The sequence below is a fragment of the Planktotalea frisia genome, assembly GCF_001890925.1.
In the GTDB taxonomy this organism is placed as follows: Bacteria; Pseudomonadota; Alphaproteobacteria; order Rhodobacterales; family Rhodobacteraceae; genus Planktotalea; species Planktotalea frisia.
The window spans coordinates 1-91,642 of the sequence record NZ_MLCB01000172.1 but is presented as its reverse complement, the minus strand read 5'-3'; the positions used below and the strand labels follow the sequence as shown (position 1 = coordinate 91,642).

General features: G+C 54.1%; 81 protein-coding genes, 1 tRNA gene and 1 pseudogene. 50 read left to right on the top strand and 33 right to left on the bottom strand.

From position 1 onward, the window contains the following. A partial coding sequence (locus PFRI_RS15890; RefSeq protein WP_217653415.1) for a hypothetical protein occupies nucleotides 1-1,413 on the top strand: 1,413 nt, incomplete at its 5' end. Between the two features lie 6 nt (nucleotides 1,414-1,419). Here PFRI_RS15890 and PFRI_RS15885 read toward each other — a convergent pair. Genes PFRI_RS15885 through ubiA form a run of 3 tightly spaced genes read right to left on the bottom strand, consistent with a single transcriptional unit; the run spans nucleotide 1,420 to nucleotide 4,665 of the window. After that, on the bottom strand, nucleotides 1,420-1,746 hold the full coding sequence (locus PFRI_RS15885) for a hypothetical protein (RefSeq protein ID WP_072631684.1): 327 nt from the start codon (nucleotides 1,744-1,746) through the stop codon (nucleotides 1,420-1,422). After that, entirely contained in the window at nucleotides 1,733-3,643 is a 1,911-nt protein-coding gene (locus PFRI_RS15880) for an OmpA family protein (protein WP_072631683.1), read from the bottom strand. Before PFRI_RS15880 ends, PFRI_RS15885 begins: the two co-directional genes overlap by 14 nt. 56 nt (nucleotides 3,644-3,699) lie before the next feature. Further along, on the bottom strand, nucleotides 3,700-4,665 hold the full coding sequence (ubiA, locus tag PFRI_RS15875) for a 4-hydroxybenzoate octaprenyltransferase (protein WP_072631682.1): 966 nt from the start codon (nucleotides 4,663-4,665) through the stop codon (nucleotides 3,700-3,702). 11 nt (nucleotides 4,666-4,676) lie between these two features. Between ubiA and PFRI_RS15870 the strand changes: the two genes are divergently transcribed. Together PFRI_RS15870 and PFRI_RS15865 are read left to right on the top strand one after the other, a co-directional pair. After that, nucleotides 4,677-5,399 (top strand): 16S rRNA (uracil(1498)-N(3))-methyltransferase, encoded by a 723-nt coding sequence (locus PFRI_RS15870; protein ID WP_072631681.1) that lies wholly within the window; start codon nucleotides 4,677-4,679, stop codon nucleotides 5,397-5,399. After that, nucleotides 5,396-5,923, top strand: a complete 528-nt coding sequence (locus PFRI_RS15865; protein ID WP_072631680.1) for a hypothetical protein — start codon at nucleotides 5,396-5,398, stop codon at nucleotides 5,921-5,923. Before PFRI_RS15870 ends, PFRI_RS15865 begins: the two co-directional genes overlap by 4 nt. A 1-nt stretch (nucleotide 5,924) precedes the next feature. Here the strand turns inward: PFRI_RS15865 and PFRI_RS15860 are convergent, their stop codons facing one another. Next, on the bottom strand, nucleotides 5,925-7,535 hold the full coding sequence (locus tag PFRI_RS15860) for a hypothetical protein (protein WP_139292130.1): 1,611 nt from the start codon (nucleotides 7,533-7,535) through the stop codon (nucleotides 5,925-5,927). A gap of 170 nt (nucleotides 7,536-7,705) precedes the next feature. Between PFRI_RS15860 and PFRI_RS15855 the strand changes: the two genes are divergently transcribed. Further along, nucleotides 7,706-8,854, top strand: a complete 1,149-nt coding sequence (locus tag PFRI_RS15855) for a phosphatase PAP2 family protein (RefSeq protein WP_072631678.1) — start codon at nucleotides 7,706-7,708, stop codon at nucleotides 8,852-8,854. A 9-nt stretch (nucleotides 8,855-8,863) separates the two neighbouring features. Here the strand turns inward: PFRI_RS15855 and PFRI_RS15850 are convergent, their stop codons facing one another. The 3 genes from PFRI_RS15850 to PFRI_RS15840 form a co-directional block, all read right to left on the bottom strand. Beyond that, the gene (locus tag PFRI_RS15850) at nucleotides 8,864-10,783 is read right to left on the bottom strand and encodes a S8 family serine peptidase (RefSeq protein ID WP_072631677.1); all 1,920 of its coding nucleotides are present in this window, start codon (nucleotides 10,781-10,783) and stop codon (nucleotides 8,864-8,866) included. A gap of 108 nt (nucleotides 10,784-10,891) precedes the next feature. After that, a complete protein-coding gene (locus PFRI_RS15845) occupies nucleotides 10,892-12,259 on the bottom strand; it encodes an MATE family efflux transporter (protein WP_072631676.1) in 1,368 nt (455 codons plus the stop codon). Between the two features lie 73 nt (nucleotides 12,260-12,332). Then, nucleotides 12,333-13,505: an amidohydrolase family protein gene (locus tag PFRI_RS15840; RefSeq protein ID WP_072631675.1), complete on the bottom strand. Its 1,173-nt coding sequence runs from the start codon at nucleotides 13,503-13,505 to the stop codon at nucleotides 12,333-12,335. 151 nt (nucleotides 13,506-13,656) lie between these two features. Between PFRI_RS15840 and PFRI_RS15835 the strand changes: the two genes are divergently transcribed. Genes PFRI_RS15835 through PFRI_RS15810 form a run of 6 tightly spaced genes read left to right on the top strand, consistent with a single transcriptional unit; the run spans nucleotide 13,657 to nucleotide 20,674 of the window. Continuing rightward, nucleotides 13,657-14,487 (top strand): FAD binding domain-containing protein, encoded by an 831-nt coding sequence (locus tag PFRI_RS15835; RefSeq protein ID WP_072631674.1) that lies wholly within the window; start codon nucleotides 13,657-13,659, stop codon nucleotides 14,485-14,487. After that, on the top strand, nucleotides 14,480-17,212 hold the full coding sequence (locus tag PFRI_RS15830; RefSeq protein ID WP_072631673.1) for a molybdopterin-dependent oxidoreductase: 2,733 nt from the start codon (nucleotides 14,480-14,482) through the stop codon (nucleotides 17,210-17,212). The genes PFRI_RS15835 and PFRI_RS15830 overlap by 8 nt, the downstream gene beginning before the upstream one ends. Beyond that, a complete protein-coding gene (locus PFRI_RS15825; RefSeq protein WP_072631672.1) occupies nucleotides 17,205-18,686 on the top strand; it encodes a 6-hydroxynicotinate reductase in 1,482 nt (493 codons plus the stop codon). Before PFRI_RS15830 ends, PFRI_RS15825 begins: the two co-directional genes overlap by 8 nt. Then, the gene (locus PFRI_RS15820; protein WP_072631671.1) at nucleotides 18,686-19,516 is read left to right on the top strand and encodes a UPF0280 family protein; all 831 of its coding nucleotides are present in this window, start codon (nucleotides 18,686-18,688) and stop codon (nucleotides 19,514-19,516) included. Before PFRI_RS15825 ends, PFRI_RS15820 begins: the two co-directional genes overlap by 1 nt. After that, the gene (locus PFRI_RS15815) at nucleotides 19,509-20,093 is read left to right on the top strand and encodes an amino acid synthesis family protein (protein ID WP_072631670.1); all 585 of its coding nucleotides are present in this window, start codon (nucleotides 19,509-19,511) and stop codon (nucleotides 20,091-20,093) included. The genes PFRI_RS15820 and PFRI_RS15815 overlap by 8 nt, the downstream gene beginning before the upstream one ends. Then, complete coding sequence (locus PFRI_RS15810; RefSeq protein ID WP_072631669.1) at nucleotides 20,090-20,674, top strand: amino acid synthesis family protein; 585 nt, start codon at nucleotides 20,090-20,092, stop codon at nucleotides 20,672-20,674. The genes PFRI_RS15815 and PFRI_RS15810 overlap by 4 nt, the downstream gene beginning before the upstream one ends. Nucleotides 20,675-20,699: 25 nt before the next feature. Here PFRI_RS15810 and PFRI_RS15805 read toward each other — a convergent pair whose 3' ends face one another. Next, nucleotides 20,700-21,125, bottom strand: coding sequence for a MarR family winged helix-turn-helix transcriptional regulator (locus PFRI_RS15805; protein ID WP_072631668.1), 426 nt, complete (start codon nucleotides 21,123-21,125; stop codon nucleotides 20,700-20,702). Between the two features lie 113 nt (nucleotides 21,126-21,238). Here PFRI_RS15805 and PFRI_RS15800 point away from each other — a divergent pair, with 113 nt between their 5' ends. From PFRI_RS15800 to PFRI_RS15740, 13 genes are all read left to right on the top strand, one after another. Then, nucleotides 21,239-22,306: an aromatic ring-hydroxylating dioxygenase subunit alpha gene (locus tag PFRI_RS15800; protein ID WP_072631667.1), complete on the top strand. Its 1,068-nt coding sequence runs from the start codon at nucleotides 21,239-21,241 to the stop codon at nucleotides 22,304-22,306. A 37-nt stretch (nucleotides 22,307-22,343) separates the two neighbouring features. Next, entirely contained in the window at nucleotides 22,344-23,552 is a 1,209-nt protein-coding gene (locus PFRI_RS15795; RefSeq protein WP_072631666.1) for an ABC transporter substrate-binding protein, read from the top strand. Nucleotides 23,553-23,634: 82 nt separating this feature from the next. Further along, nucleotides 23,635-25,494, top strand: a complete 1,860-nt coding sequence (locus tag PFRI_RS15790) for an ABC transporter permease (RefSeq protein WP_072631665.1) — start codon at nucleotides 23,635-23,637, stop codon at nucleotides 25,492-25,494. Beyond that, nucleotides 25,491-26,270 carry an ABC transporter ATP-binding protein gene (locus PFRI_RS15785; protein ID WP_072631664.1) on the top strand — a complete coding sequence of 260 codons (780 nt, stop codon included), beginning with the start codon at nucleotides 25,491-25,493 and terminating at the stop codon, nucleotides 26,268-26,270. Before PFRI_RS15790 ends, PFRI_RS15785 begins: the two co-directional genes overlap by 4 nt. After that, nucleotides 26,263-26,964 carry an ABC transporter ATP-binding protein gene (locus tag PFRI_RS15780; RefSeq protein ID WP_072631663.1) on the top strand — a complete coding sequence of 234 codons (702 nt, stop codon included), beginning with the start codon at nucleotides 26,263-26,265 and terminating at the stop codon, nucleotides 26,962-26,964. Before PFRI_RS15785 ends, PFRI_RS15780 begins: the two co-directional genes overlap by 8 nt. Before the next feature lie 212 nt (nucleotides 26,965-27,176). After that, nucleotides 27,177-27,644, top strand: a complete 468-nt coding sequence (locus tag PFRI_RS15775) for a CoA-binding protein (protein ID WP_072631662.1) — start codon at nucleotides 27,177-27,179, stop codon at nucleotides 27,642-27,644. Nucleotides 27,645-27,805: 161 nt separating this feature from the next. Next, the gene (gene ftsH / locus PFRI_RS15770; protein WP_072631661.1) at nucleotides 27,806-29,719 is read left to right on the top strand and encodes an ATP-dependent zinc metalloprotease FtsH; all 1,914 of its coding nucleotides are present in this window, start codon (nucleotides 27,806-27,808) and stop codon (nucleotides 29,717-29,719) included. A gap of 129 nt (nucleotides 29,720-29,848) precedes the next feature. Then, nucleotides 29,849-30,433 carry an MOSC domain-containing protein gene (locus tag PFRI_RS15765; RefSeq protein WP_072631660.1) on the top strand — a complete coding sequence of 195 codons (585 nt, stop codon included), beginning with the start codon at nucleotides 29,849-29,851 and terminating at the stop codon, nucleotides 30,431-30,433. Nucleotides 30,434-30,560: 127 nt separating this feature from the next. After that, nucleotides 30,561-32,246 (top strand): NAD(P)H-dependent oxidoreductase subunit E, encoded by a 1,686-nt coding sequence (locus PFRI_RS15760; RefSeq protein WP_072631659.1) that lies wholly within the window; start codon nucleotides 30,561-30,563, stop codon nucleotides 32,244-32,246. Between the two features lie 3 nt (nucleotides 32,247-32,249). Further along, nucleotides 32,250-35,027: a formate dehydrogenase subunit alpha gene (gene fdhF / locus PFRI_RS15755; protein WP_072631658.1), complete on the top strand. Its 2,778-nt coding sequence runs from the start codon at nucleotides 32,250-32,252 to the stop codon at nucleotides 35,025-35,027. Between the two features lie 34 nt (nucleotides 35,028-35,061). Then, entirely contained in the window at nucleotides 35,062-36,738 is a 1,677-nt protein-coding gene (locus PFRI_RS15750; protein WP_072631657.1) for a formate--tetrahydrofolate ligase, read from the top strand. Nucleotides 36,739-36,815: 77 nt separating this feature from the next. Then, complete coding sequence (gene folD, locus PFRI_RS15745; protein WP_072631656.1) at nucleotides 36,816-37,706, top strand: bifunctional methylenetetrahydrofolate dehydrogenase/methenyltetrahydrofolate cyclohydrolase FolD; 891 nt, start codon at nucleotides 36,816-36,818, stop codon at nucleotides 37,704-37,706. A gap of 277 nt (nucleotides 37,707-37,983) precedes the next feature. Then, nucleotides 37,984-38,814 carry a LytTR family DNA-binding domain-containing protein gene (locus tag PFRI_RS15740; RefSeq protein WP_139292129.1) on the top strand — a complete coding sequence of 277 codons (831 nt, stop codon included), beginning with the start codon at nucleotides 37,984-37,986 and terminating at the stop codon, nucleotides 38,812-38,814. An 8-nt stretch (nucleotides 38,815-38,822) separates the two neighbouring features. On the opposite strand, the gene pdeM is transcribed toward PFRI_RS15740, so the two are convergent. The 3 genes from pdeM to PFRI_RS15725 all read right to left on the bottom strand — a co-directional run bounded on the left by pdeM (nucleotide 38,823) and on the right by PFRI_RS15725 (nucleotide 43,288). Continuing rightward, entirely contained in the window at nucleotides 38,823-39,494 is a 672-nt protein-coding gene (gene pdeM, locus PFRI_RS15735) for a ligase-associated DNA damage response endonuclease PdeM (RefSeq protein WP_072631654.1), read from the bottom strand. 9 nt (nucleotides 39,495-39,503) lie between these two features. Further along, nucleotides 39,504-41,909, bottom strand: a complete 2,406-nt coding sequence (locus tag PFRI_RS15730) for a ligase-associated DNA damage response DEXH box helicase (RefSeq protein WP_072631653.1) — start codon at nucleotides 41,907-41,909, stop codon at nucleotides 39,504-39,506. A gap of 71 nt (nucleotides 41,910-41,980) precedes the next feature. Next, nucleotides 41,981-43,288 (bottom strand): DUF8689 domain-containing protein, encoded by a 1,308-nt coding sequence (locus tag PFRI_RS15725; RefSeq protein ID WP_072631652.1) that lies wholly within the window; start codon nucleotides 43,286-43,288, stop codon nucleotides 41,981-41,983. 231 nt (nucleotides 43,289-43,519) lie between these two features. On the opposite strand from PFRI_RS15725, the gene PFRI_RS15720 reads away from it, so the two are divergent. Continuing rightward, complete coding sequence (locus PFRI_RS15720) at nucleotides 43,520-44,335, top strand: lytic transglycosylase domain-containing protein (protein ID WP_072631651.1); 816 nt, start codon at nucleotides 43,520-43,522, stop codon at nucleotides 44,333-44,335. 35 nt (nucleotides 44,336-44,370) lie between these two features. Here the strand turns inward: PFRI_RS15720 and PFRI_RS15715 are convergent, their stop codons facing one another. The 4 genes and pseudogenes from PFRI_RS15715 to topA all read right to left on the bottom strand — a co-directional run bounded on the left by PFRI_RS15715 (nucleotide 44,371) and on the right by topA (nucleotide 49,039). Then, complete coding sequence (locus PFRI_RS15715) at nucleotides 44,371-44,997, bottom strand: 3-oxoacid CoA-transferase subunit B (RefSeq protein WP_072631650.1); 627 nt, start codon at nucleotides 44,995-44,997, stop codon at nucleotides 44,371-44,373. Beyond that, complete coding sequence (locus tag PFRI_RS15710; protein ID WP_072631649.1) at nucleotides 44,998-45,693, bottom strand: CoA transferase subunit A; 696 nt, start codon at nucleotides 45,691-45,693, stop codon at nucleotides 44,998-45,000. It abuts the gene before it with no gap. Between the two features lie 87 nt (nucleotides 45,694-45,780). Beyond that, nucleotides 45,781-46,356: pseudogene (locus PFRI_RS15705) on the bottom strand (L,D-transpeptidase). An 85-nt stretch (nucleotides 46,357-46,441) separates the two neighbouring features. Then, nucleotides 46,442-49,039, bottom strand: a complete 2,598-nt coding sequence (gene topA, locus PFRI_RS15700; RefSeq protein ID WP_072631648.1) for a type I DNA topoisomerase — start codon at nucleotides 49,037-49,039, stop codon at nucleotides 46,442-46,444. A 185-nt stretch (nucleotides 49,040-49,224) separates the two neighbouring features. Here topA and PFRI_RS15695 point away from each other — a divergent pair, with 185 nt between their 5' ends. Beyond that, on the top strand, nucleotides 49,225-49,680 hold the full coding sequence (locus tag PFRI_RS15695; protein WP_072631647.1) for a hypothetical protein: 456 nt from the start codon (nucleotides 49,225-49,227) through the stop codon (nucleotides 49,678-49,680). Here the strand turns inward: PFRI_RS15695 and dprA are convergent. Both dprA and tldD read right to left on the bottom strand, forming a co-directional pair. After that, complete coding sequence (gene dprA, locus PFRI_RS15690) at nucleotides 49,677-50,825, bottom strand: DNA-processing protein DprA (RefSeq protein WP_072631646.1); 1,149 nt, start codon at nucleotides 50,823-50,825, stop codon at nucleotides 49,677-49,679. The genes PFRI_RS15695 and dprA overlap by 4 nt on opposite strands. 87 nt (nucleotides 50,826-50,912) lie before the next feature. Beyond that, nucleotides 50,913-52,334, bottom strand: a complete 1,422-nt coding sequence (tldD, locus tag PFRI_RS15685) for a metalloprotease TldD (protein ID WP_072631645.1) — start codon at nucleotides 52,332-52,334, stop codon at nucleotides 50,913-50,915. A gap of 208 nt (nucleotides 52,335-52,542) precedes the next feature. On the opposite strand from tldD, the gene coxB reads away from it, so the two are divergent. From coxB to PFRI_RS15635, 11 genes are all read left to right on the top strand, one after another. Beyond that, nucleotides 52,543-53,385 (top strand): cytochrome c oxidase subunit II, encoded by an 843-nt coding sequence (gene coxB, locus PFRI_RS15680; protein ID WP_072631644.1) that lies wholly within the window; start codon nucleotides 52,543-52,545, stop codon nucleotides 53,383-53,385. 73 nt (nucleotides 53,386-53,458) lie between these two features. Continuing rightward, nucleotides 53,459-54,397: a heme o synthase gene (gene cyoE, locus PFRI_RS15675; protein ID WP_072631643.1), complete on the top strand. Its 939-nt coding sequence runs from the start codon at nucleotides 53,459-53,461 to the stop codon at nucleotides 54,395-54,397. Continuing rightward, nucleotides 54,397-54,558: a cytochrome c oxidase system small membrane protein gene (locus tag PFRI_RS21395; protein ID WP_170124828.1), complete on the top strand. Its 162-nt coding sequence runs from the start codon at nucleotides 54,397-54,399 to the stop codon at nucleotides 54,556-54,558. Before cyoE ends, PFRI_RS21395 begins: the two co-directional genes overlap by 1 nt. A gap of 32 nt (nucleotides 54,559-54,590) precedes the next feature. Then, nucleotides 54,591-55,166 carry a cytochrome c oxidase assembly protein gene (locus PFRI_RS15670; protein ID WP_072631688.1) on the top strand — a complete coding sequence of 192 codons (576 nt, stop codon included), beginning with the start codon at nucleotides 54,591-54,593 and terminating at the stop codon, nucleotides 55,164-55,166. Nucleotides 55,167-55,186: 20 nt separating this feature from the next. Continuing rightward, nucleotides 55,187-55,987 carry a cytochrome c oxidase subunit 3 gene (locus tag PFRI_RS15665; RefSeq protein WP_072631642.1) on the top strand — a complete coding sequence of 267 codons (801 nt, stop codon included), beginning with the start codon at nucleotides 55,187-55,189 and terminating at the stop codon, nucleotides 55,985-55,987. 108 nt (nucleotides 55,988-56,095) lie between these two features. After that, nucleotides 56,096-56,791, top strand: a complete 696-nt coding sequence (locus tag PFRI_RS15660) for an SURF1 family protein (RefSeq protein ID WP_337956932.1) — start codon at nucleotides 56,096-56,098, stop codon at nucleotides 56,789-56,791. Next, the gene (thrC, locus tag PFRI_RS15655) at nucleotides 56,788-58,176 is read left to right on the top strand and encodes a threonine synthase (RefSeq protein WP_072631640.1); all 1,389 of its coding nucleotides are present in this window, start codon (nucleotides 56,788-56,790) and stop codon (nucleotides 58,174-58,176) included. Before PFRI_RS15660 ends, thrC begins: the two co-directional genes overlap by 4 nt. Further along, nucleotides 58,173-59,435 (top strand): M16 family metallopeptidase, encoded by a 1,263-nt coding sequence (locus PFRI_RS15650; RefSeq protein ID WP_072631639.1) that lies wholly within the window; start codon nucleotides 58,173-58,175, stop codon nucleotides 59,433-59,435. The genes thrC and PFRI_RS15650 overlap by 4 nt, the downstream gene beginning before the upstream one ends. After that, a complete protein-coding gene (locus tag PFRI_RS15645; RefSeq protein WP_072631638.1) occupies nucleotides 59,435-60,019 on the top strand; it encodes a GNAT family N-acetyltransferase in 585 nt (194 codons plus the stop codon). Before PFRI_RS15650 ends, PFRI_RS15645 begins: the two co-directional genes overlap by 1 nt. 48 nt (nucleotides 60,020-60,067) lie before the next feature. Beyond that, complete coding sequence (locus tag PFRI_RS15640; RefSeq protein WP_072631637.1) at nucleotides 60,068-60,895, top strand: MBL fold metallo-hydrolase; 828 nt, start codon at nucleotides 60,068-60,070, stop codon at nucleotides 60,893-60,895. Further along, nucleotides 60,885-62,327: an FAD-binding oxidoreductase gene (locus PFRI_RS15635; RefSeq protein ID WP_072631636.1), complete on the top strand. Its 1,443-nt coding sequence runs from the start codon at nucleotides 60,885-60,887 to the stop codon at nucleotides 62,325-62,327. The genes PFRI_RS15640 and PFRI_RS15635 overlap by 11 nt, the downstream gene beginning before the upstream one ends. Here the strand turns inward: PFRI_RS15635 and PFRI_RS15630 are convergent. Genes PFRI_RS15630 through PFRI_RS15615 form a run of 4 tightly spaced genes read right to left on the bottom strand, consistent with a single transcriptional unit; the run spans nucleotide 62,322 to nucleotide 65,034 of the window. Continuing rightward, nucleotides 62,322-62,852 carry an adenine phosphoribosyltransferase gene (locus PFRI_RS15630; protein WP_072631635.1) on the bottom strand — a complete coding sequence of 177 codons (531 nt, stop codon included), beginning with the start codon at nucleotides 62,850-62,852 and terminating at the stop codon, nucleotides 62,322-62,324. The two genes, PFRI_RS15635 and PFRI_RS15630, sit on opposite strands and share 6 nt — an antisense overlap. Nucleotides 62,853-62,882: 30 nt before the next feature. Beyond that, nucleotides 62,883-63,536, bottom strand: coding sequence for a hypothetical protein (locus PFRI_RS15625; RefSeq protein WP_072631634.1), 654 nt, complete (start codon nucleotides 63,534-63,536; stop codon nucleotides 62,883-62,885). Further along, entirely contained in the window at nucleotides 63,533-64,159 is a 627-nt protein-coding gene (locus tag PFRI_RS15620; protein ID WP_072631633.1) for a LysE family translocator, read from the bottom strand. Before PFRI_RS15620 ends, PFRI_RS15625 begins: the two co-directional genes overlap by 4 nt. Then, nucleotides 64,159-65,034 (bottom strand): S-methyl-5'-thioadenosine phosphorylase, encoded by an 876-nt coding sequence (locus PFRI_RS15615; RefSeq protein WP_072631687.1) that lies wholly within the window; start codon nucleotides 65,032-65,034, stop codon nucleotides 64,159-64,161. Before PFRI_RS15615 ends, PFRI_RS15620 begins: the two co-directional genes overlap by 1 nt. Before the next feature lie 175 nt (nucleotides 65,035-65,209). Between PFRI_RS15615 and PFRI_RS15610 the strand changes: the two genes are divergently transcribed. Next, a complete protein-coding gene (locus PFRI_RS15610; protein WP_072631632.1) occupies nucleotides 65,210-66,844 on the top strand; it encodes a SulP family inorganic anion transporter in 1,635 nt (544 codons plus the stop codon). A gap of 15 nt (nucleotides 66,845-66,859) precedes the next feature. Here PFRI_RS15610 and PFRI_RS15605 read toward each other — a convergent pair whose 3' ends face one another. Then, on the bottom strand, nucleotides 66,860-67,465 hold the full coding sequence (locus PFRI_RS15605) for a flavin reductase family protein (RefSeq protein ID WP_072631631.1): 606 nt from the start codon (nucleotides 67,463-67,465) through the stop codon (nucleotides 66,860-66,862). 76 nt (nucleotides 67,466-67,541) lie between these two features. On the opposite strand from PFRI_RS15605, the gene PFRI_RS15600 reads away from it, so the two are divergent. Beyond that, nucleotides 67,542-68,027: a GNAT family N-acetyltransferase gene (locus tag PFRI_RS15600; protein WP_072631630.1), complete on the top strand. Its 486-nt coding sequence runs from the start codon at nucleotides 67,542-67,544 to the stop codon at nucleotides 68,025-68,027. Between the two features lie 31 nt (nucleotides 68,028-68,058). Next, entirely contained in the window at nucleotides 68,059-68,805 is a 747-nt protein-coding gene (locus PFRI_RS15595; protein ID WP_072631629.1) for an EcsC family protein, read from the top strand. Here the strand turns inward: PFRI_RS15595 and ptsP are convergent. The 6 genes from ptsP to PFRI_RS15565 form a co-directional block, all read right to left on the bottom strand. After that, the gene (gene ptsP / locus PFRI_RS15590) at nucleotides 68,802-71,048 is read right to left on the bottom strand and encodes a phosphoenolpyruvate--protein phosphotransferase (RefSeq protein ID WP_072631628.1); all 2,247 of its coding nucleotides are present in this window, start codon (nucleotides 71,046-71,048) and stop codon (nucleotides 68,802-68,804) included. The two genes, PFRI_RS15595 and ptsP, sit on opposite strands and share 4 nt — an antisense overlap. A 198-nt stretch (nucleotides 71,049-71,246) precedes the next feature. Further along, nucleotides 71,247-72,482: an aspartate kinase gene (locus PFRI_RS15585; RefSeq protein WP_072631627.1), complete on the bottom strand. Its 1,236-nt coding sequence runs from the start codon at nucleotides 72,480-72,482 to the stop codon at nucleotides 71,247-71,249. 90 nt (nucleotides 72,483-72,572) lie between these two features. Then, nucleotides 72,573-73,214, bottom strand: coding sequence for an SDR family NAD(P)-dependent oxidoreductase (locus PFRI_RS15580; RefSeq protein WP_072631626.1), 642 nt, complete (start codon nucleotides 73,212-73,214; stop codon nucleotides 72,573-72,575). Further along, entirely contained in the window at nucleotides 73,214-73,657 is a 444-nt protein-coding gene (locus PFRI_RS15575) for a DUF1178 family protein (RefSeq protein ID WP_072631625.1), read from the bottom strand. Before PFRI_RS15575 ends, PFRI_RS15580 begins: the two co-directional genes overlap by 1 nt. 41 nt (nucleotides 73,658-73,698) lie before the next feature. Further along, nucleotides 73,699-74,187 (bottom strand): NUDIX hydrolase, encoded by a 489-nt coding sequence (locus tag PFRI_RS15570; protein WP_072631624.1) that lies wholly within the window; start codon nucleotides 74,185-74,187, stop codon nucleotides 73,699-73,701. 76 nt (nucleotides 74,188-74,263) lie between these two features. Continuing rightward, the gene (locus tag PFRI_RS15565; protein ID WP_175549264.1) at nucleotides 74,264-75,409 is read right to left on the bottom strand and encodes a 3-deoxy-D-manno-octulosonic acid transferase; all 1,146 of its coding nucleotides are present in this window, start codon (nucleotides 75,407-75,409) and stop codon (nucleotides 74,264-74,266) included. 76 nt (nucleotides 75,410-75,485) lie between these two features. Here PFRI_RS15565 and modA point away from each other — a divergent pair, with 76 nt between their 5' ends. From modA to PFRI_RS15545, 4 genes are all read left to right on the top strand, one after another. Continuing rightward, the gene (modA, locus tag PFRI_RS15560; protein ID WP_084649724.1) at nucleotides 75,486-76,358 is read left to right on the top strand and encodes a molybdate ABC transporter substrate-binding protein; all 873 of its coding nucleotides are present in this window, start codon (nucleotides 75,486-75,488) and stop codon (nucleotides 76,356-76,358) included. Next, nucleotides 76,355-77,047 carry a molybdate ABC transporter permease subunit gene (gene modB, locus PFRI_RS15555; RefSeq protein WP_072631622.1) on the top strand — a complete coding sequence of 231 codons (693 nt, stop codon included), beginning with the start codon at nucleotides 76,355-76,357 and terminating at the stop codon, nucleotides 77,045-77,047. Before modA ends, modB begins: the two co-directional genes overlap by 4 nt. Beyond that, complete coding sequence (gene modC, locus PFRI_RS15550) at nucleotides 77,044-78,132, top strand: molybdenum ABC transporter ATP-binding protein (RefSeq protein WP_072631621.1); 1,089 nt, start codon at nucleotides 77,044-77,046, stop codon at nucleotides 78,130-78,132. Before modB ends, modC begins: the two co-directional genes overlap by 4 nt. A gap of 91 nt (nucleotides 78,133-78,223) precedes the next feature. Beyond that, nucleotides 78,224-78,300, top strand: a tRNA-Met gene (locus PFRI_RS15545). Nucleotides 78,301-78,321: 21 nt separating this feature from the next. Here the strand turns inward: PFRI_RS15545 and PFRI_RS15540 are convergent. Genes PFRI_RS15540 through PFRI_RS15520 form a run of 5 tightly spaced genes read right to left on the bottom strand, consistent with a single transcriptional unit; the run spans nucleotide 78,322 to nucleotide 84,287 of the window. Further along, entirely contained in the window at nucleotides 78,322-79,809 is a 1,488-nt protein-coding gene (locus tag PFRI_RS15540) for an AMP-binding protein (protein ID WP_072631620.1), read from the bottom strand. After that, the gene (gene sauS / locus PFRI_RS15535) at nucleotides 79,806-81,209 is read right to left on the bottom strand and encodes an acylating sulfoacetaldehyde dehydrogenase (protein ID WP_072631619.1); all 1,404 of its coding nucleotides are present in this window, start codon (nucleotides 81,207-81,209) and stop codon (nucleotides 79,806-79,808) included. The genes PFRI_RS15540 and sauS overlap by 4 nt, the downstream gene beginning before the upstream one ends. Nucleotides 81,210-81,268: 59 nt before the next feature. Further along, on the bottom strand, nucleotides 81,269-82,237 hold the full coding sequence (locus PFRI_RS15530) for a tripartite tricarboxylate transporter substrate binding protein (RefSeq protein ID WP_072631618.1): 969 nt from the start codon (nucleotides 82,235-82,237) through the stop codon (nucleotides 81,269-81,271). Between the two features lie 56 nt (nucleotides 82,238-82,293). Further along, the gene (locus PFRI_RS15525; protein ID WP_072631617.1) at nucleotides 82,294-82,758 is read right to left on the bottom strand and encodes a tripartite tricarboxylate transporter TctB family protein; all 465 of its coding nucleotides are present in this window, start codon (nucleotides 82,756-82,758) and stop codon (nucleotides 82,294-82,296) included. Nucleotides 82,759-82,760: 2 nt separating this feature from the next. Beyond that, the gene (locus tag PFRI_RS15520) at nucleotides 82,761-84,287 is read right to left on the bottom strand and encodes a tripartite tricarboxylate transporter permease (protein ID WP_072631616.1); all 1,527 of its coding nucleotides are present in this window, start codon (nucleotides 84,285-84,287) and stop codon (nucleotides 82,761-82,763) included. A 101-nt stretch (nucleotides 84,288-84,388) separates the two neighbouring features. Between PFRI_RS15520 and PFRI_RS15515 the strand changes: the two genes are divergently transcribed. The 7 genes from PFRI_RS15515 to PFRI_RS15485 all read left to right on the top strand — a co-directional run bounded on the left by PFRI_RS15515 (nucleotide 84,389) and on the right by PFRI_RS15485 (nucleotide 91,446). Then, entirely contained in the window at nucleotides 84,389-85,417 is a 1,029-nt protein-coding gene (locus tag PFRI_RS15515) for a LacI family DNA-binding transcriptional regulator (protein WP_072631615.1), read from the top strand. 83 nt (nucleotides 85,418-85,500) lie between these two features. After that, nucleotides 85,501-86,511: a C4-dicarboxylate TRAP transporter substrate-binding protein gene (locus PFRI_RS15510; protein ID WP_072631614.1), complete on the top strand. Its 1,011-nt coding sequence runs from the start codon at nucleotides 85,501-85,503 to the stop codon at nucleotides 86,509-86,511. An 81-nt stretch (nucleotides 86,512-86,592) separates the two neighbouring features. Then, nucleotides 86,593-87,222, top strand: a complete 630-nt coding sequence (locus tag PFRI_RS15505; protein WP_072631613.1) for a TRAP transporter small permease subunit — start codon at nucleotides 86,593-86,595, stop codon at nucleotides 87,220-87,222. Next, complete coding sequence (locus PFRI_RS15500) at nucleotides 87,222-88,622, top strand: TRAP transporter large permease (RefSeq protein WP_072631612.1); 1,401 nt, start codon at nucleotides 87,222-87,224, stop codon at nucleotides 88,620-88,622. Before PFRI_RS15505 ends, PFRI_RS15500 begins: the two co-directional genes overlap by 1 nt. Nucleotides 88,623-88,643: 21 nt before the next feature. Then, nucleotides 88,644-90,128 carry a glycerol kinase GlpK gene (glpK, locus tag PFRI_RS15495; RefSeq protein WP_072631611.1) on the top strand — a complete coding sequence of 495 codons (1,485 nt, stop codon included), beginning with the start codon at nucleotides 88,644-88,646 and terminating at the stop codon, nucleotides 90,126-90,128. A gap of 40 nt (nucleotides 90,129-90,168) precedes the next feature. Further along, a complete protein-coding gene (locus PFRI_RS15490) occupies nucleotides 90,169-90,966 on the top strand; it encodes a thymidylate synthase (protein WP_072631610.1) in 798 nt (265 codons plus the stop codon). Between the two features lie 3 nt (nucleotides 90,967-90,969). After that, nucleotides 90,970-91,446 (top strand): dihydrofolate reductase, encoded by a 477-nt coding sequence (locus tag PFRI_RS15485; protein ID WP_072631609.1) that lies wholly within the window; start codon nucleotides 90,970-90,972, stop codon nucleotides 91,444-91,446. Nucleotides 91,447-91,642 lie beyond the last annotated feature (196 nt).

Here is a 91,642-nt window from a genome sequence, read left to right as displayed (position 1 = left end):
GTCAGCGATCGCCCTCGCTGCAACCGTCATATTCTGGTTATGAGTCCTGAACCTAAGTTGTCGCGCTCCTATATGGACAAGATGATTATGCGGGCTTTGTCGGTTCTCGGAACGATCACGGTCGTCTTTGCGGCCCTTTTTGCGACGGGCGTTCCGTTGGATGGTCTCGAATGGCTATCTGCTGCCTGTGGACCAGTGAATGACAGGCAAACAACTGCAAACCTCGGCTGTTTCACGGGACTAGGTGTGCGTGCACTCCAGTTCTCATGGTTGGTTGCGGTGAGCTTCGTGATTTTGCTGATGCTTTGTTCCCTCAAAGGGTTTCGCAAAAACCTTTGGGACAAGCGTTCAATCTATTTAGCAATTTGCTCTGCAATGTTGATCCTTTGGATGACTATTACCGTCGCGATTTGGGCGATGGCTGTGAAGTTCATACAGAACGTTCCGATTGCGGGCGTTGTGCCCGCCAAGGATATTGTGGAAAACGGCTTCGTAGAGGCAACACAAACAATTGTTTATGGTGTTTTTTCATTGTTGGTCATTGCAGTGGTTGCCTTCGGTGTGGCGAAAAAACGTGGCAGTGTCCGCGATGAATTGAGCAAACACGAAACGGAAAGCTCTGACATTGACAAGAAATACGGACGGGTGATTTTAAACCCTTGGTTGAACCTTGCGTTGCTGATCGGGATCATCGCTTTCGCGTTTTCTTCATTCACGGCGTTGGCCGAATTTGCCTTGGGCAAGCCGGAGAAGTTGCAGATCACAGGTTTTTTTGCTGATCTTTACCGCACGGCCTATGCATGGGACGCATACTTCAAAACGGGAGGGACAGTCGCGTTTTTTGTGACCACTGCCATTGGTTTCCTGATTTTGAATTTCTCAAGTGTCATTGCCTCCGGCGTCGGTGTCGCGCGCGATGTGACCACCTATCTTACGCGCACCCATCGGGCGAATCCGATGCAGAAAGGCTCTAACAGCGCCTACTTTTATGCAGATGAAATCCAAGCACGGTTTAAAGAGGTTGTGGCGCATATGCTGGATCAAGAAGGGCGCGCGCGGATTTCGCGCATTACTTTCATGACGCATTCGCAAGGTACTGTGATCGCGGCGGTAGGGCTGAAAGAGATTGCGAAAGATATGCCTGTGAAACCGACGCTGGTAACAATGGGGTCGCCGCTGACGCAAATCTACGGCCACTATTTCGAGAAGAATTACCAGTTTTCGCCAGAGAGCAACGCAGCACTCAAGAATTGGTACAACATCTATCGCGGTGATGATTTTGTCGGTACGCGCGTGCAGGGCCATAAAGTGGGGGCGCAAAACTACAAGGTTCGACCAAAAGGTCATAGCCACTACTGGAGTGATCAGATCGTTTGGGATCAGTTCAAAAAGCTTAAGATCTTTTCAGACTGAACCTAATCAACCTTGCTGCGCGCGCTCTATATACGCGCGTAGCTCTTCGGCCTCATGACGTGCATCGCGCAGCCCTTCCATCGCGGCGTTCAGCTCCGCTTCGGTTTGAGATAGCTGGTTGGTCAGCTCTGCTTCGCGCTTTTGCAAGTATGTGATCGCCTGATCACGGGTTTCTTCGGCTTCGTGCAGCTCTTGCGCCATGCGCTCTAGCTCACCCACGTCAGAGCGCGATACGCGCGTGAAGCGGTGGATCAGCCAATTTGCAAACCAGCCCATGCAAAAGGCAACGAATAGAATGATCGCAGTTGCGATGATGAACTCAGTTCTGCTCATCTGTTGTTCCTTCAGTGCCAGTTTGCTCGCCATCGTCTTGCGCGCTTTCTGCGGCGGCTTCAAGCGTTGTTGTGGTCTCAAGTGTTGGCTTTGGCAAAATCACCTTAAACTCGATGCGGCGGTTCGCTTCACGACCCGCTTCTGTGCCATTGTCGCCAATCGGATTTTCTTCGCCGTAGCCTTTTGCCGTATAGCGCGACGTCAAAACACGACGCTCGCGCAGAGCACTTAGAACAGAATTTGCGCGCGCTTGGCTTAATTCCTGGTTCATTGTCTCGCGACCTTGGCTGTCTGTATAGCCGCTGATCTCCATGCGCATGTCCTCTGGGCACTTCGCCAAAATTTCGGCAATATCATCGAGAATTTTCTCGGCAGAGGCATCGAGATTGCCGGAACCCGGCTCAAACGCGATCTTTCGGGTTGTTTGAATTTCAGTGATTTGCTGCTCACATTCCAATGAAGTGGGCAATCCAAGCACCGGATCGAGTTTCTTCTTATAGGTAACATCAATTGCGAGATCAGCGGAATCGCCTAGCTTCTCGACCAAAAGCTGCGCGATCTGTGATTTGGCCGTTGGGATACCGGTATCGCCAAAGACGCGAATGCGGTCCGGCGTCACTGTCACGGATCCGTTTTCCAATTTTGAGAGTGTCTCAATCGCTGCAAGAGTGCGCACAGACCAGTCGCGCGGCAATGTCTCATCAACACGCGCAGCGGTGTATACATCAGCCGAGCCAAAACGCGCTTTCGCGTAACTGTCGGCGGTTTCGCGCGCCAGCTCGGACAGGACACGCCCGCGCATTTGAACTTGACCTTCAGGGCTGAGTGTTACGATGAACTCCGGTGGACCTTGGCTCGCGTCCTGCGGCACAGGCAGGACAGAGTTCAACGCGAATACTTCAGGAAGTCCCGTCTCCAACTCACCAACCACGCGATCGAACAAAGCTTGATCCGTGCCCTCAATGGCAATCAGAGAGATATCAGCATCTGCAAATGTGATGGAACCGCCGCCAAGTTCAGCAAGTTTATCAATAGAAAGCGCAACAGCGGAGGACCATTGACGTGAAGGCACACCGAGTCCGATGCGACACGTATGCTCTTCTGTTACACCAACGGCGCGCCCGGCAGCATCGATCTGCGCGCGTGCTTCTTCAGTGTCGGCACTACAAGCGTCAAAGCGCGCGCCGTTCTCATCAATAAGAAAGCGCAGAGTAAAAGGGCTAATGACAGGACGCGGTGCGGAAATGTTCATTGCAAGTCGCACACTCGAAGGTGTGGATCGGCGCAGGCTCTGCTCAAAGCGGCGCTTCTCTTCCTCGCTATCAGACATCGCAGTAACCGAGACATTGCCGGCATCAATAGAAATCTTGGACCGCGGTAAAAAACGCAAAGCGTCCATTCCAAGCTCCATCGCAGCGGCCCAACCTTGCGGAGCAGGGTAAGCGGCGCTTTCGAGCAAATCACTGACTTTTCCGTCTTTTGCCAAACGCGTCACATCTTCGCGCATCTCAACGCTCGCACCGCTTTCAGGGATCAGGCCAATCAGCGAAATCCCACTGTCATTGCGCAAAATCTCGATGGAAAAGCGCGGTGGTGCAAAGGCTTCGCGATCGGCGACTTCTGTTTGATCAATCACCCGCGCTGCATCAACGATGCTGCCAGCAGTACTTACGGCTTTGAAACGCTCGGCCTCATTTGGGGCGGTGCCAATCAGAAAGACTTGCAATCCATTGGTATCTGCGTCGGCCCAAGTCAGGCTTTCTTTGTCGAGCGCGCGGCGCACCGCTGTTTTCGAGTTATCCTCGATCAGCGTCACGGCAAAGCCCGCAGCAACAATGCAAAGCGAGCCAGCCGCAAGAAATGTTGCGATCACAGTGATGTAAGAAGACAAGCGCATTGGCATCCAGACTATTCGACCTAAGGCGTGATACGCCCAGTCGGATCAGGTTTCAATCACAGCAATATGGCAATGGCGAAAAACAGCACAGGCAGTAGGCCAGCATCGCGATTGGAGCGGAAAAGCGTGATCAATCCGGCCTGATCTTCGGGATTGTACTTGCGCAGTTGCCAATTCAGATGCCAGCCAAACGCCCAAGGTGCCGCAAGCGCAACAACAAGCGAGGCAACCGAGCGTTCGCCAGCACTTTGCACAACAGCAAAGCAAAACAGCGCTACGCTGGCGACGAGAAAATAGAGCAGCCATTGTGGAGTACTATTACCAAACAATCGCGCGGTGCTTTTGATCCCGATCAACGCGTCATCCTCAGTATCTTGATGCGCATAGATCGTGTCATAGAACAGCGTCCACGCGATGCCTGTCGCATAAAGCGTGATCGCAGGCCATCCAAGCGATCCGCTATGTGCCGTCCACGCCAGTAACGCACCCCAGTTAAAGGCAAGTCCAAGGAACACTTGGGGCCACCATGTGAAACGCTTCGCGAAAGGATAAACCAAAACAGGTAGTAGCGAGAGAACCCCAAGCCCAATCGCGGCCCAGTTGAAGGTGAGCAAAACGCCCAGTGAAATAATCGTTTGCAGCGCCATCCAGATGACCGCTTGTTTCACGCTGACTTGCCCTGACGGGATGGGGCGATTGCGCGTGCGCTCAACAGCACCGTCAAAATCGCGATCGGTGATGTCATTCCACGTACAGCCCGCACCGCGCATCAAGGTCGCGCCAATTGCACAGCCCACGAAAATCCAAGCGTCAAACCAACTTGCCTCACCGCTCCAAAGCATCGCGAGCCCAAGCGCCCACCAACACGGAAGCAACAAAAGCCAAGTCCCGATGGGGCGATCCAGACGGGATAGGCGCAGATAAGGCTTCATCCAATTGGGGGCGGCCGTATCCACCCAATTCCCCGTGACCGCGTCAGCAATCGTGAAACTGCCCTCTGGTTCTTGCGATGCGCCTTGCATATGTAGGGTCCATGACTGCTAAAACTCGCCTTTTTGTAGACCACCCGCTCGCCAAGGGGAACCGCGTTTCCCTGTCGCAGCCCCAAGCGCATTACCTTTTTGGCGTGATGCGTCTGGCTGTTGGGGATGCGGTGTCTTTGTTCAACGGAATTGACGGCGAATGGCGCGGCGAGATTGTTGTGGCTGGTAAGCGCAAAGGCGAGTTGGAGTGCTCTGAGCAAACAAAGCCTTTGCAAATGCCACCTGATCTATGGCTGTGCTTTGCACCGATTAAAAAGACGCGCACAGATTTTATCGTTGAAAAGGCGGCAGAAATGGGCGCGGCCAAGATTTGCCCCGTGCAAACCGACTACACGAATTCCGAACGCATCAAACAAGAGCGCTTGCAAGCACACGCCGTTGAAGCAGCAGAGCAATGTGGCGGGACATATGTACCCGAGGTTTTGGAGCTGAAAAAACTGAGCGCCATGCTGGATCATTGGCCCGCCGAACGTCAAATCATGTTTTGCGATGAAACAGAGCTTGGTGTCGCGACATCGCTCGCTTCTGCGGTGCGCGGACCATGGGCGATTTTGATTGGCCCGGAGGGAGGGTTTTCCCCGTCTGAGCGCAGTCGTCTTCATGCGATGCCACAGGCACATGTGGTCAGCCTTGGCCCTCGCATTTTACGCGCTGACACAGCCGCGGTTGCTGCGATGACGGTCTGGCAAACGGCATTGGGGGATTGGACATGAGTTTCGTGCGCCCTGAGGCGCAAGCAGCACTGTGGCACTGGCGCGAAGTTTTGCTTGGCGTGGTTCTTGCTGCGCTTGCCGGGTTTTGGGCCTTTAACGCCTTTGGCATCCTTCGCATTCTAGCGCTTGTTTTACTTACATTCGCAGTTCTTTTGATCCTGACGGGCATCCAACGCGGTCGATTTCGCGGACGCGGTGGCGGGCAGGGGGTTGTGCAAGTCATAGAAGGCCAAGTGCGCTACTACGGCCCCCTAACGGGCGGCGCTGTTGCGATCTCTGAAATGGCAGCGCTCAGTCTTGATGGCCGCTCAAAGCCCGCGCATTGGCTGTTGGTCCCAGACCAAGGCGCGACGTTGCAAATCCCTGTCAGTGCCGAAGGCGCGGATGCGCTATTTGATGCGTTTACAGGTCTTTCAGGCCTCAAGACCGAACATTTGCTACGCCTCAAGCAAGCGGGGGCACCGCGTCTGCAAGTGGTTTGGCGGCGCAAAGATGTGCAAGCTATCATCAACTCGCTGCATTAAGTTATTCCTCAAAGTCGTCGCGTTTGAGTGGCATAATCAGTCCTGCATTGCGCAGCGACGCAATCGGGTATTCTTCGTCATTGAGATAGCGCTCGAGGGAAAAGTCACTCTCCAATGACCGCATCGCTTGCAAGTGCTTGCGCGCGCCCTCCATATCACCTGCGTTGGCACAAAGGGCGATCAGTTGACGGCGTGGCGCGACGAAAGTTGGCGCTGATGTTGCAGCACGCAACGAGGCTTTTCGCGCTTCGTCAAGCCTGCCGGAGCTGATGCACACAAGCGAATGATAAAGATCCCAAAGATGCGAAAGATCATCCTTCGGATAGGCTTTTTGGCAAGCCAATGAGATCTGATAAGCCCTCTCTGTATCGCCGACAGCACTATGCGCAATAGCAAGTGTTTGCTGAGCGAAAAGATTGTTTTCATTCCATAAAATAGCCCGTTGAGCGAGCTCAGCTGACGCGTTTAGATCGTCTTTCAACATAATCCGTGTCAGTGCGACAAGGGCAACGGCTAGGCCATTATCGCTAGAGTTCTGCAATGTATCAGAGGTCAGCTGTTGGACTTCCTCCAAATAAGCTTCGCTGTCAGAGCCTCCACCTTCGACAAGCTGCGCCATGCGCGCAAACGCACCCCAGGCGAGATAAATACCATTTGCATCAGTGTCATGTGCCTTCTCAAAGTGGCCATGTGCTTCACTCAGGCTTTCGGGATCAAATTGCGCAAGTTTTCGCAGTCCGAGACTCGTAAAACCAGCGGCTGCAACTTCAGGGCGCTTGAGATCAAAAACACTTGGCATCCTGTGATTGATCTTGGTGACTGCGGAATGGACAAGCCCTTGTACAATATCGGTCGAAATTGCTTCCGCCAAATCACCGCTAACGTTTCGATGTCCCGAAAACAAAATACGCCCGTCGCCACCATGATGGACCTGCAAGAACACGATGCGTTTACCACCATCCTCTGCCACATTGCAGCGAATTTCGAGATCAGCCGACGCATTTGCCAAAGCAGGCACATCGGAAGAGAACCTTTGAGCACTTAGTCGATCTTCGATGTTTTTTGCGACCTGATCTGCAATAATATTGCTCGCAATCTTCTCTATCGTTGATCCGCGTTCAGTCTGTATCGCCTTGATCTTTATAGTATTTTTGATCGCAGGTGTCAGCAGGCCAGAACTGTTTTGTGGGTTCTGACTGTGGCGCGCACGAAACGCAGCTATCCATTTTTGAAACTCAGCGTCGCGAATATCGAGCCCTTCGAGTAACTCGCGCTCTGGGCTTTGATGCGCGTCGTGCGCGTCAAGATCGGTTTCAACGCACTCCGGATTTAGCCAAACGTCCAAACGATCCGCGTCAAAAACATGAGGGTCGTTGCGAAAGGCGATTTTGATTTCACTCAAAGTTTGACGCAGACTGCCGCTTGCTTGAACCGGCGAACGACTCGACCAAAGTCGGCCCTCGAGCCAGCGACGTCCGCGACGCATGTCGTCGACTTCGCACAACATCGCAAGCAAACCCTTTGCTTTGCTTCCTTTGGGCGTCACGTTGACACCATCAGGATCAATCAAAGCAAAGGCTCCAAAATAGGTAACGGAGTAGCGACGTGTCATGCTTTGATCCAGATTCGAGTTACGTAAATCAAGCTTACGTCTATTCGTGGTTTTCGCAAAGTCAGCGTTAATAAATCGAGTTTCCACAATCTTTTCAAAGCGTCGCGTTGACAGTTAAGTGGATGTCAAAAAGGTTGCAAGGAAGCGAAGCATTTTGAGGGAGAGATTTGATGGTACATTTGGCAGGACAAGCAGGTAGAGCAGGGCAGGCAGGGCGCGCGGGCCAGGCGGGACGTGCCGGACAAGCGGGTCGCGCAGGTCAGGCAGGACGCGCAGGACAAGCCGGTCGTGGATCAAGTCCAGTCGATGAAGCCGCATTAGCCGATGCTCTGCTGACAACACGCGAAGGGGTGCTGCCGTATTGGGATGGCTCGGCTGATCTCACGCCAAGCAATGCTTTACCGACAACTGAATTTCAAAAGCTCAAAGCGCTGTCCTCTATACCGAAAGAGGTCGTGATCGATGACCGCCTGTCCTACCGGTTCCGCCCCGCTGGTGGTCAAGTTCTTTGCTCCGAGCTTGCTCAGACGGGTGGCGCGACAACACCTTTGATCTCGATGAGCGCGCCTGACAGCGCCTTCTTTGAACGACAGCTGATGCATCTGAGGTCCTATGCTGACCTGCGCAGTGACCGCATGGGTGAAATTGATGTGCAGCTTGATGACATCACTTCTTTCTTTTCATCCGCTTTGCAGCTTGATCCTTCGCGCTCTGAGTGGATTTTGGAAACACTTCGCGCTGTCGTGCGCCTGTGTGGCTACATTGAGTTTCCGCTGAAATTTAATTTCAACGTGGCGCGTCCCTCGCAGTTGTCCACGCGGGTGATGCCAATCATCGAGACGCCAACGCATGGCAGCTGGCCTTCAGGGCACGCCACGGAAGCTTTTGCAATTGCGACTGTTTTAAGCGGCCTGCTCTACCGCCAAACAGATGACACCGCATTGTTTTCAATGCACGCGGTGAGCAATACAGATGACAAGCTTGGAAATCTGATGCTGCGCATTGCGATGCGCATTGCCGACAATCGCGTCGTGGCGGGTGTTCATTATCCACACGATGGTATGGCGGGTGCGATGCTTGGGATTTCACTAGGCGAGGCTTTGGTGAATTATCTGAGCGGCGCGAGCGGTACCTATACGTATCAAATGGATGCCCCAGCGACGAGTGAAAATCCAGAGCTGACGCAATCGGAACTCGCGGCTTTGCTGACGTCTGCCACGCATAGCGAAGTGAGTTTTGCACAAGCGCCCGCCGCACGTGATGAATTGCTCAAAGGTGTTTGGAGCGCGGCCATCGGCGAGATGACGACAAAAGCATAGTTTACACCATCAAAGGCGGGTCCGCTCGCCTTTGATCGATGGATTGGTGAGCACTGTCATTGTGCCCAAACGATCAAAATCGTCCGAGACCTGTGCCGTTTGCGCAGGTTGAACGAGATGGCGTGTAAAACTCGCCGCTGCCGCACTGGTTCCGCTTAGTCGCACCGCTCCAGTGGCGAAGGTGCCCGCCGCCAACACCCCAGCCGTTGCAAGGCTGGTTTCAGCGATTGCACTTGCATCAGGCACGTTACCCGACCAATCCGCGCCCTGCGCCGTGTAGCGGGCTGGTGTCACTTCATGATGGCGGACAATCGCAGCACCGACAGTGTGCACATTGTCATGGGAAACTGTTGAAAACGCGGAATTGCTTCCTTCATTGGTAAGGGCGCTGGTTGGGGCAAGACCTGAGAAATCGTGCAGTTCTTGGTTCCATGCGCGCGCGTGCGCATCATCAAAATAGGCTTGGCGTGCGCCTGTGTTTCGCCCGAACGGACTATCATCGCGTTGCACTTGAAGCGTTAGATCCATCGCAGCGCTCGAAACATTGCGGCATGAAACCGCCCACAATCCACTCGCCGCGAGCGCCTCTTCAGTTTTTCTGGAGGTTGTTGGCGCAAAGGCGAGTGTGAGGAATGCAGGGTCCTTCTCGCCCTCCCAGATCTCACACGCGGCGGTGTGATACAAGCGCGCGATGGGTGCTTTTGGTGTACCAAAGAACGTTACATGCCGACCCTTGCGTAATGTACGTGTCGCACTTGTGCGATCTGGGGCGGTGAGGGTGACTTCGATACGTTTTGGTTTGGTTTCCGCACTTTGATCCGTGAGACGCAGCTCGACAAAACTTGGCGTGTGATCATCCGGTTGCAGCGCGACGGAAACCGACGCACTCGCCGCCGCGGGCAAAGCTGCGCGTGCGATTAAACCGTCGTCGTACGCGTTGCCGTAGGCAAAGACCAATTCCAAAGTTTTACTGCCATTATAGTGGTTTGCAACACGCTCGATCTCGCGCTTGATCTGCTGTGACAGGAACGATTTGCCATTTTTCGCACCAGCTGTGATGCCAAGGCTGATGTTGACCACGAGTTCGTCGCTCAAACCGGAAGCAAAAGCGCGGTGGATCATCCAGCGCAAACCCTGAAGGATATGCGTTTGCATGCGCACGCCAGAGGTATCTTCAAACGCTTCCGGCGGCAGTTGCACCATTAGCAAAGGCACATCACGCATCGCCGCATCTTCGCTTGCAAGCGGATCAGCGCCAGCCGCGAGATCTAGCATCAAAGTGCCATGGGTCGCTGCTTGGCGCATTCCGTTACGGGTGAGAGGGTCATAAAGCCCGGCGTTTCGCGTACGGTAGATTTCGTCTTCGCTCGAGCTGGCAAGCCGCGCGAGATCGCCGTTAATATCTGCGCCGCTCAACTCAAGCCCGCTGTTCGTCAGCGCAGGTAGGGTTTGCAAAAATGCGCCTGCAAAGCGCGTCTGGCCAAGCCCCTTCTGAAAGCGAGGATGCAAATAAGCAATGCCATCATCAATTATCCCGATCGCTGCGGGAACAGGGTTGCTGTGGCTTGATGGGCTCATTGGCGGGCGCACAACGTCGCTGCGCGGGCTGAGCGCGCCAACATGAAGGACTTCAATACTTGTTTCAAATGCGTTGCTCGGTCTGGTCTTTTTATGCTTGCGCAGCAAAAACGCTTCAACCGGTGCACCGTTTACGCGGTACTCATCGTTGTAGGCTTGCTCGAACGGATCATATGCATAATCGGATCTTGCATCGACAGTTACAAAGAAATCGGTGGTGCTGACCTGTGCATCGTTACTGCGCACAAAAACAGGCTCCCAAAGCTCAGGTGCAGACGCATTGTAAGCGCCCGCGCGCAAAGCGGCCCAATCGAGGTAGCTGTTCCAGCCGCGCGTTTTCTTCGAATTCATCTGCCAACCCTCGCATTTGCTCAAGCATACGCTCGCATTGCGACATGGCGTCGGTCAATCAAACAGCTTGGAGTGCATAGGAAATTCACGCAAAACTAACAGTGTAGATTAGCCGCGCAGCCCGCCAATTTTCTCTTTGGCGATGCGGATCGTAATCCAAAGCGCAATTGCCCAACCTGTGCTTACAGCGGCACCAATGCCAAGCCAAACGCCCCAGACATCCATCCCGAAGACACCGATCAGAAGCCAGACGAAAAAGGCCACACCAAATCCTTGGCGATAGAGGCTGATCCAGAGCGTATAGACTGGCTTTTTCAACGCTTGCAAAAGCGAGTTGATTGCAAAAAGCATCATGTAGAGTGGAAACAGAAAACCATCTACGCGCAGATAGCTTTGCCCGATTGGAATAACGTCTGTGTCATCGGTAAAGATGCTCATCGCCAAGCCACCACCAAACCAAAGGATCGGGGCCGCAAGTGCGGTCATCACAAAACCGAGTTTCCAACAGAACCAAACTGCTTCACGCACGCGTGCATGGTTTTTCGCGCCGTAGTTCTGTGCTGCAATCGGAAGCAAGGCTCCGGTCATGCCCAAGACTGGCAAAAGCAATATTTGCTCGATACGAAGCGCGATGCCATAAGCGGCAATTGCCTCTTCGCCGAAGCCTTTCAACGCATATTGCACCACAAAGCCAGAGACGAACATCACCATCATCGCGGTGGTGGTTGGTAACATTTGCGCGAGAATTTCTTTGACCGTTGCCCATTCCAAACGCACGTGTCGTGGTTCAACGCCTTGCATGATCTCAAGGCGCGATACGGTCCAAAGGATCCACACCATAACGCCCGTTTGGCTCAGGATCGTGGCCAGCGCGATGCCATTGAAACCCATCCCGCCAATCACACCGGGTATGCCGTAGATAAACAGAGGGTTCAGCGCGATATTGGCGAAGAACGCGACCATCTGGCCTCGTTGCAACGTCACGCTATCGCCGTGCGCTTGCAAAATACCATTGGCCGAGAACGCAAGGATGAAGCCCGGAAGGGCTGCGACAAGCCAGTAGAAATACCCTGTGGCAGCGTCGCGGTATTCGCCGGGTTCGGAAATTAGAATAATCGCGCGTGGGCCAAACCAAATCGCGAAAATCATCAAAACAATCGTTGCAACTGTCGCAAAAGCAAGGCCCTGAACCGCCAAGCGGCGCGCTGCGCGATTGTCTTTTGCGCCGCGTGCATTGCCGACAAGCGCAGACATGGCAGAGGACAGCCCGAAAGCAACAGCAACCAACACAAAGAAAGCTTGGAACCCAATCGCGAGACCCGCTTGCGACTCGGTGCCGATTTGTCCTGCAAAATAGACATCGACAACGTTGTAGAGCGTCGTGAACAACATGCCCAAAGCAGCGGGGATCGCGAGCTTGCGAAAATGGCTCGCGATGGAACCTGTTGTTAAGTCGTAATCGCGCGCTGCGGCCATTGGGTTAACTTTCTATCGCAAGTTAGGTAAAGCGTCCCTCGCACTTAAAGCAACGCGGCGAGAATTACATCGCTTAAACGACTTGCGGCAATCTATTTGCAGGCGGCGTATTGCGGCTACGCTGTGATGTCACAACACCGTCGATGACAGTCATGCCAACGCCCGGCAAATTGCCCAGTTGCACGCTTTCCAAGATGTTTTTGCCTGGCGCATGTTGCGCTTGATCCATCAGTACAAAGTCAGCGCATTTGCCTTTTTCGATGAGCCCTGTGTCAAGCTTGCGTTGACGCGATGTGTTGCCATTGCCAAAGCAGAACGCAATTTCCGCAGGCACATTTCCAAACGCAGAGAGCATTGCAATCATGCGCAAAATACCAAGGGGTTGCACACCTGAGCCTGCAGGCCCATCGGTGCCAAGGATCACCTGATCCAACTTGCCCAACTCACGCGCGGTGTTCACGGTTAAAACCGCTGCGCGCTCATTGCCGTTGTGCACAATTTCAAACGCGGCCTTGCACCCTTCGCAGAGACAAATGATCTGATCATCGGGTAGCGCAGAGTGGCCACCGTTGATGTGACCAATCACATCCGTGCCGGTTTCCATCACCATATCCGCATCAATCAGACCCGAGCCCGGAATCGACGGCCCACCTGTGTGGATTGTGCTTTGAATACCATATTTACGTGCCCAGCTCACCATTTGTTGAGCCGTTTTACCGTCCTTCACCGTGCCAAGCCCGACTTCCCCCAAAAGGGTGACACCTGCCGCTGCAAGCTCTTTGAAGTCTTCCTCGACCATCCCGTGTTCAATGACAGGAGCACCCGCATGCACTTTCATGCCTGAAGGGCGAAAATTTTCATACCAACGCTGCGCCGCAATCGCCATCGCCTTGAGACCTACGATATCCTTCGGACGGCCCGGCATATGCACTTCACCTGCCGAAATCAGCGTCGTCACACCGCCGTGCAGTGTGCTGTCGATCCAATGAAGCTGCTGTTGGCGCGGTGTGTAATCGCCCACGACAGGGTGGATGTGGCTGTCGATCAAACCAGGCGCGAGGGTGACGCCCATTGCGTCAACCTCAGTATCCGCGCCGCTGGTATCCATGTCCTTTTCGCGTCCCCATTCAGCGATCTTGCCATCAATTGCGATGATGCAATCTGCCTCATAGATCGGCTCTTCCATCTTGCCCGACAGCATCAGGCCAATATTACGAATGACAAGTTTATGCGGCGCATCAGACATTTTGGTTCCTTTCAAATTCATTTGAACGCTAACAGAAGTGCTGCTTTGATCAAGAGTTTTGGTGAAAGGATTTGACAGAATCCTCGTTGCGTTATTCTATTCGTATACAAACAAGTTTTGACTAAGTTTCATATGCGTTGGAAGGGCTGTTTTGGACTATTTGTCACCGACTAATTTAGACGATGCCCTTGCGGCGTTAAACGCACGCGACCTGAGCATCATTGCAGGCGGAACAGATTGGTATCCTGCGCAGGGCGAACGGCCGATTGAATGCGATATGCTCGATATTACACGGATCGCGGGTTTGCGCGGCGTCGAAAAGACCGAAAATGGCTGGCGCATTGGTGCAGCGAGCACGTGGAGCGATGTGATTGCTGCCGATCTACCAAACGGGTTTGATGGCTTAAAAGCAGCCGCGCGAGAAGTCGGCTCGATACAGATCCAAAATGCAGGAACCCTTGTGGGCAATCTGTGCAACGCGTCCCCTGCGGCGGATGGTGTGCCGCCTTTGCTCACACTGGATGCGGCGCTTGAGGTTCGCTCTTTGCAGGGCGTTCGTGCGATACCGTTGGCAGAATTTATCACTGGTGTTCGTTCTGTGGCATTGAGAAAAGGTGAGCTGGTCACCGCACTGTTGATCTCTGATATATCAGAGACGCGCAAAAGCGCATTCGCAAAGCTGGGCGCGCGCAAATATCTTGTGATCTCCATCGCGATGGTCGCGGTGACATGCGAAGTGAGCGCCGATGTCTTAAGTGATGTGCGCATCGCGGTTGGGTCGTGCTCTCCTGTTGCGATCCGCCTTGCTGGGTTAGAGCAAGCTTTGAGCAGAGTGAGCCTGATCGAAGCAGGCGAAATAATTGCGAGTGCAGACCTGAAAGAGCTTTCGCCCATAACCGACGTGCGCGGCTCTGGTGCGTACCGTAAAGACGTTGTCGGATCCTTGATTTTACGCGCATTACAGGAGGCGGCCCATGGATAAGCGCAGCGCATTGGATGTAATTGGCTTCACGCTTAATGGTGCAACCGTACAGAGCCGCGCCGCAGGTCACGCCCGCCTCAGCGCCACTTTGCGTGAGGAATTGAATGCGAAAGATGTCAAAGTCGGTTGCAACGCAGGCGATTGCGGAGCTTGCACTGTTCTGATCGATGGCGCGCCGGTGTGTGCTTGCCTGACCTCAACGGCACAAGCCAAAGGGCGAGATGTTCAAACGTTGCGCGGCCTTGATCCTGTAATACTTGAGCGTTTGCAAAAAAGTTTCACCGCCCACCAAGCCGCCCAATGCGGTATTTGCACCCCCGGCATGATGATCAGCGCTGCGGCTTTGCTCCGCGAGGTGCCCAAGCCCAACGTCGCGCAAGTCCAAGATGCGTTGGGTGGCGTTCTGTGTCGCTGCACGGGCTATCGCAAAATCATTGATGCGGTTGTCGCGGTTGGCACCACAGGTATTCCAGAGATCAGCGTCAAAGGAGACGTCGGCGATCCTATTGCGCGTCTCGATGGAGCTGCGAAAGTCGATGGCTCCGAGCGTTTCGGCGATGATGTTGCGCCCGATGGAGCGTTGGTTGCTTTGGTCATCCGCTCGCCTTTTGCGCATGCGGCGTTTGAATTTGGTGATCTTGATCTGATGCGCGCGAGCGAGGGGGTCGAAGCGGTTTTGACTGCGCAAGATATCCCCGGTTCGAATTTGTTCGGCACCATTCCTGGCTTCATTGATCAACCTGTTTTCGCCGAAACGGAAACGCGTTTCAAAGGCGAAGCAGTCGCCGCGATCATCGGCGAAGCGGAATTCATCGCAGCTTACCACATTGAAGATTTCCCAGTCACATGGCAGGCGCTTCGTGCGGTGCAAGACGTCACCGAGGCGCAAACCGACGATGCCCCGCAACTTCACGAGCATGCGGAAAACAACGTCATGTGCGGCGGGTTCGTGGCGCACGGCGATGTTGATGCTGGGCTCGCCCAAGCAGACATTGTGCTGAGCGGCAGTTTTGAGACGTCCTTTGTGGAACACGCCTACATCGAACCCGAAGCAGGCTTTGCCGAGGTTGTTGAAGGCCGTGTGCATCTGCATGTTTGCACACAAAGCCCTGTGATGAACCAAGAGGCGCTGGCTGGTATTCTTGCTCTAGAAAACGATGACATTCGCATCGTTCCGACGGCAGTTGGGGGCGGGTTCGGTTCAAAATTAGATCTGACGTTGCATCCTTATGTGTGCCTTGGCGCGATGGTGACAGGTCGTCCCGTGCGCATGACTTATTCGCGGGTTGAGAGCATGGCGACCTCGACCAAGCGTCATCCCGGACGGATCACCATCAAAGGTGGTGTGCGCCATGATGGCACCGTTACAGGTCTGCGCTTTGATGGGGACTTTAACACAGGTGCTTATGCGAGTTGGGGGCCGACTGTGGCCAATCGCGTTCCACTGCATGCCTCTGGTCCCTACCGCATCCCCAACTACCGCGCGCAATCCAAAGGGGTTTACACCCATTGCCCGCCTTCTGGTGCGTTTCGTGGTTTCGGAGTCCCCCAATCGGCCATCGCGCAAGAGACTTTGTTTGACGAACTGGCCGCAGCTGTAGGCATGGATGGGTTGGATTTCCGCGTACTGAATGCGCTTGATAACGGGGTGCCAACGGTGTCTGGGCAAGTTTTCGAGCAAGGCGTCGGTGTGAAAGCCTGCCTTGAAGCGCTGCGCCCTGCTTGGGGGACTGGCAAAGCAGAATGCACTTCGTTCAACGCCACCAGCACACATCTCAAGCGCGGTGTCGGGATCGCGGCGGGGTGGTATGGCTGCGGCAATACGTCGATGGCAAACCCCTCTACGATCAAATGTGGGTTGAAAGCGGATGGCACGTTGGTGCTTCACCAAGGTGCTGTGGACATCGGACAAGGATCCAACACAGTAATCACGCAAATTTTTGCGCAAGCTTTTGGCGTGTCGGTAAATCAAGTCGCTCTTTTGGGTGCGGATACGGACATCACGCCGGACGCTGGCAAAACCTCTGCGTCCCGTCAGACCTTTGTAACGGGCAATGCGGCAAAGCTTTCAGGGGAAAGCTTGCGGCGCCAAGTGCTGACTTTGGTGAACGCGGCTGAGGATGCTCAGATTGCACTTGGCGAAGGTCAAATTGAGATGAGTGGGGGTCATAATATCGACCTTTCACGCATGGAAGTAGGCGAAGACGGCTATGTTATGCGCGCAGTTGCGAGCTACGATCCGCCCACGGAACCGCTCGATGAAAACGGCCAAGGCGTGCCTTACGCGCAATTCGGTTACGCTGCACATCTCGCCGTGGTTGAAGTGGATACCAAACTCGGAACCATCAAACCGATCCACATAGTCGCGGCGCATGACGTGGGCCAAGCGATCAACCCGTTGCTCGTTGAAGGACAGGCCCAAGGTGGCGTTGCGCAAGGCCTTGGCATGGCGCTGATGGAAGAGTTTATTCCAGGGCGCACTGATAACCTGCACGACTATCTGATCCCCACGATTGGCGACGTTCCCCCGATTGAAACGGTGATTGTCGAAGAGCCTGATGCGCATGGCCCATTCGGTGCCAAGGGCCTTGGCGAACATGCGTTGATTCCAACAGCGCCGGCGATTTTGAACGCTGTGCATCATGCAACTGGCGTGCGCTTGCGCCATGTTCCAGCCTTGCCGCACCGCGTGCGCGCCGCTTTGAAGGAGGCTGGCTATGAGTGACGCCGCGCGGGTCAAACCAGAGAAAATTCGCTGCGATGCCTGTCCTGTGTTGTGCTTCATCGCTGAAGGTAAATCAGGCGCATGTGATCGATATGCCAACCATTCTGGCGAATTGGTGCGTCTGGATCCTTTGACGGTAATCGAGAGTGGTGCGCCTGCGGTCGCCTTCCTCGACCAAGGTGAAAACGTGCAAAACTGGGACGGCGACATCGTGCAAGGCAAGCGCACATTCGTGACGGCAGTTGGCGCAGGCACGACCTATCCCGACTACAAACCCGCGCCATTTATCGTCTCTCAAGAGGTTGATGGTGCGGATATGGTGACGGTTGTGACAGAAGGGATTTATTCCTACTGCGGCGTCAAAGTGAAGATCGACACGGATCGTTTTATAGGTCTCGAGTGCGCGGTGGTTCGGGTCAAAGGCGAGGCGATAGGCCATGTGATGACCTCAGAGTATGGCTCTAAAATGCTCTCGCTTGGCGGCGTGGAGCACTTGACAGGTGGCAGCAAAGCTGAGGGCCGCGTGACCTGTGATGCGCTAATGAACCTGTGCAATCGCGAAGCAGTCACGATGCAAATTGATGAGGGTGCAGAGATTGTGGTGCAAGCGGGCCAAGCGCCGATCATCAACGATGTGCGCGAGAAATTGATGCGCGTTGGCTGTGGTTCTGCTGCAATCGGCATGTTCGCCAAACAGTGGGAGCCCCACGTAGATGAAGTGATCGTCGTGGATGATCACATCACCGGTGTTCTGACCGAGCATGAAGCCGGCAAGCAACTCGATATGCGCCCTTCTGGTATCAAAATCCAAGGCCGTCGCTCGACGCCTGGCCGCTACTTTCAGGTTGCAGAACCGGGTACTGGCTGGGGTGGCACAGATGTAGAAGATCCGCTGACTATTCTCAAACCTGCAGATGCCAAGAAAGCTTGGGCTGGTTTGCGGTTGCTGATGGTCTCCACGACGGGAGAGCAATGGGCTTATTATGAGCTGGATGAGAATTTGATCCCGCAACCTGCCGAGATTTCAGAAGAGCTTCGTGTGAGCGCAGATCGCATTGCGGAAAATTGTGAGCCCTCTTTGTGCACCGTTCTCTTTATGGGTGGTGCGGGTGGATCCTTGCGCGCGGGGGTAACAGAAAACCCCGTGCGCTTGACCCGTTCGGTCAAAGACGCGCTGACCTATGTGTCGTGTGGTGGGGCCGAAGCTTATGTTTGGCCCGGTGGCGGTATCACGGTTATGGTGGATGTCATGGAAATGCCTACGAATTCATTTGGGTATGTGCCGACACCTGCTTTGGTTGCGCCAATCGAGTTCACGCTCAGGCGCGAAGATTACGCCGCGCTTGGCGGTCACATTGAGCATATTCAGGATGTGGCCTCTGTTTTGACGCCCGAGGTGCGCAAGGTCAGCCGCTTGGCGACGCAGCCTGATCCGCACAAAGCGCAACGCAGAAATCGCGAAGGGCGCGGTTGATGCAAGTTCAGCGCGCTTTTCTCTGCGGCAATCGTCTGCATTTGCAGCATGGACCGATTGACCTGATTATCGGGGTTGATGGCGCGCGCGCAGTGGCATTTGAGGCCGCAGAGCAGCGTTTGAGCAGTGTTTTGTCAGAGTTGATGAGTGAGATCGCACTATTGCGCCAATGGGATGGACCGTCTCCGAAAGGTCCTATCGCGCGCAAGATGTGGACCGCCGCGCAAGCGCACGAAGGTTTTGTGACACCCATGGCCGGGGTCGCAGGGGCAGTTGCCGAAACGGTTTTGGACGCGATTTGTACCGCTGGCGATCAGCGCCGCGCTTACGTGAACAACGGCGGTGACATCGCCTTGCATTTGAGTGGTGATGCGACTTTTGACATTGCGATGGCAGGGCTCGGCGGCGCGGCCCTCGGCAAGATCACTTTGAGTGCAAAGAGCAATGTGCGTGGCATCGCGACGAGCGGGCAGGCGGGACGTAGCCTTTCGTTTGGAATTGCGCAGAGCGTTACCGTTTTGGCCAAAACGGCCAGCATGGCGGATGTCGCTGCGACTTTGATTGCAGGAGCGGTTGATTTGCCAGAGCATCCGCTGATCCACCGCGCCCCTGCAAAAGATATTCGCGATGACACGGATCTGGGGGATCAGCTCGTCGTTAGAAATGTTGGCGCACTCACAGCGACTGAGGTTGGTCTCGCGCTGGATGCTGGCGCTCGGCGCGCTGTGAACATGCAAAACCAAAGGCTCATCCACGCAGCAAGCTTGCATTTGCGCGGGCAAAGTAGACAAATTGAATTGAACAAAGAAAAGGTGCTGGAACATGCCTGACGTCGTCGTGCGCAAGATCGCAACGGTCATAGAAGAAGTCTTTCACGAAGGTGGACCACGCGCCAACGTGCCGCAAAAGCGCGGTGCAGTTGTTGCTGTGATATCCAATCCTTATGCGGGCGCATATGTCGAAGATATCCAACCGTTTATGGAGGATTTGAAACCTCTTGGTCTTGAGATGGCGCAAAAGCTGATTGATGCGCTGGGCGGCGATGCGTCGGTTATCGAAGGGTATGGCAAAGGCTCAATCGTCGGCACGGCAGGTGAACTGGAACACGGCGCGCTTTGGCATGCGCCGGGCGGATATGCGATGCGCGAACTTTTGGGGGATGCGAAGGCGATTGTGCCCTCTACAAAAAAAGTGGGTGCAGCAGGTGTGCGCCTTGATGTGCCGATTACTCATATCAATGCTTCTTATGTGCGAGGTCATTTCGATGCGATGGAGGTCGGCATGAACGATGCGCCGCGCGCGAATGAGCTGGCTTTTGTTTTGGTCATGAGCACAGGCGCACGGGTCCACGATCGTGCTGGTGGTCTGAGTGCCAATGATATCAAAGGTGAGGATGGTCTACGATGAGCGCGGACATTCGAAAAATTGCCGTTTGGGTCGAAGAAACACACCAAGAAGCAGGGCGGACGATATCGCCTGCGACGCGCAAGGCAGTCGCTGTGGCCGTCATCGCGAACCCCTTCGCAGGAAAGTATGTCGAGGATCTATCACCATTGATGGAGATTGGCGCGGAGCTGGGCGAGACATTGGGCAAACGCTGTGTCGAGGCGCTGGGCATCACGGCTGAGCGTGCGCAAAGCTATGGAAAAGCGGCGATGGTTGGTGAAAACGGTGAGCTGGAGCACGCAGCAGCATTGCTACATCCTAAGATGGGTGCACCTTTGCGTAAAGAAGTTGAAAAAGGGGCGGCGTTGGTACCGTCTTCCAAAAAAATGGGTGGCCCGGGGCAGGATCTGGACGTGCCTCTGGGGCATAAAGATGCCGCCTATGTACGTTCGCATTTCGATGGTGTTGAAGTGCGCTTGAACGATGCACCGCGTGCCAACGAGATCTTAGTGGCGATAGCTGTCACCGATAGCGGGCGCCCTTTGCCGCGTGTTGGCGGTTTGACGCATACTGATGCGGAAGGAAAAGATGGGCTTCGGTGAGCCGTTCATTCTAGAAAATTAGAGCTTAGAGTTTGCCAAGCAGTGCCAAGAGCCGCTCTGTCTCGCGCGGACTCAAGTTCTTCGTGGTTTGTTCAGAGACGATTTGCGCACTGGCAATCGCATCTTTGGCAAACTGTGTTCCCTGTGGCGTCAGAGAAATCTCCAGCCTTCGCAGGTCGGTTTTTGACGGTTCGCTCTGGACCCAACCTTTACTGCGCAAACGATCTACAACGCCTTTGGTGGTCGCGGCGTCCATACCGACGCGGCGTCCCAGAAGGTTCTGCGACAGGGACCCGTCTTGGGACAAGCGCGCTAAGATTGCAAACTGCGTCGGCGTCACATCTGGCATGTGCGCGCCAAACAGTTCCAAGTGTTTTTGATTGGCCAAACGAAGCCGAAAACCGATTTGGTCTTCCAGCTTATACGCGCTCTTTGCTTCACTCTGGTTCATCCGTAGCCCTTATTCGCGAGTTGAGAAGATAAGCGGACATAATTTGTTTGACAACGAACAAGTTTTTGGTGCCGAATAGCGCTATCTGCTGGGATATAAAGGGATCGTTTCATATGCCGTTTGTGCGCAACGCATGGTACGTGGCCGGTTGGTCAAAGGATTTCGGTGAGGATTTGCGCGCAATCACGATCACCGAGCAGAATATGGTTATTTTTCGTGCCTCTGACGGTCAGGTCGTTGCGCTTGAGGATCGCTGCCCCCACCGGCTTTTGCCGCTTTCCAAAGGCAAACGTATCGGCGACACGGTGCAGTGCGGATATCACGGTATGACATTCGGCATTGATGGAAAATGTGTGCGCGTTCCGGGGCAGGATAACCTGCCGAAATCCGCCTATGTGGATACGTTTCCGGTACACGAAGCGCACGGTATCGTTTGGATTTGGCCTGGTGAGTCAGCCCTTGCCGCAGACACGCCTGTCTTTGACATGCCCGAGTTTAGCGACCCGAATTGGCACGCGCATCATGGGGACGGACTGCACTTAAAGGCGAATTATCTCAATGTTGCAGAGAACCTTGTGGACCCTGCACACGTGAGCTTTGTGCACCCTACGACGCTTGGCAGTGCTGCGTCTGAGAACGTGCCTGTGCATGTCTCGACTGCTGGTGATCAGATTGTTGCATGGCGTTGGATCAAAGATTCCGCACCGGTTGGGTTTTTCCAGAATTTCGGCGGGTTCACAGGGAACGTGGATCGCTGGCATTACTATTATTTACATCTCCCCAGCACAGCTGTGATTGATTTCGGCAGTGCCGATGTTGCTGCGAAACTTGAAGAAGACGAGCGCGACAAAGGCGTGCGTATTTTTGCGCTGCACTTTGTAACCCCCGTTACCGAAGATTATACGATTGATCACTGGATGCACCTGCGTAACACCGCCGTTGGCGACGAAGCCGCGTCCGAGAATATGGACAAAATGTTCCGAATAGCGTTCGCCGAGGACAAAGAGGTGCTTGAGGCGATCCACATCGAAGAACAGCGCCCGCAAAAGCGTAAACCCATCAGAATTGCCATCGACAAGGGACCAAACGTGTATCGCAAGAGAATACGCGACCTTGTGGAGGCGGAGGCGACCGAAGATCTTGGTGCGCCGCTCCATCCGACCTTTGTGCAGCACGACTGACGCTGCTAGGGTCGGTCCAACAAGAAGAGGGACGACAATGAAAAGAATGACATTTTTGAAGGGCCTTGTGGGCGCAGCTGCGATTGCGGCCATCGGCTTGCCTGTTGTGGCACAAGAAACGATCAAGATCGGCGAGATCAACCACTACAAGCGAATGGCGGCCTTTGCTGGTCCCTATAAGCTCGGGATCGAGATGGCTTTGGAAGAGGTCAACGCAGCAGGCGGTGTGCTTGGCAAACCTATGGAATTTATCTTTCGCGATGATCAGGGCAAACCCGGCGAAGCAGTGAAAATCGCGGAAGAGTTGATGACACGCGACGGCGCGGTGATGCTGACAGGCACGATTTTGTCTAATGTTGGTCTCGCGATCAGCTCCCTCGCGGCGGAAAAGAAATACGTCTACCTCGCCTCCGAGCCACTCGCCGATGCGATCACATGGTCCAAAGGCAACGACTACACCTTCCGCCTGCGTTCATCGACATACATGCAAGCGGCGATGCTCGCGGAAGAAGCGGCGAAAACCGATGCGATCCGCTATGCAACCATCGCGCCAAACTACGCATACGGCAAAGATGCGGTTGCGGCGTTCAAGAAAGCGTTGACCAAGCTCAAGCCCGAAGTCGAGTTCGTGGCAGAGCAATGGCCAGCCCTGTTCAAGATCGACGCAGGTGCGGAAGCGCAAGCCCTTGAGCGCGCGAAACCCGATGCGATTTACAACGTAACCTTTGGTGGTGATCTGGCGAAGTTCGTTCGTGAGGGTGGCACACGTGGATTGTTCGAAGGACGTAATGTTTACGGCCTTCTTTCGGGCGAGCCTGAGTACATGGACCCGCTGGGCGATGAAGCGCCAGAAGGTTGGGTCGTGACTGGCTATCCTTGGTCCGAAATTACCGAAGGTCCCGGCAAAGTCTTTGTCGACGCTTACATGGCGAAATACGATGACCACCCGCGTATTGGTTCTTTGGTTGGATACATGACCGTACAATCCATTGCTGCGGTTCTGGAAAAAGCAGGCTCAACGGATAGCGAAGCGATCCGCGCGGCGTTTGCTGATTTGCCTGTGAGCACGCCTGTTGGCGACATCACCTTCCGCGCGCAAGACCACCAAGCGACCATGGGCGCTTACGTGGGCACGATCGCGCTGAAAGACGGCAAAGGCACGCTAGAGAACTGGGTCTACAAGGACGGCGCGGACTACACGTTGTCTGACGAAGAGGTCATGAAACTGCGCGGTTCCGGCAACTAAGCGCGCGAATTTTCTAGAAAATTTGAAACACGGTCCGCCTGAAATGGCGGGCCGTTCTCACCTAAATACCAAAGGTTAAGCCATGGGTTTCTTCATCGCGCAAATCCTAACAGGGCTCGCTAATGCGAGTGCGCTGTTCATGGTCGCCTCTGGCCTATCATTAATTTTTGGTGTCACGCGTATCGTTAATTTCGCGCATGGCTCGTTTTATATGCTCGGCGCTTATGTTGGGTATTCCTTCATGCAAGTCTTGCCCGGCGCTTGGGGGTTTTGGACCTCTATTTTGCTGGCAGGGCTGGTCGTTGGGATCATCGGGATCGTCGTCGAAATGTTGGTGCTGCGGCCCGTTTATAAAGCGCCAGAACTGTTCCAGCTTGTCGCGACTTTCGGTGTTATCTTGGTTGTTCAGGACTTAACTTTGCTTATCTGGGGTGCCGATGATTTCCTCGGCCCGCGCGCACCGGGCCTTAAAGGAATTATTCGGATCATGGGGGAACCTGTGCCGAAATATGACCTCGCGCTGATCGCTCTGACGCCCTTTGTCGCCTTTGCGCTTTGGTGGCTGATCACCAAAACGCGCACCGGCATCCTTGTACGTGCTGCCACGCAAGACCGTGAGATGGTCGGCGCGTTGGGCGTCAATCAGGCATGGTTATTCACGGGCGTTTTCTTTCTGGGCTGCGCTCTCGCGGGTCTGGGTGGTGCGGTGCAGCTGCCCAAAGGGGGCGCTGACTTATTGATGGACTTCAATATTTTGAGCGCGATCTTTGTCGTGGTTGTGATTGGTGGCATGGGATCGCTGCCCGGTGCTTATGTGGCAGCTGTCCTCATTTCCGTTTTGAACGTGTTTGGCGTTAATTACCTGCCGCAATCCACGCTGGCACTTATGTTTGTGGTTATGGTCGTTGTCTTGATTTTCCGTCCGTTTGGACTGTTTGGTCGCGAGGAAGTTGCGGGGGAACATGGTCAAGTGGGCGAACCTGAACGCCCGATCAAACCCGCTGGGCAAACGGCGCGGATGATCGTGATGGCGGGGCTCGTTCTGCTCGCTTTTCTGCCATTGATTGGTGACAGTTTCCTACTGGTTCTCATCACCGATATCGCGATTTTCTGTTTGTTCGCAGCGTCACTACATTTCCTTTTAGGTCTCGGTGGCCTCGTCTCTTTTGGGCATGCCGCATATTTCGGCGGCGGGGCCTACGCGGCGGCTTTGCTGGTCACATATGCAGGCACCCCGATGGAACTGGCGCTGATCCTCGCCCCGCTCGCAGCGGGCCTAACGGCGATCATTTTTGGCTGGGTCTGCTTGCGCCTTACAGGCGTCTACTTTGCCATGCTGACGCTCGCCTTCGCGCAGCTGCTTTGGTCGCTGGTCTTCCAATGGGGCGATTTCACTGGGGGTGACGACGGGCTTGTAGACATTTGGCCATCTGAGTGGGCGTCGGGCACGACCACGTTTTACTACCTTGCTTTAGTGCTGTGCATTGGTGGCATCATCATTCTGCGCCACACCGCGCATGCGCCCTTCGGCTACGCATTGCGCGGCGCTCGCGATTCAGCACGTCAAGCGGAAGCGACGGGGATCAACACCAAACACGTGCAATGGGTCGCATTTGGTTTCGCAGGCGCGATGGCGGGGATCGCTGGCGGTTTGTTCGTCTTTTCCAAAGGTTCGATCTTCCCCAACGAGTTGGAAATCGCGCGCAGCTTTGATGCGCTGATCGTCGTCTTCTTGGGCGGCGTGAAAACACTCGCTGGTGGCGTCGTCGGCGGTGCCGCTTTGGAAGGCGCGAAGGACTACATCACGCGCTTTGAATATTGGCGGTTGTTGTTGGGTTTGCTGATCATCTTTGTGGTGATTGTCGCCCCTGACGGTATTGCCGGAACTTTGCGTAAATGGGCCGAGAAAATCGGCTTGATGAAACGGGAGGACCAAGCATGAGTGCGGTTCTGCAAGTCAATGGCCTGAGCAAAGAGTTCGGTGCGATCCAAGCGGTGGATAACGTGTCGTTTGAGTTGCAAAAGGGTGAATTGCTGGCGTTGATCGGTCCCAATGGTGCAGGCAAGAGCACCTGTTTCAATATGTTGATGGGACAGCTGAAATCATCCGGCGGCACGGTGAGACTGAATGGCAAAGACCTTAAGGGGTTGAAACCACGCCAGATTTGGCGGCTTGGCGTCGGACGAACGTTTCAGATTACAGGGACGTATGCGTCGATGACTGTGATCGAGAACGTGCAAATGGCGCTGATTTCTCATCACAGGAAAATCTACACGCTGCTCCCTCGCGCGCATCTGATGTATCGCGACGAGGCTTTGGCGCTGCTCGATCTCGTGGGCATGGCAGATCAGTCAGAACGCCACTGCGCGGTGCTGGCTTATGGTGACCTCAAGCGTCTCGAACTGGCGATTGCTTTGGCGCATGAACCGACGCTTTTGCTGATGGATGAACCGACCGCTGGCATGGCCCCGGCAGAGCGCATTGCCTTGATGCAACTCACCGCTGATATTGTCGAAAGCCGTGGCGTGAGCGTGCTATTCACGGAACATGACATGGACGTGGTTTTTGCCCATGCGCACCGCGTCATGGTGCTCAATCGCGGGCAACTTATCGCGAACGGATCCGTTGACGAGATCCGAAATGATGAACGCGTGCGCGAGGTTTATCTCGGGGGCGGGACGCTCTTTAAGCATGACGGGGAGAGCGCCAATGCTTGAGATTAAAGGCATCAACAGCTTTTACGGCAAAGCCCATGTGCTCAATGATTTGAGCTTTGATGTGGCGCGCGGGCAGGTGGTTGCTTTGCTCGGACGCAATGGCGCTGGCAAAACGACAACGATGAAATCGGTAATGCAACTGGTCGTTCCACAGACTGGCTCCGTGACGTTCCAAGACATCGACATCACGCGCATGCCGCCGCACAAAGTGGCGAAGATGGGCCTTGGCTATGTGCCAGAAGAACGGCGCATTTTCACGGATTTGACCGTGATGGAAAACCTCGAGGTGGGCCGTCAACCTGAACGTGAGGGGACGGTCAAGTGGAGCGAGGACATGCTGTTCGACATGTTCCCAAACCTTGCGGAGCGGCGCACGAACAGGGGCAAGGAGCTTTCTGGTGGCGAGCAACAAATGCTCACAATTGCGCGCACTTTGATGGGCAATCCGAGCCTTATTCTGCTTGATGAACCCTCTGAGGGGATTGCACCTGTGATTGTCGAGGAAATGGCGCGGGTGATTTTGCGGCTGAAGAAAGATGGGCTGACAGTGCTTTTATCAGAGCAAAACTTGCATTTTGCACAAGCCGTCGCAGACCGCGTTGTGATCGTCGAGAGCGGTACAGCAAAGTATAAAGGCACGCTCGCGGAACTGAATGCGCAGCCAGATGTGCGTGACACTTATTTGTCTGTGTAGGGCGCACTAAGCGGATTTTGGCCGCGCGTTCACGAAATCTCGAGCAGGCCTTTAACAGCACAAAACTGTTCCTATCTTCATTAGCAAGACGCCAAACTTGGAACCTTTAGCGTCCCTCGACTGTCCCTCGTTCCATACCTTGCGCCCCGGGTGTCCCTCCCGCGGGCGCATTTTTCTTTTGAACTTTCGGAAAAACTAGCGTGAATACGCCTATGACTTATTCTGATACATATTTGCGCGATATTCTGACGCGCACCAAAGTGATCGCAGTTGTGGGCGTTTCGACCAATCCGGTGCGTCCGAGCTTTTACGTCGCGCGCTATCTGGATCTGAAGGGGTATAAGGTTATCCCTGTGAATCCGGTCTACGCGGGCCAAACGTTGTTTGGTCAAACCATTCGAGCGGATCTAGGCGAGATCAGGGAACCCGTTGATATGGTGGATATTTTTCGCCGCCCAGAGCATGTTCCTGAGATTGTGGATGAGGCGATGGCGCATTTGCCAGACCTCAAAACTGTGTGGATGCAAATTGGGGTAGAGCACGCTGAGGCAACCGCAAAAGCACATGCAGCAGGTCTGGATGTGATACAGAACCGCTGCCCGAAGATCGAATATCAGCGCCTTTTTGGCGAACTGCGCATGGGCGGTTTTGCCACTGGCGTGATTTCTTCCAAGCTCTAACTCAAGGTCAGGCCAGCGAATAAGCGTGTAAATTCCCCATATTTGGCGAATTGATCGTTTTTGCACGCTGCGCTTCATTGAACATCACTGCGATGTGTCTATTTTAGTTCTAACGGCGACGTGCTAGGCCACGCGCCAAAGATATATCAAGGAGAGTGTCGTTGGGTAACGCACGCAATATCGCCTTTTGGGTCGTTCTGTTCCTTTTGATCCTGGCATTGTTTAATCTGTTTAGTGGCAACAACGCCAATCTACAGAGCAGAGAGATCAGCTATTCTGAGTTCGTCACCAATGTGAATGGTGGCAATGTCACCAATGTAACGCTTGACGGCGAGCGCATTCGCTTCCGTGGATCAGACGGTAGTGACTATGTAACGATCAAACCTTCGGACGCGAATGTGTCCGAGTTCTTGATCGAGCAAAATGTTCCTGTCCGCGCAGAGCAGCAAGAGCAGTCTGGCTTCCAGACGTTTATTCTATCGCTCCTTCCGTTCCTTCTGCTGATCGGTGTGTGGGTCTACTTTATGAACCGCATGCAAGGCGGCGGCAAAGGTGGTGCGATGGGCTTCGGCAAATCCAAGGCCAAGATGCTGACACAGAAAGAGGGTCGCGTGACCTTTGACGATGTGGCGGGCATTGATGAAGCCAAAGAAGAGCTTGAAGAGATCGTTGAATTTCTGCGCAACCCACAGAAGTTCTCTCGCCTTGGCGGCAAAATCCCGAAGGGCGCTTTGCTTGAGGGCCCTCCCGGAACAGGTAAAACGCTACTTGCACGTGCAATCGCGGGTGAGGCGGGCGTTCCGTTCTTCACGATCTCTGGTTCCGACTTTGTCGAGATGTTTGTGGGTGTTGGTGCATCGCGTGTGCGCGACATGTTCGAGCAGGCGAAAAAGAACGCGCCATGCATCGTGTTTATCGACGAAATCGACGCAGTTGGTCGCCATCGTGGCGCTGGCTACGGCGGTGGTAACGATGAACGAGAGCAGACGTTGAACCAGTTGCTGGTTGAGATGGACGGCTTTGAAGCCAATGAGGGCGTGATCATCATCGCGGCGACAAACCGTAAAGATGTGCTTGATCCAGCCTTGCTGCGCCCAGGTCGTTTTGACCGTCAGGTCACGGTTGGCAATCCAGACATCAAAGGGCGGGAAAAGATTTTGCACGTACATGCGCGCAAAACACCCCTTGGTCCTGACGTCGATCTGCGCATCATTGCGCGTGGTACGCCGGGTTTCTCTGGTGCCGATCTTGCGAACCTCGTCAATGAGGCGGCCCTAGGCGCTGCCCGCGTTGGTCGTCGTTTCGTGGCGATGGAAGATTTCGAGAGCGCGAAAGACAAGATCATGATGGGTGCCGAGCGCCGCTCTATGGTCATGACGGACGAGCAGAAAGAAATGACTGCGTATCACGAAGCGGGTCACGCCTTGGTTGGCATCATGCTGCCAAAATGCGATCCGGTTTATAAAGCGACGATCATTCCGCGCGGTGGAGCTTTGGGTATGGTGATGAGCCTACCTGAAATGGATCGACTCAACATGTTCAAAGACGAATGCCACCAGCGTTTGGCGATGACCATGGCGGGTAAAGCGGCGGAAATCTGGAAATACGGTCCTGAGTCTGTGTCCAACGGTCCTGCGGGCGACATCATGCAGGCGTCTGCCTTGGCGCGCGCAATGGTGCTTCGTTGGGGCATGTCGGAAAAAGTCGGTAACATCGACTACTCTGAAGCGGCTGATGGGTATTCCGGCAGCACTGGCGGTTTCTCGGTTTCTGCGAACACCAAAGAGATGATCGAGGAAGAAGTCCAGAAGTTCATTCAGGACGGTTATGAGTGGGCGGTCAAAATCATCACCGAGAACGAGACAGAATTCGAACGCCTCGCGCAGGGCTTGCTTGAGTATGAAACGCTGACAGGCGATGAAATCAAGAAAGTCATGAACGGCGAAGCGCCGAACTCTGGGTCGGACGAGGACGACACGCCGGATCAGGGCAGCGCGCCAAGCGTGACGGCCATTCCAAAGACCAAGCCACGGGCAAAGCCCACGGGCGGCATGGAACCTGAACCAACTGCATAAATGAGTGAAACCCCGGCCTAGCGCCGGGGTTTTTCATTCTGGCGCGTGATAGATGAAATGACAGCTTTTGGATTGTATGCCGCACGATGCTGCGGCAGTGTCTGCGCAACCAAATTCGACAGGTGACACATGCCCGCACTCAAACCGACTGACTACTACGCGACTGTAAAGTGGCTCGGCTCTGTCCATGACAGCGAAGCGGATTTGACCTCGTCGCCGACTGCTGAAATGCCGCTTACTTTTGCGGGCTATGAAGCCGAATTCCACGCAGGTTTAACGCGCCCATCCTGTAGCCGCGTCAAACAACAGTACCCGCGCTTTACGGAAATCAAGAATGCCCGCCAGCTCTCTGTTGTGTCTCAAGAAGAGTTGGATCTGATCGCCACTGAAATGGGCCTTGATCAACTTGCGCCTCACCTGATTGGGGCGTCCTTGGTGATTGAAGGCATCCCCGATTGGAGCCATGTTCCGCCGTCATCTCGTCTGGTTGCCACCGACGGTCCTGGCCTTGTCATCGATATGGAAAACCGCCCCTGCCATTTGCCCGCACCGTTCATTGAGGCTGAAAATCCTGGCAAAGGCAAAGCTTTCAAAGCGGCTGCCAAAGGTCGTCGTGGTGTCACTGCAAGCGTCGAGCGCGTTGGAACACTTCGCATCGGTATGACACTGCGCCTGCATATCCCTGATCAGCCGATCTGGTCCGAGCTCGCCTAAGTGCTCCAGAACACAACACCGCTTTTCCGACAAATCGTGTCTTAAATCAGCGATTGTATACGAGTGTATGGCGTAGGAAGGAGTCATCGGATTCGGCGTGATTTGCGCCACTTGGGAGGGATCGCAGATGGCGCTTGATGATCGCAAAGGCGTTTGGAAATCTGGCAAAGGCAAGGGTCGTCACACGCCCAAAGGTCGCCAATTAGAGGACCAAGCATGGGATGAGGTGCGCGCATTGCTTGCGGATCGTCCACGTCGTGCTGATCTGTTGATAGAATTCTTGCACCTGATCCAAGATGCCTATGGTCACCTCAGCGCGGCACACCTGCGCGCTTTGGCTGAAGAGATGCGCATGTCCATGGCCGAGGTCTATGAGGTCGCTACCTTCTACGCGCATTTCGATGTTGTGAAAGAGGGCGAAACACCGCCGCCTGCTTTGACGATCCGCGTGTGTGATTCACTGTCTTGCGAACTTGCGGGTGCACAAGCGTTGAAATCCGCGCTTGAAAGCGGCCTTGATGCGTCCGAAGTCCGCGTGCTTCGCGCCCCTTGCATGGGGCGCTGCGATACCGCGCCTGTGTTGGAGCTTGGCCATCACCATATTGATCACGCGACCCTTGAAAAGGTTCACGCGGCAATTGCTGCGGGTCATACCCATGCAACTGTTCCAGAGTACGAGGGTTATGACGCCTACATAGCCGATGGCGGATACGCTTCGCTGAAATCCCTGCGCGAAAATGGCGATTGGGAAAAAATTCAGGAAACCGTGATGGATGCGGGGCTAAGAGGACTTGGCGGCGCGGGTTTCCCGTCCGGCAAGAAGTGGGGCTTCGTGCGCGCCAACGAGGGCACGCGCTACTTGGCCGTGAATGGCGACGAGGGCGAGCCGGGCACATTCAAAGATCGCTATTACCTAGAGCGCACGCCGCACCTCTTCCTTGAAGGCATGCTCATCGCCGCTTGGGCGGTCGAGGCGGAGACCTGCTTCATCTACATGCGCGACGAATACCCTGCGGTTTTGCACATCTTGGCCGAGGAAATCAGAGCGCTAGAAGAGGCAGGATTGGTCGCCAAAGGCTACATCGATCTACGTCGCGGCGCAGGCGCCTATATCTGCGGTGAAGAAAGCGCGATGATCGAAAGCATTGAGGGCAAGCGCGGTCTTCCACGTCACCGCCCACCTTTTGTGGCGCAGGTTGGTATCTTCGGAAAACCAACTTTGGTTCACAACGTCGAGACGCTCAAATGGGTTGCGCGGATCGTGCGCGAAGGTCCTGAGGTTCTGTCTTCAACCGAGAAGAATGGCCGTAAGGGTCTGCGCAGCTATTCCATCTCTGGACGTGTCAAGAAACCTGGCGTTCATCTGCTCCCAGCCGGCTCTACGATCATGGATCTGATCGAAGCCTCCGGTGGTATGATCGATGGTCACACGTTCAAAGCCTATCAGCCGGGTGGTCCATCTGCTGGCCTTTTGCCTGCGTCCATTAACGATGTTCCGATGGACTTTGACACGCTTCAACCGCTCGGCACCTTCATCGGTTCTGCCGCCGTTGTGATCCTGTCCGACAAAGACAGTGCGCGTGGCGCAGCCCTGAACATGCTGCGCTTTTTCGAGGATGAAAGCTGTGGTCAGTGTACCCCTTGTCGTGTTGGTTGCGAGAAAGCGGTCAAGTTGATGCAGGCCGACAAATGGGATCAACCGTTGCTCGAAGAACTTTGCACAGCCATGGGGGATGCGTCGATCTGTGGTCTGGGCCAAGCAGCGCCGAACCCCATTCGGATGACTATGAAACATTTCGCAGATGAGGTGTAATCCATGACTGATCAAATCACATTTATAATGGATGGTGAGCAGGTTACGGCGGACAAAGGCCTAACCATTTGGGAAGTTGCCAACGGTCGTGGCCTCGTTATTCCGCATCTGTGCCACAAACCTCAGCCTGGCTATCGCCCTGATGGCAACTGCCGTGCGTGCATGGTTGAGGTCGAGGGCGAGCGTACGTTGGTCGCGTCCTGCATTCGTGGCGTGAGCGAAGGCATGGTCGTCACGACCAACTCCAACCGGGCGGAAAGTGCGCGCAAGATGGTCGTAGAAATGCTGCTGGCGGACCAGCCCGAGCGTGATGCGTCGCATGATAAATCCTCACATCTTTGGGACATGGCGGATGCCAATGGCATCGACCAAAGCCGCTTTCCCAAGCTCGAAGAGGGCCGCATCCCGTTGCTCGATGACAGCCATGTTGCGATGTCCGTTAACCTTGACGCCTGCATCCAATGCGGTCTGTGCGTGCGTGCGTGTCGCGAAGTGCAGGTCAACGATGTGATCGGCATGGCGGGTCGCGGTCAAGACGCTTATCCGACGTTCGATCTGGCTGATCCGATGGGCGATAGCACCTGTGTCGCTTGCGGTGAATGCGTTCAGGCGTGCCCGACGGGCGCGCTGATGCCCTCCACTGTGGTGGACGACGCACAGGTCGGCGATAGCAAAGATTTCGGTTCAGAAACTGAAAGTGTCTGCCCGTTCTGTGGTGTTGGTTGCAAAGTCTCGCTGAAGGTCAAGGACGGCAAGGTTAAGTTCATCGAGGGCATCAATGGGCCTGCGAACGAAGGGCGTCTTTGCGTCAAAGGGCGCTTTGGCTTTGACTACATCCACCATGAACACCGCCTCACCAAACCACTCATCCGCCGCGATGATGCGCCTGCGAAGGGGCTGAATGTCGATCCGGGTGATGTGCTGACGCATTTCCGCGAAGCAAGTTGGGAAGAGGCGATGACCCATGCAGCTGGCGGTCTTGCCAAGCTGCGCCAAGCGCATGGTGGTCAGTCTGTTGCCGGTTTTGGCAGTGCCAAATGCACCAACGAAGAAGCGTATTTGTTCCAAAAGCTGATCCGTCAAGGTTTCCAGCACAACAACGTCGATCACTGCACACGTCTGTGCCACGCTTCTTCGGTTGCGGCGCTGATCGAAAACGTGGGTTCTGGCGCTGTTACGGCGACCTTTAACGAGATCGTCAATTCGGATGTTGCTATCGTGATTGGTGCCAATCCGGTTGAAAACCACCCCGTCGCGGCGACCTATTTCAAGCAGTTCACCAAACGTGGTGGCAAGCTGATCGTCATGGATCCACGCGGGCAGGGCCTCAAGCGTCACGCCAGCCACATGCTGCAATTCCGGCCGGGTGCGGATGTGAGTATGCTAAATGCGATCATGCATGTGATCGTAGAAGAAGGCCTATACGACAAGCAATATATCGAAGCCTATACAGAAAACTGGGAAGCCGAAAAAGAGCATCTCAAAGCCTTCACACCCGAAGCGATGGAGCCGATTTGCGGCATCGCCCCTGATGTGATCCGGGATGTTGCGCGCACCTTTGCAGGTGCCAAAGCGGGGATGATCTTCTGGGGCATGGGCGTGTCACAACACATTCACGGCACCGACAATTCACGTTGTTTGATTTCGCTGGCGCTTATGACAGGCCAAGTTGGCCGACCAGGCGCTGGTCTGCATCCCCTTCGTGGCCAAAACAACGTGCAAGGTGCGTCCGATGCAGGTTTGGTGCCGATGTTTGTGCCTGATTACCGCTCTGTCGAGGATGATGCGGTGCGCGAAGACATCTTTGGTGTCTGGGGTCGTGATGAGGACTGGTCAAACAAGCGCGGTCTGACCGTGACGGAGATTGTTGATCAAGCTTACGCAGGCAACATCAAGGGCATGTATATTCAGGGCGAAAACCCCGCGATGTCTGACCCTGACGTGGAACATGCGCGTGATGCGTTTGCCAAGCTCGAGCATCTTGTTGTGCAAGATATCTTCCTCACGGAAACGGCATGTTTTGCCGATGTGATCCTGCCTGCCTCTGCGCTTTATGAAAAGGACGGCACCGTTTCCAACACCAACCGTCAAGTTCAGCGTGTGCGCCCTGCGGTGCCACCGCCCGGTGAAGCACGCGAAGACTGGGCGATCACTGTCGATCTGGCGCAGCGTTTGGGGCTCGATTGGAACTATACCGATCCAAGCCAAGTCTTTGCGGAGATGAAGCAAGTGATGAAGTCGCTCGACAATATCACTTGGGAACGCCTCAAGACCGAAACAGTCACCTATCCATCGTTGTCCCCTACGGATCCGGGCCAAGCGGTTGTGTTCGGGGACGGTTTTCCGCGCGCAGGGGGCCGTGCCAAGTTCACGCCCGCCGCCGTTATCGCGCCGGATGAGGCACCGGATAAAGAGTACCCGATGATCATGACCACAGGTCGTCAGTTAGAGCATTGGCACACAGGGTCGATGACTCGTCGTGCGATGGTTCTGGACGCGGTTGAGCCTGAAGCGAACTGTTCGCTGCACCCTAAAACCCTGCGCGCCCTTGGCGTTGAGCCGGGTGGCATGGTGCGTCTGACAACGCGTCGTGGCAGCATCGATATCATGGCCCGCGCAGATCGCGCAGTGTCAGAGGACATGGTGTTCGTTCCTTTCGCATACGTCGAGGCGGCAGCCAACGTGCTGACCAATCCGGCTGTCGATCCATACGGGAAAATCCCCGAATTCAAATTCTCGGCCGTTCGTGTCGAGGCAGTTCAAACAATCGCTGCCGAATAGGCCGCAACCAACTTTTCAACAGGAAGTAAGACCCATGGGATATAAATCAGACATCGAAATCGCGCGCGAAGCGGATAAGAAACAGATCCAAGAGATCGGCATGAAGCTGGGCATCGAAAGCAAAGATTTGCTGCCCTACGGTCATGACAAAGCGAAAGTGTCCCAAGAGTTCATCAACTCTGTTCAGGGCAACAAGAACGGCAAACTTATTCTTGTAACAGCGATCAACCCGACCCCTGCTGGCGAAGGCAAGACAACAACAACTGTTGGTCTTGGCGATGGTCTGAACCGCATCGGAAAAAAGGCAGCTGTTTGTATCCGCGAAGCATCGCTTGGGCCAAACTTTGGCATGAAAGGTGGCGCTGCCGGCGGTGGTTACGCTCAGGTTGTTCCGATGGAAGACATGAACCTGCACTTCACAGGTGACTTCCACGCAATCACGTCCGCGCACTCGCTTTTGTCCGCGATGCTCGACAACCACATCTATTGGGGCAATGAGTGCGACATCGACATCCGCCGCGTCCAATGGAAGCGCGTTGTTGACATGAATGACCGCGCTCTGCGTCAGGTGAACGTGTCCCTTGGTGGTGTTGCGAACGGCTTCCCGCGTGAAGGTGGTTTCGACATTACGGTTGCGTCTGAGGTTATGGCGATCTTGTGCTTGGCCAACAATCTCAAGGACCTTGAAAAGCGTCTTGGCGACATGATTGTGGCATACCGCCGTGATCGCAGCCCTGTGTTCTGCCGCGATATCAAAGCGGAAGGCGCGATGACTGTATTGTTGAAAGATGCGATGCAGCCAAACCTTGTCCAGACTTTGGAAAACAATCCAGCCTTCGTTCATGGTGGTCCATTCGCGAACATCGCGCACGGCTGTAACTCTGTGATTGCGACGACAACAGCGCTCAAGATTGCTGATTTCGTTGTGACAGAGGCTGGTTTTGGTGCTGATCTTGGCGCTGAAAAGTTCATGAACATCAAGTGCCGTAAAGCGGGCCTGTCGCCTGATTGCGTCGTCTTGGTTGCGACTGTGCGCGCGATGAAGATGAACGGTGGCGTCGCGAAAGCGGACCTTGGCGCTGAGAATGTGGATGCTGTGAACGAAGGTTGTGCAAACCTTGGCCGTCACATTGGCAACCTCAAATCCTTCGGCGTTCCTGTTGTTGTGGCGATCAACCACTTCGTCACAGACACGGACGCAGAAGTGCGAGCGGTCAAAGATTATGTGGCAACACAAGGTTCCGAAGCGATCCTGTCGCGTCACTGGGAATTGGGTTCCGAAGGCTCTGCCGATCTCGCGACACGTGTGGCAGAAATCGCAGAGAGCGGTGTGTCCAAGTTCGCGCCGATCTATGAAGATGACATGCCATTGATGGGCAAGATCGAAACCATCGCAAAGAAAATCTACCACGCAGATGATGTGATTGCGGATACGAAAGTACGTGATCAACTGAAATTGTGGGAAGAGCAGGGCTACGGTAACCTGCCGATCTGTATGGCTAAAACGCAATACAGCTTCTCTACGGATCCGTCCTTGCGCGGCGCGCCTACAGGCCATTCCGTGCCAATTCGTGAAGTACGTTTGTCAGCGGGTGCGGGTTTCGTTGTCGTAGTCTGCGGTGAGATCATGACGATGCCGGGTCTGCCGCGCGTTCCATCTGCGGAGAGCATTCATCTGAATGACGACGGCCAGATCGAAGGCTTGTTCTAAACAAACAAGGGCGGTGCGTGGCGACAGGCACCGCCTTACATTTTACGAATGTCTGAAGACGAAAAAGGGACGATGTGATGAGCGCTCAAATTATTGATGGTAAGGCATTCGCTGCCAAAGTACGCGGCCAAGTGGCTGAACATGTGACGGCACTGAAAGCGGAGCACGGCATTACCCCGGGCCTTGCGGTTGTGTTGGTCGGCGAAGACCCTGCTTCTCAGGTTTATGTGCGCTCTAAGGGCAAAATGACCAACGAAGTTGGCATGAAAAGCGTCGAGCATAAGCTTGACGAGAACACGTCAGAAGCGGATCTGCTCGCAGTCATCGACCAACTCAACAAGGATGCCAGCATCCACGGTATTTTGGTGCAGCTTCCACTACCCAAGCACCTTGATGAGGACTTGGTGATCAACTCGATCGATCCTGCGAAAGACGTTGATGGGTTTCACATCTCTAACGTCGGTCTTCTTGGGACCGGTCAGAAAAGCATGGTCCCTTGCACGCCGCTTGGCTGCTTGATGATGTTGCGGGATCATCACGGCTCTCTCTCGGGGATGAATGCGGTTGTTATCGGGCGCTCTAATATTGTGGGCAAACCTATGGCTCAGCTTCTGCTGGGTGATAGCTGCACGGTCACAATCGCCCATTCGCGCACGAAAGACCTGCCGGAAGTGGTCGGTCGCGCCGATATCGTCGTTGCGGCGGTTGGGCGTCCAGAAATGGTGCCGGGCGATTGGATCAAGAAAGGGGCAACTGTCATTGATGTGGGCATCAACCGGATCGAGCGTGACGGCAAAAACAAGCTGGTCGGCGATGTTGATTTCGCGTCATGCTCTGAAGTTGCGGGTGCAATCACGCCTGTCCCAGGCGGTGTTGGACCTATGACCATCGCTTGTCTACTGGCAAATACAGTGACGGCATGCTGTCGTGCGAATGGCTTGGCTGAGCCAGAAGGTCTAACTGCGTAAACTTTTGAAATACTAGAATTACCAAAGCTGCGCGGGAAACTGCGCAGCTTTTTGCGTTCATACGAGACGCTGAGCCGCTGAGTTCTTTTGGCTGAAAATGCACTCATTTGTAGGTGTATCAATCCGAGCACAACCCTAGTTTGAAAAGGCTTAAGAGCTTGATAAACTTGGTGAGGGGAATATTTATATTAATTCGCATGCCATTCACTTTGCGAGCGCGCAAATGTGAAAATTAAGGATCGCGCAAGGAAGTAAAAAATTGGACAGGACTAAACGTTTGAGACCCAATCTTTTACACGCACTGCCAAAGGCAGTGGTCGCGGGCGTTAAAAAGGCGTTTCATCCTAAAACGCTCTTGATCTGGCTCGCGTGTTCGATTGTTGCGGCCTATAGCGGCCCTTTCGGAACATATGACAGCGACAGTGTCACGGAACTGTTGCTGACATGGGCGGTTTTGCTCGGGGTTTGCATCGTTGCCGCATATGTTGTGAATGAAGTGTGTGTTGTCATACTGCCCAAGGCGACCGCATCCTTGCGAAACATTGTGTTTGTGTTTCTGTGTGCGCCTACAATCGGCGCTTTGTTGCAGTTCATGTTGGTCAACGTGTTCGGCAAAAGTAATCTGGACAAGCCGGGATTTGGATTGCTGACGCTTTATGCAACTTTGAGTTTGGGTTTCATTTTTCTCGTACGGTTCGTTTTCTTTCCATCGTTGGACGCAAAAACAGACGTTATCGCGCAAACCGAGTCCGCGTTGCAGCCCGCCTCTTTGCCTCCACATTCGCGTTTGGCAAAGCGTCTAAATATTCCGCAAGCGGCGCGCATTATCCACATCACGGCAAAAGGTCATTTCGTTCAGGTGAAAACTTGTTCGGAGACTTATCAAACGCGTATGCGATTTCTGGATGCAGTGGACGAACTCGACGGCACACTTGGTTTGACTGTTCACCGCTCGCACTGGGTGCATCGCGATGCCATTCGAGGCTGGGTCCCTAATGCGAAAAAGCCGTATGTTTTGTTAGAGAATGAAAGCGAAATTCCAGTGAGCAAAACCAAACTCGACAAAGTTGAGCAGTTTGGAATTCCCAAACTAACAGACGTCGCCTAGGCCTCGTTTTAGCGCGTTTTGATCGGAACGGGCAGGGCGGTTTCTCCTGTTAGGACTGCGATCGCTTTCGTGCTCAACAGGGTGTTAAGCGGTTCAGCGCGCACGCTCAAACCGCCCGTATAGGTGCCGAATGCAGGCATGATGAGACGCCGCTCATCTATTGCAAAGCATCTGCGCGTCAGCGCGCGCGCCTTTAGATTCAGCGTGATTTTTGGATGGTAATGCCCTGAAATTTCACCACTTTTTAAAGTCTCTCCAATCGCGATGTGACGAAAAATAAGCCCGGCCCTGAGGTGTTCAGCTAAGTGTGTGCCACCCAAATCAACTGGCCCCGGATCATGGTTTCCCTCAATCCAAATCCATTCACGCCCTGCTTGTAAACGCGTGATCCATTCACGAGCGTCAAGATCAAGATCAGCGCTGGCGCTTATTCGATCAAAGCTATCACCGAGGCAAATAACAGTCTTTGCGGCCTGAGTAGTGATGTCGTGATCGAGCCGCATCAACGTATCTTTCACCTCGTATGGCGGCAATGCGCTGCCACCTTGAAGCGCGTATCGCTGGGCTTTACCAAAGTGCAGATCAGAGACGCAAAGCAAGTTTTGCGCAGGCCAATAGAGTGCGCCAGACGGTAGCGCATGTAACATCTCACCATTGAAGGAAAAGGCGTGGTGGCTCATCTCACTTGTCTACGCCAGACCCGCAGCGCTCATCAAGGCGGCGGTTTCAGCGGCAAGCAAGCGCTCCTCTGCTGCGCCTTTGATAGGGATGCGACCCATCTCGAGAAACATGGGTGCAGCCAATGGCGTGACCCGCTTAAGCGTTATGAAATCTATCCTGCCGCGTGTTTGCTCTAGCATCAAACGGATACGACCAAAGTCAACAAGACCGCGCAGCGCTTCTTGTTTGGTGATCCTCAAAAGCAGGTGTTCGGGATCATATTTGTGCAGTGTGTCATAAAGGATGTCAGAGCTAAACGTCGCTTGCCGCCCGTTTTTACGTTGCGAGGGAAGGTTGCGTTCTATCAAACCCGCGATCGTTGCGGATGCGCGAAAGGTGCGTTTGATCAAAGCGTTACCAGCAAGCCACTGTTCAAGCCCTTGTTCCATCATATCAGGATCCATGAGAGCGTCTGGATCTGTCACCGCCCGTAGCCCCCAAAAAAGCGTCGCATGGTCCGTTGCCACAAAGCCAAGCGGATCATAGCCAAGCTCTTCCATACGTTTGGACAAAAGCAAACCTAACGTTTGTTGTGCGTTGCGGCCTGCAAATCCGTACACGACCGTATGGTTTCGATGCTCATGCGGAAAACTTTCGATCAAGAGACGGCCGGGGCGCGGGAGTATGCTGACACCTCTTTGTAGTGTTAGCCAGTCAGCAGTGCACGCGGGAAGGTCTGGCCAATCGTCTTGTTGAAACATGCGCAAGATCCGTTGGCTGAGTTGCGTGGAGGTCGCAAATTTCGTTCCACCAAATGTTGCGACTTTTGGCTTTTTATCTGCGCGACGCGTCACTTCGACTGTCATTTCGCGCAAGCCCTCATAACGCACGATTTGCCCGCCAATTAAAAACGTATCGCCCTGTGTGAGGGTCGATGCAAAGCCTTCTTCGATCTCACCCAAAGGTTTGCCGCCGCGACTTTTCTGCAAGCGCACTTTCAACGTATCGGTGTCTTGGATCGTGCCGATGTTCATGCGAATGCGCTGTGCCGCACGCGGATCACGAAGCGCCCATGTGCCATCGTTACGCTCTTGCAGACGCTTCCATTTGTCATAAGCGCGCAACGCGTAACCGCCGGTGGCGCAAAAATCAAAACAGTCCTCAAACTGTGCGCGGGTCACCATGCTATATGCGCCTACGCTTTTGATCTCTTGGTAAAGCGCGTCGGGGTCAATCGGGCCAGCACATGCGCGGATCAGGATGTGTTGGCACAGCACATCCAAAGGGCCGGGACCCCGCGGATCGCCATCAAGCTCATGCTCTTTAACCGCTTGCAACGCAGCAACACATTCCACTACCTCAAAGCGATTTGCAGGCACCAGCAGAGCCTTGGACGGGGCGTTGTAGCGGTGGTTCGCGCGCCCAATGCGCTGCACAAGCCGTTTGACGTTTTTGGGCGCACCAATCTGAATAACCAAATCAACATCGCCCCAATCAATCCCCAGATCGAGCGAACCTGTGCACACAATCGCTGCGAGATCTCCGCGTACCATCGCCGCTTCGACCCGTTCGCGTTGCACTTTGTCAAGAGAGCCGTGGTGAATGCCAATCGGCAGACTGTCTTCATTGGCGAGCCACAAGTTGTGAAAGAAAATTTCAGCCTGAGCGCGCGTGTTGTGAAAAATCAGCGTGGTTTTGTGTTGCTTGATTTGCTCAAGAACCGCAGGGATCGCGTAGGCAGCACCGCCGCCAGCCCAGGGGGGCGGCTCTGCGATATTCAGCATGGAAATATCTGGATCAGGCCCCGGATCGGCGAGCACAATATCGCAGGAATCAGGATGACGCGCGAGGAAATGCGCGATGGCCGCAGGGTCCTCAACCGTTGCAGATAGCCCGACGCGGCGCAGGCCGTCGCACATGTTTTGGACTGCGCTGAGCGCAAGCATCAGTTGATCCCCGCGCTTGCTATCTGCGAGCGCGTGAATTTCATCAATCACGATGCGTTTGAGGCCTTTGAACATGCGTGGCGCGTCCTCATAGGACGTGAGCAACGCGAGGCTTTCTGGTGTTGTCAAAAGGATGTGGGGTGGATCCGCGCGTTGGCGTTTCTTGCGCGTTGCAGACGTGTCGCCGGTTCGATCTTCGATCCTGATAGGCAAGCCGATTTCATCGACAGGTCGGCGTAAATTACGTTTGATATCAGAGGCTAGCGCCTTGAGAGGGGACACATAAAGAGTGTGCAATCCTTCGTGAATGCCATCCGCTAATTCGTTCAACGTAGGCAAAAATCCAGCCATCGTTTTGCCACCGCCAGTGGGTGCGATGAGCAAGGTCGCCGGATCATCCGCGCGCGCAAGCATGTCCTGCTGATGGGGGTGAATGGTCCACTCTTGAGCGGTGAACCAATCTGCGATCAAAGGGTGAACAGGCTCCATCCCCTGGACATATCGCGTTCAAGGCAGAGTGCAAGTCACCTTACCTGCTTAGAACGTAAGGCCACCTTTGCTTACTTCACGATTACCTCGTCCTTGACGAACATGTTCGCCCAAGCGCGATCAATCAGCTCAGGGGACATCTGATTTGGAATGCCCTCAAATTCACAAATTGCGATCATTTGATCGATCAAAAAGATCGGCTGATAGTTCGCATAGACATTATCAATCGTCGGGTATTTCGTTTGCAAAAGATAGATCAGCGCATCCTCAGTAAGTGGAATCCCCTTTTTGTTTGCAACCAATGCGAAACTTTTCAAAAAGTTTTCCTGAGACGGACCATCGATTTTGATTTTGTAGAAAATACGACGCAAAGCAGCTTGGTCAAAGATCTCATTTGGGTGGAAGTTGGTCGAAAAAATCACCAAAGTGTCAAACGGAACTTCGAATTTTTCACCGGATTGCAGAGCGAGAATATCTTTGCTTTCTTCCAACGGAACGATCCAACGGTTGACGAGCGATTGTGGGGGTTCGGCCTGTCGGCCAAGGTCATCCACAATGAAAATTCCACCTGTTGATTTGAGCTGAAGTGGTGCCTGATAGGTGCGCGCAGTAGGGTTATAAACCAGATCGAGCATATTGAGCGACAACTCACCACCTGTGATTACAGTGGGTCGCTGACATTTCACATAGCGCGTATCGAATACCGTTCTTCGGCGCAGCTGGTTTGGATCATCGACCTGTTCTTCAACGGCACTGTGCACGATTGGATCGTAAACGGTGATCACCTGACCCGCATATTCGATCGCGCGCGGTACATAGATTTTGTCGCCAAGCGCGTCACGAATTCCGTTTGAAATAGAGGACTTACCATTGCCAGGAGGGCCATACATCAAGATCGAGCGGCCCGAACTTACGGCCGGTCCAAGGTTGCCAAGCAGATCATCAGGCAAGATCAAATGCCCCATCGCATCCGTCAATTGACCTCGTGTGATCATGATGTTTCGGATCGACTGGCGTTTCACCTGTTCGCGGTAAACGTCCAAGGGCACAGGCATCGCACCAAAATACTCGGACTGTTGAAGCGCATCCATTGTGCGCGCTTTGCCCGCGTCGGTTAGCTGAAACCCCATTTCACTGCCACTATTCGCGTTCAGCGTTCCTGTCGCTTCGAGCAATTTTTGCTCGCGCGCAAGGTCGATGAGTTCTTGCGTGACTTGCAAAGGCAAACAAATGGCGCGCGCGACCTCAGTGGCGGTGTCCACGTTCTTGCGAAACATGGTTTTCAACATGATGTCGCGCATCATGACGACGGACAGCTTCATCTGCTGCAAGCCCTTGGGCGGCGGTGGTGCCATCACGGCGCTGGTTTGCATGTTCATTTTGAAGCCCCATTGAATACTTGTGTTCGGGTCAAGCTATCAATCGAGTTGGGGCAAAATGTGGCGTGTAAAGGGCCTGCTTTAGGCTCCTAAGATTGCGCTGAGAAGTAGGTAAATCGCGAGCGTACCACCAAGGGACAATCCCATGGGAAATTCCCACATGCGTTCCCAGCTGTCCCACTTTGGTGCAAGCTGCATTCCTGTCTTCAAGGTTGGATACATCTTAGCACGCTGTCCAGTTTTGCCGGACCACTTCAACCTGCGAGCTTTGCACAAACGGAAGGGGCCACTCCTAAACCGTTTCCAGAGTTTTCCGCCAAGCGCCAAAAGCCGCCCAAAAAGGGATCGCGCAAACGGATTACCATTCAGATCACACCGGACGGTCCCAAAGCAGGCGCGATTGTCGGGGGCGGCGCTTCAAGTGGTGCAAGCGGTTCGACGCGTTCAAACGCAGTGGGCTCTTATGCGTGGTTTTGGGAGAAAGTCCCGACAGCGCTGGATAAAACCGGTGGGCGCTATCAGACTGCGCTAAACAGGCTGAACAATCCACCGTCTGGTGGCGGTGTGCGCGCACCGCGTTTGCAAACGCTTTACACGATCAGCCAAGCACACGGGGTCGAGATCCTGAAAGCAACGATCGGGAAAAAGGTGTCACCGGCGCTCGTGCTTGCGGTGATCGCTGTGGAATCAGCTGGCAAGTCAAACGCAGTAAGCTCAGCGGGTGCGCAAGGTTTGATGCAGTTGATGCCCGCGACGGCCGCTCGCTTTGGTGTGACTGATGTGAACATTCCTGCACAGAATATATCTGGTGGTGTCGCATATCTTGATTGGCTTATGGGCGAGTTTGGCAATGATCCTGTTCTCGTTCTCGCGGCCTATAATGCAGGGGAAGGGGCGGTGCGTAAGAACAACGGTGTGCCACCTTATTCTGAAACACGCGATTATGTGCCCAAAGTGCTTGCCGCGTTTCAAGTCGCGCGGGGGCTTTGCGTGACGCCGCCGCAACTGGCGACCGATGGCTGCGTGTTCAAACAGCTCGGCGGGTAGCTTCGCGTGCTAGGCACGCGAAGCCATAGGTTCTCTTAAATGATCGTCGCTTCTGTTGCAGCGCGCAGTTCATCCTCTGAAACGCCCTCAGCCGTTTCGACAATGCTCAAACCGCCTTCAACCACATCCAAAACACCAAGATTGGTGATGATGCGATCGACCACAGACTTGCCAGTTAGTGGCAGTGTGCATTCTTTCAACACTTTACTTACGCCATGTTTGTTGGTGTGATCCATCACAACAACCACACGACCAACGCCCGCGACCAAATCCATCGCGCCGCCCATGCCTTTGACCAGCTTGCCTGGAATCATCCAGTTCGCCAGATCACCGTTTTCAGCCACTTCCATCGCGCCCAAAATCGCCATCGCGATCTTGCCACCGCGGATCATGCCGAAAGACTGCGCTGAATCGAAATAAGCGGTTTGCGGCAATTCGGTGATCGTTTGCTTACCCGCATTGATCAGGTCTGCATCCTCTTCACCGGAAATTGGGAATGGCCCCATGCCAAGCATACCGTTCTCTGATTGCAACGTCACTTCGATGCCCTCAGGAATGTAGTTGCTCACCAGTGTCGGAATCCCGATGCCAAGGTTTACATACCAACCATCTTGTAGCTCTTGCGCGGCGCGTGCCGCCATTTGATTACGATCCCACATGATTTACGCCTCCCGCACTGTGCGCTGTTCAATGCGCTTTTCGTGATCACCTTGAATGATGCGGTGCACATAAATGCCGGGCAAATGAATGCTGTCAGGATCAAGCGAGCCTGTCTCGACAATCTCTTCCACCTCAACGATGCACATCTTGCCACACATGGCTGCGGGCGGGTTGAAGTTGCGCGCGGTCTTGCGGAACACAAGATTGCCCGTCGCATCCGCTTTCCAAGCTTTCACAATAGCAAGGTCGGCGACGATGCCTTCCTCCATGATGTAGGTCTCGCCATTGAAATCTTTGTGCTCTTTGCCCTCAGCAATCACAGTACCGACACCCGTTTTCGTATAAAACCCGGGGATGCCGCAGCCACCGGCGCGCATGCGCTCTGCCAAAGTGCCTTGTGGATTAAACTCCAACTCAAGCTCGCCTGAGAGATACTGACGCATGAATTCTGCGTTCTCACCAACATAGGACGAGATCATCTTCTTCACTTGCTTGGTTTGCAATAAAATGCCGATGCCGAAATCATCAACACCCGCGTTGTTGGACGCAAATGTGAGATCCTTTGTGCCTGCATCCTTGATCGCCTCAAGGAGCAATTCGGGAATGCCGCAAAGGCCAAAGCCGCCGGACGCAATAAACATGCCATCAAAAAGCACGCCGTCCAGAGCCTCGGCAGCGCTGCCATAGACCTTCTTCATGAGTATATTCTCCTGACCTTTGGTATCGCGAGGATGTGTGACGAAGGGTCAAGAGAGAGTCAATGTTAATGCTGCGCTGCGGCGCGCTTAAAGGACGCGTACCTGTGTGCCAATCGGTGTAATCTCGAACAGTTCAGCGATCTTCTCATTATATAGGCCGATGCAACCAGACGAAGACCGCCGTCCAATCTTGCGCGTATCATGGGTGCCGTGGATCAAATAGGCAGGCCAGCTGAGATACATCGCGTGGGTGCCAAGTGGGTTATCTGTGCCAGCTTACATAAAGTCGGGCAACGTCGGGTCGCGCTCTCGCATGGATTTGGTCGGCGTCCACGTGGGGCCAACTTTCTTGCGCACGATTTCTGTGTACCCACGTTTCGTGAGATCATCGGTCATCGGTACTGATGTTGGGTAGATGCGATAGTCAGATCCGTCAGCGTTCCAATAATGTAGCGCGCGCGAGAAGGTGTCGGCGACGATCACCCCTTTGCCCAATGTTTTAAAGTGGTCGCGCCAATTTTGAGTGACAAAGCTAGACGCATTTCGCCGCGCAGGAGCAACAGGGTTTGGCGTCAAGAGTTGCGCGCGTGCGATGCCGGGCGCTGCGAGTGCTGCACTCAAGCCCAATAACGTGGCACGGCGGGAATATTTAGAATTTGTCATAGGACCTCACACAGAAAAAGCTGCATTCTCATGCAGCCTTCTCAGAATGTGCGATCATTTGCTATTCACGTTTGAGTTAACAGGCCTAGTCGGCGTCTTTCTTCGCAGCGGGTTTCTTCTTGGCCGCGGGCTTTTTTGCAGCAGGTTTCTTTTTAGGCGCTGCCTTTTTCTTGGGCGCGGCTTTTTTCTTGCCGCTTTTGGCCGCACGCTCGGTGATCAATTCAACGGCCATTTCCATGGTCACATCCGCAGGTTCGGTCCCTTTGGGGATCGTTGCGTTGATCTTTTCCCACTTCACATAAGGGCCATAACGCCCTTCCATAACATTGACTGGGCCACCATCGCTAGGATGTTCACCCAACTCTTTCAGCGGTTTCGCTGCCGTCCCGCCACCACGACGTCCAGGGTTCGCACGCTTTTCAGCGAGCAGTTCAACCGCACGGTTCATGCCAATTTCAAAGACATCATTCGGATCTTTGACATTCACATAAACAGGTTTCGCGTCCTCAGGCCCTTGATGCATAATGTACGGACCAAAGCGACCAAAGTTCGATTTGATCATACCGCCCTCAGGATGGTCACCAATTTCGCGGGGCAGGCTGAGCAAGGTCAACGCTTTCGCGAGATCCATGTCATCTTTTTCCCATCCGCGCGGCAAGGATGCGCGAGGTGGTTTTTTGTTCTCTGGTGTCGGCTCTCCACGCTGCACGTAGGGGCCAAAACGACCAGTCTTCAGCCAGATTTCATCGCCCGCATCTTCGCCAAGTACACGTTCGTCACCATCCGCGCCCTCGCCTGCGATTGGGCGCGTGTAGGTGCACTCGGGATAATTGCCGCAGCCCACAAAACCGCCAGTACGCGATGTTTTCAGGTGCAGGCTGCCAAGCCCACACTTCGGGCAAATCCGTGGATCTGTGCCGTCTTCGCGAGGTGGATAAAGTTGTGGCGTCAGCGCGGCGTCGAGCACATCAAGTACTTCGGAAATCCGCAGCTCAGAGGTTTCAGTAATCGCCGCGTGAAAATCGCGCCAGAACTTGCTGAGAATATCTTTGTAATTGGCCTCGCCCGCGGAGACATCATCAAGCTGGCTTTCCAGATCAGCGGTAAAATCATAGCCTACATATTGACGGAAAAAATTCATCAGGAAGATGGTAACAATCCGGCCTTTGTCCTCTGGATAAAGACGGTTCTTGTCCTTGCGCACATATTCACGATCTTGGATCGTCGTTACGATAGACGCATAGGTCGACGGGCGGCCAATGCCGAGCTCTTCCATGCGCTTGACCAACGTGGCTTCTGTATAGCGGGGTGGGGGTTGGGTGAAATGTTGCTCTGGCGAGATGGAGCGTTTGTCCATCGGATCACCCTGCGCAATCTGCGGCAGGCGCTTGTCATCATCGTCCACGACAGCGTCGTCGCGACCTTCTTCATAGACTTTCATAAAGCCATCAAACAACACAACTTGCCCTGTTGCACGCATCACGACTTCACCGTCGTCAGAGCCAAGATCAACTGTCGTGCGCTCCATCTTTGCGCTGGCCATTTGGCACGCAATCGTGCGTTTCCAGATGAGATCGTACAACTTACGCTGATCGGGCTCAGAAAGCTTTAAGCTTGCTGCGTCTTTTTCCAGAACGGTCGGGCGAATACATTCGTGCGCTTCCTGAGCGTTTTTGGCTTTGTTCTTATACTCGCGCGGGCTGCTTGGCAGATATTCATCGCCATAGCGGTTCTTGATTGCATCGCGCGTTTCTGTGATCGCTTCGGGCGCCATGTCGATGCCGTCGGTTCGCATATATGTAATGTGCCCCGCCTCATAGAGACGCTGCGCGACGTTCATTGTTTGACGCGCACCAAAGCCGAATTTGCGGCTGGCTTCTTGCTGCAAAGTAGACGTCATAAACGGCGCGGAGGGGTTGCGCGCGGCTGGTTTTGCTTCGACGGAGACCGCCTTGAGCGCGCGTGACGTCACCGCTTGAACAGCCAGCTCCGCAGCCGTCTCATTCGCAAGATCATATTTATCGAGCTTTTTGCCGCCCATAACGGTCAAACGTGCTTCAAATTCCTGTCCGCGCGGGGTCGCGAGCAGCGCCTTAACGGACCAGTACTCGCGGTTGTTAAAGGCTTCGATCTCTTGCTCGCGCTCAACGATGATGCGCAAGCAAACAGACTGGACGCGACCCGCAGAGCGCGCGCCGGGCAGTTTGCGCCACAAAACCGGCGAAAGATTAAAGCCCACAAGATAGTCCAACGCGCGGCGTGCCAAATAAGCTTCGACAAGCGGTTGATCGACCTGACGCGGATTTTTCATCGCTTCGGTTACAGCTGCTTTGGTGATCGCATTGAATACGACGCGGCTAACGGGCGTGTCTTTCTTGATGGATTTTCGCTTGGTCAAGGCTTCTTGCAAATGCCAGCTGATCGCTTCGCCCTCGCGATCCGGGTCGGTCGCGAGAATGAGTTCGTTGTCGTCTTTCAAGGCGTCCGCGATGGCTTTGACATGTTTTTTGCTATCATTGCCAATTTCCCACTTCATCTCGAAATCGGCATCTGTGTCGACAGATCCATCCTTTGGCGGCAAGTCACGAACATGGCCGTAAGAGGCGAGAACGGTGTAGTTGGGTCCCAAATACTTGTTGATTGTCTTGGCTTTAGCAGGGGATTCGACAACAACAACTGGCATGATATTTCCTTACGACGCTTCTCAAGAATTTCGCTTCTTATGGGTCCGTTACATGTGTGGGGAAAGCCCATAATGTCAATCGCGACGATTAAAACTGTGCCGAGTGTCCGTATTAATTGGAACAAGACAACACCGTAGGCGTTGCGCTAATGTGTTTGCATACATTTATGAAAAGGCTAAATCTCATGCGTTTTTGCAATATCATTTACAGTTCAATTTCAGCGGCGTTGTTGCTCGCTATGCCACTTACGGCGGAATATTCAGTACCGGAGCGTGGCACGAAAGAGCGCAGTGCGATGCTGGATGCAGTGCGCGCGCATGCAGAGGAACAGCTTGGCGCGCCTATTGAATTTGTCGTTTACGATTTGCGCGTCGATGGTCGGTTTGGCTTTGCGTCTTTGCAAGCCCAGCGTCCGGGCGGCGGCGCAATTGATTTATATGCGACCCCCGGCTTCAAAGAAGGCACGCTTGAACCGGACTTCATGGACGGCACGAGCATGCAGGCACTGTTGCGGCGCTCTGGTGAGACGTGGGTGGCAGTACATTGGGCGATTGGGCCTACGGATCTTTGGTTTGCGTATGGTCCGTTTTGTCGTCGTTACGGCAGAGTGATCGAAGACTACTGCCAAGGCGTCAACTAAGCGCGACTTATCATACCACCGGGCGCACGTCTGATTTGGCCATCCATTTCGAGGTTGGTAAGAATGGGGATCATCCGGCTCGTTTGCGCGCCAATATCGCGCAAAAGCTGATCTTCCGCGATAGGACTTGGCCCGAGGCTGTCTAGAATCTGTTGATGCAATTTATTCGTTTCAGAGAGGCTTCGCGTTTCAGGCACATTTTGCTCAAGCGGTAACGGTATTTGCACGTCGCTCTCATCAATAACGTTATTTTGGGCTTCCAGCATCGTGATAATATCTTCAGCGCCGCGCACGAGTGTTGCACCATCGCGGATCAACATGTTGCACCCAGATGCACGCGCATCAAAAGGATGTCCCGGCACTGCGAGCACATCACGCCCTTGATCAAGCGCGCCGCGTGCGGTGATCAAGCTGCCGGATTTGCCAGCAGCCTCGACAACAACGCTGGCGCTGCATAGACCTGAAATAATCCGATTTCGCATCGGAAAATGTCGCGCGATAGGAGCCATGCCAATGGGTTGCTCTGAAATAAGCGCGCCAGCCTTTAAAAGGCTTTCGGCAAGGGCCAAGTTTTCTGCAGGATAGATTTGATCAACTCCGCCTGCAAGGACCGCGATGGACCCTGAGTTCGCAGCTGCGAGATGCGCGCAAGTATCGATGCCGCGCGCAAGGCCTGAGACAACGACATATCCGGCCTCGGCCAGTTCGCCAGCCAAAGCGCGCGCCATACGCGTTCCCAAGGAAGATGCGTTACGCGCGCCAACAATCGCAACCATCGGTCGCGTTAACACGTCCGTATGTCCACGCAGCCAAAGCATCGGCGGTGCATCTGGGATTTCAGCCAGCAAACGCGGATATCGACGCTCACCGCGACACACTAAATGCGCGCCGCTTAGAAGGCCTGCCTGTAATTCACGTTCTGCACTCTCGTGCGTGGCCGCCGAATATTTGGTCATACCGGCTTTAGACGCAATTTCCGGTAAAGCGCTCAACGCCTTGGACGCGCTGCCGTGTTCTTCAAGCAATCGATAGAATGTAGCGATTCCAACGCGGCGAGAACGCAAGAGACGAAGCCAATCAATACGCTCTTCTTCCGTGGCGGGTGGGAGTAGGGGGTGAGTGGAAGAATGGATATGCACGTTCATCTCGGCTCCGTCTGCTTGCAGAATCAGACCTAGCAGAGCCGAGGTTAATAGCGCGTAAACTGAACTCAGATAGTTTGACTTAAACCCTTAGGAGCCAGCGCCACCAACTGTTAAACCGCCAATCAAAAGCGTCGGTTGCCCAACCCCCACAGGCACCCACTGGCCCGCTTTTCCACAGTTACCCATGCCCGGATCGAGCGCCATGTCGTTGCCCAAAGCTCTGATTTGCTGCATGGCTGTCGCGCCATCACCGATCAATGTGGCTCCCTTGACAGGCGCGCCAATTTGACCGTTTTCAACGCGGTAGGCTTCCGTGCATGAGAACACGAATTTTCCATTGGTTATATCAACCTGACCGCCGCCAAACCCGACAGCATAAATTCCGTCTTTTAGACCCGCGACAATGTCCGCAGGATCAGAATCGCCGCCCAACATATAGGTATTGGTCATACGCGGCATTGGCGGGTGTGCGTAGCTTTCGCGTCGCCCGTTGCCTGTCGGCTCTACGCCCATCAAGCGCGCGTTCTGACGATCTTGCATGTATCCAACCAAAATACCGTCCTCGATCAACACGTTCTTTGCCGAGGGCGTGCCTTCGTCATCAATCGTGATCGATCCGCGACGATCAGGGATGGTCCCATCATCGAGAACGGTCACGCCTTTAGACGCCACACGCTGCCCTACAAGCCCAGAAAACGCACTCGAGCCTTTGCGATTAAAATCACCCTCCAGCCCGTGACCGACTGCTTCATGCAATAAAATACCGGGCCAACCGGGGCCAAGCACCACATCCATGACGCCAGCGGGGGCAGGGACCGCTTCTAGGTTTACCAATGCGACACGTAAAGCTTCGCGTGCTTTGGGCTGCCAATCGTCGCGCGTGATCAAACCGCCTAGCGAGATGCGTCCGCCACCGCCAGCAGAACCACTCTCGCGACGTCCGTTTTGTTCAACGATCACAGACACATTCACACGTGTCATGGGGCGTGTATCACTTACCTCAGCCCCATCTGGGCGCAAAATGATCACTTCTTGCAAAGAGGCCGCGATCGAAGCGCTGACCTGAACGACACGCGAATCAAGGTCGCGCAAGAAGGCATCTATTTCGCGCAACGTGTCGAGCTTTGCGCTGAACGTGACCTCTGAAATTGGATCTACGTCTTTGTATAGCTTGGTGTTCGTTGCTCGCGGGGCATCCGCGAGGCTACCGCCACCGGCACCTACAGCCAGTCGCGCAGTTTCAGATGCACGTAACAGTGCCGACTCTGACACTTCGGTTGAATGCGCATAACCAGCAACCTCGCCTAAAACCGCGCGCAGACCAAAGCCCTCCGATGCGTCATAAGACGCATTTTTCAGCTTTCCATCATCGAACACCAAGCCCTCAGACGTGCGGCGCTCGATAAACAATTCGCCGTCATCCGCCCCAGCACAGGCGTTTTGCAAGATTTTCAAAGCGCCTTCTCTAGAAAAGTTATCCTGAAAAGGGCGAAAGGGTTGATGCGTCATGCGGTTTATCTCTCGTATTTTAGCAAAATCTTAGAAGCGTCCGTTTGCCGCAACGCCTAGTCTTTATTTAGTAGTAAGGATATGGTTTTAAACAGCTCAAAGACAACGTCCGTGACTCGCCATCTCGGAAGGGCAGGGACGTTTACTTGAATGCGAACGACTATAACAGATTTGACTGGCGTTTTGCCACTATCGATCAGGGTGTACTATGCAACTGAAAACAACTCTCTCCGGCCTTTTGGCAGCATTCGCAGCGGTTCCTGCCATGGCGCAGGAAGGTCTCGAGGTGATCGGCCAGCCGATCCCAGGCGGCATTGGCTTCCAGCCAGCTGCGACAGAACTTATGCGCGATATCCAATGGCTTGATGGGATGCTAAATATCATCATCACCATCATTACTTTGTTTGTAACCGGCCTGATCATCTACTGCATCGTGCGTTACAACCGTAAAGCAAACCCGACGCCGGGCACATTCACCCACAACTCTCCTGTTGAAGTGGCATGGACGATCATCCCAATCGTCGTTCTGGTCTTTATCGGTGCATTTTCCTTGCCGATCTTGTTCAAACAGCAAGAAATTCCGAAAGCAGACATCACGATCAAAGTCACAGGCTACCAGTGGTATTGGGGTTATGAATATGTCGATCACGAGTTTGGCTTTGATAGTTTCATGCTTGGCAAAGAAGAACTTGCCGATGCGGGTTACGCCCCTGAGCAGTATCTTCTCGCGACGGACACAGCCGTTGTCGTACCTGTTGGTAAGACCATTGTTATGAACGTGACAGGTGCCGATGTGATCCACGCTTGGACCATTCCTGCGTTTGGCGTGAAGCAAGATGCGGTCCCAGGGCGTATCGCGCAGCTTTGGTTCGCGGCTGAGAAAGAAGGCATCTACTTTGGTCAATGTTCCGAGCTTTGCGGCAAAGACCACGCCTACATGCCGATCACGGTTAAAGTGGTGAGCGAAGAAGCTTATCAAGAGTGGCTGAACGGCGCGATTGAAGAGTATGCGGGTGTCCCGCAGCCCTTCAAGGTCGCAGAAGCTGACTAAACTCAAGCTACGATGATCGCGCGCGGGGCAACCGTCGCGCGATCCGACGCAACGATTTTTGAAAGAGATCACGATGAGCGACGCCAGCGCAAACAGTGCCAGCATAGCGCCTGAAGCAAGCTTCGGCGATTTCTTCGCACTTTTGAAGCCGCGCGTGATGACACTTGTGGTCTTTACCGCGCTGGTTGGCCTTTTGGCTGCACCAACGCCTGTTCATCCAATGATCGCTTTCGCCTCCATCTTGTTCATTGCCATTGGTGGTGGCGCATCGGGTGCGCTGAACATGTGGTGGGACGCAGATATCGACGCGATCATGAAGCGTACGCGCAAACGCCCCATCCCTGCTGGTAAGGTTACAGAAAGCGAAGCACTTGGCTTTGGTGTTGCCCTGTCTGGTCTTTCTACCGTCATGCTTGGCTTAGCATCCAATTGGGTTGCAGGTGGGCTGCTGGGCTTCACTATTTTCTTTTACGTGGTGATCTACACCATGTGGCTAAAGCGTTGGACGCCGCAAAACATAGTGATCGGTGGCGCTGCTGGTGCTTTTCCTCCAATGATCGGTTGGGCTGTTGCAACTGGTGGCGTTTCTATTGAGTCTGTCTTGATGTTTTGTCTGACATTCATGTGGACGCCCCCGCACTTCTGGGCGCTCGCACTGTTCATGCGCAAAGATTACGATCACGCAGGAGTTCCGATGTTGACCGTGACCCATGGTCGCCGCTCCACGCGAATCCACATTTTCGTTTACACGGTTCTTCTCGCAATTCTTGCGCTGGGCGCAGGCGTCACCTCTATTGGGGGGCCAGTCTATATGGCCTTCGCGATCGTTCTAAATATTCTTTTCGTAAAAGGTGCTTGGGACATTCTGAACCGCGATGAAGACATGAGCGAAGTCGATAACTTCAAAGTTGAGCGCGGTTTCTTCAAGCTTTCCTTGCTCTATCTCTTCCTCCACTTCGGCGTGATTTTGGTTGAAGCGATAATGCAACGTTTTGGTCTTGGGGGCTGGTAATGGCAATCGGCAAGCGACATGAAATCCATACGCGTCGATATGGTCGCAATGTAGGCGTTGGGCTTTTGCTCGCCGGCTTTATTGCAATCATTTTTGGCCTTACTGTCGTTAAAGTAACGCGCGGCGACTACGAACCACCACGTGGCGAGGTGCAAGAATAATGTCTGATCGAAATTCAACGCCACGCCAACCAATGGATCCAAAGAAAAAAACCGCTATACAGGCGGCTTCGCTGGTTGTTTTCATGGGCGCTTTGGCGTGGGCTTCAGTGCCGTTTTACGATTGGTTCTGCCGCGTCACAGGTTTTGGTGGCGTGACCAATACGGCCGATACTGGCAGCGATGAAATTCTTGATCAAACAATCATTGTGCGATTCGACGCTTCCAAAGAGCGCGGCATGCCTTGGGAGTTCAAACCCCTGGTTCGCGAGATTGAAATGCGTATCGGTGAGACAGGACTTATTTTTTACGAGGCCTATAATCCGACCGACAAACCCGTGGCAGGACAAGCCAGCTACAACGTAGCACCTTATCAAGCTGGCTATTTCTTCAACAAAATCGCATGTTTCTGCTTTGAAGAGCAAGTTCTACAACCCGGCGAGCGTGTCGAGATGCCCGTCACATTTTACATCGATCCAGAGATTGTCACGGACCGCGACGCAAAATATACCCAAGAGATAACGCTTTCGTATACTTTCTATGAAATCGATCTGCCCGAGGACGTCCAACAGGCCGCACTTGAGCAACCCGCAGACACGAATAACAACTAAGCCTATCCGACGAGGGACCCATGGCACACGCAAAAAATCACGACTATCATATTCTTAACCCCTCGCTCTGGCCATTGCTGGGCGCAATTGGTGCATTCGTTATGCTCTTTGGCGCAGTGATTTGGTTCCACGACAGTGGGCCATGGATGTTCTTGATCGGCCTCGCGGGCGTACTCTACGTCATGTATGGCTGGTGGGCAGAGGTGGTCGAAGAGAGCCACGTTGGCGATCACACACCTGTCGTCCGTATCGGCCTGCGCTACGGTTTCATCATGTTCATTATGTCCGAAGTCATGTTCTTCGCAGCATGGTTCTGGAGCTTTTTCAAACACGCGATGTACCCAATGGGACCACAGTCGCCTGCCATTGATGGCATTTGGCCGCCAGCAGGCATTGAGACGTTCGACCCTTGGCACCTGCCTTTGATCAACACGTTGATTTTGCTTTGCTCTGGTGCAGCAGCAACATGGGCGCACCACGCGCTGGCGCATGAAAATAACCGGAATGACACGAAGAATGGTCTTATCCTAGCCGTTGCTCTGGGTCTGATCTTCACGGTTTTTCAGGCCTATGAATACAGCCACGCGGCCTTTGGTTTCTCCGGCAACATCTACGGCGCAAACTTCTTCATGGCGACGGGCTTTCACGGCTTTCACGTTGTGATCGGAACCATCTTCTTGTTCATTTGCTTGCTGCGCCTCCAGCGCGGTCACTTCACGCAGGAAAAACACATCGGTTTCGAAGCAGCGGCATGGTATTGGCACTTCGTTGATGTGGTGTGGCTCTTTTTGTTTGCTGCTGTCTACGTATGGGGCGGCTAAGCCGCTTCGCTTAAAGCACTTTGTAGCTTGAAACCCACGCTGCAAAACGACAAAAGCAAAGGCGCAGGAAGTTTGATTTCTGCGCCTTTTTCTAATTGATGGACCTAAATGACGCGTATGCGCACCCCATTGCTCTTTTCCCTGCTTTTTGGCCTAACCGGTGCCGCGATCCTGATTTGGCTCGGCGTCTGGCAAATGCAACGACTTGAATGGAAGCAAGGCATTCTCTCGAACATAGAAAACCGCATTTCCGCTGAACCCGTCGCGCTACCAGAGCAACCCGATCCTGACGCTGACAAGTTTTTACCTGTATTTGCTTCTGGCACGCTTACGGACGATGAAATCCACGTTCTCGTCTCGCAAAAACACGTCGGGGCGGGGTATCGCGTTATCTCTGTTTTCGTGACCAATTCTGGGCGGCGGATATTGCTGGACCGAGGATTCATAAAAGTTGACCAAAAATCAGCTGAACGCCCCATCGGTCCAACGGATGTTACAGGAAACCTTCATTGGCCTGAAGAAAAGGGGAGTTCGATTCCCGAGCCTGATCTCAAAGCCGAAATTTGGTTCGCGCGCGATGTCTTCGCGATGGCCAAACACTTAGACACAGAGCCAGTGCTAATCGTCGCGCGTGAAACTTCGCTCATCGATGATCCAGTTGCGCCACTTCCTGTTGATACGGTTGGTATCCCGAATGATCATTTGCAATACGCGCTGACTTGGTTTTCGCTCGCGTTGATTTGGGTTCTTATGACTTTCACTTTCGTTTGGCGTGCACGCGGCGCGCAGAAGGGCACATCATGAAATACGTCTCAACGCGCGGCGCAGCTCCGGTTCTCACGTTTGAAGAAGCGATGCTTACAGGCCTTGCGCGTGATGGTGGCCTTTATGTTCCCGAAACCATCCCAGAGCTGAGCGCTGACGACATTCGCGCGATGAGTGGCGCAAGCTACGAAGAGATTGCGTTTAAAGTTATGCGCCCTTTTGTTGGCGACACCTTCACTGATGAAGAGTTCAAAGGCTGCATCACCCGCGCTTATGCGGGCTTCGGTCACACCACCCGTGCGCCGCTGGTGCAACTTGCGCCAAATCATTTTTTGATGGAACTTTTCCACGGTCCGACCCTCGCATTCAAAGATTTTGCGATGCAGCTGATTGGGCAAATGTTTGAACTTGCGCTTAAACGCTCGGGCAAGCGCGTCACAATTGTAGGCGCGACGTCGGGCGACACAGGCTCCGCCGCAATAGAGGCTTTCCGGGGTCTGGACGCTGTGGATGTTTTTATTCTTTACCCGCATGGCCGCGTGTCCGAAGTGCAACGTCGCCAAATGACCACGCCAACGGAAAGCAACGTGCACGCTATTGCGATGGACGGAGATTTTGATGATTGCCAAGCGCGCTTAAAAGATATGTTCAACGACTTCGAGTTCCGCGATGGTGTTGGATTGGCCGGTGTCAATTCAATCAACTGGGCGCGTGTTCTGGCGCAGGTGGTTTATTATTTCTCCACTGCGGTTTCTCTCGGTGCGCCGGATCGCAAGGTCAGCTTTACGGTTCCAACAGGTAATTTTGGCGATATTTTCGCGGGATTCATTGCAAAGCAAATGGGCCTCCCGATTGAGCGTTTGATCATCGCAACCAACCAGAACGACATTTTGCACCGCTGCATGGAAACTGCTGCCTACACGAAATCCGGTGTAAAACCCTCGATCTCTCCTTCCATGGATATTGAAGTCTCTTCCAATTTTGAGCGCGCGTTGTTCTTCGCACATGATCAGGACGGCACGGCGATCAAAGGGTTAATGGATGACCTCGCTGCGAACGGCAGCTTCACGATTTCAGGTAACGCCATGGGTGCTTTGCAACAGCATTACGACAGTGGCATGCTCGATGAAGCAGGAACCGCTGCGATGATCACGCGCGCGTTGAACGAAACTGGCGAAGTGCTTTGTCCACATTCTGCGATTGGAGTTGCTGTCGCTGAAAACCATATAGGCGACACTCCGATGATTACGTTGGCCACCGCACATCCCGCGAAATTCCCCGATGCCGTCGAAGCAGCAACGGGTGAGCGACCTTCGCTTCCTCCTCGTATGGCGGATTTGTTTGAACGCGAAGAACGTGTAACCCGTGCACCTAATGACCTCAAAGCGTTGCAAGACATCGTTCGCGAGCGTCTTTCTTCATGAGCGTACAGACACATACCCTCGCGAACGGATTTCGTATCGTCACAGAAAAGATGCCGGGCCTGCAATCCGCATCTATCGGAATTTGGGTGACCGCAGGTGGTCGTGACGAGCGGATTGAGCAGAACGGCATCGCGCATTTTCTTGAACACATGGCTTTCAAAGGCACCAACACCCGCACATCTTTGCAGATTGCTGAAGAAATCGAAGATGTGGGTGGTTATATCAATGCCTATACCAGCCGCGAAGTGACGGCCTATTACGCGCGTGTGCTTGGTGGTGATGTGCCGCTGGCACTTGATGTGATCTCGGATATTCTCCTCAATCCTGTGTTTGATGAGGATGAGATCGAAGTCGAACGCGGCGTCATTTTGCAAGAAATCGGCCAAGCGCTCGACACACCAGATGATGTGATTTTTGACTGGCTGCAGGACGAAGCTTACCCCAATCAACCCATTGGTCGCACGATCCTTGGGCCTGAGGAACGCGTGCGTAGTTTTAGCCGCGAGGACTTAAGGCGTTTCGTTCACGAACACTACGGTCCATCGCAAATGATCCTCTCAGCTGCGGGTGATGTGGATCACGACGCGATTGTACGTGAGGCCGAAAAGCTGTTTGGCGGATTGCAAGTGCGCGTGGCAAATGATCCGATCCTTGCAACGTTCCAAGGCGGCGAGCGGCGCGAGATCAAAACTCTAGAGCAAGCCCATTTCGCTTTGGCTTTTGAGGGGCCGGGCTATTGCGATGATGCGATTTACACCGCACAGATTTATTCTGTCGCTTTGGGCGGTGGTATGTCGAGCCGTCTGTTTCAAGAAGTGCGTGAAAAGCGTGGGCTTTGCTACACGATTTTTGCACAAACCGGTGCCCATTCCGATACCGGTATGATGACGATTTACGCGGGGACGAGTGGTGAACAACTGCCTGAGCTTGCGAGTTTGACGATGCAAGAACTTGGCCGTGCCGCAGACGACATGAGCGATGCGGAAGTCGCGCGCGCACGCGCGCAGATGAAAGCAGGCATGCTTATGGGGTTAGAGAGCCCTTCGAGCCGAGCAGAGCGTCTTGCGCGATTGATGCAGATCTGGGGTCGCATTCCTGCGCTTGAAGAAACGGTCACGCAGATCGACGCAGTGACGACACAGGGTGTCAAAGACTTCGCAGCCACTCTTGCTGGTCAAGCGCCTGCTGCTCTGGCGCTTTACGGTCCTGTGGAACGGGCACCTGAGCTTGGAGATATGCTAAAAGGCCGAGCTGCTTAATGCTGCGCATCAAGCGAAAAGTCCGGCTAGAGACAGAGCGTCTTTCCCTGCGCCCACCCATCCATTCGGATTTTCGAGCTTGGGCCAATCTACGGTATGAAAGTGCGGATTTTCTCACCAAATGGGAACCGACTTGGGCTAGTAACCATCTGACGCGCAAGGCATTTACCAATCGTGTTTACTGGGCGCAGCGCTCTATTTCGGGTGACACTGCTGTTCCGTTGTTTCTTGAGCGACGCGAAGACGGCGCGTTGATGGGTGCAATCACGCTCGACAATATCCGTCGTGGGCCAGCACAAAGCGGCACGCTTGGCTATTGGATTGGTCATCACTACGCGCGTCATGGCTACATGAGCGAAGCGATTGCGGCGATGGTGCACTACGCGTTTGAGCGAATGGACCTCTCGCGATTGGAAGCGGCGTGCTTGCCCGAAAACAAAGCTTCGCGCGGGCTGTTGGAGCGCACAGGCTTTAAATATGAAGGCGTGGCGCAGGCGTATTTGCAAATTGACGGGCGTTGGCGCAGCCACGTGCTGTATTCTGCGCTCAGGATGGATCGACGTGGGCGCACAGATGTTGGCTGACTTTTGAAACGAATGCGCTATCTTCTTTCTCATTAGAGGGAGAATGCCATGATCCGTTTATCACTTTTTTTATGCCTGCTTTTCAGCGCAACCCAACTGAGCGCGCAAGATCGCCGACCGAGCCATTGTATTGCGATTGCCAATTCAACGCCGGGGCTGAGTTATCTACACAAAGCGAGTTACCGCGACCCTTTGCCTGATTACACGGTTCGGCTGTCCTATATCGCGCACGCTAGTTTTCTGATCCAGACTCAAGGTGGTTTGAACGCAGTGACCGATTTCACGGGCTTCGTCGGTACCACAAATCTGATCCCGGATGTGGTTACGATGAACCATGCGCATGACACGCATTGGACCGCCAACCCGGATCCCGCGATCCCGCATGTATTGAAAGGTTGGGGGTCTTTTGGTGAAGGCGTTGAGCATCACCTCGACCTCGATGAAATGCTGGTGCGCAACGTGTCCACCGATATTCGCTCGCAATTTGGCGGTGAAGAAATGCGTGGAAATTCGATTTTCATCTTTGAGGTGGCGGGCCTTTGCATCGGCCATCTTGGCCACTTGCACCACGAACCTAATGATGCGCAATACGCGGCGATCGGGCGGTTGGATGTGGTGATGGCCCCTGTGGATGGGGGATATACGTTGCCTGTATCCACGATGACGGGTGTCTTGAAACGGTTGAAATCCTCTGTGGTGATCCCGATGCATTGGTTCACGGACTTTGGATTGCAGAACTTTGTCTCCGGCATGGTCGACGAGTTTGATGTAAAACGCGTGGACGGCTCATCGATAGAGGTGTCGCTGGCCACTTTACCTAAACGCCCGACAATTTTTCTGCTGCGTCCCTCGTGGCTGCGCGATAATGACGAGTAAACCAACCGGAGTCGTATCCTTGCTTAATCCCGTTACTGACGCTTTTGAAACTGCGCTGCGTGCCATTTTACCCGAGCATTCCGTCCGCGCCGCAGAGCCGCGTTATCTTGAAGAACCGCGCGGTCGCTATGAAGTGCGCGAAGGTTTGTTGGCGTTGCCTGAAACCACCCAAGAGGTTTCGCAAATTGTGCGTCTCGCCAATGAGATGCGCGTTGGCATCGTGCCTTATGGTGGCGGCACTGGATTGGTCGGGGGGCAAGTTGCGCCAGATGGGCCTGCACCGTTGATCTTGTCTCTGGAGCGCATGAATGCGATCCGGTCAGTGCATCCCGAAGAAAACGTTCTGATCGCCGAAGCAGGGACGATCTTGGCGGATGTCCAAGCAGCCGCGCAAAACGTAGCCCGCCTGTTTCCACTCTCCCTCGCCGCCGAAGGAACAGCGCGGATCGGTGGAAACCTCGCAACGAATGCGGGCGGCGTGAATGTGCTGCGTTACGGCAATGCGCGGGATCTGTGCCTAGGACTAGAAGCTGTTTTGCCAGATGGCACGATTTGGAACGGCCTGTCGCGGTTGCGCAAAGATAACACAGGCTATGATTTGCGTAACCTGCTTGTTGGCTCAGAAGGGTCGCTTGGGATAATCACTGCCGCCTCGCTTAAACTTAGCCCGCGTCCTGCGGGTGAGGGGACAGCCTTTATGGTTGTCGACAGCCCTAAAGCGGCAATTTCTCTTCTGGCAGAGGCACGTAGTCAATTGGGCGACGGGATCAGCGCTTTTGAGATCATTCACAAGCAAGGGCTTGATTTTCTTGAGGAGTATATTCCAAGTGTGCGTCTGCCCTTTGAGGAGAAACCAGAATGGTGCGTCCTGATCGAGGTTGGCTTGGCACGTGGTCTTGATCCGCAAGAGGCACTGGAAACGCTGTTCGAAACTGGACTAGAGAAAGAGCTGGTCAGCGACGGGCTTATCGCGCAATCCGTTGGTCAGCGCACTGAATTTTGGTCTGTGCGCGAACATATCCCAGAGGCGAACCGCCTCGTTGGTTCAATTTCATCGCATGATATTTCGGTTCCGATTAGTTTGGTGCCGGAGTTTATCGCACGCGCTGGTAGGGTGGTAGAGCAACTCGGGCCGTTGCGTATCAACTGCTTTGGCCACCTCGGTGATGGAAATTTGCACTATAATGTATTCCCAGATGCGGGGAAATCACGCCAAGATTATCTTGCGGAACGCGATGAGGTGAAGCGGGTGGTGCATGATCTGGTGCATGAGCTTGGCGGCTCCGTCAGTGCGGAACACGGTATCGGACGTCTCAAGACTGGCGATCTTGAGAAATACGGTGATCCAGCCAAATTGGCAGCAATGCGCGCGATCAAGACCGCACTTGATCCCAATGGGATCATGAACCCCGGCGCGGTTCTGGCGCTATAGCCCTTCAAAGGTGCAAAGTGCTTTCACATCGACGCCAAGCGCCTCAAGGCGCTTGCGCCCACCAAGTTCTGGTAGGTCAATCACGAAGCCACATCCAACAATCTCACCGCCCAAACGCTCGATCAGCTTGATCCCAGCCTCGGCGGTGCCACCTGTCGCAAGAAGGTCGTCAATGACAAGGATCTTCTCGCCCGCTTGAATGGCATCGTCGTGCAGCTCAACAGTTGCTTCACCGTACTCCAATTTGTAGTCCTGCGAGATCACTTTGCCAGGTAGTTTGCCAGCTTTGCGCACGGGGATGAAACCAATGCTCAACTGGTGCGCAATCGCGCCGCCAAGAATGAAGCCACGCGCTTCAAGCCCGACGACCTTGTCGATCTTTGTGCCTACGTAGGGGTGCAAAAGCTGATCAACTGCCATGCGAAACCCGCGCGGATCGCTGAAAAGAGTCGTTACATCGCGAAACATAATCCCCTCATGCGGGAAATCAGGGATGGTGCGGATGTAATCTTTGACGGTTTTCATGACGTGCGTCCTTTTGCGTTGCACCGCTGTCTAGCGCGCGGGGTAGTGGCGGCCAAGGGCCATGATGTCCTGTTTACCCAATTTTGTCAGGGCGTTGCTGGATTGTGAAAAGATAGAGCGGCTTTCGTAATACGCGCCACCAATGTCCGTGAGCAGGCCAAGGCCTTGAGTGATTTCCTCTAGCATTGCACTCTCATAAGCGCGTTTTTGCAGGCCTGTGGTAAAGATAATCACGGCCTTGAGGATCACGCCGTCTTTGGCAAACACACGCACGCCAGCACCGGAAATCGGAGTGCCTTCAAGAACATTAAAGCCGGACCCTTTGATTTGACTACGAGAAGGGATGTCGAGAAAAAGGATCGCAATGTCGGGGGCGCTGTCATTGCGTGTGAGCTGAATGCCAGAGTTAGCTGCATTGATTTCATCAACCGCTCGGGTCAACGAGGCCTCTGCGCGGGTCTTTTTACCGCCCAAATAGGCCCGTTCCATCTTTGTGATGCCGATTGTCAACGTGTCTTTGGGCCAACGCACGATCGATTTAGCGCACTCACCACCAGGGGGGGCCGCGCAGGCGACAAGATTGTAAAAATCATCATCACTTAGAGCGACATCCGTGCGTAGGAATTCTTGTGCGACCGCATGGTTTGAAAAGGCAAGCCAGAGAACGATCGCGCGCCAGATCACGCTCTTTTTAACGCGGCAGTTGCTGCGCCCATACCGATGAGCGTTAGCCCACCTGCTTGCGTTAACCGGCGCATCACCATCGGGCGCGCGATCTGTTTGCGCATTAGATCTGCAAGGATCGCGAAGACAAAAGCGTTGAGCGCAGCCAAAGCAACGAAAGTGGCTATCAGGATACCAGCTTGGGGCGCATAAGCGGCATCAACCGAAATAAATTGCGGCACGAAGGCGATGAAGAAGCCGATGCTTTTGGGATTAAGCGCCGTGACGATGGCAGCATGGCGAAACACTTGGCACGGCGTCGCATCAGTGTCTGTTCTGACAAGTCCCGCACCAACGTTTGGAGCGCTGCGAAACATTTTGATGCCAAGAAAGAGCAGATAAAGCGCACCTGTCCATTTCAACACAGTAAAGGCCGTCGCTGACGTCGCAATAAGGGCTCCAAGCCCGATGAGCGACGCGGTCATGGCGATAAGATCACCCAATGCGACACCCGCAGCGGTCGCGAGCGCCACTTTGCGTCCTTGGGTGAGCGCGTAGCTGAGGATCAACAAGATCGTTGGCCCCGGAATAAGTAAAAGCGCGCTAGATGCGGCAACAAACGCCAGCCAAAGTGAGATATCCATTAGCCAAGCACCCGGCCTGCAACCGCATCAAGCTTTGAGAGCAACGCCGGATCGCGCTTCTCAGGGGCCGTCATGATCGCAAATTCCAGTGCTTTATCACAGCCATGAGGACAGTCTTCGCGATTAGCGCCCAGCAGGGCAGGCAAGCGTTTAACCAAATCGCGGCCCTTGTCGGAGTTGCCCATAAGCGTCTTAATGATTTCGGTCACATCGACCTCGCCGTGATCTGGATGCCAGCTGTCATAATCGGTGATCATCGCGACAGAGGCGTAGCACAATTCGGCTTCGCGCGCGAGTTTCGCCTCGGGCATATTGGTCATCCCAATCACATCTGCGCCCCAGCTTTCACGGTACATTTTACTTTCGGCCAAAGTGGAAAACTGTGGACCCTCCATCGCGAGGTATGTGCCGCCCATATGCACTTTGATCCCAGCGTCTTGTGCTGCGGTATGACAGGCTGTGGACAAGCGCGGACAGGTGGGATGGGCAACCGAAACATGAGCAACGCAACCTGTCCCAAAGAAGGATTTTTCGCGCGCGAAAGTACGATCAATGAATTGATCTACAATGACAAAATCACCCGGAGCCATTTCATCTCGAAAACTGCCACAAGCAGAAACAGAGACCACATCGGTGACCCCAATGCGCTTGAGCGCATCGATATTTGCGCGGTAAGGAACTGTGCTCGGAGAGTGCACGTGTCCACGCCCGTGTCGCGGCAAAAAGGCCATTTTCACACCGTCTAACATGCCCGTCAGGATCTGGTCGGAAGGATCGCCCCACGGCGTTTCAACGGTTTGCCATGTAGCATCCGCCAAGCCGTCGATGTCATAAATGCCAGAGCCGCCGATCACGGCGATCATTGTGTCAGTCATGTTAATCATTTCCTGTCATTTGCAGTTTATCAGCAAGCTAACGAGCGTCGCGCGCAATGAAAATGCAAGAATTGCTGATGAGGGGTCAAATTCGCGTGCGGGCAGGGGTGTTCTTTGCACGTTGCTTAGTTTACGGAGCGCTAACATAGCGTCCCCCGAAAGACAGGTTAACCACATGAAACGAGCTATTCTCGGTGCATTCGCCAATCATATGACCGCACCAGATTTGCGTTGGATGCCGGACGAAGGCTTTACCTTCACGCGGTTGCGGATCGAATTACTGTCGGGTTTGACCGTTGCTTTGGCGCTGGTCCCCGAAGCTGTGGCCTTTGCGTTTGTTGCTGGTGTGCACCCGCTGGTCGGGCTCTACGCGGCGTTTTTGGTGGGTCTGATTACAGCTTTGATCGGTGGTCGCCCGGGTATGATTTCGGGCGCGACCGGGGCTTTGGCCGTTGTTATGGTGGCATTGGTTGCACAGCACGGTGTTGAATATTTGTTCGCCACGGTTGTTTTGATGGGGCTTTTACAGATTTTCTTCGGGGCAATGCACTGGGGTAAATTCATTCGATTGGTGCCGCATCCTGTGATGCTGGGATTTGTAAATGGCCTTGCGATTGTGATTTTCCTCGCGCAATTGACCCAATTTAAAGTGCCGGGAACCGTCGTAAGCGATGGCCATGGTATGACGGGTGGCGAGTGGCTTACTGGAATGCCGATGGTGTTGATGCTGATTTTGGTCGGCTGCACCATGGCGATTATCTGGGTGACGCCGCGCATCACCAAGGTGATCCCTGCGCCATTGGCTGGCATTGGTATTGTGGCCGCTGTGGTGATTGCGTTCGGGCTTGATGTGCCGCGCGTTGGCGATCTCGCTTCGATCCAAGGTGGCTTGCCTACGTGGCATATTCCAACGGTTCCGCTGAACTGGGCAACCTTCCAGATTATTCTGCCATATGCGGTTATTCTCGCAGCGATTGGTTTGATTGAAAGCCTGCTAACGTTGAACCTCGTGGGTGAAATGACTAATAAACGTGGCGGTGCGTCGCAAGAATGTATTGCGCAGGGCATCGCAAACACGGTTACAGGTTTCTTCGGTGGCATGGGCGGCTGTGCGATGATCGGTCAGTCGATGATCAACGTGAAATCTGGTGGACGTACAAGGATTGCAGGCATTGCGGCCGCGATTTTCTTGCTGCTGTTCATTGTCGCTGGCTCGTCGATTATTGAGCTGATCCCATTGGCAGCACTCGTGGGCGTGATGTTTATGGTCGTGATTGGCACGTTTGCTTGGAACTCGCTGCGCATTTTGCGCCGTGTTCCAAAGATGGATGCCTTTGTAATCATTCTCGTAACCGTTGTAACGGTTTACTCTGATCTCGCGGTCGCAGTTGTCGTTGGCGTTATCGTCTCCGCGCTCGCATATGCTTGGAACAATGCGCGACGCATTCACGCGATTGAACGTCCGTCTTCTACGTCTGAGGGCGCGAAAGTTTACGAAATTCAAGGACCGTTGTTCTTTGGATCATCCGATGGCTTCATCGAGTTGTTCAACATCGAGGACGATCCGAAAGAAGTTATCGTTGATTTCGCGCAAAGCCGGGTTGTGGATCAGTCAGCCCTGCAAGCGATTGAAGCGGTTGCGGGCAAATACGAGGACGCAGGCAAGCGCATTCAACTGCGCCATCTCAGCCGCGATTGTCATCAGCTTTTGACAAATGCGGGCCATCTGATGGTGGATAGTGATGACGACCCTGATTATGAAATTGCGGTTGATTATCAAGTTCGCACAGGCATTTTGGGCGGCCACTAGACCGCCCCTCCCGACTTAATCGTCGGGGCGTGTAAGCTCGAATAGGTCTTTGACAATCGCATAGTCGCGATATCCCAAGCGCGACAAGGGCTGGAACGTTGTTACATCAAAACGCCCGTCTTTGATGCAGGCGTCATCCATATGGATGCCTGTAACTTCGCCAAGTACGAGATGATTGCTTGCACCTTCCAACTTGATGATTTGCGTCACCTTGCATTCTAAAGACGCAGGTGCAGCTGCGACGCGCGGCGCATTGATGCTCTCACATTCAAGCTTGTCTAAACCGGCGTGCGCAAACTCGTCACTGCCCGCAGGAAGGGTCGCACTGGAGGCATTCATTGCATCCTGAAGGGCGGCAGATACAATATTGACGCAAAACACGCCCGTTTCGCGAATAGCGGCAACGCTGTCTTTGGTATCCCCGCGATCATCCTTTACACCTGTCGAGGAAAACATGACCTGTGGTGGCACATAAGCTATCGCATTGAAGAAACTATAAGGCGCAAGGTTGTCGCGTCCTGCGCTATCTCGCGTTGAAATCCAACCAATGGGGCGCGGTGTGACGATTGCATTGAACGGATTGTGGGGTAGGCCATGGCCATCTTCGGGGCGATAAAACATCTATGTGCACTCCTTGTTTGCCCAATCGCTACCGCCATGCTAGGCGCGATGCCAGCAAAAACGTGAAAGCAGATCGGTGTACGCGCTCAAGCCAGAAACAACTGAGGATTGGTGGGAGGTCGAAGCGCTGTATGATTTGTGCTTTGCGCCGGGCCGTGAGGCATTGTCGTCTTATCGTTTGCGCGATGGGGTGCCACCTGTTGAAGGGTTGAGCAGTGTCGCCCGCGACAGTGATGGAATCCTCGCCGGTGCGATCCGCTATTGGCCTGTGCAGATAGGCATGCACAAAGTACTGCTTTTGGGTCCTGTCGCCGTCCACCCGACGCGCCAAGGCGAAGGTTTGGGCAGCGCTTTGATCCGCGATAGTCTCGCGCGGGCGGACGAGAATGGCTGGCTCAGGGTCATGCTTGTCGGCGATGAACCATACTATAAAAAGTTCGGATTTTCACGTTTGGACGGTGTCTTGATGCCACCGCCAACAAACCCTGAACGCGTATTGGGATTGAACGCACATGCGCCAGTCTGGCAAAATGTGCAGGGTAAGGTGTCGCGTAGCGCTTGAAATTTGCACTCTACATGCTGATCTTAGGGATATGGCGACAGAGTTAAGCACACCCGATCTAGACCGTGACATCAGTGAGATAGCAAAACGCTATCGAAAAGCAAGTGGCGTTGGTATTCAGGTGCTTAACCTTGTTGGTGGGCAAGCTGAAAACTTGATGGAGCGGTTGCCCGATCCGGTCAAAGAGCGCCTCGAGGATGCAACGACCAAGGCGTTAAACTTCGCATTGAATGCCGCAAGTCGTAGTCGCGGTGTGGTGCCTGATCAAAAATCCTGGCTCAATACGGCGGCAGCCACCGCGATGGGCGCGGCTGGCGGGGCAGGTGGTTTGCCAACAGCGCTCGCTGAGTTGCCTGTTACGACAACCGTTCTTTTGCGTGCCATCCAAGGGATTGCCGCAGAATATGGCTTTGATCCGAACCAGCCCGAAATCCAAGCGGAGTGCATTCAAGTGTTTGCAGCCGCTGGCCCGCTCGCAGCTGATGATGGTGCAGATATGGGCTTTTTGAGTGCGCGTGTTACTCTATCTGGCACGACAGTGCATGGCATTATTGCCCGCGTTGCGCCGCGTCTCAGCGCGGCCTTGGGGCAAAAACTTGCGGCACAAACAGTGCCAATCATTGGCGCTGTCGCTGGTGCTGCGACGAACTATGCCTACACGAGCTACTATCAAGAAATGGCGCATGTGCATTTTGGCCTGATGCGCGCAGGCAAGGCACACAAACTCCCACGTGACACTCTGGTCCTACGTCTGGCCGACGCCGTAAAATCGCTCTAACGCGCGACGCTTTTGAGGTATTCCATCACGGGTGCGCGTACCGATTGCTCGCCACTGTCATGACATTCTTCGATGATTTTGCGAAGCACGTTCAAGTCGACACGGCGCAACATGTGTTTTACCGGTCCAATGGAGGCAGGGCGCATCGAGAGCGTGCGCAACCCGATTGCGGCAAAGCACGCAGCCTCGACAGGGCGTCCCGCGTCTTCGCCACAAAATGACAGTGGGGTTCCAGCGACTTCACAGCGTGTGACGATGCCTTGCAAAAAACTCAGGAAAGAGATCGACAGGGTATCATAACGCCGCCTCACGCGTTCGTTTTCGCGATCTGCCGCAAAGAAGAACTGCTTTAGGTCATTGCCGCCAATAGAGAGGAACTCTGCGTCTTCAAAGAACGCCTGCGGTGCAAACGCGAGCGATGGGGTCTCCAGCATCGCGCCGATTTCTAGTTTGGCAGGAAGCGGATGTCCGAGCTTACGTTCACGATCCATCGCTTTGTTCATTTCCGCTTTCGCGGCGATATATTCACTATATTGCGCAACAAAAGGGAACATAACCGACAAGTTCCTGCCCGCAGCGGCACGCAAAAGCGCTTGCAACTGCATGCGCATCACCCCGGGTTTGTCGAGCCCAACGCGAATGGCGCGCCAGCCTAAGGCAGGGTTGGGCTCGTCATTCGGCTTCATATAGGTCAGGACTTTGTCCGAGCCGATATCGAGCGTTCTAAACACCACCCGTTTGTCGCCGGAAGCATCAAGTACACGCTTGTAAAGCGCGCTGAGTTCAGAACGCCGAGGCATTTGATTGCGGATCAGGAACTGTAGTTCCGTCCTGAACAAGCCAACACCTTCTGCGCCGGAACTCTCAAGCGACGGGAGATCTGCCATTAAGCCTGCGTTCATTTGCAAGCCAATCGTGGTGCCACAAAGAGTGGTTGCGGGGGCGTTGCGGGTGGCGGAGTAGCGTTCCTGCGCGTCCGCCTGCATGGCGATTTTATCTTGGAAAGCCGCGTTCACGGTATCATCGGGACGCAAGTGAACGATACCTTGGTCTCCGTCGACCATGATCTGGTCGCCGTTCAAGGCTTCGCGCGTGATCGCTTCGGCGTGCACCACCAACGGAATGGCAAGCGCGCGCGCAACAATGGCTGCGTGCGAACCGACACTTCCCTCTTCAAGCACAATCGCCTTTAAGGAACGCCCGTATTCCAGCAATTCACCTGGTCCAATATTACGCGCGACAAGCACAGGATCGGCAGGCATTTCAGCGCCTGTGATCGTGCCTTGGCCCGTCAAAATACGCAGTAAACGGTTTGAGAGGTCATCGAGATCTTGCAAACGCTCACGTAAATAGCTGTCAGAGACTTGTCCCATCCGCGTGCGCGCTTGAGTTTGCTCTTTTTCAACCGCAGCCTCAGCGGATAGACCGTTAGAGATGTCCTCCTCCATGCGTCGCATCCAGCCTTTGGAATTGGCAAACATGCGATAAGCTTCAAGGACTTGCAGTTGCTCACCGTCCCCGCCGGCCGCGCCGGCGAGTAGTTTGTCGACGCTCACGCGCAGCGTATCAACGGCCTCGTTGAGGCGTCTGGACTCTGTTTCGGGATCTTCGGCAATAACGTTCGTGACCACCACACGTGGTTCGTGCAGCCAGACATGACCGATTGCCGCGCCTTCCTGTCCTGTGGTGCCTCGCAACAAAACGGGTTGCTGGTGGCGCGCGGAGAGCGCTTCGCCTTCGCCCAAAAACGCGCCAAGCTCGGTCATTTCGGCGAGAACCATTGCAACGACTTCAAGTGCGTAAAGCTCATCTGCTGAAAACAGTCGCGCGGCTTTGGATTGGACAACCAAAACACCCAGTCTTTCGCCCAAGCGCTGGATCGGAATGCCTAAGAACGACGAGAAAATCTCCTCGCCTGTTTCCGGCATATAGCGGAATCCTTTTTCAGAGGGCGCATCTGCGGTGTTGATCGTTTTGGACCGTTTCGCGACACGGCCAACCAGACCTTCGCCAAGACGCAGACGGGTCTGGTGCACGGATTCGGGGTTCAATCCTTCGGTGGCACATAACTCTAGCGTTTCAGCGTCGCGAAAAAGATAAATGGAACACACTTCGGTCTGCATCGACGATGCAATAAGCCCAGTGATTTTATCAAGCCGTTGCTGACCATCACCGTCCTCTGCCATTGCATCACGCAGACGGCCAAGCAACTTGCGGCTTTCACTTTCGCGTTTTTGCGCCATTAATGTTGCGCCCTTTTCGGCAAATACTAAAGTGGATCAACTTCCACGGCACTCACCTTAAGATGCTTTGATCGAAATGGCGAGCAGACGCAAATGTAGCAATTCGTATGTCTTCTCTTTATCGAAAAAAGCCTAAAGGGCGAGAGAGGCTGGCCCCTTGCTCAGGTTTGCGCAGAAAATAATCGAAAATTCTAGGAATCAGGCTTTTTCTAACTCGAATGCATCATGAAGCGCTTGCACTGCGAGTTCCATGTATTTGCGATCCACCAGAACCGATATTTTAATTTCTGAGGTCGCGATCACTTTGATGTTCACACCTTCGTCGCTGAGCGTTTTGAACATTTTTGCCGCTACGCCAGATTGCGAGCGCATTCCAATCCCGACCGCGGAAATCTTGGCAACATCCGTGTCTGCAATCAGATCGTGATAGTTGATGTCACCTGCCGTTTTCGCGTCTTCCATTGCCTTTTCCGCCCGCTTCACCTGATCCGTGGGGCAAGAGAAGGTCATATCCGTACGCCCATCTTCGGCAATGTTTTGAATAATCATGTCCACGTTCACACCCGCGTCTGACAACGGCCCAAAGATCGCCGCAGCAATTCCGGGGCGATCCGCAACTGAAACGAGGGTCATTTTTGCTTCATCGCGGCTGTAGGCGATGCCTGAAACGACGTTGGATTCCATGATTTCCTCCTCGGCGCAAACCAATGTGCCAGCTTCATCAGATTGTTCTTCAAACGAGCTTAAGACCCGCAATTTCACTTTGTACCGCATCGCCAATTCAACGGAACGGGTCTGCAAGACTTTCGCGCCTAGACTTGCGAGTTCCAGCATTTCCTCGAAGGCGATCTTGTCGAGTTTTCGGGCTTTGTCAGTGATGCGTGGATCGGTTGTGTAAACACCATCAACATCCGTGTAGATATCGCAACGTTCTGCATCAAATGCTGCGGCAAAGGCGACAGCCGTCGTATCAGAGCCACCGCGCCCAAGCGTTGTGATGCGACCCTCTGGGCTAACACCTTGAAAACCAGCCACCACAGCAACGCGGTCGCCGCTTGCGAACTTCGCACGGATGTTGTCGTCAGGGATCTCTTCGATCCGTGCTGCGGAATGTGCAGATGTGGTCTTCACAGGCACTTGCCAGCCTTGCCAAGAGCGTGCGGGCACGTCCATCTCTTGCAAAGTCAGCGCCATCAAGCCCGCGGTGACGTTCTCACCAGAGCTGACAATCGCGTCGTACTCACGCGCATCATAGAGCGGGGATGTTTCATTGACCCAGCCCACCAATTCATTGGTTTTGCCAGACATCGCAGAGACAATGACGATCACGTCATAGCCCTTGGCGACTTCAACGCCCACGCGTTTTGCGGCGCGTTTGATGCGGTCAAGATTGGCGACGGACGTGCCGCCGAATTTCATCACGAGAACGGGCATACCAGCGTCCTTGTTAGGAGAGTTTGGCCAGCATTTACGGCGCTATGCTTGCAAGGGCAAGGGGCGGTGATGATAACGCGTGCGCGCAGCTTAAAATGGCATCAATGCGCCGTCGTAATTCTCAAAAACACCCGTGTGGTCGCGCGAAAGCTTATCAAATCTTGCGATCAACCCTGTGGCTGAGGTCGCCGCATCAATATCTGCTTCGGCACCGCCCATATCAGTCTGAACCCAGCCCGGGTGATACGCGCCAACCGCGATGCCATCGCCTTTGAGGTCGATCGCAAGATTACAAGCAAGGTTCACGGCAGCCGCTTTGGATGCGCGATAGAGAAAAGCGTTGCCACCGGCGCGCTCGGAGGAGCCCATTTGCGACGCTATGATCGCCACTTTGGGGGCATCACTACGGCGTAGTGCGGGTAAAAGCGCTTGGATCGTATGAAAAACGCCAGTGACATTTACAGCAAATGTTTCGGCCCAAATTTGGGCTTCGTACCCGTTTTCGAGCGCATGACCTTTGTCGAGGTAAACGCCCGCGTTGCACACCAGAAGATCAAGCGCTGGTTCATAACTTGCCGCAAAGCTTTTAATCTGCTCGGAGTTGGTCACGTCAAGGACGGCACCTGTGCTGCCATCGCGTGAGGTGGCAAGCACCGTATCTCCACGCGCACGCATTTGCGATGTCATTTGCGCGCCAATGCCGCGATTGCCGCCTGTCAAAATAACCTGCATCAGTTGTCCTTTCCTGAGGGTCGAAATGGAAGCGGAAGCACGGGCACGCCGTCCTCCACCAGTTTTTTCGCCTCTTCTAAATTTGCTTCGCCGTAGATCGACGTTTCAGGCGCATCGCCGTTGTGCATCGCGCGTGCTTTTTTTGCGAATTCGCTACCCACATATTCACTGTTACTTTCGACCTTTTCACGCATTTCCGCGATCATTTGCTCTGCCGGTGTCGCGGGAGCCGACAATGGGCCGGGGCCTTTTGGACCGGATTGATCCGCGTTTTTGCGTGCAGGTCGTACGGCGGGGGCCATCAATACTTTGTTCACGTCCGCCACGCCACATACCGCGCAGGTCAACATTCGTGCGTTTTGCAACTTGTCAAACGCGCTTGCTGATTGGAACCAGCTTTCAAACTGGTGGTCATTGGAACATTTGAGGGCGTATTGGATCATAGCTCACTGATATAGAGTGAAAAAACTGCGGTCGAGAGATTTCAGCTTTTGCGGGCCTGTTTTGGATTAAAACTGCGAATGATGTGTGCGAGTTCCGGCTCGCTCACCCTTCGGGCAGCATCGGCCAAGCTGAACCATTTGCGTTTGCGCTGGCCGATTTCGCGATACCGATCGTGGATCGTTTTGACTTTCAAGCTATAGACAATCCCCACACAGGGGATCGCACGACCAGACACGTGATGCTTGGTGTAGGAATAAATTCCTAAGGATTCATTGCTCAGTTTGCCCTCGACGCCAGCTTCTTCCAAAGCTTCAATCGCAGCACTTTGCGCGGGTAACATTCCGTCTTGTGGCCACCCTTTGGGGATAATCCAACGTTTGGTACGACGCGATGTCACCAACAGGACTTCAGGCTTACCTTTGCGCAGACGATAACAGAGCGCAGCAAATTGCGTGCGCAGCCCTGTTTTCTTGGCACCCATCAAATCAATCGGTGCAAACGCTTTATCCTTGGCTCGATGCTCTTTCATAGAATTTATACCTTTGCCTCGTTTGCTCGTACGTGATGTCGCTGTTTTCTTGGCGATCTTATAGGACTTCATTGTATCAGTTTTTTGACAATTGTCGAAGGGCAGACAGAACATCCTCTAAGGAATGGGTTTGATCAAGTGCCTTTCGGGCGTTTTGAACCTGAGTTTCGGCCGCATTGGGGGCAAGCAACGCAAGTACGCTGCGCGCAATTTCATGTTCATTTGAGCATAAAATGGCACCTTGGTGCTCTGCAAGTGCACCGTAAGGTTCCGTAAAGTTTTCAAAATGCGGACCGTGCAAAATGGCACAATCATGAGCAAGCGGCTCGAACGGTGTATGCCCCCCTTTCGCAACCAAAGACCCCGCCACGAAGCAAATGTTTGCGCGCGCATACCAACTGTCCATCTCGCCCAAAGTATCCGCAATGTAGAGTTCACTTGCTTGATCCAAGCTCTCGCCCTTGCTGCGCTGAGTTGCCTTCAAACCGAGCCGGTGTGCTATTTTTGCGATCTCGTCACCGCGCTTCGGATGACGTGGAGCTAGGATCATTTTCGTGTTTGGCGCACTTTTTAAGACCTGTTTATGAGCGTTAAGAAGGACGGCATCCTCGCCCTCATGGGTGGATGCCGGGAGCCAAGTCGTGTCACGATCTGGAACTGGATGTGGTGTCTTGTGTTGGGATGCTTGGTAAAAAGATTTCATCGCGATATGAGGGCCAAACGACCGCGCGCCCAAGCTCTTCAACCGCTGTCGCGACGCTGAGTCTTGTGCGCAGACGAGGTCAAAACTCCCGAAAACGCGCGATGCTAACCCGTTGAAACGATGCCAGCCTTTGGCGCTTTTTTCCGAAATACGGCCACCTACTAGGGCAACTGGTATGTGCGCCATTTTGAGCGCACCCAAACGGTTCGGCCAAAAGTCAGCTTCGAACAGCGCGAACAGGCGCAGGTCCATTTTGCGAATAATTCGGCGCTGCACCCGAGCGAGATCAATCGGAGCAAGGCGACAATCAGCGTTCTTTAGATCCCAGCTTTGCACAAGGTGCTTGCCGCTGATGCTATTGCAGGTAATCAACAAGGCATTGTCATCGGCAAGTTTTTCAATGATCGGACGGGCGGCTGCGAGTTCACCGTTGGATGCCGCGTGGCTCCAAACGACGTGGCCTTTTGGAAGAACAGACCAAAGCCCCAGCCGTTCGCGAAAATCTGCAAAGCTTTCCACGCGGCGAAGTACCCTTATAAGCAAAGCGAGCACCAAAAACGGCAGTGCGAGCGTGAATAAGCATCGGTAGAGCAGCATGGAAAATACGATCTTTCACATTCGGGTTTGTGCATTCAGCCCTAGCGTGCGGGCGCAAAGCAAGCAAGCGCTTGCACCCGTTGGCGCCATTCGAAATAGTCGCGCTATGATGTCACTTCGCCCTTTGATATTCGCGCTTTGCACAAGTGCCACGCTTGCTGCGCCGATTGGGGCAGAGCCCGTGACGATCTTTGCCGCGTCAAGTTTGAAGACCGCGCTGGATAATGTGATTGAAACGCGCGCTTTGGACGCGGTGCCTGTCTATGGTGGCAGCGCTGCAATCGCGCGGCAAATTGCTCAAGGTGCAAAGGCAGACATTGTCATTCTTGCACACCCCGATTGGATGGAATGGCTTTCAACGCAAGAGGTGTTGCAAAATTTGAGCCGTTGCAATCTTTTGAGCAACGCTTTGGTTCTCGCGGCATCTGCGAACGCGCCTGATTTGGACGTGCAATCAGCAAACGATCTCATCACGGCGTTGAACGGCGAACGTCTGTCCGTAGGCCAGTTACGCGCGGTTCCTGCCGGACAATATACGCGGACCTACTTGAGCGAGCAGGGCTGGCTCGATGCGCTGCGGCCACATCTCGCTGAAACGTCGAATGTGCGTTTGGCCTTGGCATTAATTGCGCGCGGTGAAGTGCCGCTTGGCTTTGTGTATGCCAGCGATGTCGCTGCCGAGCCACGTGTGCGTGCCGTCTTTACGCCTGATGCCATGGCGTATCCCGCAATTCGTTACCCCATGGCGATCACCACTAACGCGCGCGAGGGAAGCGTAGACATCGCCAAAGCGTTGATTGCCGCACAACAGGTATTTGCGGAACAAGGTTTTGCAAATGTACCAACTCAAGAAACAGGACGCTGCGAATGATCCTGAGCGCCGCTGAATGGGCGATTGTCACGCTGTCCTTGCGCATTGCTTTGGTTGCCACGCTGCTCAGCTTGCCATTCGCAATTTGGATCGCATGGCTTTTGGCGCGACGCGACTTTTTCGGAAAGTCCACACTCAATATCATCGTGCATCTCCCTTTGGTCCTGCCCCCTGTTGTCACGGGCTACGCGCTCTTGCTGTTGTTCGGCAAACAAGGACCATTTGGAGAGGTGTTTGAAACGCTTTTCGGCATTACCTTTGCTTTCCGCTGGACCGGAGCGGCGCTCGCGGCGGCAATCATGGGATTCCCCTTAATCGTGCGCGCGATCCGCTTGGGGTTTGAGGGGGTCGATCATGGTCTAGAAGAGGCTGGCGCGACGCTGGGCGCTTCCAAACGCGCAGTGTTCAGACGGGTGACTTTACCACTTATCACGCCTGCTTTGCTGACTGGGGCGGTGCTCGGCTTTGCCAAAGCAATGGGCGAATTTGGCGCTACGATCACTTTTGTCGCTTCAATTCCCGGTCAAAGCGAAACTTTGCCTTCTGCGATTTACACGTTGTTACAAGTGCCTGGCGGCGAAGCGGATGCGCTGCGCTTGATTGCGATATCGGTGGCCGTTTCAGTGCTGGCTTTGGCAATATCTGAAGTCCTTGCAAGGCGCGCGCTGCAGCGGGTGTCAGGGCAATGAGTTTAGACGTTGATATCCAAGCGACACTAGGACGTTTCAAACTTGATGCGCAGCTTCAGGCAGGGCAGGGCGCAACAGTTATTTATGGACGCTCCGGAAGCGGGAAAACCAGCCTGATCAATGCGATCGCTGGACTGTCTCGCCCTCAAAGCGGGCGCATTACCCTTGATGAACAGGTGTTGTTTGATGCCGCTTTAGGTATCAACGTCCCCGTACATCTACGCCGTATCGGCTATGTTTTCCAAGACGCGCGTTTGTTTCCTCACTTAAATGTGGCCGATAATCTCGATTTTGGGACACGCTATGCAGACGCTTCGTTGGGTAAAAACCACCGCAAAACGGTTATAGAGATGCTGGGGATTGGTGCTCTGATGCAGCGCCGACCTGGCGCGCTTTCGGGTGGCGAAAAACAGCGTGTAGCCCTTGGTCGCGCATTGCTCACTGCGCCGCGTTTGTTGTTGCTCGATGAGCCGCTTGCAGCGCTTGATACGCAGCGCAAAGAAGAAATTCTGCCCTATTTCGAACGCCTGCGCGCGCAAGGTGGCCCGCCTATGATCTATGTCACCCATGATATGAGCGAAATTGTGCGCCTTGCGGATCATTTGTGCGTTTTGCGTGATGGTAAAAGCGTAGCGCAAGGCACCGCCGAGGATGTTCTAGCCGATCCTGCAAATATGAAGCTGATCGGCGTGCAAGATGCAGGGGCTTTGATAACTGGCGTCGTTGATCACCATGCCAGCGATGGATTGAGTGGGATACGTCTGAGTGCTGGCATGCTCTTTGTGCCGCGAATGGCGGTCACTGTTGGTACGTCAGTGCGCATCCGCATCCGCGCGCAAGATGTGATTTTGTCCCTGAGCGAACCAAAAGACATGTCGAGCCAAAATGTGTTGCCTGCAAAAATTACAGCGATCCGCGAGGGGGCAAGTTCTGGATTTGCAATTGCGCTGAGCTGTGGGACAGATCGTTTGTTGGCGCGTATCACAGCACGTGCGCTTGCGCAGATGGAGCTAAAAGTCGGGCAAAACATATGGGCCGTTCTGAAAGCGAATGCGATGCCTCCAAATGCAATCGCACCAAGCTAAATCTAGGTTACATCCTAGTGACGAATTTCGCCGATATCTGTGCGTTTCTAACTTGACGGACGTTTTCCAGTCCAGTATCCGACGCCCTGTTGGCGATGTAGCTCAGTTGGTTAGAGCAGCGGAATCATAATCCGCGTGTCCGGGGTTCAAATCCCTGCATCGCCACCACCCATTCAAAGATCTATGCGGCTAAAGCAGATCGACCAGTTTCAATCGCTGGATTTTCCCAGACGGCCCCTTGGGCAGTTCATCCAACAAATAAATCATATCCGGTGCTTTGAATTTCCCGAGCTTCGCGACGCAAAGCGCTTTCAACTCGTCCATCGCTAATGTGGAGCCATCACTGAGGCTTACGGCCGCTTCAACGCGTTCTCCATAGCTTTTGCAGGGGCGTGCAAACGCGGCTGCTTCGACTACATCTGGATGTGCATAGAGCGCTTCATCAATCTCGCGCGGCGCGATGTTTTCGCCGCCTTTGATGATTAATTCCTTGAGGCGTCCGGTCACGAAAACATAACCGTCGTTGTCCATGCGCCCCAAGTCACCTGTGCGCAGCCACTCGCCTGCGAAGGTCGCAGCGGTAGCTTCTGGATTGTGCAAATATTCCAAGAGCGTGTTAGGCCCGCGCACTGCAATTTCGCCTTCAGATCCGCGCGCGGCTTCGCTGAGATCGCTGTTCAAAATGCTAACCTCATTGCCATAAGCTTTGCCGGGAGAGCCGATTTTGCGCGCCTCAGAGTCGAGCGGGTTAGACAGAATTTGAGCGGCGGTTTCTGTAAGGCCCATCGTTTCGATGATCGGAACACCAAAGCGCGATTCGAACGCTGTGTGGGTTTCAACGGCCAGTGCGGAAGAGGCGGAGCGCCCAAAGCGCAAGCGCTTGCGCAATGTGGTGCTGGGCGCTGTTTCGCCGTGAAGCAAATGGCTGATAATCGTTGGCACCACGGAAAACCATGTGATTTCAGCCGCTTCAGCCTGTTGCCAGAACTTTGAGGTAGAAAAACGCGACACCATTGCGAGCGAACCGCCAGACACAAGCGCACCCATAACCGTGACGCAAAGGCCGTTGATATGATAAATCGGTAGCACACAAAATCCGCGGTCTTGCGGTGCAAGGGCGTGCGCAATTGCTGTGGTCCAACCGCCTGCAAGCAAGCTCGCCTGCGTGTGCACCACTCCTTTGGGGCGGCCAGTGGTGCCAGATGTGTACATCAACAAAGCGTGGTCATTTGATGTGATGTCGTAAAGCTCTGCTGTACCATTCAAGTCACTGCTATCAAGCGCGGATATCTCGCTAGATCCCGCGGATTTGAAGGTTTCGCGCTGATCGTCATGTACCAATGCAAAGCGCGCGCCAGAATGCTCGAGTGCGTAGCCAATCGCATCGGGGCCAGCGGCGAGGTTGATCATCGTCGCGCGAAATCCACCGTATAGCGCTGCGTAAAGCGCAACGACCCCGTCGCGCCCATTTGGGTGGATAATCGCGAGGCTTTCGCCTTTTGCGATACCGTGCGCGGTAAGGCTTTGAGCAAGGGTTCTCGCCGCCTCGCGCAGTTCAGCCCAGCTGAGGGTTTCATCAGTTTCGGGGAAAACAAAGGCCGTGCCACCCACGCGCGCACGTGCATCGAGCCAGTCGCGAACCGTGCCTTCGGGGGGCTTGTTCTGGCTTAGGATCACTTGCCAACCTCAGCCCAATAGTCGCCAAAGATCTCCTCAAGCGCGGGTTCACGCGTAGGGATTTCGCGCACGATTTTAGTGGTTTGCAGGAAATGCTTCCAATGCAAATTGTCATCGATCGAGTTACCCCCCCAAGAGCCACAACCCATTGAGAGCGAAAAGGGCATGCCATTATTGAACGCGCCACCAGTTGCAAAACAATGCGCTTGGTTGATGATCACACGGCAAGTGGGAATGGCGTTGGCGAGTTGCATCGCGTGGGCCTCATCCGTGCTGTGCAAGCCGACAGAATGGCCTGCGCCCATGTGGAGTTGAATGCGTCGCGTGGTGGCGACGGCATCATCAAAGTTTGAAGCGCGGTAAAAGGCGAGCACGCGGCTGAGCTTTTCGCCAGAAAGCGGATGATCAGGGCCGATACCTGTGGTTTCCACGGCGACATATTCGGTGTTCTCAGGGACCTCATCGCCAAGGTTCAAAGCCGCAATCATCTTGTCCGCGTCCTGCGCAATTGCTTCACGATTAAAATGCCCGTCTGGCCAGAGTGCTTTCACGATGCGGGCTTCATCTTTGATCACCACGCCACCCGTTTTAGCCATTTCAGCCACGAAAGCATCATAGATCGCATCGACCACAACAACGGAATTCTCGGACGAACAAGAGGTGGCGTTATCGAAGGTTTTAGAGGCTTTGATCTTTTCTGCCGCGGCTTTCAAATCAGCCGTTTCATCGACGATCACGGTGACATTGCCAGCACCAACCGCAACCGCAGGGGTGCCGCAGGTGTAGGCGCGTTTCACGTTGTTTTGCGAGCCCGTGACGACGACCAAATCGGCCTGCTCTAGCAATCTTTGCGTTTGTTCTTTGGAACCACGCCCCGGAACCATCATCACCAGATCACGATCCAAACCGATCTTGTCGAATTCGGCATAGATATGTTCCAGCAGTCTTTCCATCGTTGGAACACCTTTGGGCGAAGGCGACAGCACAATTGCATTGCCGCATTTCAGCGCGTTGATGATGTTGTTCGCAGGCGTCGCACCCGGATTGGTCGAGGGCACGACAGCACCGATCAAACCAATGGGGCGCGCAATCGTCGTGATGCCAGTCTCGGCGTCGTCGGAAATCACGCCATAGGTCGGCACATCCTTGATATCGCGCATCAAACCAAGCGTCTTACGGTGGTTCTTTGTTATCTTGTCAGGCACGTTGCCAAGACCTGTGGTCTGCACAGAAAGCTCTGCAAGGGCTTTGTTGCGGGTTGGCTCCATGATGGCCCAAGCCACGGCTTTGGCGGCACTGTCATAGAGCGCTTGACTGCCACTCGCCTCGTAGCGGACCTGCGCTGCGCGTGCGCGCGCGATCACGGCGTCGAGTTGAGCGATGGGATCAAGAGCAGTCATAGGAATTCCTTTGGACAGAGAAGAGCAAGGCGCAAGTTCAGCGCCCTGCTCTAGAGTGATTAAAGACCTGCGAGCAGCTCTTTCAGTGTTGCTTCACGTGCGGCCCACATTTCAAGAACCTCTTCGCGGTTCATAACGTGCATAGGTGAGCCGCCTGCTTTCATTTTGCCCGCTACGCGACCATTTTCGAACATTGCTGGAACGGATGCTGCGAGCTTGTCGATGATGCCTTGTGGTGTGCCTTTTGGCACCATCACACCGCGAAAGTTCACAGAGGCGTTGTCGATATCGAACCCTTGTTCTTTTAACGTTGGTACGTCTGGCAGGAACTCGTTGCGCTCAAGATCAAACACGCCGAGGATTTTGACGTTGCCTGCCGCAGCCGCGCGGAATGCGTCAGACAGGTTGTTGACGCCGCCCATGACTTCACCCGCGATCACGGATTTCATAGCGCCGGCACCACCTGCGTTGGATGGGATATAGGCCATCTTTACACCAGCCGCTTTCTCAAGCTGGAGCGCTGCGATGTGGTGACCCACAAACAGGCCCGCGCCAGAAAATGTCAGCTTGCCGGGGTTCGCTTTTGCAAAGTCCACAACGTCGGTCATAGAGTTCATTTCGCTATCTGCTCCAACGACGAAAACAGCCGGGTCAGCGCCCCAGTTTGCGATTGGCTCAAAGCTGTCCGCAGAATATTCTACGCCGCCTTTGATGGACTGCGCGATGAAGTGTGGCACGTTGTATGCACCCAGCGTGTAGCCGTCTGCTTCGGCCTGCGTTGCGAGCCAGTTCCAACCGACGCGTCCACCTGCACCGGGCTTGTTGATGATCGCGATGGGCATGCCAAGCGCGTCTTCATTTCCAGCCGTCATCGTCACAATGCGCGCTTGGAAATCTGTGGCACCGCCAGCGCCGTAGCTGACCATCATCATGACGGGACGCTCAGGATAGTTGGCGTGGCCGTCCGCATAAGCTGTTCCGGTCAGGCCCATAAGCGCGATTGCCGCGCCTGCGAATAGATTTTTCATTGTTTAGTTCTCCCTAGGTTTAGATATGTGCCTGCCGCTCTTGCGGTTCAGGTCGGTCAAAAGAATATCTCTCGCGGTGTGTAGACATTGAGTAGCATCGCGAAGAGTCCGTACATGATAGCTAGAAAGCCAGCCGTAATAAGGGCGCGTTTGATCCAGCTTTTGATCTCGCCGTGCGGGGCAGGATCATAAAGGCTAAGCAGTACAAAGAAGGCGATTGTGGAGCTTGTGTAAAAGCCAAGCGCTTTGGCGGACCAAAAGATATAAACGAGCATCACCAGCAAACCCGGTGTGATGCGCGACATTGCCTCCATCGATAGGCCATTGCCGACCTTGGTTTTGCCCAAAATCGCTTTGCCAAAGGTCCAGATCGCCAGCACCGCAAACACGGTCGAGATGAGACGCGGAAAGGTAAACGCTTCGGCAGGTTGTTGCGTGTAACTTAGGTAGCAGACGGACATTCCAACGCCGGCGACGATGCCAGAAGCGATGATGTGCTGATTGCGGGGCAGATCGGCCATGATTACAGCGCCTCCTCTTTGTGGACAGCGTCGTCCTTGGTGGTGTAGCGGGCTTGGCGCAGCTCCATCCAAATCGAATAAACGATGGAGGCGATGACAACAGCGATCAGCGTGAGGTTCAGCGTGCCAGTCATGAAATAGGGGCCAAGGCCGTTGGTGGCGTTCGCGATCATCGAACCTTGCACGAAATTCGCCTCCGCGATGGGTCCAAGGATCAGGCCAAGCACCAAGGGAGCTGCGGAAAAGCCGAAGCGCTCAAGGAAATACATACCAATCCCAAGCGAGGCCATGACGTAGACATCGCCCATGGAATTCTGCACCGAATAGCTCCCAAAAAGCGCGAGGCCGAGGACCACAGCCGCCATGACCGAATGCGGAACCCGCGCCACGCTCGCGGCAAGGCCAGCGACATAGAGCCCAAAGATGCACATCAGGATCTGCCCGATCAGCATCGAGTTGATGAAAGTCCACGCCACATCAGGGTGATTGTCGAAAAGATCAGAGCCGGGGAAAATGCCATGGATCAACAGTCCGCCAAGTAGGACAGCAGCAGTGGGCGAACCGGGGATGGAGAGAGTGAGCAGTGGCACTAGACTTGGTCCGACCATCGCGTTGTTCGCGGCTTCTGCGGCGATCACGCCCTCGGAATGGCCCGTGCCGAACTTATCACGCTCAGGACTGAATTTTTTGGCTTGATCATACGCCACAAGCCCCGCGATCTGACCGCCCACACCAGGGATTAGGCCGATCACAGAGCCAATCGCTGTGCCAATGCCAAGGGCGCGCTTACGCTTTATCACTTCGCGGATTGAGTCCATGACGGGCTGTTTCTTGACCTCGATCACCTCTGCGGACGTATCGTTTCGCCCTTTCGCGAACATCGTGATGACTTGCGGAATAGCGAATAGACCGATCAAGGCGGGAATCACGTTAATGCCGCCGCTCACGGCTGGATGGAAGATAAAGCGCTGGGCACCCATGATGTCGTCAAAGCCGATGGTCGCCAGCCATAAACCGATGCAGCCGGACAGCAACCCTTTGACAACGCTGCTGGAATCGAGCGAGCCGATGATCGTGACGCCAAGGATTGCGAGCCAGAACAGATGCGATGGACCGAACGCCAACGCCCATTTAGCCAACACAGGTGTCAGGAAAATCAGCAGCATCACACCAAACACACCGCCAATTGCAGAAGAGATGAAAGAAAGTTGTAGCGCCTTCGCGCCTTCACCCTTTTGCGCCATCGTATGACCGTCGAGGGTGGTTGCGATGTTGGCAGGTGCGCCCGGAATTTTCAGCAAGATCGCTGAAACTGCGCCCCCCGCGACGGTCGATGTGTAGGCCGCGCCCAAGAGGATCAGACCTTGGGCGGCTTCAAGTTTGAAGGTAAAGGGGATAAGCAAAGCGACGGCCATGGTCGGTGAAAGACCAGGCGTTGCGCCAAGAATCAAACCGCCAATCGTACCGATAAGAAGCAGGCCGAAATTCACTGGCGTGAACACATCGCCGAAATAGAGCAGAAATTCCAAGCGTTTGCCTCCCCAGACACGAGCTCTGTTGACGTTTAACGCTAATCAATGAAAATAGTTTTGCAAATGTTTTCATAAAATGACTGAATTTGGGGTGTTAGGTGTCTGATAAGGATAAGAAAAAAGCGGATATCATTAGTGTCGCCAAGGCGGCAAAGGTCTCTGCTTCGACGGTGTCTCGTTACTTTAATCATCCTGAATTGCTGAAATCCTCGACCCGTCGCCGCATTGATTCCGCTGTGCGCAAGCAAGGCTACATCCGCAATCGCGCCGCGCAAACCATACATGGGATACGGTCTGGAACGATCGGTGTTCTTGTTCCGACGATTGATCACGCGATCTTTGCCGAGGTGGTGCAAGCCTTTTCCGACGCGGTTGAGACGCAGGGATTTACGATCTTGCTTGCCTCTCACGGATACAGCGCCAAGCAGGAATATGCGGTGCTGCGCAAGTTTTTAGAACATCGCGTGGACGGTGTGGTCCTGACGGGCTTAGAGCATGATGAGGCGGTGTTTCAACTGATCGAGAGCCAAGCCATTCCCGCAGTTTTGATTTGGAACCACAGCGAAGCCGCACGACTTCCTTGTATTGGTGCAGATAATCATCTGGCGGGGAGGTTGATTGCAGAGCATATTCTAAGCCTTGGTCACCGTGACATCGCCTGTATGTTTCCACCCGTGAGCGGCAATGATCGTGCTCAAGGCCGCAAGTTGGGTGTTATGGAGGCGCTCGCAAACGCGGGCGTTGAGGTTCGGCCAGAATGGCAATTGGAAACGGTCTATTCGATTTCTGCGTCCAAGCGCGATACGTCCGCACTTTTATCCCGCCAAAAACGGCCGAGCGCCATTATTTGCGGCAATGACATCCTTGCCACTGGCGCGCTTTATGGCGCGCAGGCTTGCGGGTTAAGCGTGCCTGCAAATGTGTCGATTGTCGGGATCGGCGATTTCAAAGGATCGTCAGAAATTGAGCCGCCGCTCAGCACTGTGCGCCTGCCCGCAGTGCGCATCGGGCAAGAGGCAGGTCAAGCGCTTGCCAACGCAATCACTCAGAAAGAAGCGGGCATTGCGAATTTGCATTGCATGCCGGAATTGGTCGTGCGCGCGTCCAGCGCAAGGTTCATGGCCTAACATTTAGCGAATTTCCACGAATCCCGTTGCGTCGAGCGGGGTGGACGTTAAGCTTTGCTCAATCAAAAAACTGGGAGAAGACTATGAAACACTTATCTGCAAAGCTCGTTGGCGCCGCCTTTATCGCATCTTTGGGTGCGGAAGCCGCTGCTACAGAATGGAACGTCTCTGTCTGGGGCAAGCGCCGCGCGTTCACCGAGCATGTTGAGAAACTGGCGGAACTCGTCTCTGAAAAGACCAATGGCGAGTTCACAATGAACGTCTCTTATGGTGGTCTGTCCAAGAACCGCGAGAACCTTGATGGTATCTCTATCGGCGCGTTCGAGATGGCGCAATTCTGTGCGGGCTATCACCGCGACAAGAACCGCGTGATCACAGTTCTGGAACTGCCTTTCTTGGGTGTTGAGAACTTAGAGCAGGAAGTCGCGGTTTCCAAAGCGGTTTACGCGCATCCAGCGGCAACAGAAGAAATGGCGCAGTGGAACGCAAAGCTTTTGATGACCTCGCCCATGCCACAGTATAACTTGGTTGGCACAGGCGAAGCACGCAAAACTTTGAGCGACTTTGAAGGCATGCGTGTGCGTGCAACAGGCGGTATCGGCAATGCGTTTGCAGCCGTTGGCGCGGTTCCAACATCGGTAACGGCGACAGAAGCTTATCAAGCGATGGAAGGCGGCGTTGTGGATACAGTCGCGTTCGCTCAGCACGCACACCTAAGCTTTGGCACGATCAACCAAGCGACTTGGTGGACGGCCAACCTGAACCCCGGCACGGTGAACTGCCCAGTTGTGGTGAATATCGACGCCTATGAGAGCTTGAGCGATGAGCACCGCGAAGCGCTCGATAGCTCTGTCCAGGAATCGTTGGATCACTACTTGGCGAACTATGCCGAGCTTTTGGGACGTTGGGATTCGGTATTGGCCGAGAAAAACGTTGAAAAAGTTGAGATTGCGGATGACGTAATCGCTGAGTTCCGCGCGAAAGCGGCTGATCCAATTCGCGATGAATGGATCAAAGACATGGAAGCGCAAGGCCTGCCAGGCCAAGAGCTTTATGATCTTGTCGTGAAAGCGCTTGCCGACGCGAAGATGTAAGTGAAGCGGGGAGGGGCGTGGGAAACCACGCACCCTTCTTTTGCATACCACTCAATTTCCTAACATTTCGGGATTAAACACATGGCAGGCTCCGCAGCCGTCCTTGAAGATTCCAGCTTGCTGAGCAGGCTCGACCGCACCCTTCTTCCGCTTGAGAAATTCTGCGCGCTGCTGAGCGGCCTCGCAATTTTTTCGCTGATGTTTTTGGCGGTTTATTCCGTCACGGGGCGTAAATTTTTCGCCTCTCCGATGATGGGTTATGTAGATTATATCGAAGCGGCGATGCCGATCATTGCGATCATGGGCGTGTCATACGTGCAGCGCGATGGGACGCATATTCGTATGGACATGCTCGTTTCTGTCTTGAAAGGTCGCGTGCTTTGGCTGTTTGAGCTGATCTCTGTTTTGTTGATTTTATTGCTGATCGTCGCGCTCACATGGGGCGCTTGGGAGCATTTTGATCGCTCCTTTGACTGTGCGAGACCACTTTGTAGTCGCGACAGTTCAATTGATGTGGGCATTCCGATCTGGCCGTCAAAACTTGTCGTGCCTTTTGCTTTCGCTATCCTGAGTGCACGCTTGATCTTGCAAGCTGTCGGCTACGGACGCGCCCTTGTGTTAGGTTTGGAAAATCCAGTGGCCGTGCCATTAACCTTAACTGTCGCGGAACAAGCTGAAATTGAAGCCAAATCTTTGATGGGAGAAGACTGATGGAACCCATTGAAATTGGCCTATGGGTCAGCGGCGGCATGCTGGTTTTTGTTCTGCTCGGTATGCGCGTGGCCTTCGCGGCAGGTCTCGCGGGATTTGTCGGTCTTGTCTGGCTGCGCTGGAACGGGTTTGACTATGACCCAGACCGGTTTTGGAAAGCTGTGGAAATCAGCGTCAAAGTTGCAGGCCTGACCCCGCATTCAAAGGTGTCAGCACAGGTTTTGAGCCTGATCCCAGTATTCATTCTGATCGGATATCTTGCCTATCACGCAAAGCTGACAGTCGCGCTCTTTGAAGCTGCAAAGCGTTGGATTGCTTGGGTTCCCGGCGGTCTTGCAGTTGCCACTGTTTTTGCCACGGCTGGCTTTGCCGCGGTGTCCGGTGCATCCGTTGCGACGGCCGCTGTTTTCGCCCGCATCGCCATCCCTGAGATGCTGAAAGTGGGTTATAACAAAGCCTTCGCAGCGGGCGTTGTCGCCGCAGGTGGTACGCTCGCGTCGCTTATTCCACCTTCCGCGATCCTCGTAATCTATGCGATTATCGTCGAACAGGACGTGGGAAAACTGCTGCTTGCAGGCTTTATTCCGGGTGTGTTTTCAGCGTTTGTTTATGCCATTCTGATTATCGGCCTTGCACTGGGGTTCAAGAATATCGGCCCGCCGGTGGGTGGTTTCACTTGGCGCGAACGCTTTGAATCCTTGCCGCCAGCGCTGCCCATTGTGGCCGTGGTCGTGATCATCATTTTCTTTGTCTACAACCCGTTCGGCGACGCATGGGGCACTGCTACAGAGGGCGGCGCAATTGGAGCCTTCATCATTTTCTGCATGGCGCTTTATCGCGGTATGCGCTGGGCGAAACTGAAAGAAGCACTGCTCGAGACTGCCAAACTGACAGTGATGATCTTTACAATCATCTGGGGCGTTTTGATCTATGTGCGCTTCTTGGGATTCGCGAAATTGCCGGTTGCGTTTTCGGACTGGATCACAGGGCTTGAGATGGCGCCTTTAACCATCCTGATCTGCATTTTGCTGGCCTATGCGGTGCTCGGCATGTTCATGGACGCGATTGGCATGCTTTTGCTGACCTTGCCTGTGGTTTACCCTGCGGTGATGGCATTGAACGGTGGTGAATTGGTGAGTGCCGCGGATAGTGCGTTTGGCATGTCTGGCCCCATGTGTGCGATCTGGTTCGGTATTTTGGTGGTGAAGATGGCGGAGTTTTGTTTGATCACCCCGCCCATTGGCCTTAATTGTTTTGTGGTTGCGGGCGTGCGTGATGATTTGACTGTTCAAGACGTCTTTCGCGGTGTGACCCCGTTCTTTATTGCTGATGGCATTACAATCGCATTGCTTGTGGCGTTTCCAGGCATCGTGCTTTGGCTGCCCTCGCTCGCTTCCTAAATTTAGATAACGGACGACTTCATGACCCATATTCTTGCGATTGACCAAGGCACGACCTCGACCCGCGCCATTCTTTTTGGCTCTGACATGGTCCCTGTTGCGTCGGCTCAGGAAGAGTTTGAACAGCACTTCCCACAAAGCGGTTGGGTCGAACATGAGGCCAGTGATCTGTGGTCCACAACCGCATCGACTTGTCGTGGGGCGATTGAAAAAGCTGGCATCAGCGCGGACGAGATTGCCGCGATTGGAATCACCAATCAGCGTGAAACTACAGTCATCTGGGATCGCAAAACCGGCAAAGCCATCCACCGCGCAATTGTTTGGCAGGACCGAAGAACGTCTGAGTTGTGCCAAACGTTGAAAGCGGCGGGGCATGAGCCGATGGTGACAGAGCGCACTGGCCTACTGCTTGATCCCTATTTCAGCGCGACAAAACTCAAATGGTTGCTCGACAATGTTGAAGGTGCGCGCGCACGTGCGGAGGCGGGCGAGCTGGCGTTTGGCACGATTGACAGTTGGGTGATTTGGAATCTAACGGGTGGCAAATCACATGTCACTGACGCCACCAACGCGGCGCGAACGATGCTCTATGATATTCGTAAAGGGCGCTGGTCAAAGACCATGTGCGATCTGCTTGATATCCCGATGAACATGCTGCCAGAAGTCAAAGATTGCGCAGCTAATTTTGGCGTCACGCGTGCTGATTTGTTTGGACGCGAGATCCCAATCTTAGGGGTTGCAGGTGATCAACAGGCGGCGACAGTGGGGCAGGCGTGTTTCAAGCCAGGGATGTTGAAGTCGACCTACGGCACTGGATGTTTTGCACTGCTAAATACTGGAGATGATCCCGTCACATCAAAGAATCGTCTATTAACAACAATCGCTTACCAGCTTGATGGTAAACCGACTTATGCGCTGGAAGGCTCAATCTTTATTGCGGGTGCCGTTGTGCAATGGCTGCGTGATGGATTGAAAATTATCCGTGATGCGAAAGAAACGCAGCCGCTCGCTGACAAAGCCGATGCAGGACAAGATGTCGTGCTTGTGCCAGCGTTCACAGGTCTTGGCGCGCCTTATTGGAACGCGGAATGTCGCGGCGCGATTTACGGTCTGACTCGAAATTCTGGCCCAGAAGAAATGGCAAAGGCCGCGTTGGAAAGTGTCGGGTTTCAGACGCGCGATTTGTTAGAGGCGATGCACGCGGATTGGCCGAATGCCGAAGATGCGGCGTTGCGTGTGGACGGTGGGATGAGCGCGTCGGACTGGGCGATGCAGTTCCTCTCTGATATCTTGGGCGCACCTGTGGATCGCCCTGAAGTGCTCGAAACCACAGCGCTTGGCGCTGCCTGGCTCGCTGGGCAACGCGCTGGAATTTATCCACCTATGGAAGAATTCGCCGCGACTTGGGCGTTGGAGCGTAAATTCGAGCCAAGCATGGATGAGGCCATGCGCGCGAAACGCTATGCGCGGTGGGGACGAGCGGTCCAAGCGACCTTGTCGGTCTGAGCCGCGCGCGTTAAGCACCGCGTATTCTGGGGAGAATGCCATGAAGCAGTATCATCAAGCCTTGCGCGACGTGTTGGAACTCGGCGTTCAGTCGACGGACCGCACCGGCACAGGCACGATCTCGCATTTTGGGATGCAATGCCGTTACCCAATGGCTGATGGGTTTCCTTTGGTCACGACTAAGAAGCTGCACCTGAAATCGATCATCCACGAACTGTTATGGTTCCTCGCAGGGGACACCAACATCAAGTATCTCAAAGACAATGGCGTCTCCATCTGGGATGAATGGGCCGATGAGAATGGTGATCTTGGTCCTGTTTATGGTTCGCAATGGCGTCGTTTTCCGGCACCTAACGAGAAAGGTCACATTGATCAAATCGTTGATCTTGTTGACGCGATCAAGAACACCCCAGACAGTCGCCGCCTGATCGTATCCGCGTGGAACCCCGCAGAAATCGCAGACATGGCGCTGCCGCCGTGCCACACGCTTTGGCAAGTGCGCATCGCGGGGGGCAAGCTGCACCTCCAGCTCTATCAACGCTCTGCTGATATGTTCCTTGGGGTGCCCTTCAACATCGCATCTTACGCGCTTTTGCTGCATATGCTTGCCCATGTGACGGGTTACGAGCCGGGCGATTTCATACATTCGATCGGCGATGCGCATATTTATTCCAACCATATGGAGCAGGTGCAAACGCAACTTGCACGTACCCCAAAAGCATTGCCCAAGCTACGGATCAAGCGTCAAGTCAGCTCAATCTTTGACTTCACATATGATGATTTTGAGATCATCGGCTACGGTCCTGATGCCGCGATTCGTGCACCCGTGGCGGTGTAGCGGATGATTTCTTTGGTAGTTGCACGCGACAAAAACGGGGCCATCGGCAAAGGCAATGAAATCCCTTGGTACGCGCCAGAGGATTTGCAATTCTTCAAACGCGAAACCCTTGGCGGCGCTATCATCATGGGGCGCAACACGTGGGACAGCCTGCCATTCAAGCCATTGAAGAACCGTTTGAACATCGTGGTCTCTTCGCAAAATTGTGGAGCAGAGCTGATTTGTAACAGTGTTACACAAGCTGTGGATGCGGCTTACGCGCAGGGCTATCGGCGTGTTTACGGGATTGGTGGCGCTGGGATTTATCGCGAAATGATTGAGATCGCAGACCGGCTTTTGATCACTGAGGTTGATTTAGAAGTGAACGATCCTGACGTCTTTTTCCCGGAAATTCCGCCAGAAAGCTGGCAAATCGTAGGTGAAACGCATTTGAGGCAGGATGCGCCAAGTTGCACAGTTTTTGAGTATTTGCGCAGTTAAGTCAGAGGAAAACCTTCGATTTGTTGGCAAAAGAATCACAGGTCCAGTGCGGAATGCCCTTCGAGAGGGCAAGTAACATTCGCTCAAATTGACTTAATTTTGCCGCATGTTACCTCTATACACAGAGTCCTCGAGCACCCGACTTTTGACGGGTTGACGTCTGACCGTAGAACGATTCAGCTAACCGCATGATCCG

What these genes read in the sequence shown, in the direction of transcription:
- PFRI_RS15885 (WP_072631684.1), bottom strand. Translation starts at nt 1,746, where the DNA reads ATGAGCAGAACTGAGTTCATCATCGCAACTGCGATCATTCTATTCGTT.
- PFRI_RS15880 (WP_072631683.1), bottom strand. Translation starts at nt 3,643, where the DNA reads ATGCGCTTGTCTTCTTACATCACTGTGATCGCAACATTTCTTGCGGCT.
- ubiA (WP_072631682.1), bottom strand. Translation starts at nt 4,665, where the DNA reads ATGCAAGGCGCATCGCAAGAACCAGAGGGCAGTTTCACGATTGCTGAC.
- PFRI_RS15870 (WP_072631681.1), top strand. Translation starts at nt 4,677, where the DNA reads ATGACTGCTAAAACTCGCCTTTTTGTAGACCACCCGCTCGCCAAGGGG.
- PFRI_RS15865 (WP_072631680.1), top strand. Translation starts at nt 5,396, where the DNA reads ATGAGTTTCGTGCGCCCTGAGGCGCAAGCAGCACTGTGGCACTGGCGC.
- PFRI_RS15860 (WP_139292130.1), bottom strand. Translation starts at nt 7,535, where the DNA reads ATGACACGTCGCTACTCCGTTACCTATTTTGGAGCCTTTGCTTTGATT.
- PFRI_RS15855 (WP_072631678.1), top strand. Translation starts at nt 7,706, where the DNA reads ATGGTACATTTGGCAGGACAAGCAGGTAGAGCAGGGCAGGCAGGGCGC.
- PFRI_RS15850 (WP_072631677.1), bottom strand. Translation starts at nt 10,783, where the DNA reads ATGAATTCGAAGAAAACGCGCGGCTGGAACAGCTACCTCGATTGGGCC.
- PFRI_RS15845 (WP_072631676.1), bottom strand. Translation starts at nt 12,259, where the DNA reads ATGGCCGCAGCGCGCGATTACGACTTAACAACAGGTTCCATCGCGAGC.
- PFRI_RS15840 (WP_072631675.1), bottom strand. Translation starts at nt 13,505, where the DNA reads ATGTCTGATGCGCCGCATAAACTTGTCATTCGTAATATTGGCCTGATG.
- PFRI_RS15830 (WP_072631673.1), top strand. Translation starts at nt 14,480, where the DNA reads ATGGATAAGCGCAGCGCATTGGATGTAATTGGCTTCACGCTTAATGGT.
- PFRI_RS15825 (WP_072631672.1), top strand. Translation starts at nt 17,205, where the DNA reads ATGAGTGACGCCGCGCGGGTCAAACCAGAGAAAATTCGCTGCGATGCC.
- PFRI_RS15820 (WP_072631671.1), top strand. Translation starts at nt 18,686, where the DNA reads ATGCAAGTTCAGCGCGCTTTTCTCTGCGGCAATCGTCTGCATTTGCAG.
- PFRI_RS15815 (WP_072631670.1), top strand. Translation starts at nt 19,509, where the DNA reads ATGCCTGACGTCGTCGTGCGCAAGATCGCAACGGTCATAGAAGAAGTC.
- PFRI_RS15810 (WP_072631669.1), top strand. Translation starts at nt 20,090, where the DNA reads ATGAGCGCGGACATTCGAAAAATTGCCGTTTGGGTCGAAGAAACACAC.
- PFRI_RS15805 (WP_072631668.1), bottom strand. Translation starts at nt 21,125, where the DNA reads ATGAACCAGAGTGAAGCAAAGAGCGCGTATAAGCTGGAAGACCAAATC.
- PFRI_RS15800 (WP_072631667.1), top strand. Translation starts at nt 21,239, where the DNA reads ATGCCGTTTGTGCGCAACGCATGGTACGTGGCCGGTTGGTCAAAGGAT.
- PFRI_RS15795 (WP_072631666.1), top strand. Translation starts at nt 22,344, where the DNA reads ATGAAAAGAATGACATTTTTGAAGGGCCTTGTGGGCGCAGCTGCGATT.
- PFRI_RS15790 (WP_072631665.1), top strand. Translation starts at nt 23,635, where the DNA reads ATGGGTTTCTTCATCGCGCAAATCCTAACAGGGCTCGCTAATGCGAGT.
- PFRI_RS15785 (WP_072631664.1), top strand. Translation starts at nt 25,491, where the DNA reads ATGAGTGCGGTTCTGCAAGTCAATGGCCTGAGCAAAGAGTTCGGTGCG.
- PFRI_RS15780 (WP_072631663.1), top strand. Translation starts at nt 26,263, where the DNA reads ATGCTTGAGATTAAAGGCATCAACAGCTTTTACGGCAAAGCCCATGTG.
- PFRI_RS15775 (WP_072631662.1), top strand. Translation starts at nt 27,177, where the DNA reads ATGACTTATTCTGATACATATTTGCGCGATATTCTGACGCGCACCAAA.
- PFRI_RS15765 (WP_072631660.1), top strand. Translation starts at nt 29,849, where the DNA reads ATGCCCGCACTCAAACCGACTGACTACTACGCGACTGTAAAGTGGCTC.
- PFRI_RS15760 (WP_072631659.1), top strand. Translation starts at nt 30,561, where the DNA reads ATGGCGCTTGATGATCGCAAAGGCGTTTGGAAATCTGGCAAAGGCAAG.
- fdhF (WP_072631658.1), top strand. Translation starts at nt 32,250, where the DNA reads ATGACTGATCAAATCACATTTATAATGGATGGTGAGCAGGTTACGGCG.
- PFRI_RS15750 (WP_072631657.1), top strand. Translation starts at nt 35,062, where the DNA reads ATGGGATATAAATCAGACATCGAAATCGCGCGCGAAGCGGATAAGAAA.
- folD (WP_072631656.1), top strand. Translation starts at nt 36,816, where the DNA reads ATGAGCGCTCAAATTATTGATGGTAAGGCATTCGCTGCCAAAGTACGC.
- pdeM (WP_072631654.1), bottom strand. Translation starts at nt 39,494, where the DNA reads ATGAGCCACCACGCCTTTTCCTTCAATGGTGAGATGTTACATGCGCTA.
- PFRI_RS15730 (WP_072631653.1), bottom strand. Translation starts at nt 41,909, where the DNA reads ATGGAGCCTGTTCACCCTTTGATCGCAGATTGGTTCACCGCTCAAGAG.
- PFRI_RS15725 (WP_072631652.1), bottom strand. Translation starts at nt 43,288, where the DNA reads ATGAACATGCAAACCAGCGCCGTGATGGCACCACCGCCGCCCAAGGGC.
- PFRI_RS15710 (WP_072631649.1), bottom strand. Translation starts at nt 45,693, where the DNA reads ATGAAGAAGGTCTATGGCAGCGCTGCCGAGGCTCTGGACGGCGTGCTT.
- topA (WP_072631648.1), bottom strand. Translation starts at nt 49,039, where the DNA reads ATGCCAGTTGTTGTTGTCGAATCCCCTGCTAAAGCCAAGACAATCAAC.
- PFRI_RS15695 (WP_072631647.1), top strand. Translation starts at nt 49,225, where the DNA reads ATGCGTTTTTGCAATATCATTTACAGTTCAATTTCAGCGGCGTTGTTG.
- dprA (WP_072631646.1), bottom strand. Translation starts at nt 50,825, where the DNA reads ATGAACGTGCATATCCATTCTTCCACTCACCCCCTACTCCCACCCGCC.
- tldD (WP_072631645.1), bottom strand. Translation starts at nt 52,334, where the DNA reads ATGACGCATCAACCCTTTCGCCCTTTTCAGGATAACTTTTCTAGAGAA.
- coxB (WP_072631644.1), top strand. Translation starts at nt 52,543, where the DNA reads ATGCAACTGAAAACAACTCTCTCCGGCCTTTTGGCAGCATTCGCAGCG.
- cyoE (WP_072631643.1), top strand. Translation starts at nt 53,459, where the DNA reads ATGAGCGACGCCAGCGCAAACAGTGCCAGCATAGCGCCTGAAGCAAGC.
- PFRI_RS21395 (WP_170124828.1), top strand. Translation starts at nt 54,397, where the DNA reads ATGGCAATCGGCAAGCGACATGAAATCCATACGCGTCGATATGGTCGC.
- PFRI_RS15670 (WP_072631688.1), top strand. Translation starts at nt 54,591, where the DNA reads ATGGATCCAAAGAAAAAAACCGCTATACAGGCGGCTTCGCTGGTTGTT.
- PFRI_RS15665 (WP_072631642.1), top strand. Translation starts at nt 55,187, where the DNA reads ATGGCACACGCAAAAAATCACGACTATCATATTCTTAACCCCTCGCTC.
- PFRI_RS15660 (WP_337956932.1), top strand. Translation starts at nt 56,096, where the DNA reads ATGACGCGTATGCGCACCCCATTGCTCTTTTCCCTGCTTTTTGGCCTA.
- thrC (WP_072631640.1), top strand. Translation starts at nt 56,788, where the DNA reads ATGAAATACGTCTCAACGCGCGGCGCAGCTCCGGTTCTCACGTTTGAA.
- PFRI_RS15650 (WP_072631639.1), top strand. Translation starts at nt 58,173, where the DNA reads ATGAGCGTACAGACACATACCCTCGCGAACGGATTTCGTATCGTCACA.
- PFRI_RS15645 (WP_072631638.1), top strand. Translation starts at nt 59,435, where the DNA reads ATGCTGCGCATCAAGCGAAAAGTCCGGCTAGAGACAGAGCGTCTTTCC.
- PFRI_RS15640 (WP_072631637.1), top strand. Translation starts at nt 60,068, where the DNA reads ATGATCCGTTTATCACTTTTTTTATGCCTGCTTTTCAGCGCAACCCAA.
- PFRI_RS15635 (WP_072631636.1), top strand. Translation starts at nt 60,885, where the DNA reads ATGACGAGTAAACCAACCGGAGTCGTATCCTTGCTTAATCCCGTTACT.
- PFRI_RS15630 (WP_072631635.1), bottom strand. Translation starts at nt 62,852, where the DNA reads ATGAAAACCGTCAAAGATTACATCCGCACCATCCCTGATTTCCCGCAT.
- PFRI_RS15620 (WP_072631633.1), bottom strand. Translation starts at nt 64,159, where the DNA reads ATGGATATCTCACTTTGGCTGGCGTTTGTTGCCGCATCTAGCGCGCTT.
- PFRI_RS15615 (WP_072631687.1), bottom strand. Translation starts at nt 65,034, where the DNA reads ATGACTGACACAATGATCGCCGTGATCGGCGGCTCTGGCATTTATGAC.
- PFRI_RS15610 (WP_072631632.1), top strand. Translation starts at nt 65,210, where the DNA reads ATGAAACGAGCTATTCTCGGTGCATTCGCCAATCATATGACCGCACCA.
- PFRI_RS15605 (WP_072631631.1), bottom strand. Translation starts at nt 67,465, where the DNA reads ATGTTTTATCGCCCCGAAGATGGCCATGGCCTACCCCACAATCCGTTC.
- PFRI_RS15595 (WP_072631629.1), top strand. Translation starts at nt 68,059, where the DNA reads ATGGCGACAGAGTTAAGCACACCCGATCTAGACCGTGACATCAGTGAG.
- ptsP (WP_072631628.1), bottom strand. Translation starts at nt 71,048, where the DNA reads ATGGCGCAAAAACGCGAAAGTGAAAGCCGCAAGTTGCTTGGCCGTCTG.
- PFRI_RS15585 (WP_072631627.1), bottom strand. Translation starts at nt 72,482, where the DNA reads ATGCCCGTTCTCGTGATGAAATTCGGCGGCACGTCCGTCGCCAATCTT.
- PFRI_RS15580 (WP_072631626.1), bottom strand. Translation starts at nt 73,214, where the DNA reads ATGCAGGTTATTTTGACAGGCGGCAATCGCGGCATTGGCGCGCAAATG.
- PFRI_RS15575 (WP_072631625.1), bottom strand. Translation starts at nt 73,657, where the DNA reads ATGATCCAATACGCCCTCAAATGTTCCAATGACCACCAGTTTGAAAGC.
- PFRI_RS15570 (WP_072631624.1), bottom strand. Translation starts at nt 74,187, where the DNA reads ATGAAAGAGCATCGAGCCAAGGATAAAGCGTTTGCACCGATTGATTTG.
- modA (WP_084649724.1), top strand. Translation starts at nt 75,486, where the DNA reads ATGGAAAATACGATCTTTCACATTCGGGTTTGTGCATTCAGCCCTAGC.
- modB (WP_072631622.1), top strand. Translation starts at nt 76,355, where the DNA reads ATGATCCTGAGCGCCGCTGAATGGGCGATTGTCACGCTGTCCTTGCGC.
- modC (WP_072631621.1), top strand. Translation starts at nt 77,044, where the DNA reads ATGAGTTTAGACGTTGATATCCAAGCGACACTAGGACGTTTCAAACTT.
- sauS (WP_072631619.1), bottom strand. Translation starts at nt 81,209, where the DNA reads ATGACTGCTCTTGATCCCATCGCTCAACTCGACGCCGTGATCGCGCGC.
- PFRI_RS15530 (WP_072631618.1), bottom strand. Translation starts at nt 82,237, where the DNA reads ATGAAAAATCTATTCGCAGGCGCGGCAATCGCGCTTATGGGCCTGACC.
- PFRI_RS15525 (WP_072631617.1), bottom strand. Translation starts at nt 82,758, where the DNA reads ATGGCCGATCTGCCCCGCAATCAGCACATCATCGCTTCTGGCATCGTC.
- PFRI_RS15510 (WP_072631614.1), top strand. Translation starts at nt 85,501, where the DNA reads ATGAAACACTTATCTGCAAAGCTCGTTGGCGCCGCCTTTATCGCATCT.
- PFRI_RS15505 (WP_072631613.1), top strand. Translation starts at nt 86,593, where the DNA reads ATGGCAGGCTCCGCAGCCGTCCTTGAAGATTCCAGCTTGCTGAGCAGG.
- PFRI_RS15500 (WP_072631612.1), top strand. Translation starts at nt 87,222, where the DNA reads ATGGAACCCATTGAAATTGGCCTATGGGTCAGCGGCGGCATGCTGGTT.
- glpK (WP_072631611.1), top strand. Translation starts at nt 88,644, where the DNA reads ATGACCCATATTCTTGCGATTGACCAAGGCACGACCTCGACCCGCGCC.
- PFRI_RS15490 (WP_072631610.1), top strand. Translation starts at nt 90,169, where the DNA reads ATGAAGCAGTATCATCAAGCCTTGCGCGACGTGTTGGAACTCGGCGTT.
- PFRI_RS15485 (WP_072631609.1), top strand. Translation starts at nt 90,970, where the DNA reads ATGATTTCTTTGGTAGTTGCACGCGACAAAAACGGGGCCATCGGCAAA.